This window comes from Streptomyces sp. NPDC088812, assembly GCF_044750285.1.
Lineage (GTDB): Bacteria > Actinomycetota > Actinomycetes > Streptomycetales > Streptomycetaceae > Streptomyces.
Map to the genome: position 1 here is coordinate 1 of NZ_JBIVJP010000004.1, position 115,343 is coordinate 115,343.

The window sequence follows — 115,343 nt, forward strand, 5'->3', positions numbered from 1 at the left end:
ACCGCGGGCTGCCCCCGTCTCCCGCCGGGCTGACCCGTCTCCCGGCGGGCTGCCCCCGTTTCCCGGCGGGCTGCCCCGTCCACCGCGGGCTGCCCCCGTCTCCCGCCGGGCTGCCCCGTCCACCGCGGGCTGCCCCCGTCTCCCGCCGGGCTGCCCCGTCCACCGCGGGCTGCCCCCGTCTCCCGCCGGGCTGCCCCGTCCACCGCGGGCTGCCCCGTCCACCGCCGGGCTGCCCCGTCCCCCCGGTCGACCCGCCCCCTCCCGGCGGTCAGAGCAGCCCGGCCTCGATCAGCAGCCTCTGCACCCGCTCCACCTCCCGCGGCGACAGCGGCACCTGGGGCTCCGCCGTCGCCGGGCAGGCGATCACGCCCTGGAGGTGCAGCGCCGCCTTGAACGCGCCGATCGCCGCCGAGCTCGCGCCCATCCGGGCGGGGTCACCGGCGCCCACGATGCGGAACAGGGCGCACAGCCGCTCCTGTTCGGCCCGCGCCGCCTGAAGGTCGCCCGCACGCCACAGACGGTCGAGACGGACGTAGGCGTGCGGGTCGACGTTGGCGAAGCCGGGGACCGCCCCGTGCGCGCCGAGCGCGAGGGCCGCGTCGACGAGCAGTTCGGAGCCGGTCAGGACGCTGAAGCCGGGCATCGTCCGGGCGCCGGCGACGACCTCGCGGAAGCGGGCCAGGTCACCGCTGGAGTCCTTCAGCCCGGCCAGCACCCCGTCCGCGGCCAGCTCCAGGACGACGTCCGCGGGGAGTTCGGTGTGGACGGCGGCGGGCAGGTCGTAGGCGAGGACGGGGACCGGGCTCGCGGCGGCGACCAGCCGGTAGTGGCGGGCGATCTCCGCCGGATGGGTCCGGGTGTAGAAGGGCGAGATCACCACCACCGCGTCCGCGCCCGCCTCCGCGACGGACGCGACCTGCTCCAGCACCCGGGGCGTCGTCATGTCGATCGCCCCCGCCAGCACCGGCAGCTGTCCGCCCACGTGCGCCACGGTCGTCTCCACCACCAGTCGGCGCCGGCGGTCCGTCAGGTACGCCGCCTCCGAGGTCGTGCCGAGCACGAACAGCGCGTTCACCCCGGCCGCCACGAGATGGTCGACCAGCCGCAGCAGCGAGTCCACGTCCACCTCCCCCTCCGGTGTCAGGGGCGTGCACAGGGGCGGGACGACACCGGTCAGCGGGGCGGGCAACGGCATGAGGACTCCCTGGCGGCTGGACGAGCGGACGACGCGCCGACGGGGCGTGGGCCACGCGCGGGCGACCAGGGAAGTCTCCCCCCGCGAGCCCTACGGCAACGTCTTCTCGTACGTCGCGTCGGTGCCGGAGTCGTAGCCCAGCTCTCCGGCGGCGTCGTAGCCCTTGATGTGCGGGGCCGCCGTGACCTGCCGGCCCGGGACGCCGGCGGCGACGAACCAGCCGTGGTCCAGGGCGGCCGTGGCGCTGCTGTCGCCGTAGGACACGGTCACCTTCGCCACCGAGGACTCGACCCGGCCGACGACCCCCCAGCGGAACGGCAGCCTCTTGTTCGGCCTGCATCAAGCACCCCTCCTCGCCCTCCGGACCACCGTGCGGGCCGAATCGGTTGCCCGTCCGTCGTGTCCGCGTTCGTATGGGGGCATGGCGGAGGAACCGGAGCACGCGGACCTGGGCGGGCGGCTCGGCGAGAGGGCCTGGCGGCCCGGACAGCCCGGTGTGCTCGTGCTGCCGTCCGGCCGGCTGGTGCGCGGCCGCGGCCTGCGCCGGCCCCTGGATCCGGCGGCCGACCCGCCCTCGTACGGCCTCTACCTCCTGGGCTCCCGGCCGCCGCGGGTCCCCTGGGAGGCGCGCTGGGTCCGCCGGCCCGACTTCCGGCTGCCCGCCGACCGGGCCGACGCGCGGGCGGCGTTCGCCGAGGCGTGGCGGCGGGCGGCCGGGGAACCGGTCGAAGTCGCCTGCGCCGGCGGACGCGGCCGTACGGGGACGGCGCTGGCGTGTCTCGCGGTGCTGGACGGCGTACCGGCCGGGGAGGCGGTCGCGTTCGTGCGCCGGCACTACGACCGGCACGCCGTGGAGACGCCCTGGCAGCGGGCCTACGTACGGAGGTTCGGCCGGGCCGGTGCCGCGGACGTCACCGGCGAGGCCGCGGACGGGACCGCAGAGCGGACCACGGGCGGGGCCGGAGGCCGCGACGGCGCAGGGTGAGGGTCATCAGCAGGCGGTGCTCGCCGGGCCCGAAGTAGTCCTTGCGGGGGCCGTCGGGGTCGGGCACGAAGCCGAGGGAGCGGTAGAGGGCGACGGCCGTGTCGTTGCCGGGTTCCACGGAGAGCGACACGGACCGTACGCCCGCCGCGCGCAGATGGCCGAGAATGCGGGTCATCAGCCGCCTGCCGAGGCCCTGTCCGCGCAGCCCGGGGGCGATGCCCAGGCTGAGGATCCAGCTCCGGGCCGCGTCCGGCGGGGTCGACAGCACATAGCCGCCGAGGTCCGTGCCGTCCTCCAGCACGAACACGAAGTGCGGGAACGAGGCGAGGTACTGGCGCAGCACGAAGTACGGGTACGGATCACCCGGGAACGCCTCCGCGTCGAGACGGACGATATGGGGGAGATCTTCCTCCGTGGCCGCTCTGATCCGTAAGCGCCTTTCTCCGGACGCCTGGCTGTCCGTCGAACCGGCGACCGACGGAAAACGATCTCCGGGAAGAGGAGTCATACCGTCCCCTTGTGAAGGATCGACAAAATGAATGGCCCGTGCGCTGCTTCTTGTGCGATATGCATACCTGATCGTCCATCATTGCCCGGTGCATCCACGCCTTCAAGACCTCCGCGTACTGCTAGGCTGAACCAATGACCTCGGGATCGCCCACAGCCGACGTAAAGAATGCCGATGTGCCCTGGGACGCCTTCGATCCCGAGGAGTACATCAAGCGCAATTACATCGCGATCCAGCCGGTGGACCGGGAGATCCTCTCCCGTGTGCGTGATCACTTCCGTGATCATTTCCGAGGCGCGGCGGACCGTGTCCGCACCGGTATCGACGTCGGCGCGGGACCCAATCTCTATCCCGCCCTCGCCATGCTCCCCTGGTGCGACCGGATCACCCTCCTGGAGCGGTCCGCGGCGAACCTCGGCTACCTCGAGAGCCAACTCCCCGGCTACGACGCGAACTGGGACCAGTTCTGGGACGTCCTGCGCGAGCGGCCGGAATACGCCGACCCCGGCCTCGACCCCCGTAAGCGGTTCGCGGAAGCCGTCGGAAAACCCGTGGCGGGCAGCCTCTTCGACCTCTGCGGCGGGGACGAACGCTGGGATCTCGGCACCATGTTCTTCGTCGCCGAATCCATCACGGCCTCGCTCCAGGAATTCCGTGACGGAGTGGGCTGCTTTCTGCGTTCCCTGAATCCGGGCGCCCCCTTCGCCGCCGCATTCATGGAACATTCCGAGGGGTACAGCGTCGGCGCGGAGAAATTCCCCGCCCGGGACATCGACAGCGCCGAGGTGACCAGGGTGCTGGCGGATTACGCGGAGGGTGTCAGGATCCACCGCATGGCCAATCCGAAGCACCTGGTGCGCACCGGATACACCGGAATGATCCTGGCCTGCGGACGGCGGAAAGGCTGACTCCCGATCCGTTCTGTTCCATGGTGACGGGCCTGTGCGAGGGGAATGGGCATGCAGATCAAGCCGAGACAGAATCTGCTCGAAGTGTGGCAGGCCGTCGCCCGCCACTCCTTCGACGGCGGAGAATGGGACTGGGGTGCCTGGGGCGGCCGCAGCAGCGTCGCCGACGCCGAGCGGCTGCTGTGCCTGCTCTACCCCGCCACCGAGATCACCGCTCTGCGTCTCGACGACCCCGACACCACCCAGCGGGACGTGGAACGGGCGCTGAGGAACGCGGGCGACGCAGCCGAGATCCCCGGCAACCTCGTCAAGGTCCTCTCCGATTTCATGGAGCAGCACCGCGGCGACGAGGGCCCCGCCTTCGCCGGCGGCTACTACTTCACCCCCGAGGACCCCGACCAGGAACTCTCCAAGGAGCAGCGGGACGTGGGAGTCGTCGACTCCTACTCCATGTCGGTCACCCTGTGCCTGGCCACCCTCGGCTTCCTCAAGGTCTACCGGGGCAAGACCCAGCGCGCGAGCACCCGCGAGCGCATCGACCGGCTCCAGAAGGCCACCAGCGCCCGGCTGACCGCCGCCATGGTGAGCCTGCTGCGCTCCTTCACCGTCAACGTCGTCGACGTCTCCTCCGACCAGGGACAGGCCCTCACCCGCCTCCTCGGTCAGGGCCGGCTCTCCGAACGACAGGTCCTGCACCGCTTCCAGACGCGCTTCAAGGCGCTGCGCGCCGTCATCAGCGAGAGCGTCACCCTCGGTCTCGACCGCGACGTCACCGACGAACTGCGCAACGACAACCGGCTGTTCGAGTGCGGCTGGGCCTGGAGCCTGGTGAAGGGCTCCCCCGAGATCGACGTCGAGGAGGCGACCGCCGCGGGCATCGGCAAACAGCCCGAGGGGGTCGCCCACCCCACGCCCTACCTGTACTTCACCGTCGTCGCCCTCGACGGCATCCCCGACCTGTTCTCCGAGCGCACCCTCGTCCTCGGTCTGCTCGACGCCGAACAGCAGAGGCTGGCCGACGCGCTGCGGCTGCGCTGGGAGATCACCCAGCAGTACTGGTCGGCGATCGCCCGCTTCGGCGACGGCACCTGGCCGCTGGAGGAGATCCCCTGGCGGACCACCCTCCAGCAACTGGAGTCGGAGTACTTCTCCCTCTCCGTCGCCTCCATCCTCGTCCACGACCTGGTCCGCCGCCGCGCCACCGACGACGACCTCACCCGCACCGTCAGGGTCATGGAACGCCTCGCCGAACGCGGCCGCATCACCAGCGGCATGACCCGCGACGACCCGGCGATCGTCCTGCACGACCCCGGCGTCAGCCTGCCCCTGCTGGGCAGCGACGCCCTCGGCCCCGCCATGAAGTGGACCATGGCGGACTTCTCCGCCCAACTGCTCAAACGGACCATCCAGCTCTGCTCGCTGTCCCGGAACATCACCTCCCAGGACCGCCTGCTGCGCCTCGCCGAGGACATCCTCGACCACCTCTGGCGGCGCCGCATCAGCGAGGGCGACGGCGTCGGCCTGTGGGACGACACGCACGCCGTCTACCCCGACGCACCGGTCCGCCGGGGCCCGCCGTCCTGGAGCGTCACCGAGCGCGTCACCGAGTGCATGGTCGCCGCGCACGCCCTCTACGACCAGCCGCCGATCCGCAGCGCCGAACTCTCCGCGCTCGCGCGGGCGCTGATCAGCGAATCGGCCCACCTCTTCGGCAAGGAGCAGATGGAACAGCCCGCCCCCACCCCCAGGAGCCCCCAGGGCGAGGAGATCAAGGGGATCGAGGCGGACCTGCGCCGCGCCCGCCACCTGGTCGACGAGCAGCCCGGCACCGCCTACGCGCTGGCCCTCGGCGTCCTCACCCGGCTGGACACCCTCGCCCGCGCCCGGGGCGACAACGGCCCCCAGGGGGTGTGAGGCGTGCTCGTCTTCGCCGCCTCCGACAAGGGGGGCACCGGCCGCTCCGTCACCAGCGCCAACCTCGCCTACCACCTCGCACTCGACGGGGACGACGTCTGCTACCTGGACTTCGACTTCGGCTCGCCCACCGCGGCCGCCGTGTTCGACCTGCCCGACATCCTCACCGAGGCCGAGGGCCGCGGTCTGCACGCGTACCTGAAGGGCAAGACCGGCGAGCCCCTCCGGGTCGACGTCTGGGCCCGCACCGAACACCCCCAACTGCGCAGCCGGCCCGCCGGATCCGGACGGCTGGTGCTGCTGCCCGGAGACCGCACCGGCGGGGAATTCGTCACCGACGAGGAGAACCTGCACCGCTGCGTGGACCTCGTCCTGCGGCTGAAACGCGAATTCGACGTGATCATCGTCGACCTGAGCGCCGGACGCAGTTATGCGATGGACCTCGCACTCGCCGCGACCTCACCGCGCGGCGGGCTCGGACGCCTGAAAACCCGATGGCTCGTCTATCACCGCTGGACCCGGCAGCACGTGATGGCGGCCGCCGAACTCGTGTACGGCAGACAGGGTATTGCGCAGGCCGGTGCCGCCATGGGACACGACACCGATGCGCTTTCCGCCGCGATCCGCTTCGTACGGGCCGCCGTACCGAATCTCGACTCGCCGCTCTGGTCGCAGGTCTCGCCCGCGCAGTACGCGTGGATGCGGCAGTGCGACACCCAGCTCGAGGAAATCGCCGCCGGCCGCGGTATCGGCAGGACCCGGGTGCTGGCGTCCATTCCGCTGGAACCCGTCCTGCAATGGCAGGAACGGCTCATCACCGACGAGGACGTCCACGACCGCCGGATCGCCAACGCCGAGACCTGGCAGGCGATGGGCGAACTCGCCCGGCGCCTCACCGACGACAAGCACTGGGGGCAGCTGTGAGCGGGCCGGGGACCGTCTTCCGGGAGACCAGCGCACAGCCGCGCACCGAATCCGTTCCCTATTCCCATCTCTCCCTGGAATTAGGGCACTTGTACATGGAGGACTTCACCGAGGGCCCCGACCGGCTGCGCCGCCACTTCGCCGCCGTACGCCCCTGGGTGGAGGCCGCCCGGGCCGGCGTCGGCCCGCTGCCGGCCGGCAAGCGGCCCCGGATCAGCACCTGCTTCCTGATCGACGACTACTTCAGCCGCCTGTCCACCCCCGCCGAGCTGATACCCCCGCTGCTGGCGGCGGCCGCCGAGGCGGGCCTCACCCTCGACTACCTGGCCCGCGAGTCCGGCTGCGCCACCGCCGAGCCGGGCCGGCGCGACCGCGCCGCACTCGCCGAGTCCGTCCTGCACCGGCTGGTGGAGTCCCCGCCGCCCGGCAGCAACGGCTTCCGCCCGCCCGTCAGCCGCACCGGCTGGCTCACCAACGGCCGGCGCGCCCCCACCCGCCGCACCTCCGCCGCCCTGGACGCGGCCGGCGGCGTCTGGGAACCGCCGAGCGAGACCGGCGCCCGCGGCCACTCCGTCTTCATGGACGTCGAACTGTGGAGCGGCACCGAGGACGAGCGCACCTGGTCCTGCGCCTTCCTCGCCTCCGTGTGGCAGCTCGTCCGGCTCGGGCTGCTGCGCGACAACGGCCGCACGGTGCTCACCCCCGCCCCGTGGGACGCCAAGGCGTTCCCGGCCGAGTGGGACGCCCTGCCGCCCGTCGTCCGCCTCAACCCGCTGGCGGCGCCCTTCACCGCGTACACCACGTGCAGCGTCCTGCCCGCCCGGTTCCTGCCCGTGGAGCACGCCGTCCGGGTCGTCCTCGACCAGGTCCACGTGGAGGCCGAGGTGCTGCGCCAGGTCGCCGAGCGGTCCGCCGGCGAGGGCTTCCCCGTCCCCGCCGGCGTCGTGGACCGCACCTCCTACGTGTTTCCGCCGGGACTGTGACATGACCGCTCCCGGCACCACCACGGACCCGGTCCTCACCTGCGGGGAGGTGCGCACCTGCCTGCTGCCCACCCGGGACGCGGTGGACGAGCGCACCGCCGAACGGCTGCTGCGGCTGCGCCCCGACGAACGGGTCCGGCTCTCCCGGCGCCCCAACCGGTACGCCGTCTCCCCGGACGTCCTCACCGGCGTCGACTGCCGGCTGCCCAGCGCGGGCGGCGGCAAGGTCCGCGCGGTCGGCACGGTGACCGCCCGCGCGGCCCTCGTCGAGGGGCGGGTGCTCCAGGCCACCGCGTACTTCTCCGCCCCCGCCACCGGCCCCGACCGGCGCCGGCCCTGGGGCTACTACCTGGTCCGGCCCGGGGTGCTGGTCCCGGTCGGCGCCCTGTCCCCCCGGGCGGTCGCGGAGGGGTTCCTGACCCGCCACGAACAGGACGAGCTGGACGTCGGCTCGATCGCCGAGGGCCGGCTGTCGAGCATCTCGCGCCTGCTGCTGGACTCCTTCGACCCGCCGCTCACCACGACCGACACCCGGGTCCGCTGGACCGCGTCGGCCGCCTCCGGCGGCGCGGAGCCGGCCCTGCGCTTCACCGTCGCCGACGACGGTCTGCGCACCCTCGGACTGCGGCTGCCGCCCGGTACCGCACCGGCCGCCGCGGCCGCCCTGTGCGAGGACCTCGCCCTGCACGACTGGCTGCTGACCACCGTCGTCGACAAACTGGACGGCCTCCGGCTCGGCTCCGCCGACGGCCGGGCCGCCCTGAAGGTCCTGCGCCCGCTCGTCGACCACCTGCTCCACCTGTGGCTGCCCAAGGCCCGCGTCGAGCGGTCCCTGGAGGCCCTGTGGGACCTGCTGGAGAAGGAGCCCGGATTCAGCCGCCAGTGGGAGACCCATGTGCGGCGCGTCCGCGACCAGCTGCTGCTCCAGGCCATCCTCACCCAGCGCGAGGCCCTGGGCGCCTCGCTCACCACGTCCTGAAGTCGCTCGACACCCTTCCTGCGACGCCAGTCCGCGCATCATCCCGACGGGGGGAAAGAGATGAGCACACCGACACGGTCCGACGGTGACAGCGCACGGCAGTTGACCCTGAAACTCCTGGTGACGATTGTGACGGGCGGTGTCGTCTACGTCCTCACCAACGTCCTGCTGCCGAAGGAGGAGGGCCCCTGGCAGCTGGTGCTGTCGGTGCTGTGCGGCGGCACGGTGCTGATCGTGCAGTTCATGGCCTCCTTCGTGAACCAGCTCAGCGACCTGAAGGACGTGGTGGAGAAGCGCTTCGCCGACATAGGCGAGGCCACCAAACTCTTCAACGAGGTGGAGAAGCTGCGTGGCGACGGCGTGCCCCGGCTCGCCGAGCACGCCACCAAGGTCGTCTCCACGGGGCCGGACATCCTGCACGAGTTCGCGCACGAGGAGATCAACCGCCTCGCCCGGCAGATGGAGAAGCTCACCAACCTGAGCGCCGACTGCGCCGGGGAGAACCACGACTGGCTCATCAACCTCACCCAGGGGTCCAGGACGAGCATCGACGCCGTCAGCACCACCGTCGTCGACGACGACTTCTGGAACAGCGAACCGGCGGGCCGCTACCTCACCGCACAGCGCGAGGCGATGCAGGAACGGCACGTCACGGTCCGGCGGGTGTTCATCATGAAGGAGGGCCAGGACCGCGACTCCCTCGCGGCGCTCGCCGCGACCTGCAAGGAGCAGGGCGAGATGGGCATCCAGGTCCGGGTGGTGCCCCAGGAGCGGATCGCCCGCCGCGTCGGCCGCGGCAAGATGATCGACTTCATCGTCTTCGACGAGGCGATGTCCTACGAGATCCAGGCGGACCTGGACGGCGGGATCTCGTCGACGGCGGTGAACGCCGGCCTGAGCGAGGTCCAGACCCTGATCCGCCGGTTCGGCATGATCTGGGAGGCCGCCAAGGACCCGAACGACGACCCCGCGCTGAACGGCCTGCTGAACGGCGTGCCCGACGGCGTCCCGGTCCTCCCCGACGGGACCGACCCGGACGGCGAGTGACGCCCCCCGGAGCCGGACCCGGCCCGGTCAGGGTGCGGCCCTCTCCACCTCGGCCGCGGGCGCCCCTGCACGGAGCCCGGGTGCGCGCAGCAGCAGGGGTGTCGCGAGCAGGAGGAGGCCCGCGGCGGCGATGGCGGCGCGGGCGCCGGTGAGGGCGGCCAGGGTGCCCCACAGGGCCGTCAGAGCGGCGACGCCGGCCTTCTGGGAGACCGTCCACGCCGACAGCGTGCGGGTGACCCGGTCCGCCGGGGTCAGCTCCAGCCGGCTGGTCGCGAGCACGGGGTTGTAGACGCTCGCGCACCCGATCAGCCCGCACTCGACGGCCATGACGAGCGCCAGCCCGCCGGGACCCGGCCGCACGAGGGCCAGCCCGAGCGTCCAGCACGCGCGCAGCGTCCCGGAGGTCAGCAGGACCCGGTGCCGCCCGTACCGGGCGACCAGCCACGGGGCCAGCCGGGAGCCGGCCAGGCCGGCGGCGCAGGGCACGGCGAAGGCGAGGGCGTACTGCCAGGGCGCGAAGCCGAGCGGCCCCAGCATCAGGACGGCCAGGGGCGGGGAGGCGGCCAGGATCAGGCCGTTGACCAGCACGGTGTTGAGGAACAGGGGCCGCAGGGTGCGGTGGGTGAGGAGATGGCGCCAGCCTTCGAGCAGGTCACCGGCGCGCAGGCGGCCCCCGGCGCCCTCGCGGACGGGCGGCGTCTCGTGCCCGCCGACCGCGCGCAGGCCCGCCGCCGACAGCAGATAGCTCACCGCGTCCACCGCCACCGTCACCACCGGCCCCAGCAGGCCGGCCGCGGCCCCGCCGAGCGGCGGCCCGAGCACGGCGGCCGTCCAGGTCGTCGACTCGAACCGGCCGTTCGCGGCCAGCAGGTCCTCCGGCGGGACCAGCGCCTTCAGGAAGGCCCCGCTCGCCGCCCGGAAGCAGATGTCCGCCGCGGCGACGACCACCGACACCGCCAGCAGCTGCCCGAGCCCGAGCCCGCCGAGCGCGAAGGCCGCCGGGACGCTCAGCAGGGCCGCGCCCCGCACCAGGTCCGCGGCGACCATCACCGGCCGTTTGGGCCGGAACTCCACCCACGGCCCCAGCGGCAGCGCCAGCACCGCCCCCACGGCGGGCCCCACGGCCGCCAGCGCCGCCACCTCGGCCGGCCCGGCGTGCAGCACCAGCACCGCGATCAGTGCGAACGCGTCGAACGCCAGCCAGGTACCGAACGTACTGACCGTGTACGCCCCCCACAGCCACCCGAACGACCGCCCCAGCGCACGCCCCGCCACCGCACCTCCACCCGTCCACAGGAACCGGGCGATCGTAGTGGGTGCCGCACGCGTCCCTCTCCGCGTAGGCGAGAATGGGCCCATGACCCTGCTCCGCGACGACGGCGTCCTGCTCTGCACCCAGCAGGGCCACGGCGGTGCGCGATGAGCCTCTTCCGCGACGACGGCGTCGTGCTGCGCACCCAGAAGCTCGGTGAGGCGGACCGCATCATCACGCTGCTCACCCGCAGCCACGGCCGGGTCCGGGCCGTCGCCCGGGGCGTACGCCGCACGAAGTCGAAGTTCGGCGCCCGCCTCGAACCCTTCTCCCATGTCGACGTGCAGTTCTTCGCGCGCGGCAGCGACCTGGTCGGGCGCGGGCTGCCGCTGTGCACCCAGAGCGAGACCATCGCCCCGTACGGCGGCGGGATCGTCAGCGACTACGCCCGCTACACCGCGGGCACGGCCATGCTGGAGACCGCCGAGCGGTTCACCGACCACGAGGGCGAGCCGGCGGTGCAGCAGTACCTGCTGCTCGTCGGGGCGCTGCGCACCCTCGCCCGCGGCGAGCACGCCCCGCACCTCGTCCTCGACGCGTTCCTGCTGCGCTCGCTCGCCGTCAACGGGTACGCACCGAGCTTCGGCGACTGCGCCAAGTGCGGCATGCCCGGACCGAACCGGTTCTTCTCGGTGGCCTCCGGGGGATCCGTGTGCGTCGACTGCCGGGTGCCCGGCAGTGTCGTACCGTCGCCGCGGACGCTGGAACTGCTGGGCGCGCTGCTCACGGGAGACTGGGAGACCGCGGACGCGTGCGAGGCGCGCTACGTCCGGGAGGGCAGCGGGCTGGTGTCCGCCTACCTGCACTGGCATCTGGAGCGCGGCCTGCGCTCCCTCCGGTACGTGGAAAAGTAAGCAGCGAAGAGCAGCGAAGGAGACGAGAAGCACATGGTCGTACGCGGGTTCCTGGGGCGGCAGCGTCGGGAGTACAGGGCACCTGAGCCGCACCCGTCCGGCGCCCGCGCGCCGAAGCTCCCCGGCGAGCTGGTTCCCGAGCACGTGGCGATCGTCATGGACGGCAACGGCCGCTGGGCCAAGGAGCGGGGGCTGCCGCGCACCGAGGGGCACAAGGTCGGCGCCGAGCGCGTCCTCGACGTCCTCCAGGGCGCGGTCGAGATCGGCGTGCGGAACATCTCCCTGTACGCCTTCTCCACCGAGAACTGGAAGCGCTCGCCCGACGAGGTGCGCTTCCTGATGAACTTCAACCGCGACTTCATCCGCAAGACCCGCGACCAGCTCGACGCGCTGGGCATCCGGGTGCGCTGGGTGGGCCGTATGCCCAAGCTGTGGAAGTCGGTGGCCAAGGAGCTCCAGATCGCCCAGGAGCAGACCAAGGACAACGACCTGCTCACGCTGTACTTCTGCATGAACTACGGCGGCCGCGCGGAGATCGCCGACGCCGCCCAGGCCATCGCCGAGGACGTGCGGGCCGGCCGCCTCGACCCGTCCAAGGTCACCGAGAAGACCGTCGCGAAGTACCTCTACTACCCGGACATGCCGGACGTGGACCTGTTCCTGCGGCCCAGCGGCGAGCAGCGCACCTCGAACTACCTGCTCTGGCAGAGCGCCTACGCCGAGATGGTCTTCCAGGACGTCCTGTGGCCCGACTTCGACCGCCGCGACCTGTGGCGGGCCTGCGTCGAGTTCGCCTCCCGCGACCGCCGCTTCGGCGGCGCGATCCCGAACGAGGAGCTGCTGGCGATGGAGGGCGAGACGCCCTCGTAGGGGGCGCGTACGCGAAGGGGCGCCCGGTCCGGACCGGGCGCCCCTTCGCGTGCTTCCGGTGCTTCCGGTTCCCGCCGCTGCCGGGCCTTCGGCGCTCCGGTGCTTCCGGGCCTTCGGTGCGCCTGTGCCTACGCCTGCGCCTGTGCCGCCGCGCAGTCGGAGCAGGTGCCGAAGATCTCCACCGTGTGCGCCACGTTGACGAAGCCGTGTTCCGCGGCGATGGCCTCCGCCCACTTCTCGACGGCCGGGCCCTCGACCTCGACGGCCTTGCCGCAGGCGCGGCAGACGAGGTGGTGGTGGTGTTCGCCGGTGGAGCAGCGGCGGTAGACGGACTCGCCGTCGGAGGTGCGCAGGACGTCGACCTCGCCCGCGTCGGCGAGGGACTGGAGGGTGCGGTAGACCGTCGTCAGCCCGACGGAGTCGCCCTTGTGCTTCAGCATGTCGTGGAGTTCCTGCGCGCTGCGGAACTCCTCGACCTCGTCGAGCGCCGCAGCCACGGCGGCACGCTGCCGGGTGGCCCGGCCCTTCACGGGCGATCCAGCGGTCGTCACCGTTGCCTCCTCACGTCTGCGCCTTGCCGGGGCCATTGTGCCAGCCCGGGCCGGGCGCGGTCAGACGCCGGCTCCGTCGCCCGCCTCCCGGGTGGCCGGAATCGTGCACTCCGCGGGGTCCGCGCCGGGCTGTGCCGCGGCGAGCGCGCGGGCGCGGCGGCGGGCCAGCGGGGCGGCCAGGGCGGTCAGGGCGACGAACGCCGCGATGGTCAGCAGCACGATCGTCGCGCCGGGCGGGACGTCCTGGTAGTACGAGGTGACCGTGCCGCCGATGGTGACGGTGATGCCGATGGCCACGGCGATCGCGAAGGTCGCCGCGAAGCTCCGGGTGAGCTGCTGGGCCGCCGCCACCGGGACCACCATCAGGGCCGAGACCAGCAGCAGTCCCACGACGCGCATCGCCACGGTCACCGTGACGGCCGCGGTGACCGCCGTGAGCAGGTTCAGGGCGCGCACCGGCAGTCCGGTGACGCGTGCGAACTCCTCGTCCTGGCTGACCGCGAACAGCTGGCGGCGCAGGCCCAGGGTGACGAGGACCACGAAGGCCGCCAGGACGCAGATCGCCGTCACGTCCGACTCCGACACCGTCGTCAGCGAGCCGAACAGGTACGAGTTGAGGTTGGCGTTGGAACCGGTCGGCGCGAGGTTGATGAACATCACGCCGCCGGCCATGCCGCCGTAGAAGAGCATCGCGAGGGCGATGTCGCCGCGGGTGCGGCCGTACCAGCGGATCAGTTCCATCAGGATCGCGCCGAGGACGGAGACGGCCGTCGCCATCCACACGGGTGACCAGGACAGCAGGAAGCCGAGGCCGACACCGGTCATCGCGACGTGGCCGATGCCGTCGCCCATCAGGGCCTGGCGGCGCTGGACGAGGTAGATGCCGACGGCGGGGGCGGTGATGCCGACCAGGACGGCGGCGAGCAGCGCCCGCTGCATGAAGGCGTAGTTCAGGAAGTCCATCAGCTCAGCAGTCCCGTGCGGATCGGTTCGGTGCCCGCCGGCGCGTGCGGGTGTACGTGGTCGTGGCCGGGCAGCGCGTGCTGGCCGACCGCGCGCGGGGGCGGGCCGTCGTGCGTCACACAGCCGTCGCGCAGGACGACCGCCCGGTCGATGAGGGGCTCCAGCGGGCCCAGCTCGTGCAGCACCAGCAGGACGGTCGTACCGGCCGCCACCTGCCCCCGGAGCGTGCGCGCGAGCACCTCCTGGCTGGCCAGGTCGACGCCCGCCATCGGCTCGTCCATGATCAGCAGTTCGGGTTCGGCGGCGAGCGCGCGGGCGATGAGCACCCGCTGGTGCTGGCCGCCGGAGAGGGCGTTCACGGAGTCCTTGGCCCGGTCGGCCATGCCGACGAGGTCCAGGGCGTGCCGTACGGCCTCGTGGTCGGCCTTGCGCAGGACGCCGAACCGGGCCCGGGACAGGCGACCGGAGGAGACGACCTCGGTGACCGTGGCCGGGACACCGCCGGCGGCGGTGGTGCGCTGCGGCACGTAGCCCACGCGCCGCCAGTCCCGGAAGCGCCGCCGCTCGGTGCCGAACAGCTCGATCCGCCCGGCGGTGACCGGGACCTGGCCGATGACGCTGCGCACGGCGGTGGACTTGCCGGAGCCGTTCGCGCCGAGCAGGGCGACGACCTCACCGCGGTGCACGGTGAGGTCGATGCCGCGCAGGACGGGGCGCGAGCCGAGTTCGGCGCGCACACCGCGCAGCGAGATGACGGGGTCGCCCTGTGCGCCCCTGTCCGTCGCGTCCATGACGCCCTCCGCGGAGGTCACTTGGTGCCCAGGGCGGTCTGGAGCGCCGTGAGGTTCGCTTCCTGGACCGCGAAGTAGTCGTCGCCGCGCGACGCGTCGGTGATGCCCTCGATCGGGTCGAGGACGTCCGTCTTCAGCCCGGCGTCCTTCGCGAGGGTCTTGGCGGTCTTGTCGCTGACGAGCGTCTCGTAGAAGACCGTGGTGACGCCGTCGGCCTTGGCCATGGTCTGGAGTTCCTTGACGCGGGCGGCGCTCGGCTCCGACTCGGGGTCGAGGCCGCTGATGGCCTCCTCGGTCAGGCCGTAGCGCTCGGCGAGGTAGCCGAAGGCGGCGTGGGTGGTGATGAAGACCTTGGTCCCGGTGTTCGCGAGGCCGGTCTCGAACTTCGTGTTCAGGGCGTTCAGCTTCGTGACCAGGGCCGCGGTGTTCTTCTCGTAGTCGGCGGCGTGGTCCGGGTCGGCCTTCTCGAAGGCCGCGCCGACGCCCTCGGCGACCTCGGCGTACTTGACCGGGTCGAGCCAGACGTGGGGGTCGAGGCCGCCCTCCGCCTCGTGGTCGTGCCCCTCCTCCTCTTCCTCCTCATGGCCGCCGACCTCGGTGCCGTGCTCCTCGAGGGTGGTGAGCTCGGCGGCGTCGATCTTCGTCTTGACCCCGGACTGGGCGACGGTGTCGTCGACGGAGGACTGGAGGCCCTTGAGGTAGAGCACCGCGTCGGCCTCCTCGACCGTCACGCGCTGCTTGGCGCTGATCTCCAGGTCGTGGGGCTCCTGGCCGGGCTCGGTCAGGGTGCTGACCTTGACGTGGTCGCCGCCTATCTGCTCGGCGAGGAAGGCCATCGGGTAGAACGACGCGACGACGTCGAACGTGTCCGTGTTCCCGGCCGCGGCGCTCTCGCCGGAGCAGGCGGTGAGAGCGGTGAGGCCGAGGACGGTGGCCGCGGCGACGGCGGTGCCCGGTATGAGTCGTCGTACGTTCATGACACTCATTTTCAACAAATATGGAAACCGTTGTCAACAAAGTCTTCACAGGGACTCGGCCGGAGGCGGTGCGGGGGCGTTGTGAGGGGGGAGCGGGAGGCGGGGCAAGGTCGTGAGGCGGTCCCCGATTTGGCCGAGGGGGAGCCCCCGCCGGTACCCTGAAGCATTCGCTGGAAGCATCTCGCTTCGTCGCCCGTCGTCGTAATGAAGAGAGCACCGTGGCCGCCGACAAGATCGACACCATCGTCAGCCTGAGCAAGCGCCGTGGCTTCGTATTCCCCTGTAGTGAGATCTACGGTGGCCAGCGCGCCGCCTGGGACTACGGACCGCTGGGTGTCGAGCTCAAGGAGAACCTGAAGCGCCAGTGGTGGCGCTACATGGTGACGTCGCGCGAGGACGTGGTCGGTATCGACTCGTCCGTCATCCTGGCCCCCGAGGTCTGGGTCGCCTCCGGTCACGTCGCCACCTTCACCGACCCGCTCACCGAGTGCACCTCCTGCCACAAGCGGTTCCGCGCGGACCACCTGGAGGAGGCCTACGAGGCCAAGCACAACCGCCTGCCGGAGAACGGCCTGGTGGACCTGAACTGCCCCAACTGCGGCAACAAGGGCACCTTCACGGAGCCCAAGCAGTTCTCCGGTCTGCTCTCCACCCACCTCGGCCCCACGCAGGACTCCGGCTCCGTCGCCTACCTGCGCCCCGAGACCGCCCAGGGCATCTTCACCAACTTCGCCCAGGTGCAGACCACCTCGCGCCGCAAGCCGCCGTTCGGCATCGCCCAGATGGGCAAGTCCTTCCGCAACGAGATCACGCCCGGCAACTTCATCTTCCGCACCCGCGAGTTCGAGCAGATGGAGATGGAGTTCTTCGTCAAGCCGGGCGAGGACGAGAAGTGGCAGGAGTACTGGATGGAGCAGCGCTGGAACTGGTACACCGGCCTGGGCCTGCGCGAGGAGAACATGCGGTGGTTCGAGCACCCGAAGGAGAAGCTCTCCCACTACTCCAAGCGCACCGCTGACATCGAGTACCGCTTCCAGTTCGGCGGCAACGAGTGGGGCGAGCTGGAGGGTGTCGCCAACCGCACCGACTACGACCTCGGCGCCCACTCCAAGGCCTCCGGCCAGGACCTCTCCTACTTCGACCAGGAGGCCGGCGAGCGCTGGACGCCGTACGTCATCGAGCCCGCGGCCGGTGTCGGCCGCGCGATGCTGGCGTTCCTCCTCGACGCCTACGTCGAGGACGAGGCCCCCAACGCCAAGGGCAAGCTGGAGAAGCGCACGGTCCTGCGCCTCGACCACCGCCTCGCCCCGGTGAAGGTCGCGGTGCTCCCGCTCTCCCGCAACCCCGAGCTCTCCCCGAAGGCCAAGGGCCTCGCCCAGGCGCTGCGCCAGCACTGGAACATCGAGTTCGACGACGCGGGCGCCATCGGCCGCCGCTACCGCCGCCAGGACGAGATCGGCACGCCGTTCTGCGTGACGGTCGACTTCGACACGCTCGAGGACAACGCCGTGACGGTGCGCGAGCGCGACTCGATGAAGCAGGAGCGCGTGTCGCTCGACCAGATCGAGGGCTACCTGGCCGCGCGTCTGATCGGCTGCTAGCCGCGACGCACACGCCGTACGCGAAAGGCCGGCTCCGGCGGGGATCCCCGCCCGGGCCGGCCTTTCGGCTGCCTCGGGCGGTGTTCCGGCCCCGCTGACGGCGGCTGCGCGCGTCAGGACGTCCGCTCGGTCTCCGCGCCCCGCGCGCGCGTCGTCGTGCCCCGCACGTGGGCCCTCGTGGTGGGGCGCCCGGCCCGCGGCGCCCCCCCCCCGCGGCGCGGTCGGGCGCGCCCGCGTAGGCGGGTGCGTGGGGGGCGGGCGGCTAACCGGCCCGGCCGGGCCGCGGGCCCCCCCCCCCCGCGGGGGGGTCGCGGCCCCCCGCCGGCGGGCCGGGGGGGGGGCGCCCCGGGCCGCCGCCCCCACCACGCCGTCGGCGCTGTCGTCCGCGACGGCTTCGCCGGTTCCGTGCGGGACGGCCGTCTACCGGTCCGGGCCGGTGAGGGCGGCCAGGGCGTCACGGAGGGGGGAGCCGTTCGGTGGGCGGTGGTCCCAGCGGGCGCCGACGTGGCCGTCCGGCCGGATCAGCAGTCCTCCGCGCGTGCCCAGGCCGCACAGGCCGGCGTGTTCGCCCGACAGGGGCTCGACGCGCAGCGGCCATGCCGCGGCGGTCTGCCGCTCCCAGCCCGGGGGATCCGGTGTCAGCAAGGTGAACCACTCGCCGAACGCGTCGAGCGTGGAGCGGCCCGGCGCGAGCCAGAGGTGCGGCATGCGGTGGCCCGGCTCGGCGGTGGGGACGTAGTCCACGCCGCCGTCGGACGCCGCGTCGGAGCCGTAGGCGACCCCGAGGACGAGGCCGAGTTGGGCGAAGTACCTCTCCGACCAGGGGAGCCCGACGTCGGCCGGTGCCGCGCCACCGGCCATGAGCTGCTCCCGGCGTCGGCTCTGCACCTGGAACATGAGCCGGGTGTGGGTCACCGCCTGGCGGAGCGTCCGGTGTGCGACGGGCAGTCGTTCCGTCTCGTAGGTGTCCAGCAGGTCCGGTCCGGCCCATCCGTGCAGGACGCCCGCCAGTTTCCAGCAGAGGTTGTGCACATCGGCGACGCCGGCGTTCATGCCCAGACCGCCGGCCGGGGGGATCGCGTGCGCGGCGTCGCCGGCCAGCAGGACCCGGCCGGCGCGGAGGCGCTCGGCGACGAACGCGTTGACCACCCAGTGCTCCACCCGCAGCACCTCGGCGCGTACGCCGGCGTCGGCGCCGAGGGCGCGTGAGACGAGGCCGGGCCAGTCGGCGCCGGCGGCGTCCTCGGGTGTGGGCGCGATCCAGGCCCAGCCTCCCTCGGGGTACAGCGGGAGGAAGGACCCGTGGGTGGTGAAGTACACCCCGGCCGGCTGGCGGGCGCGCCAGTGGTCGAGGTCGGCGTCGAACACGACGGTGGTGAGGTGCCCCACCGCACCGGGGCCCGTGGTGCCGATCGCCAGCCGTTGCCGGACGAAGGAGTGGGCGCCGTCGGCGGCGAGGACATGACGGGCGCGGACGCGGGTCCGGAGACCGCGCCGGCGGTCGAGGAGCACGGCCACGACGGCCTCGGCCTCCTCGGCCAGGTCGACCAGCTCGACCCCGAACCGCACCGGTGCGTCCGCCGCGCCGAGAAGGGTGGGTTCCAACCGGTCCTGCGAGGTCACCACGCCCAGCGCGGGGCTCTCGGGGACCGGTGCGTGGACGCCGACCATCGCCTCCGTGGCGAAGTCGCGTCCGTGCAGGGCGTCGCGGAAGCGGACGCGGCCGTACTCGGGCGGGAACGCGCGGGCCGTGATCGCGGGGGCGACGCCGAGACCGCGGAAGATCTCCATCGAGCGCACGTTGACCAGCCGGGACCGGGGGAAGGGCGACAGCTCGCCGTGCTTCTCGACCAGCAGCGCCGGTACGCCCCAGCGTGCCAGGAGCGCCCGTGCGGTGAGCCCCACCGGCCCACCGCCGACGATCAGTACCGCCACCTCGGCGTCCGCTGCTGCGGACATGTCGGGCTCCACCCGCTCCATGTTCCGCCCCTCGCGACCGGCCGCAACCCACGAGGACGACACATGACAGCTGACAGATATCAGATGACAGATATTGAAATCTGTCATCTGTCATGTGAGGCTGTCCGCATGACCACACCCACGCGCACCCTCGGCACCACCGGCCCCCAGGTCTCCCCCCTCGGCCTCGGCTGCATGGGCATGTCCGCGATGTACGGCGACACCGACCGCGGCGAGTCGATCGCCACGATCCACGCGGCCCTGGAAGCCGGCGTGACCCTGCTCGACACCGGCGACTTCTACGGCATGGGCCACAACGAACTGCTCATCGGGGAGGCCCTGCGCACCGCCCCCGCGGCCCGCCGCGAGCAGGCGCTGCTGAGCGTGAAGTTCGGCGCCCTGCGCGCCCCGGACGGCAGCTGGAGCGGCTACGACGGCCGCCCCGCCGCCGTGAAGAACTTCGCCGCCCACTCCCTCCAGCGCCTGGGCGTCGACCACATCGACGTCTACCGCCTCGCCCGCCTCGACCCGGCCGTCCCGATCGAGGAGACGGTCGGCGCCGTCGCCGAGCTGGTGGAGCAGGGATACGTCCGGCACATCGGCCTCAGCGAGGTCGGCGCCGAGACCATCCGCCGGGCGGCCGCGACCGCGCCGATCGCCGACCTCCAGATCGAGTACGCGATCATCTCCCGCGGCATCGAGAGGGAGATCCTGCCGACCCTCAGCGAGCTGGGCATCGCCGTCACCGCGTACGGCGTCCTCTCCCGGGGCCTGATCTCCGGCCGCCTCACCGCGGACCGGCAGTTCGCCGCCCACGACTTCCGGGCCCACTCCCCGCGCTTCCAGGGCGACAACCTCCGGCACAACCTGGACCTGGTGGAGGCCCTCAGGAAGATCGCCGAGCAGAAGGGGGTGACGGTCGCCCAGATCGCCTTCGCCTGGGTACTGGCCCAGGGCCCGAGGCACGGCACGGACATCGTGCCGCTGGTCGGCGCCCGCACCCGGGAGCGCCTGGCCGAGGCGCTGGGCGCCCTGGACGTGCCGCTGGACGCGGCCGACCTGGCCGCGATCGAGGCGGCGGTCCCCGCGGACGCGGCGGCCGGCGACCGCTACCCGGCTGTTTTCATGGCTGACCTCGACAGCGAGCGCTGAGCCGTGCGCCGGGTACGGTCTCTTCCATGGCACCGACCACCGAGACCCTGACCGCCGAGCGCATCCTCGAAGCGACGGAGGAGGTGCTGCGCCGCCACGGCCCGGCCAAGGCGACCGTGGTCGACGTGGCCCGCGCGCTCGGCGTCAGCCACGGCAGCGTCTACCGGCACTTCCCCACGAAGGCCGCGCTGCGCGAGGCGGTCACCAAGCGCTGGCTGGACCGCACCTCGCGGGCGCTCGCCGGCATCGCGTCCGACGAGGACCGCGACGCGGAGAGCCGGCTGCGCGGCTGGCTCGCGGCCCTGTTCGAGGCCAAGCGCCGCAAGGCCGGCGACGACCCCGAGCTGTTCGCCACCTACAAGGTGCTCGCCGGCGAGAGCGGGACGGCGGTCGGCGAGCACGTCACCGACCTGATCGGCCAGCTGACCCGGATCGTCGAGGCCGGCGTGACGGCGGGCGCCTTCACCGCCGCCGGCCCGGCGGACACGGCCCGCGCGGTCTTCCACGCCACGGGCCGCTTCCACGACCCGGGCTACACCCGCGAGTGGGAGCAGCCGGAGATCGAGGCGGATTTCGAGGCCGTCGTGGAGCTGGTGCTGCGGGGGATACGGGCCGAGCGCCGGTGACCGGCAGCGTCGCCCCCCCCGTGCCCTCACGGCAGTGAAGGGCTCGTGCCGGGTGGGGGTTCATGCCCGGTGGGGGGCTCGTGCCGGGTGGGGGTTCATGCCCGGTGGGGGGCTCGTGCCGGGTGGGGGTTCATGCCCGGTGGGGGCTCATGCCGGGTCGGAACTCACGCCCGGTGGGGGGTTCATGCCGGGTCGGGGCTCACGCCCGGTCGGGGTTCATGCCGGGTCGGAACTCACGCCCGGTGAGGGCTCACGCCCCCACGCCCGCCGCCTCCCGCACCTCCTGCGACTCCAGCCGGTCCGCGGTCCGCTCGGCCGTCCGCCGGGCCCACCGCCCGCTGCTGACCACGCCCAGCACCAGTACCGCGAACCCGCACCCGGCGAGGATCCACCAGCCGGGCACGGCGGCGGAGACGAAGGTGTCGCGGTAGGACGAGGAGCCGATGCCCGCGGCCAGGACGGCGCCCACCACGGCGACTCCGAGTGTCTGTCCCAGCTGCCGGCTGGTGGAGGCGACGGCCGCCGCGACGCCGGCCTGGGTGCGGGGCATCCCCGACACCGCCGTGTTGGTGATCGGCGTGTTCACGAAACCGAAGCCGACGCCGAAGAGCGCGTACCCGAGGAAGAGGGTGACGTTCGAGGTCTCCGCGTCGAAGGCGGCGAACAGGACCCCGCTCAGGGTCATCGCGAGCCCGGCCACCAGCAGCGGCAGCCGCGGCCCCCGGCTCGCGACGAGCCGCCCGGACAGGGGGGCGCACAGGAACGTCGGGACGGCCATCGGCAGCATCCACAGTCCCGCGTGCAGGGCGTCCAGGCCCCGGACGTTCTGGAGGTACAGCGTGGACAGGAACAGGAACCCGCCGAGCGCGGCGAACGCGCTCATCGCGATCACGGTGGCCCCGCTGAACGGCGCCGACCGGAAGAACCGCAGGTCGACGAGGGGCTCGGCGCGGCGCGGCTCGTACCACAGCAGGCCGAGCAGCGCGGCCAGCGCCACCACCGCGAACGGCACGCTCACCGCGGCCCCCGCCTCCGGCGCCTCGATGATCGCGTACGTCAGGGAGCCGAAGAGCACGATGACCAGCAGCTGGCCGACCGGGTCGGGGCGGCGGGCCTTGGGCGCGCGGGACTCGGGGACGTACCGCAGGGTCAGCAGCAGGGCCGCGAGCCCGACGGGCAGGTTGAGCCAGAAGATGGAGCGCCAGCCCACCGACTCCACCAGCAGCCCGCCCACCAGCGGGCCGGCGGCCATCGAGATGCCGACGACCGCGCCCCACGCGCCGATGGCGCGGGCGCGCTCACGCGGGTCGGTGAAGGTGTTGGTGATGATCGACATGGCGACGGGGTTGAGCATCGACCCGCCGACCGCCTGCACCGCGCGGGCCGCGATCAGCAGGTCCAGGTTCGGCGCGAGGGAGCAGAGCAGCGAGCCGAGCGAGAACACGACCAGCCCGGCCAGGAAGACCTTGCGGCGGCCGATGCGGTCGGCGGTGGAGCCCGCGAGCATCAGCAGCGCGGCCAGGACCAGAGTGTAGGCGTCGATGGTCCACTGGAGACCGGCCGTGGAGGCGTGCAGATCGCGCTGCATGGCGGGCAGGGCGACGTTGAGGACGGTGTTGTCGAGGCTCACGATCAGCAGGCTCATGCAGCAGATCGCGAGGACGAGCAGACGTCGGCGATGGCTGAGCTCGGGCATGGAACCATCGTACGCCCGCTTCGATAGTGCGGCTAACTAATGACTATGGCGTGAGCGTGGCGGGGGAGGGCGGGCACCGGCCGGCGTGCGGGAGAATGGGGGAATGCCCACGACCGCCTCGCCCGTGCAGATCGGCCCGCACACCGTCCGGCCACCCGTCGTCCTCGCCCCCATGGCCGGGATCACCAACGCGCCCTTCCGCACCCTGTGCCGGGAGTTCAGCGGCGGCAAGGGCCTCTTCGTGAGCGAGATGATCACCACCCGGGCGCTGGTCGAACGCAACGAGAAGACCATGCAGCTGATCCACTTCGACGCGACCGAGACGCCGCGCTCGATCCAGCTGTACGGCGTCGACCCGGCGACCGTCGGCAAGGCCGTCCGCATGATCGCCGAGGAGGACCTCGCCGACCACATCGACCTGAACTTCGGCTGCCCGGTCCCCAAGGTGACCCGCAAGGGCGGCGGATCCGCGCTCCCCTACAAGCGCAACCTGCTCCGCGCCATCCTGCGCGAGGCCGTGAGCGGCGCCGGCGACCTCCCCGTCACCATGAAGATGCGCAAGGGCATCGACGACGACCACATCACCTACCTGGACGCCGGCCGGATCGCCGTGGAGGAGGGCGTGACCGCCATCGCCCTGCACGGCCGCACCGCCGCCCAGCACTACGGCGGCACCGCCGACTGGGAGGCCATCGCCCGGCTGAAGGAGCACGTGCCGGAGATCCCGGTCCTCGGCAACGGCGACATCTGGTCGGCCGAGGACGCCCTGCGGATGGTCCGGGCGACCGGCTGCGACGGCGTCGTCGTCGGACGCGGCTGCCTGGGGCGCCCCTGGCTCTTCGCCGACCTGGTCGCCGCGTTCGAGGGGCGCACGGACGACATCGCGCGGCCCGCCCTCCGCGAGGTCGCCGACGTCATGGTCCGGCACGCCGGCCTCCTCGGCGAGTGGATCGGCGACGAGTCGAAGGGCGTCGTCGACTTCCGCAAGCACGTCGCCTGGTACCTGAAGGGCTTCGCGGTCGGCTCGGAGATGCGCAAGCGGCTCGCGATCACCTCCTCCCTGGAGGAACTGCGCGCCGGACTCGACGAGCTGGACCTCGACCAGCCCTGGCCCGCCGGCGCCGACGGGCCCCGGGGCCGTACCTCCGGCAACAACCGGGTGGTGCTGCCGGACGGCTGGCTGAAGGACCCGTACGACTGCGCGGGCGTGGGCGAGGACGCGGAGCTGGACACCTCCGGCGGCTGACCGGGCGGGGCCGGCCGCGCGACCGGCTTCCGCCGCCCCGGCCGGGTCGGCCCGTGCCGGGGGTGTGGGGAGGAGGGTGTGGGGAGGAGGGTGTGGGGGAGGAAGCAGCCCGTGCCGGGCTGCGGGGTCAGCTGGTGCCGGGGTGCGGGGTCGAGCCGTACGCCAGCAGGAAGCGGTCGCGGAAGGAGCTCATCTTCCACACCGGGGCGTCCTGCGCGGGCTTCAGCCCCTCCGTCCATCCCCAGTCGGCGATCTTGTCGAGGACGTCCGGGTCCTTGGCGACGATGGAGACCGGCACGTCCCGGCCGGCGTCGTTGCCGCTGACGCGGGCGATGGGCTGGTGGTCGCCGAGGAAGACCAGGACGGTGTCGTCGGTGCCGTAGCGCTCCAGCCACTGGGTGAGGGCGGTCACCGAGTACTCGATCGACCTGCCGTACTCCCGGCGGGACGCGGCGGAGTCGTCGATGACGTCGGCCGCGTCCTTCCCGGCCTTCTGGATGCCCTCGAAGACCGAGCCGTCGCCCAGTTCGTCCCAGCCGACCATCTGAGGGATCGGCGCCCAGGGCTGGTGGCTGGAGGTCAGGATGATCTCCGCCATCAGCGGCCGGTCGCGGTCCCTGCCGTGCTCCAGCCGCTGGAACGCCTCCAGCGCGTACTGGTCGGGCATCGTCGACCAGCTGAACTTCGGCCCCCGGTAGCCCAGCCGGAAGGCGTCGTAGACCGTGTCGAGGCCGTAGAACGCCGCCTCTGGCCAGCCCTTCTGCACACCCGGCATGATGCCGACGGTGTCCCAGGCGCCGGTCTTCTGGAAGGCCTTGGTCAGGCTGAGGTGGTCGCTGGCCATGACGGTGCGGTAGCGCTGCTGGGTGTCGACCCACAGGCCCGACAGCGCGGTGGAGTGGCCGAGCCAGCTGCTGCCGCCGAAGGTCGCCGAGGTCAGCCAGCCGCTCCGGGCCCGGAAGCCGGCCTTCGCCAGGGCCTCGGTGCTCGCGTCGAGGGTGCTGTCCACGCCCGGCGCGGTGACCGGGTTCTCGATCGCGACGCGGCCGTAGCTCTCGATGAAGGTGAAGATCACGTCCTTGCCGCGCAGACCGGGCACGAGCTGCGCGGGCGGGGTGCCGCCGAAGGTGTCGGTACGGGCCTCCGCGGCGAACGCGGCCTCGTCCCGCAGGGTGTCCCGCACCCGCTTCGCCTCGGACGTGAGCGTGTCCGCGACGCCGGCGGAGGCGACCGGCAGCCCGGCGTACTGCAGGCCCAGGACGGAACACGTGATCCAGACGGTGCCGGAGACCAGCGTGGCCCGGGTCGCCCGCTGCGGGTGGCGCGCCAGCAGTCCGGCCAGCCGGACCGTCGCCAGCGCCAGGACCGCGCACACCAGCACGACGAGGAGGAACACCCCGGCCGTCGCGGCGAGCGCCGTCCCACGGCCCATCGAGTCGGCGACGTACGACTGGGCGTCGTCGAGCAGTTCCCAGTCCAGGACGAGGTTGAAGTCCCGGCCCAGGTACTCCACGAACCCCATGTCGAGCAGGTTCAGCACGGTCAGCGCCCCGAGGAACACCCCGGTCAGCGCCGCCACGGCGACCCGCGGCCGACGGGGCAGCGCCAGCAGCACCACCGCCCCCACGACCACCTCCCCGGGCAGCCGCAGGAACCGGTCGGGGCGCAGCGCGAAGACCCGGTTCGGCAGCAGCACCGCCCCGAGCACGAGCACGACGGACAGCACGGTCGCCGTCCACCACACGGTCCGGGCGGCCCGTGGGTGACGGGTGCGCCAGGCACGCCGGTGCGCGACCCGGTCCCGGAAGGAGCGCGGCCCGCCCTCCGGCCCGGCGGCCGCCTTCTCGGATTCTTCGGTGGAGTTCCCGGCGTCCCGGGTGGCGCCCCCGGACTCCCGGGTGGCGCCCCCGGACTCCCTGGCGGCGCCCCCGGACTCCTCGGTGTCCCCGGTGTCCCCAGTGTTCCCGGTGTTCCCGGTGTCTTTGGGGTCCCGCAGGTCGGGCAGCTGACGAGAGCGAGTGAAGACGGGCACCCGAAGGTCCTTCCGTACGAAGCCGGGCGGAGCGGCGGATCCGGGGTGGGGACCGGATCCGCCACCGTTGCGTACGGCCTGCTCGCCGCCGGTGTTCACCCCGCCGGGCCCGCGGTCGGCAAACACCCGGCAAACGCCCGGCCAAGCCGCCCGTCACCGGCCCGGCCGACTACCCCGTCATGCCCCGCCCACCGCCGTGAGCAGCGCCAGCGGGGCCGCCGCCGACCGGGACTCCCGGACGCACGCGTGCGGGTAGGGCACCGGCTCGGCGTGCGTGTCCCGGCCGTAGCCGGCGAGGACCTCGGGCAGCCGGTGGCCCGTCACGGTCGCCGCGTCCACCAGGGCGTGGGCGACCGTACGGGCCTCGTCGTGCAGGCCGTAGCGGGCCAGACCGAGCGTGATCAGCGCGTTGTCGTGCGGCCAGACCGAACCCCGGTGGTACGACAGCGGGTGGTACGCCGGCTGCCCCGCCGCCAGCGTGCGCACGCCCCAGCCGGAGAAGAAGTCGGGCTCCAGCAGCCGCCGCCCGACGACCTCCCCGTACTCCTTGTCCAGCAGCCCGGACCACAGCAGGTGCCCGGCGTCCGAGGCGAGCGCGTCGACCTGCCGGCCCCGGCCGTCCAGCGCGAGCGCCGGGAAGGCGTGGTCCCGCATCCAGAAGTCCCGCTGGAAGCGGTCGCGCAGATCGGCGGCGGCCTGCTCCAGCAGCGCGGCGTACGTCTCGTCCCGCCACACCGTGCGCGCCACCCACGCCGTACGGCGCAGCGCGTCGTACGCGTACCCCTGGGCCCCCGCCGCCGTCACCGGGCCGCTCGGGCGGGTGCCGTCGGCGGAGCAGATGGCGCCGGGGGAGTCCTTCCAGTTCTGGTTGGCGAGGCCGCCCCGGTCGGCGCGGTAGACCAGGTAGCCGCGCGAGGTGAGCCCGCCGTGGTCGAGCATCCAGCCGACGGCCGCGCGGGCGTGCGGTTCGAGGCGGCGGGCGAGGGCCGCGTCGCCGGTCCGCTCGACGTACGCGCCGAGCAGCACGAGGAAGAGGGGGGTGGCGTCGACCGAGCCGTAGTAGCGGCCGTAGGGGACCTGCCGGAAGTGGGCGAGCTCGCCGTGCCGTACCTCGTGGACGATCTTGCCGGGCTGGGCGACCGACTCCGGGCCGGTCTCGGTGGCCTGGGTCGCGGCAAGCGCCGGGAGCGTGGCGGCGGCCAGGTGGGGGCGGTAGGGGAGGGCGAAGAGGGACGTGAGCAGGGCGTCGCGGCCCAGCAGCGTCAGGAACCAGGGGGCGCCCGCCGCCGGGACGCGCAGGTCCTCCCCGTCCGGGCCGGTCGCCGGCACCTGGAGCGCGGCCAGGTCCGCGAGGCCGCGCGCGCACGCGGCGGCCAGCTCGGGCCAGCCGGTCGGGAAGGCGACGCCTTCCACGAACTCGCCCTCCTGCGCAAGAAGCTGTTCGGTCAAGGAAGTCGGGGAGCGGGGCACACGCAGGGCCCGCTTCTCGCCGTGCGGCCGCGCCATCACCCGGAGGGTCAGCTCGGCCGTGCCGTGCGGCTCCAGCTCCAGCGTCCACACCAGCCGGCGGGCACCGGTGCCGGTCTCCTCGACGCCGTCCGGGCCGGGCTCGGCGGTCACCGTCGTGACGGACCGCCACTCCCCGCGCCGGTAGGTGAACTCCACGCCGTGGTCCAGCACCTCGCGGCGGCGGACGGCGCCGGTCTTGGCGTAGGTGCGGTGGTCGGAGCGGAGTTCGAACTGGTCGGTGAAGTCGGCGTCGACGGTCAGCGCCAGCCGGACCGTCAGCGGCACCGGTCGGTTGCTGACGACCCGCAGCAGCTCCACGAACGAGCTGTCCCCGACCGCCTGTTCACGGAAGAGCGTGCACGAGGGCGGCTCGGTACGGCCGCCGCGCGGGACGAGCACACAGCGCGCGGTGTCCCCGTCCGCGACCGGTGAGAGCACCTCCGGCACGGCCCCGTCGACCGTGAGCTGCCAGCGGCTGAGGTGCCGTGCGTCCCTGACGAACAACCCGTCGGGAGAGCCGGCGCTCCGTACGCCGCTGATGTCTCCGCGGTCACCGACGGCGGCGAACGTCCCGCCGTGCACGAGCAGATGATGCCGGTCCGTCATCCCCGGTCCCCTCCCTTGAGTGCGGTGTCGTCCGAGGTGGTGCGGGTGGTGCGGGTGGTGCGGTGGTGCAGGTCGATCGGTTGCTTGGTGCTGGTGGTGCGTGCTAGTGGTGCCTGTGATGCCGATCGGTCGCGTGGTGCAGGCCGTGCCGATGGTCCGGGTGACGAGCGCTGTCGTCGGAGCCGCCGAGGCCGTGCGGGGCGTCCGTGTCGTGCAGCAGGTCGAGGGTGAGGGCGGCGGTCCAGCTGAAGCCGGTCGCCCCGCAGGCCTCGCCGGTGTACGGGTCGACGTACTCGGCGAAGTCCGAGGCGCCCGCGACGTCCAGCACGGCCTCGCGCAGCGCGTCCGCGTGCGCCCGCTCGCCGTGCGCCCTCAGGCCCCGCTCCAGCAGCCAGTTCGTGTTGAACCAGGCCGGGCCGCGCCAGTAGCGGTGCGGGTCGAAGGCCTCGCCGAGCAGGTCGTAACTGGGGGCGAGGCGGGTGATCGTGCCCAGCCCGAAGCGCGGGCCGCGCAGCGTGTCCACGAGGGCGGCGGCGATCTCGCGCGGCAGGCCGGGCAGCAGCAGCGGCACCAGGCCGGAGACCCCGCGCTCCCGGATCAGCCCCCCGCCGCACAGGTCCCGGCAGAGGAACATGCCCTCCGCCGGATCCCACAGCCGGTCCACGAGCGCCGCCGTCAGCCGCTCCGCGCGCGCGTGCCGTGCGGTGCCGGTGGCGCCCAGCTCCCGCGCGATACGGGCGAGCGCGTGCTCGGAGGCGATGAGCAGGGCGTTGAAGGAGGGATCCTCCACGGCGAAGCCCCCGCCCCCGCCGTTCCCCCCGCCCGGCCCGGCGCCGTTCCCCCCGCCCGGCCCGGCGCCGTTCCCCCCGCCCGGCCCGGCGCCGTTCCCCCCGCCCGGCCCGGCACCGCTCCCCCCGCCCGGCCCGTCCCGGTACCCGCCGTCCCGGTAGTCCGTCGCCAGCCGCACGTACCGCCCGTAGTCCAGGTCCGTCGGCCGGTCCTCGGCGGCCCCGTGGTGCAGGTCGGCGCGGCGGAAGGAGCGGGTCGGGGCGGGGGTGATCCGGGAGAGCGGGACGTCCCAGGAGGGGGCGTTGTCCATGCCCTGCTCCCAGGGGTGCACGACCGACACCAGCCCGCCCCCGCCCAGATCCCGCCGGTGCAGCAGATAGCGGTGCCAGGCGGCCAGCCGGGGGTACACCCGGGCGAGGAAGCCGCGCGCCCGGGACAGGCCCGGGTCGGCGCAGTGCACCAGCCAGGCCGCCAGCGCGTGCACCGGTGGCTGCACGATGCCCGAGGTCTGTACGGTGCGCGGGGCGCCCGCAGCGCGCCCCGCGGTCGAGGAGCGCCAGAAGTCGGGGCTCGGGAAGTACGCGTCGAGCGGCACGGAAGGGTTGAAGACGATGTGCGGGATGCGCCCGTCGCCCCACTGGGCGGCCAGCAGCGTCTCCAGCTCCGTCTGGGCCCGCCGCGGCGAGACGTGCCGCAGCCCGATCGCGATGAACGCCGAGTCCCAGGACCACTGGTGCGGGTACAGCCCGCGCGAGGGCACCGTCGACGCTCCGGTCCAGTTGCCCCGGAGGACCTCCACCGCGCGGACGTGCAGCGGCCCGGCCGGGACGGCAGGGTCGTATACAGCGGCGGTTCCCGCAGGGCGGGCGATGAGCTGGGCGGTGCGATCCACTCGGGGCTCCCCGAAGAACGACGACGACGGCACAGTCGACCCGGTGCGGCAGTGGCTACCGTAGGGTTACGTCTATTTAACACGCAAAACCCACTATGTAATGCAGGCTTGGGAAGCACAAGGGGGTGCGCATGACCGGACAGCCGGGACGGACCGGCAGAGGCGGCGGTCAGGCAGGCGCCGGAGATCTGCTCGCACTGGTACGCACGGGGCGGGCGACGACACGGGGTGCCCTCCAGCAGGCCACCGGCCTCTCCCGCGCGACGGTCGGCCAGCGGCTGGACCGCCTCTTCCGCGCGGGCTGGCTGCGCGAGGGCGCCGGCGGACCGGTCGGCTCCCCGCTGGGCGGCCGCCCCTCCATCACCCTCGAGTTCGACGACGCGCACGCCGTCGTCCTCGCCGCCGACCTGGACACCCGGCACGCGCGCGCGGCGGTGCTCTCCCTGACCGGCGAGCTCCTCGCCGAACACTCGGGCGCGCTGGCGGTCGAGGAGGGTCCGGACGTCGTCCTCGGCGAGCTGGCGCGCTGGTTCGCCGAGCTGCTGGAGAAGGCGGGCCACCGCGCGGGCGAGGTCTGCGGCATCGGCATCGCCGTCCCCGGCCCGGTCGACAGCGAGGCCGGCCGGGTCGTCCAGCCGCCGATGATGCCCGGCTGGGACGGCTACGACATACGCGGCCGCCTCGCCGGGGCGTTCACCGACCGCACGGGGGCACCCCCGGTGCCGGTCCTCGTCGACAACGACGCCAACCTCATGGCGTACGGCGAACAGCGCACCGCCCACCCGGACTGCTCGGCGTTCGTGCTGGTGAAGGTGTCGACCGGCATCGGCGCGGGGGTCGTGGTCGACGGTGCGATCTACCGGGGCGTGGACGGCGGGGCCGGCGACATCGGCCACATACGCGTCGGCACCGAGGCGCTGTGCCGCTGCGGCTCCAGGGGCTGCCTCGCGGCCGTCGCGAGCGGTGGCGCCGTGGCCCGGCGGCTGGCGGAGAGCGGGGTTCCCGCGGCGTCCGGCTCGGACGTGCGCGATCTGCTCGCCGCCGGGCACCCGGAGGCGGCCGCGCTGGCCCGGGAGGCCGGACGGCAGGTGGGCGACGTGCTGGCGACCGTCGTGACGCTGCTCAACCCCGGGGTGCTGATGATCGCCGGCGACCTGGCCGGCACCCCCTTCGTCACGGGCGTGCGCGAGCTGCTCTACCAGCGGGCGCTGCCGCGCTCCACCGCCCGGCTGGAGGTGGTGACCTCGCGACTGGGGGAGCGCGCGGGGCTGGTGGGCGCCGGGGCGCTGGTCGTGGAGTACCTGTACGCGCCGGAGCGGGTCGAGGAGCGCCTGCTGGCGATGGGCGTCTGAGACCGCGCCGTGTCGTCCGTGTTTCCGTCCCGAACCGGCGTCCGCATGGTGAAACCGGGCCATCTGTGGGAGCGTGATTCTCGCCACCCTTGAGGCACCCTTGATAGGGGTAGCGCTCAGATGAGCGGACCGTGAGCGACTGCACTTTTCCAAGGGGTGGCACTGGGTGCCACCCCTTGATCGTTCATCGACCGAACTCAAACGCGCATGAGATCCGCTCATCTGAGCGCAAACGTGGGGTGATGAGCGTGTCTGTGTTCAAGAAGTGAAAACATCGGCTGCTCAGCGCTTGCCCAGCCTTGACTTTCGATCCCGTGGCGGACGACGGGTTACAGGCGCATGACGCACAAGTGGACGTACCCAGGCGCCTTCGATCTGGGTATGTTCCTCGCCGTCAGGGCAGCCACCGCGTCCTCGAGGAGTCGAGACCCGTGTCGGAAAACAAAGATCCCCACGTAGCTCAGCCGGCAGCGAGCGTTGAGGGCGTGAAGTTCGTCTACGACTTCACCGAGGGCAACAAGGACCTCAAGGACCTCCTCGGTGGCAAGGGCGCCAACCTCGCCGAGATGACCAACCTGGGCCTGCCGGTTCCGCCCGGCTTCACCATCACCACCGAGGCCTGCAAGGTCTACCTCGACAGCGGCGAGGAGCCGGCGGCACTGCGTGACGAGGTGAGTGCGCACCTCGTCGCCCTCGAGGAGCGGATGGGCAAGAAGCTCGGCCAGGCCGACAACCCCCTGCTCGTCTCGGTCCGCTCCGGTGCCAAGTTCTCGATGCCCGGCATGATGGACACGGTCCTCAACATCGGCCTCTCCGACAAGTCGGTCCAGGGGCTGGCCGCCCAGGCGGGCGACGACCGCTTCGCCTGGGACTCCTACCGCCGTCTGATCCAGATGTTCGGCAAGACGGTCCTCGGCGTCGACGGCGAGCTCTTCGAGGAGGCCCTGGAGGCGGCGAAGGCGGCCAAGAAGGTCACCGTCGACACGGAGCTGGAGGCCGCGGACCTCAAGAAGCTGGTCACCAAGTTCAAGAAGATCGTCAAGACCGAGGCCGGGCGGGACTTCCCGCAGGACCCGCGCGAGCAGATGGACCTCGCGATCAAGGCGGTCTTCGACTCGTGGAACGGCGACCGGGCGAAGCTCTACCGGCGGCAGGAACGCATCCCGCACGACCTGGGCACCGCCGTGAACGTCTGTTCGATGGTGTTCGGCAACCTGGGCCCGGACTCCGGCACCGGCGTCGCCTTCACCCGTGACCCCGCCTCGGGCCACCAGGGCGTCTACGGCGACTACCTCCAGAACGCCCAGGGCGAGGACGTCGTCGCCGGCATCCGCAACACCGTGCCCCTGGCCGAGCTGGAGCAGATCGACAAGAAGTCCTACGACCAGCTGCTCGGCATCATGGAGACGCTGGAGAACCACTACAAGGACCTCTGCGACATCGAGTTCACGATCGAGCGCGGTCAGCTGTGGATGCTCCAGACGCGCGTGGGCAAGCGCACGGCCGGCGCCGCCTTCCGCATCGCCACCCAGCTCGTCGACCAGGGCCTGATCGACGAGACCGAGGCCCTCCAGCGGGTCAACGGCGCGCAGCTCGCGCAGCTGATGTTCCCCCGCTTCGACGAGCACGCCAAGACCGAGCAGGTCGGCCGGGGCATCGCCGCCTCGCCGGGCGCGGCGGTCGGCAAGGCGGTCTTCGACTCGTACACGGCCGTCAAGTGGTCCCGCTCCGGTGAGAAGGTCATCCTCGTCCGCCGCGAGACCAACCCCGACGACCTGGACGGCATGATCGCCGCCGAGGGCATCCTGACCTCGCGCGGCGGCAAGACCTCCCACGCTGCGGTCGTGGCCCGCGGCATGGGCAAGACCTGCGTCTGTGGCGCCGAGGAGCTGGAGGTCGACACCAAGCGCCGCCGGATGACGGTCCCGGGCGGCCACGTCGTCGAGGAGGGCGACGTCATCTCCATCGACGGCTCCACCGGCAAGGTCTACCTCGGCGAGGTCCCCGTCGTCCCGTCCCCGGTCGTCGAGTACTTCGAGGGCCGTATGCACGCCGGCGCCGACGACGCCGACGAGCTGGTCGAGGCCGTGCACCGCATCATGGCCTTCGCCGACCGCAAGCGCCGGCTGCGGGTCCGCGCGAACGCCGACAACGCCGAGGACGCGCTGCGCGCCCGCCGCTTCGGCGCCCAGGGCATCGGTCTGTGCCGCACCGAGCACATGTTCCTCGGCGACCGCCGTGAACTGGTCGAGCGACTGATCCTCGCGGACACGGAGGCCGAGCGCGAGGAGTCCCTGAAGGAGCTGCTGCCGCTCCAGAAGCGGGACTTCGTGGAGCTCTTCGAGGCGATGGACGGCCTCCCGGTCACGATCCGCCTCCTCGACCCGCCGCTGCACGAGTTCCTCCCCGACATCACGGAACTCTCGGTCCGCGTCGCCCTCGCGGAGTCCCGCCAGGAGCCGCACGAGAACGAGCTGCGCCTGCTCCAGGCGGTCCACCGCCTGCACGAGCAGAACCCGATGCTCGGCCTGCGCGGCGTCCGGCTGGGCCTGGTCATCCCCGGCCTGTTCACCATGCAGGTCCGTGCCATCGCCGAGGCGGCGGCCGAGCGCCGCAACGCCAAGGGCGACCCGCGCGCCGAGATCATGATCCCGCTCGTCGGCACCGTCCAGGAGCTGGAGATCGTCCGCGAGGAGGCCGACCAGGTCGTCGCGGAGGTCGAGGCGGCGACGGGCGTGACCCTGAAGCTGTCGATCGGCACGATGATCGAGCTGCCGCGGGCCGCGCTGACCGCCGGCCAGATCGCCGAGGCCGCGGAGTTCTTCAGCTTCGGCACGAACGACCTCACCCAGACGGTCTGGGGCTTCAGCCGCGACGACGTGGAGGCCTCCTTCTTCACCGCCTACCTGGAGAGGGGCATCTTCGGCGTCTCCCCGTTCGAGACGATCGACAAGGACGGCGTGGGCTCCCTGGTGAAGGCCGCCGCCGAAGCGGGCCGCCGCACCCGCCCCGACCTCAAGCTCGGCGTCTGCGGCGAACACGGCGGCGATCCCGAGTCCGTCCACTTCTTCCACGAGGTCGGCCTCGACTACGTCTCCTGCTCCCCCTTCCGCATCCCGGTCGCCCGCCTGGAGGCGGGCCGCGCGGCGACGCAGTCGGAGGGCAGCGACCACCGCTGACCCGGGCCCGTCCCCGACGGACCCCACCTGACCCCGGAGCCGCCGCGGTCCCCGACCCTCAGTACCGATCGCGGCGGCTCCGGCATGCAAGACGAGGGCGACACCCTGTGCGGGGGTGTCGCCCTCTGTGCACACGATGTCGTGGATGTCCGGGGCCTTCGAGGGGTTCACCATCTCCTTCGATCTCCACCAGGCCCAGATCGTCGCGGAGCAGCGCGAGTTCACCCTGTCGAGCCCGTACGACACGCTGGGGACTCCGTAGGGATCGTGGCCAGGCCGGAGACCGGCGAAGGGGGCCCGGACCACGCGGTCCGGGCCCCCTTCGGGCGTGTTCCCGGTGCTACTGCGGAGGCAGCTTGTCGAGCTGCTCCTGAATGCGGGCGATGTCCTCCTCCGCCTTCGCCAGACGGGTGCGGATCTTGTCGACCACGTTGTCCGGGGCCTTGGCAAGGAACGCCTCGTTGCCGAGCTTGCCCTCGGCCTGGGCCTTCTCCTTCTCGGCGGCGGTCAGGTCCTTCCCGAGGCGCTTGCGCTCGGCGGCCACGTCGATCGTGCCCGACAGGTCGAGCGAGACGGTGGCGCCGGCGACCGGCAGGGAGGCGGTGGCGGCGAAGCCCTCGCCCTCCGGCTGGAGGCGCAGCAGCTGGCGGATGGCCGCCTCGTGCGGAGCCAGCGCCGTGCCGTCGAGCTCCAGGCGGGCCGGGACCTTCTGACCGGGCTGAAGGCCCTGGTCCGAGCGGAACCGGCGGACCTCGGTGACGACCTGCTGGACCAGCTCGATCTCTTTTTCCGCGGCATCGTCGCGGAAACCAGAGTCCTTCGGCCACTCGGCGATGACGACCGACTCCCCGCCCGTCAGCGTGGTCCACAGGGTGTCCGTGACGAACGGGACGATCGGGTGGAGCAGCCGCAGGGTGACGTCGAGGACCTCGCCCAGGACGCGGGCCGAGACCTTGGCCTGCTCACCACCGTCGAAGAACGTCGTCTTCGACAGCTCGACGTACCAGTCGAAGACCTCGTCCCACGCGAAGTGGTACAGAGCATCCGCGAGCTTGGCGAACTGGTAGTCGTCGTAGTAGGCGTCCGCCTCGGCGACGACCTTGTTCAGCCGCGACAGGATCCAGCGGTCGGTCGCCGAGAGCTTCTCGGCCGGCGGCAGCTCGCCCTCGACCGTCGCGCCGTTCATCATCGCGAAGCGCGTCGCGTTCCAGATCTTGTTGGCGAAGTTCCGGGACGCCTGGACCCAGTCCTCACCGATCGGGACGTCGACGCCGGGGTTGGCGCCCTTGGCCAGGGTGAAGCGCAGGGCGTCCGAGCCGTACTTGTCCATCCAGTCCAGCGGGTTGACCGTGTTCCCGAACGACTTCGACATCTTCTTGCCGAACTCGTCGCGGACCATGCCGTGGAACGCGATCGTGCGGAACGGAGGCTGGCCGTCCATCGCGTACAGGCCGAACATCATCATCCGGGCGACCCAGAAGAACATCAGGTCGTAGCCGGTGACCAGGACGGAGTTCGGGTAGAACTTCTCCAGGTCCGGCGTCTGCTCCGGCCAGCCCAGCGTGGAGAACGGCCACAGGCCGGACGAGAACCACGTGTCGAGAACGTCGGTGTCCTGCGTCCAGCCCTCACCCGTGGGCGGCTCCTCGTCGGGGCCGACGCAGACCAGCTCGCCGTTCGGGCCGTGCCAGACCGGGATGCGGTGGCCCCACCACAGCTGGCGCGAGATGCACCAGTCGTTGAGGTTGTCGACCCAGTCGAAGTAGCGCTGCAACATGTCGGTCGGGTGGATGCCGACCCGACCGTCGCGAACCGCGTCGCCGGCCGCCTTGGCGAGGGTCTCGACCTTGACCCACCACTGCATCGACAGGCGCGGCTCCAGCGTCGTCTTGCAGCGCGAGCAGTGACCCACGGAGTGGACGTACGGCCGCTTCTCGGCGACGATCCGGCCCTCGGCGCGCAGGGCGGCGACGATCGCGGAGCGCGCCTCGAAGCGGTCCAGGCCGAGGAAGGGGCCGTGGACGGTGATGATGCCGCGCTCGTCGAGGACCTCGGCGGATTCGAGGTCGTGGCGCTGCCCGATGGCGAAGTCGTTCGGGTCGTGCGCCGGGGTCACCTTGACGGCGCCAGTGCCGAACTCCGGGTCGACGTGCGTGTCGGCGACGACCGGGATGGTCCGGTCGGTCAGCGGCAGCTTGATCTGCTTCCCGATCAGGTGGGCGTAGCGCTCGTCGTCGGGGTGGACGGCGACGGCGGTGTCACCGAGCATCGTCTCGGCACGGGTGGTGGCGACGACGATCGTGTCCTCGCCCTCGCCGTACTTCATGGAGACGAGCTCGCCGTCGTCGTCCTGGTAGTCCACCTCGATGTCGGAGATGGCCGTGAGGCAGCGGGGGCACCAGTTGATGATGCGCTCGGCGCGGTAGATCAGCTCGTCGTCGTAGAGCTTCTTGAAGATGGTCTGGACGGCACGGGACAGGCCCTCGTCCATGGTGAAGCGGTCCCGGCTCCAGGCCAGGCCCTCGCCGAGGCGCTGCATCTGGCCGGCGATCTGCCCGCCGGACTCGTGCTTCCACTCCCAGACGCGCTCGACGAAGGCTTCGCGGCCCAGGTCGTGGCGGGACTTGCCCTCCTTGGCGAGCTCACGCTCGACGACGTTCTGGGTGGCGATACCGGCGTGGTCCATGCCGGGCTGCCACAGCGTCTCGTAGCCCTGCATGCGCTTGCGCCGGGTGAGGGCGTCGATCAGCGTGTGCTCGAAGGCGTGGCCGAGGTGGAGGGATCCGGTGACGTTCGGCGGCGGGATGACGATGGTGTACGCAGGCTTCTCGCTCTTCGCGTCGGCCTCGAAGTACCCGCGCTTCACCCAACGCTCGTACAGCGGCCCCTCTACCTCGGCCGGCGCGTACTGGGTCGGCAGTTCGGGGGCGCTGTTCGGCCCGTTGTCGGGGCGCTGAGTGTTGTCGGTCACGACGGCCATTCTAGGCCCGCCGCATTTTCGCCCTCGGCTGACTCTCTCCGGGCGAGCGGGCTGCTGCCGGTACGTGGAGATGGCCGCACGGAGGAGATTCAAGTATGACCAAGAACACTTCCGTGCGGCCGATCTCATCGCACCCCGCCCGGCCGGCAACTTGGTGCGGGGAGACGACCATCCTCGTGCGGGGGAGGGGCCAGGCTTCGGCGATCAGTTCTTGTACGAGCAGTCGGCGCATTGCTCGTTCGGCTGCGCACCGCGCGCGGCTGGACCCCACAGCGAGTGGCCGACGAGTACAACGCCCTCGAGGGGCGCGCGGCCAGGACCGGAAAAGAGAGCGGGCGTTACGAGCGCGAGGCGCGTATCCCGGTCCCGTGCACCCGGAATTACCTGGCACGGCTGTTCGGCGTCGATGTCGCCCCTGTGGCAGCGGGCGACGTCCTCGGCATCGGACGCGGACCTGCCCGCATCTCGCTCAGCGCCCGCTTCACCCTGGAGAAGGCCCCGGCCCTCCTGGGGGGGGAGTTCGGCCGTGTGGAGACGATCGGACTGCCCGGCACCGTCACGGTCCGCGATCCCGAGCCGGTCATCGCGCACATGGCCTCGTACCGGGCGTGGGCGGACCGGCACGATGTGCCTTTCGAGGCCACGATCGAGCGGGCCCGCACGGTCCTCGTCGATCACCTCGCCCGGTACGGGACCTTCGAGGTCACCTGCCTGGGCGGCAAGCTCGTCTGTCGTCGCTGAGGGCCGACTCGTCCCGTCGGCGTCGGCATCGTCATGCCGGCGGGAGAGGGGTGGCGGCCGGGCGGCCTGCCGTCGGGTTGCGGGACCGCCCGGCCCTGCTCTAGAGCGGCACCCCCACCCCCGTGAACGTCGTCTCCGGGGTCTGGGGGCTGGTGAAGCGGGCGTTGACGACGTAGAGGCGGTTGTGGTGGTGGGCGGCTGTGGTGGGGACGTCGAAGTGGGGGGAGGTGATCGTGCGGGTGAGGGTGGCGGAGGTGGCCGTCCGGTCGAGGGTCCAGGCGGTGATCTTGTTCAGGCGGTTCTGTACGACGTACAGGGTGCGGCCGATGCGCAGGAGGCCGTCGCCGTTGGTGACGTCGGTCGCGCCGGTCAGGGTGATCCTGGTGGCGTGGCCGGTCCGGATGCTCACCCGGTACAGCTGTCCCGCGTTGACGACGATCAGGCCGTGGCCGTCGGGGGTGGCGACGAGGCCGTTGGCGCTGTTGGTCCCGGCGGGTGCCTGGACCCATGCGCCGGTGAGGGGGAGCGCGCGCACCGCGCCGTCGCGGCCGCGCGGGACGCCGTACAGGACGGCGTCGCGGGAGTCGGTGAACCAGGCGCGGTCCCGGTGCAGGACGACGTCGTTGATGAACGGGGCCGCGTTGCGGGTGAGCTGGTGGGTGGCGAGCAGCTCGCCCGAGCGGGAGTCGATGATCCTCGCGGTTCCGCCGGCGCCGCCGCTGACGTACAGCAGGCCGTCGTCGTCCAGCTTCAGGCCGATGGCCGCGAGGCCGGTGCCGCCCGCGTGGAGCACGGTGCCCTCGCCGGTGCGCAGGTCGGTGCGGTAGACGCCGCCGTGGGCGCGGGAGCCCAGGTAGGCGTACGGCCTGCTGCCGATGGTGATGCCCTCCGGGAGCCAGCCGTCGGGGAGCGGGAACACCGTCGGCCAGGTCGCCGTTCCGGTGCGGGGCGTCGCCTCGGCCGGGGCCGCAGTGGCGGTCAGGGCGAGGGCGGCCAGGGCGCCGCCGAGGACGGTGCGGCGCGAGGGGTCGGGGGTCATGTCGGTGCCTCCGGGAAGGGGTCGGGCGGCGGACTCGTCATGCGCGACTTCGCCTCCATCTTGCGTCGGCGCGACGCATGACGAGCCGCCCTTTCGCTGTCGGGTTCCTGTCAACCGTCCCGACTGTGCCGTCGACTACGCCCGGAACGGACCGGTCACCTCGTACGTGACGCCGCCCGACGAACTGCCCGACGTGCCGCGCTGGCTGGAGAAGTACAGGCGGGTGCCGTCGGGGGAGAAGGCCGGGCCGGTGATCTCCGACGCCGACTGGCCGTCGATGCGGAGGAACGGGGCGACCACGTCGTCCGGGGTGATCACGCAGATCTCCATGTTCCCGCCGTCCTCCGCCACGAACAGGTCGCCGGAGGCGGCGCCGGTGACGTTGTCGACGCCGGTCAGGGGGGCCGTGCCGGACGTCACCAGGGAGTCGTCGTAGGCGAGGTCGATCGTCTGCGCCGCCGCGTCGTACCGCCAGACGCGGTTGTCGCCCTTCGTCGTGAACCAGCACGTGCCGTCCGCGTAGTGGCAGCCTTCGCCGCCGTTGAAGCGCTTGGCGCCGGAGACCTGGTTACGGGTCGCGGCGGCGCCGGTGGGGTCCGGGACCGGGGACCAGGTCACCGGGCCGCTCGTCGCGCTCCCCGCCACCAGCACCTCCAGCGTGCCGGCCGACAGGTCGCCCCACGTCGTCGGGCGGAAGCGGTAGAAGCAGCCGTCGGTGACGTCCTCGGTGAGGTAGACGACCCCGCGGACCGGGTCGGCGGCCGCCGCCTCGTGCTTGAAGCGGCCCATCGCGTCCCGGCGCACCGCCGCCTTCACGCCCCAGGGGTCGGTCTCGTAGACGTAGCCGCGGTCGACCTCCTCGCAGGACAGCCAGGTGTTCCACGGCGTCTTCCCGCCCGCGCAGTTGGTGCGGGTGCCGGAGAGGATGCGGTACGCGCCGGTCACCGTGCCCGACGACGAGAACGTCACCGCGCTCGCGCCGCCCGAGGGGTTGATCTCCGAGTTGGAGACGTAGATCCAGCCGGTGCCGTCCGCGTAGCAGGCGCCGCCGTCGGGCGCGTCGTGCCAGGTGTACGACGTGCCGGTCACCGTCTGCCCGGAGCGGGCGATCACCCGGCTGGTGAAGCCGCTCGGGAGGCGGATGCCGTTGGTGTCCGGTGCGCCGAGCGCCCCGTACGGTCCGGTGCCGGGCTGGGCCGGTGCGGCGTACGCGGCGCCGCGCCAGAGGGTTCCGCCGAGCACGGCGGACCCGCCGATGACGGCCGCACGCAGGAGGGTACGACGTTCCACGCTCACTCCCAGGGGGTGTCGTGACCGCCCCGCCGCCGGCCGGCCGCGGGGTCGTGCGGTCAGGGAGGCTAGGAGGGTGGGGTGGCCGTGTCGTGCACACGTCGTAACGGGGGAGTGCCCGGGGCGAGGACAGCGGTGTCCGGCCATCGGGTCATGCGGCCATGCGGCCATCGGGCCGTGCGGCCATGCGGCCGTGCGGCCATGCGGCCATGCGGCCATCGGGCCGTGCGGCCGTGCGGCCATGCGGTCATCGGGCCATCGGGCCATCGGGCCATGCGGCCATGCGGCCATCGGGCCGTGCGGCCGTGCGGCCATGCGGTCATCGGGCCATCGGGCCATCGGGCCATGCGGCCATGCGGTCATCGGGCCATGCGGCCATGCGGCCATTCCGGCGATCCGGCGATCTGGCGATCTGGCGATCCGGCGATCCGGCCATCCGGCCATCCGGCCATCCGGCCATGCGGCCATCCGGCCATCCGGCCATGCGGCCATCGGGCCATGCGGCCATCCGGCCACCAGGCCACCGGGCCACCGGGCCACCGGGTCGTGGGGCCAGCGGGTCGTGAGGTGCCGCGGTGGCCCCGTCACAGGCCGGTTCGGTGAACCGGACCGGCCCGGGTGCCGTCGCGGCGGTCGGGGAGACCGCCGGGACCGCGCCCGGGCCGGTGGTGAGGCGGGGGACGGCCGTCAGGCCGCCCGCACCTCGTAGGTGGTGATGCGGACCGTGTCGTCGTCCAGGCACCGCCCGCTCCGCAGGTCGAAGCGCTGCTTGAGCAGGGGCGAGGCGACGAACGGGCTGCCCTGCTGGGCGCCCAGCAGGCCGCGGGAGAGGACCGCCGCGCCGCCGAACGGGTCGCGGTTGTCGACGGCGTACAGCTCGCCCTTGCGGTCGCGGAACAGGGCGACCTGGCGGCCGTCCGGCAGCAGGGCGGCCACGCCCCGGCCGGGGACGAGCTGGTGCAGGTCGCAGACGGTGAACCAGTCGCCTGCCGGGGAGTCCAGCTTCAGCTGGACCTTCAGGTCGGTCGTCTCGGGTGCCAGGGTCATCGCTGGGCGCTTCCTTCCAGGACGTCTTCCGTGGGACGCATGCCGATGGAGAGCAGCGGCAGGTCGGGCTTGATCTGGTCGCGCTCGGGGACGAAGCCGACGACCGGGTCCGGGGTGTCGGGCGCGTTCACGAAGGACACGAACCGGGCCAGCTTCTCGGGGTCGTTGATGGTGGTGGCCCACTCGTCCGCGTAGTGCGCGACGTGCGCCGCCATCAGGGACTCCAGCTCCTCGCAGATGCCGAGGGAGTCCTCCACGACCACGTCCCGGACGTGGTCCAGGCCGCCGGGGATCCGCTCCAGCCAGGTGGAGGTGCGCTCCAGGCGGTCGGCGGTGCGGATGTAGAACATCAGGAACCGGTCGATCAGGCGGATCAGCTCGGCGTCGGACAGGTCCTGGGCGAGCAGGTCCGCGTGGCGCGGGGTGGCGCCGCCGTTGCCGGCGACGTACAGGTTCCAGCCGTTGGCCGTGGCGATCACGCCGAAGTCCTTCGACTGGGCCTCCGCGCACTCGCGCTGGCAGCCGGAGACCGCCGACTTCAGCTTGTGCGGGGAGCGCAGGCCCCGGTAGCGCAGCTCCAGGTCGATCGCCATGCGGACGGAGTCCTGGACGCCGTAGCGGCACCAGGTCTGTCCGACGCAGGACTTCACCGTGCGCAGGGACTTGCCGTAGGCATGGCCGGACTCGAAGCCGGCGTCGACCAGCCGGGTCCAGATCAGCGGGAGCTGTTCGACGCGGGCGCCGAACATGTCGATCCGCTGACCGCCGGTGATCTTCGTGTAGAGGCCGAAGTCGCGGGCGATCTCGCCGATCACGATCAGGCCCTCGGGGGTGATCTCGCCGCCGGGGATGCGCGGGACGACCGAGTACGAGCCGTTCTTCTGGAGGTTGGCGAGGAAGTGGTCGTTGGTCTCCTGGAGGGCCGCCTGCTCGCCGTCGAGGACGTAGCCGCTCGCGCCGATCGTCGGGGCGAGGGAGGCGATGATCGAGGCGACCGCGGGCTTGCAGATCTCGCAGCCGTCGCCGCCCCGGGCGTCCTCGCGGCCGTAGCGGTCGAGGAGGTCCTGGTAGGTGTTGATGCGCAGGGCGAGGACGATCTCGTAGAGCTCCTCGCGGGTCTGCGAGAAGCAGGCGCACAGGCCCTTGTCGACCACGACGCCGCTCGCCTCCAGCTCGGCGGTGACGAGCTGGCCGAGGACCTTGACGCAGGAGCCGCAGCCGGTGCCGGCCTTGGTGCACTTCTTCACCTCGGGCACGGTCGTGCACTGGTGGTCGGTGACCGCGCCGCGGATCGTGCCCTTGGAGACGTTGTGGCAGGAGCAGATGATCGCGTCGTCGGGGAGGGCGGACGGGCCGAGCTGGACCGGGGCGCCGGCGCCGGCGGGCAGGACCAGCGCCTCGGGCGAGACCGGCGGGACCGAGCCGGTGAACGCGCGCAGCGTGCCGTACGCCTCCGCGTCGCCGACCAGGATGCCGCCGAGCAGCGTGCCGTCGCGGCCGATGACCAGCTTCTTGTACAGGCCCGAGCGGGAGTCGGAGTAGACGACGTCGAGGCAGTCCTCGGTGGTGCCGTGCGCGTCGCCGAAGGAGGCCACGTCCACGCCGAGCAGCTTCAGCTTGGTGGAGAGGTCGGCGCCGGTGAAGGACAACTGGTCCGTCTCGTCGGCGGCGATCGTCGCGGCGGCCGTCTCGGCCTGCTCGTACCCGGGGGCGACCAGGCCGTACACCCGGCCGTCGGCGGCGAGCGCGCACTCGCCGATCGCGAACACGTGCGGGTCGGCGACCGTGCGGCACTGCTCGTCGACGCTGATGCCGCCGCGCTCGCCGACCGTCAGACCGCAGTCGCGGGCCAGCTGGTCGCGGGGGCGGACACCGGCGCTGAACACCACCAGGTCGGTGGCGAGTTCGGAGCCGTCGGACAGCTTCATGCCGGTGACCGCGCCGGACTCGTCGACGACGATCTCCTGCGTGCCCACGCCGGTGTGCACGGACAGGCCCATGTCCTCGATGGTGCGCAGCAGCGCGGCGCCGCCGCCCTCGTCGACCTGGACGGGCATCAGACGGGGCGCGAACTCCACGATGTGGCTGGTGAGTCCGAGGCCCTTCAGCGCGCCCGCGGCCTCGAGGCCGAGCAGACCGCCGCCGACCACCGCACCGGTCGTCGCCGTCTTGGCGTACTCCTCGATGGCGAGGAGGTCCTCGATCGTGCGGTAGACGAAACAGCCCTGGGCGTCCTTGTGGGGGACCGGCGGGACGAAGGGGTAGGAGCCGGTGGCGAGGACGAGGGTGTCGTACTCGAAGACCTGGCCGGACCGGGCCGTGACCTTCTTCGCCGCACGGTCGACCGTCTCCGCCGGGTCGCCCACGTACAGCTCGATGCCGTGCTGCTCGATGAACGCCATGTCGGTCATGGAGAGGTCCTCGGGGGTCTTCCCCGAGAAGTACGAGGTGAGCTGGACGCGGTCGTACGCGGGGCGAGGCTCCTCGCACAGCACGACCACGCGGTGCGTGGCGGTCAGGCCGCGTTCGGCGAGCGCTTCGAGGAAGCGCTGGCCGACCATGCCGTGGCCGACGAGCACGATCGTGGGGCGGGGGCCGGTCCCCACAGGTGCGGTCGTGGTCGTGGACATCAGGAGCCTCCATCGTTGGTGAGCAGGTGGAGCAGAGGAGCGCCGTTGCGCGGGAGCGGCTCTGCTCCCTCCCAGGCGCGCGCGAGCGCGCCGACGGTGCCGAGTTCGCCGACGAGGACCCCGCCGACCAGGCGGTCGTCGCGGACGACGACCTTGCGGTAGGTGCCGCGGGTGGCGTCGGCGAGCTGGACGACGTCGTCGCCGGGGCGTGCCTCGGTCTCGCCGAACGCGGCGAGGTCGAAGGCGGTGGTGCCGTTGAGCGTGAGGCGGGTCAGGGAACGGGTGCCGGTGTAGCGGGCGCCGGCGTTTCCGGCGGTGCCCGCGAGCAGCTCGGCCAGTACGTCGGCCTGTTCCAGGGCGGGGGCGGCGAGGCCGTAGACGTTCCCGTCGTGCTGGGCGCAGTCGCCGATCGCCCGGATGTGCGGGTCGGAGGTGCGCAGTTCGTCGTCGACGAGGACGCCCTTGTGGACGGCGAGCCCGGCCGTCTTGGCGAGGCCGGCGCGCGGGTGGACCCCGCAGGCCAGCACCACCAGGTCGGCGTCGAGGGCGTAGCCGTCGGCCATCTCCACCGAGCGGACCGCGCCGCCGACGCAGCGCACGTCGCGCACCCGGCACTCGGTGTGCACCTCGACGCCGAGGTCCTTCAGGTGCCGCAGGACGAGCTTCGAGGCACCCGGGTCGAGCTGGCGCTCCATCAGCCGCTCGGACTGCTGGGCGAGGACGACCTGGGCGCCGCGCACGGCGAGCGCGCGGGCCGCGGAGACCCCGAGGAGTCCGCCGCCGATGACGACGGCCCGCACACCCGGCCGGACCGCCTTGGACAGGCCCAGGCAGTCGTCCATGGTCCGGAACGCGTGCACCCCCTCGGGCAGGACGTGGTCCGGGGTGAACAGGCCGCGCAGCGGCGGCAGCACCGGGTTGGAGCCGGTCGCCAGCACCAGCGTGTCGTATGCGATCTCCGAGCCGTCCGCGCAGGCGACGGCGCGCCGTTCGCGGTCGATGCCGGTGACGCGGGCGCGCACCAGTTCGGCGGGCGCGGGCAGCGCGATCACCTCGGGGGCGTACCGTCCGGCCAGCACCTCGGCGAGCAGGACCCGGTTGTACGGGACGTGCTCCTCCTCGCCGATCAGCAGGGCGGGCGTGCCGAGCTCACCGAGCCGCCGGGCGAGCCGTACGCCCGCGAGGCCGGCGCCGATCACCACCACACGCGAATTCGAGGTCATGCCGTCGAGCGTGCGGTGCGGACGTTACCCGACCGCATCACGGTTGTTTCCCGCGAGGAACGCTGCCCTCAGCGGGGACGGCGGACGGGTGTGAGGGTTTTCGGCGGGCGGCGCCGGGCGGCGGTGAGGACAAGGGACGCGGGCCCGTCGGGCGGGTCCGCAACCTCAGGACCTGCTCAGATCGGTGGACGGGACATGTATCCGGCCCCGTAGGGTCGCGTCCATGCCCGACATATCCATGACCATGGTGGCCGTCCTCTGTCTCGCCGCCCTCGCGGCCGGCTGGATCGACGCCGTGGTCGGCGGCGGCGGGCTCCTGCTGCTCCCGGCGCTCCTGCTCGGCCTGCCGGCCGGCAGCCCGGCCGCGCACGCGCTCGGCACCAACAAGGCGGTGGCCATCGTCGGCACCGCCGGGGCGGCGGTCACGTACGCCCGCCGGGCGCCGGTCGACGTGGGCCTGGCTGTCCGGATCGGGCTCGCCGCGCTCGCCGGGTCGTCGGCGGGGGCGTTCTTCGCGGCGGGGATGAGCACCGACGTGCTCAAGCCGGTCATCATGGTGGTGCTGCTGGGGGTGGCCGCCTTCGTCATCCTGCGCCCCGCGTTCGGCACGGCACCCGCGACCGGACCGGCCGGACCGCGCCGGGTCCTCGCCGCGATCGGCCTCGCGGGCCTCGGCATCGGCTTCTACGACGGTCTCGTCGGCCCCGGCACCGGCACCTTCCTCGTCCTCGCGCTGACCGCCGTGCTCCACCACGACCTGGTGACCGCCTCCGCCACCGCCAAGATCGTCAACTGCTGCACCAACGCCGGCGCCCTCGCGATGTTCGCCTGGCAGGGGGCCGTGCTGTGGCAACTGGCGGGACTGATGGCCGTGTTCAACCTCGCGGGCGGCATGCTGGGGGCCCGGACGGCGCTGAAGAAGGGCAGCGGGTTCGTGCGCGTAGTGCTGCTGACGGTGGTGTTCGCACTGGTGGCGAACCTGGCGTACGAGCAGTGGGGGGCGTGACGCGCACGCCGGGCGCTCCTCCGGCCCTCCCGGCAACTGCGGACGCCCGCACGGCAGTTCGCAGTCGGGCGCCTCTCCGGCACTCCGCCGTCGGGCGCCTCTCGGGCACTCCGCTGCCGGGTGCCTCTCGGGCGCCCCTGGCCGTGGACGCCCTCCGGCACTCCGCCGCCGGGGCTCCTCCGGCACTCCGCCGCCGGGTGCCTTTCCGGCGCCCTTGGCCGTGGATGCCCTCCGCTACCGGGCCGCCGGGTGCTCCTCCGGCACTCCGCCGCCGGGTGCTCCTCCGGTTCCCGCCGCCGGGCGCCCCTCGGTCAGCCCGCGCGGCTGTCCGTCAGGTGGGCGAAGACCACCACGTTCGCCTGGTAGCCGGTGGTGCGGGAGTAGCCGCCGCCGCAGGTGATGACGCGCAGTTCCGGGCGCTTCGCCGCGCCGTACACCGTCGTGTCGGGGAAGTCGCGCGCGTCGTACATCTCGACCGCGTCCACGGTGAACACCGCGACCGTGCCGTCGCGCCGGTCCACCTCGATGGTGGCGCCCCGCTCCAGGGCGCCGAGGTCGTAGAAGACGGCGGGGCCGTCGGCGGTGTCGACGTGGCCGGCGACGATCGCGGTGCCGGTCTCGCCGGGGGTGGTGCCGGACTCGTACCAGCCGGCGAGGTTGTCGTCCTCGGCGGGCGGTACGTCGAGGCTGCCGGACGCGGTCAGTCCCAGGCCCGTGAGGGGGGCGTCGACGCGCAGGGACGGGATGCGGACGCGGTCGGGCGGGGAGGGCGGCAGCGGGGGAGCGGGAGCGGGAGCGGGCGCGGGCGTGGAGTGCGGGTCGGCGCGGTCCGGGTGGGCCTGGGCCGCGGACGGCCGCGGCGGGGCGTGGGTGCCGGCGCCGCTGTGCAGCAGCCACGCACCCGAGCAGAGGGCGACCGCGGTGACGGCCGCTATCGCGGAGTTGCCGACCCTGCGCATGCGAAGCACTCCTCTCGTGGACGGAGGCCCCCGTGCCCCCTCCGGGCCGCGAGGGGCGTCGGACCCGGAGGGGGAGGGGACATGCGGTACCGGCCGACGGACAGCGGAGGGTGTCCGTCAGATCCCGTCGCCTCTCGCCCGGCGATGCAGGAGCCAGGTACCGCCCGCGGCGGCGACGGCGAGAGCCGCCACACCGGCCGCGGTCTGCACGGGATCGGGGCCCAGTGCGCCGCCGACCCCCGTCTTCACGCTTCCCCGCGGATACACCTGCTGCGGCACGGCCGTCAGCGTCACCACCAGGTCGCCGGTGACCTTCCGTCCGTCCGCGGCGCACTCCGCGACGATCTCGTACGTGCCCGGCTGCGCGCTCGGCGGCACCCGGAACCGCCCGACCGCCTCGCTCTCCCGTGCGCCGGGCGCCAGCGTGAAGCGCCCGGCGCCCACCGCGCCGGCGTCGCCCGCCGCCGTCGGGGGGGATCCGCACGCCGCCGTCTCCACGGTGACCTCGTCGCCCGGCACCACGCTGGAGGGAGACACCTCCAGCCGGCCGGTGCCGCTGCCGGCGGCCCAGGCGGGCGCGGCGACGGCGCCCGCGGCGGCCACGGCGAACACGCTGCCGGTCAGCAGACGGACGGCGGTACGTCGCATCGGTGCTCCTCCGAGCTCGTCCAGGGCACGCCCGGCGGCATCCCCATGTGCCGCTGCGTCGGTCGCGTCCCTGCCCTTACGAGGTAAGTCCCGGTGGCGCGAACGCGCTTGTCGAGAGGGCGTCGGCGATGAGGTGAACGGGGGGCGGGACGGGCGACCGCCGGTGCGTTCGGGCAGGTCACCGCCGTGCGGTAGGTGTCTCGCGGAAAACCGCGGGACGAGGGTGTGAACGGGTGACCGGCCCCACCGCACGGCCCCACCGCACGGCCCCGCCGCGGCCCCCTGCCCTCCCCGGCCGGGAGCGGGGAGGGCGGTTCCACAACGCTCACGGAAACGACTCCGTCCTCTCACTCCCCCCGCACGTGAGCGCTATGGACATGACATATCCGCGGCCTCTTGAATCTCAGGACCACGTCAACGCCCCCCACCCCCCCCACACATCCCCCCACGCGCCCCTGGCGCCTTCCTGAGGAGACCGATGCGCCGGATACGGCAGCACGCCCGAGGCTCCCGTCTCACCACCGCAGGCATCGCCGCCACCACGGCCGCCCTCCTGGCCGCCACCCTCACGCCCGCGACCGCCGCCACCACCGGCGACTTGACCGCCACCGCCCCCACCGCCGTCCCCGCCGTCCCCGCCGTCCCCGCCGCCACCGCCGGCGCGGCGGACCGCCCGGACCGGGCCACCGCGATCGGCAACGCGGCCTCGGCCCTGGCCGCGCACGCCGCGGGCCTGGGACTGACCGCCGCCCAGGGCACCTCCGTCCGGGACGTCGTCGTCGACCCGGACGGCACCCAGCACGTCCGCTACGACCGGACCTACCGCCTACTCCCCGTGCTGGGTGGGGACTTCGTGGTGCATCTCGCCCCGGACGGCACGTACCGCGGCGCGGACCGGGCGACGCGCGGCACGGTCTCCCTCTCCACCGTCACCCCCGCGCTCCCCGCCCCGAAGGCCGCCGACGCCGCCGCCGACGCCCTGCGCGCCGTCCACCTCGACGAGACCCTGAAGCAGCTCACCGCCGAGCCGCGCCTGGTCGTCGACGCCCTGCACGGCGCCCCCCGGCTGGCCTGGCGGACGGACGTCGCCGCCCTGGACGCCCTCGGCAACCCGGTCGCCCGCGCCGTGCTGACCGACGCGGCGACCGGCGCCGAGATCGACGCCTGGGACACCCTGGAGTCCGCGACGGGCGACGGGCGGTCCCTGTACGGCGGTACGGTCCCGCTGGAGACGACCCCGTCCGGCTCGGCGTACCAGCTCAAGGACCCCACCCGCGGCAACACGTACACCGGTGACGCCGCGGGCCGCACCGACCTGTGCGTCCTCGGCATCTGCGTCAGCCGCGCGCCCTCGACCGTCTTCACGGACGCCGACAACCACTGGGGCACGGGCGCGGCCACCGACCGCGCGACGGCCGCCGTCGACGCCCAGTACGGCACGGACATGACCTGGGACTACTACCAGGACGTCCACGGCCGCAACGGCATCGCGGGCGACGGCAAGGGCTCCTACAACCGCGTCCACTACGGCAACGGCTACAACAACGCCTTCTGGGACGACAGTTGCTTCTGCATGACGTACGGCGACGGTGACGGCACGCAGCTCGGCCCGCTGGTGTCGCTGGACGTGGCCGGCCACGAGATGACCCACGGCGTGACCTCCGCGACGGCGAACCTGGCCTACTCCGGCGAGTCCGGCGGCCTGAACGAGGCGACCTCCGACATCCTCGGCACGCTCGTGGAGTTCCACGCCGGCAACGCCTCCGACCCCGGCGACTACCTGATCGGCGAGAAGATCGTGCGCTCCGGCTTCGGCCGGGACGCCCTGCGCTACATGGACCGGCCGTCCAGGGACGGCAGCTCCGCCGACTACTGGAGCAGCACGGTGGCCGACCTCGACGTGCACTACTCCTCGGGCGTCGCCAACCACTTCGCGTTCCTGCTGGCGGAGGGCAGCGGCACCAGCACCGTCAACGGCGTCGGCTACGACTCGCCGTCCTTCGACGGCTCCACGGTGACGGGCATCGGCCGGGACAAGCTCGGCAGCATCTGGTACCGGGCGCTGACGGTGTACATGACGTCCTCGACGGACTACGCGGGCGCCCGCACCGCCACCCTCGCCGCGGCCCGTGACCTCTACGGCGCCGGCAGCACCGAACAGGAGGCGGTGGCGGCGGCCTGGAGCGCGGTCAACGTCACCTGACCGCCTCCGCGGACGACACGCCAAGGCCGGTGCCCCGGACGGGGTGCCGGCCTTCGCCGTGCGGCGTCCGAGGCCCGCGAGGTCTGCGGGGCCCGTGAGGTCAGGTCTGCGGGGCCCGTGAGGTGTGCGGGGCCCGTGAGGTGTGCGGGGCTCGTGAATCCCGACCCAATTGTTGCGCAAATTGTTGACGATATAGCCGACATGGATGACGCTACCAGCTCGACGCACCATCGCTCGCCCCGAGCGACGCACCCTACGAGAGGGGAACCCATGCGCTGGTCCTTCGGACGGTCACTCGTCCGTGGCAGAGCGAGAGCGGTCGCCGGCGCCTGCGCGGCCACGCTGCTCGCGGCAGTGCTGGTACCGGTCGGCGCCGCGGGGTCCGCCGCGGCCCCGCAGACCCGCCGCGTGTACACGGCGGACGGACTGGAGAAGCTGCCCGCGGTCAAGCCCGTACGGGCCTGCGCCGACGTGACCGGTCTCGACCTGGACGGGGTCACCGACGCGGCGGTCACGATCCGGTCCGCGAAGGTCGTGACCACCGGCGCGGCCGCCCCCTACTGCGAGGTGCAGGGCACCGTCGCCCCGGCGAACACCATCGTCCTGCGGCTGCCCGTCGAGGGCTGGACGCAGCGCTACGTCCAGACCGGCTGCGGCGGCCTGTGCGGCACCGCCTCCATCAACTACGGCCAGGCCTCCACCTGCCCCGTCGTCCAGGACGGCACGGTCGCCAGCGCCACCACCGACATGGGCCACCAGGGCCAGAACGACGGCTCCTGGGCCCTGGACCCGCAGGCGCAGATCGACTTCGCCTACCGGGGCGTCCACGTCACCGCCCAGGTCGCCAAGGCGGTCATCAAGCGGTTCTACGGCCAACGGCCCGCCTACTCGTACTTCACCGGCTGCTCGGACGGCGGCCGTGAGGCGCTGATGGAGGCGCAGCGCTACCCGGACGACTTCGACGGCATCGCCGCCGGAGCGCCCGCGAACAACATGGTCGTCCAGAACACCTTCCACCACGCCTGGAACGTGCTCACCAACAAGGACGAGAACGGCGACTACATCCTGCTCGCCGACAAGCTGCCCCTGATCCACCAGGCGGTGCTCGACGCCTGTGACGCGCTGGACGGCCTGACGGACGGGCTCCTCGACGACCCGCGCCGCTGCGACTTCGACCCGCGGACCCTGGTGTGCGCGTCGGGTCAGGACACCTCCACGTGTCTGACCGCGGCGCAGGCCGGCGTGGTCCAGCGGCTGCACGACGGCGCCACGGACGCGCAGGGCAACCGCCTGGAGATCGCCATCTCGCACGAGTGGGGCTCCGAGCTGGAGTGGACGCTGTTCGTCCCCACCGCCCAGGGCCAGACCGTGTCCAGCGAGAACTTCGTGACGTCCTTCGCCCGCTACCTCGCCTACACCAACGCCGCGAACCCCGACTTCCAGCTCTCCGACCTGGATTTCACGGCCGAGTCGTTCTGGAACACCGTCCAGTCCTCCTCCTACCTCTCCGCGACGGACCCCGACCTCAGCGCCTTCCGCGAGAGCGGCGGCAAGCTGCTGCTGTGGCACGGCTGGAACGACCAGCACATCTCGCCGCAGGGCACGCTGGCCTACTACGACGCGATGCGCGAGACGATGGGCGCGAGCACGGTCGACCGGTTCGCCGAGCTGTACATGTTCCCCGGAGTGGCGCACTGCGGCGGCGGTGACGGCCCCAACACCTTCGACGTCCTCACGCCGGTCATGGCCTGGGCGGAGAGCGCCACCCGGCCCGGGAAGATCGTCGCGTCCAACGTCTCCGACGGAACCGTGACGCGCACCCGCCCGGTGTACCCCTACCCCCAGGTCGCGCGCTACGACGGCACGGGAAGCGTCGACGACGCCGCCAACTTCGTCGCGTACACGCCGTCGACCCGCGGCGACGCCGCGACCGCGGCCGACGACTACGACTGGCTCGGCGCCCGCCTCTACTCCCACGGCTACCAGACCTGGTGCCGGGTGGTCGACGGCAAGCTGGAGTGCCGCCCGAGCCGGACCTGGCTGACGGCACGGGCGAGCGGCGCGTAGCTGCTCCGCCGAGGAGAAGAACGGACCAGGGCCGGTGTCCCCCCGTGGGACACCGGCCCTGGTCCGTGGTCCTTCCGGCCCCCTGCCGTGGTCCCGGCTGCGGCTGAGGCTACGGCTACGGCTACGGCTGTGGCTGTGGCTGTGGCCCCACGGCCTCCACCCGCACCGCGCACACCTTGAACTCCGGCATGCGTGACGTCGGGTCCAGGGCAGGGTTGGTCAGGGTGTTGGCGCGGCCCTCGCCCGGCCAGTGGAAGGGCATGAAGACGGTGTCGGGGCGGATGCCGGTGGTGATGCGGGCCGGTGCCACCGCGCGGCCCCGCCGCGAGACCACCGCCACCGGATCGCCCTCGGCCGCACCCAGCCGGTCGGCGAGCCGGGGGTGCAGTTCCACGAACGGGCCGGGCGCGGCGGCGTTCAGCTCGTCCACGCGCCGGGTCTGGGCCCCGGACTGGTACTGGGCGACGACCCGGCCGGTGGTGAGCAGGACGGGGTACTCGTCGTCGGGCTCCTCGGCGGCGGGCCGGTGCGAGACGGGCACGAAGCGGGCCCGGCCGTCCGGGGTGGCGAACCGGTCGAGGAAGAGGCGGGGCGTGCCGGGGTGGACGGCCGCCCGGGGGCCGGAGTCCCGTGCGGAGTCGTCGGCGTCCCGTGCGGAGTCGTCGGCGTCCCGTGCGGGATCGTCGGGTTCCGCGTCGAGCGAGGCGTCCTCGCAGTCGTCCGTGCCGCCGCCCGCCGGGCAGGGCCAGAACACCCCGTTCTCCTCGGCCAGCCGCCGGTAGGTGATCCCGGAGTAGTCGGCGGGCGCGCCCGCGGTGGCCCGGCGCAGTTCCTCGAAGACCTCCTCGGGGTCGGTCGGGAACCCCTTCTCCACGCCCAGCCGGGCGGCCAGCCCGTGCAGGACCTCCAGGTCGCTGCGCACGCCCTCGGGCGGGGTGACGGCCTGCCGCCGCAGCAGCACCCGCCCCTCCAGGCTGGTCGTGGTCCCGGTCTCCTCCGCCCACTGGGTCACCGGCAGGACCACGTCCGCGAGTGCCGCCGTCTCCGACAGCACGACGTCGCAGACCGCGAGGAACTCCAGCGACCTCAGCCGCTCCTCGACGTGCGCGGCGCGCGGCGCGGACACCACCGGGTTGGACCCCATCAGCAGCAGCGACCGCACCTCCGTGCCCAGCGCGTCCAGCAGCTCGTAGGCGCTGCGCCCGGGGCCGGGCAGCGAGGCCGGGTCCACGCCCCACACCCCGGCCACGTGCCGCCGCGCCGCCGGGTCGTCCAGCTTGCGGTAGCCGGGCAGCTGGTCGGCCTTCTGGCCGTGCTCGCGTCCGCCCTGCCCGTTGCCCTGGCCGGTCAGGCAGCCGTAGCCGGACAGCGGGCGTCCGGCCCGCCCGGTGGCCAGGCACAGGTTGATCCAGGCGCCCACGGTGTCGGTGCCCTTGGACTGCTGCTCGGGCCCGCGGGCCGTCAGCACCATCGCGGCCTCGGGCTCGCAGAACAGCCGTACGGTCTCCCGGAGCTGGGGGACGGACACGCCCGTGATCCGCTCCACGTACTCCGGCCAGTGGGCCATCGCCGCGGCCCGCGCGTCCTCCCAGCCGGTCGTCCGCTCCCGTACGTACTCCTCGTCGACGCGGCCCTCGGCGACCACCAGGTGCAGCAGACCGAGGGCGAGGGCGAGGTCGGTGCCGGGGCGGGGCATCAGGTGCAGGTCGGCCTGCTCGGCGGTCCTGGTGCGGCGCGGGTCGACGACGATCAGGGTGCCGCCGTTCTCCCGCAGCTCGTTGAAGAAGCGCAGCGACGGAGGCATGGTCTCGGCGAGGTTCGAGCCGACGAGGATCACGCACCCCGTCCGCGGGACGTCCTCCAGCGGGAAGGGCAGCCCGCGGTCCAGGCCGAACGCCTTCGTGCCGGCGGCCGCGGCGGACGACATGCAGAAGCGCCCGTTGTAGTCGATCTGCGAGGTGCCCAGCGCGACCCGGGCGAACTTGCCGAGCGTGTACGCCTTCTCGTTGGTCAGCCCGCCCCCGCCGAACACCCCGAGCGCGTCCGGCCCGTGGGCGGCGCGCACCCGGGACAGTTCGCCGGCGATCCGGTCGAGCGCCTCGTCCCAGGAGGCGGGCCGCAGCGTGCCGCCGGAGCGCACCAACGGGGAGGTCAGGCGGACGCTCGGGGACAGCACCTCCGGCGCCGTACGGCCCTTGCCGCACAGCGCTCCCCGGTTCACGGGGAAGTCGGTGCGCTCGACCACCTCGACGCCCCCCTGTGGCAGGGGCGACAGATTCATCCCGCACTGCAGGGCGCAGTACGGGCAGTGGGTGGGCGTCGAGGTGGTCTGCATGCGTTTCAGCGTGCTTCGGCCGTGTTACGCGTCGTGCGGCGTCCTGTTACGGCGGTGTGCTGGTGACCTCCCCGGGGGCGCCGGCCCGGCGTGAGGCGCGGGCGCCCCCGGGGACGGGGCGGGAGGGGACCGCCCCGCCGGACCGCCCCGACCAGGAAGCCGGGACGGCACGAGCCGGGCCGGGGAGCCGGGAGGGGACGGCGCGGGGAACCGGCCGGGAGGGCGCCGGGCCGGGAGCTCCGGCCCGCGGAGCCGGACCGGGACTGCAGAGGGCGGGAGAGCCCCGGAGCGGGAGTGCAGAGGGCGGGAGGGCCGGAGCGGGAGCGCAGAGGGCGGGAGGGCCGGGCCGGGGAGTCGGGGCGTGGCGGGCCGGGGAGGAAGCGGCCGCCACCACCCCCTCCCCGGCCCGGTCGGCCGGGTGGCGCGCCCCGGCCGGTCGGGTGGCGTCACCCGGCCAGCCGGGTGACGCGCCGGTCAGGCGGTCAGCACTCGTAGGCGTAGTACGGCTCGTCCCCCGGGTCCAGACCGATGGTCTCGGTCGCGCCGGGGCCGATCTGGATACAGGACGGGTCCCACCCGTCGACCTCGACGCTCGCGGTGATCACGTGGCCGCAGGCGTTGCGGATGTGCGCCCACCACTGGCCGTAGCTGCCGAGCTTGGCGCAGCCCGGCTCCCTGGCCTGTGCGGAGAGGTGGTCCACGGTGGTGGCCGAGGCGGTCCCCATGGCCGCCGGCACGGCGAACAGCGCCGCCGCGACGGCCGTGACGAACGCCGAGCGAAGTCCTGTCATCAGGTGTCCTTTCCCCCAAGGGCGGCGACGGCCGGACCCGCCGCCGCACACCGAGGACACTAAAAGTGATCGGACGGTCACAGAAAGTGCGGACGGGTCTTTTCATTCCCCCGGGTGAAATGCGCCCGTCAAACCTGTCCCGTCGAGAATGTCCGTATCCGTCCGCGCGTTCATTCGGCCGTGGCCAACGCCCGCGCCACCCCCGGCTCCCGGGGGCCGAGGAACCGCGGATCGGGCTCGAACACCACGTCCAGCGCGGCCTTCCCGGCCGCGAGGATCTCCCGGGCTCCCCCGTAGTACCAGGTGACGTCGTGCGCGGCGGCCACGCCGACCCCGTACGACTCGACCCCCGCCGCCCGGCACAGGGCGACGGCCCGGCGGATGTGGAAGTCCTGGCTGATGAGGACCGCGCGGTCCACCCCGAAGATCTTCCGGGCCCGCACACAGGAGTCCCAGGTGTCGAAGCCCGCGTAGTCGCTCACGATGCGCGCGTCCGGCACCCCGTGCTCCGTCAGGTAGGTCCGCATCGCGTCCGGTTCGTCGTAGTCCTCGCGGCTGTTGTCGCCGGTGACGAGCACGACCTCGATCCGCCCCGCGCGGAACAGCTCGGCCGCCGCGTCCAGCCGGTGCGCGAGATACGGCGACGGCTCCCCGTCCCACAGGCCGGCACCGAAGACGACGGCGACCTCGGTGCGCGGCGCGTCGGCCGTGGTGCCCAGCCGGTCCGCCGTGGAGACGTACAGCCAGGTGGCCGGCAGCAGCCCCAGCACGCACGCTCCCATCACGCCCTGCACCAGTCGCCGCCATCCCGTACGGGTGCGCGGCAGCCGCGGTCGGCGTATCTCCATGCGGTGCTCCCCTGCTGCCCGGGCCGGTCCGTTCGCCCCGGCCGCCTCCGACCGGGGAAGACGCACCCGGCGCCCCTCGGGTTCTGCGCGCGGCGCGTCACCCGGGTCACACCCGTGCCGCCCCCCCGCCCCTCGCACCGGCACCTCACATCCACCCCGCCCCCGCGGTGAACCCCCGGAAAATAGTCGTGACGGTCGCGCAACGGGGGTGCAACCTCCCGCCGTGAGGATGGCTCCATGACGGCGTCGCCCACCCTGTACGACGAGTCCGCCCCCCGCCCCGGCAGCCCGCTGACCGGTGGCGCCCACCTCGACAGTACGGCGCACATCATGAACCGGATCAGTGACCAGCTCACCAGCCAGCTCGTCTCCCTCGACGGCCGCCGGCGCCCCGGGGCGCCCGCGCTGGTCGTCGTCGCCCACGGCAGCCGCGACCCGCGCGCCCTGAGCACCGTCCGCACCCTGCTCGACCGCGTCCGCGCACTGCGCCCGGGGCTGCCCGTGCACCTCGGCCACATCGAGCTGAACACCCCCCTGCTCACCGACACGCTCGCCGGCCTGGAGGCCCGCGGCACCCAGGACGCCGTCCTGGTCCCCCTCCTTCTGGCCCGCGGCTACCACGTCAGGCGCGACATTCCCGAGATGGCCGCGAACGCCCCGGTGCGCACCCGGGTGGCGGATCCGCTCGGCCCGCACCCTCTCCTGGTGGACGCCCTGCACACACGCCTGATCGAGGCGGGCTGGAACCCGTCGATGACCTCGGCCGAACGCCGCAGGAGCGCGGTGGTCCTGGCCGCGGCGGGCTCCCGAGACCCCGACTCGGCGGTCGACACCCGCCGCACGGCCAACCTTCTGGCGGCGCGTCTCGGTGTCCCGGTGCTCCCGGCATACGCCTCCACGGCGGCCCCGACGGTTCCGACGGCGATCCGTGCCCTGGTGGCGAGGGGCAGGGACGAAGTGGCGGTGGCTTCCTGTTTCACGGCCCCCGGCCGCTTCGCGACGGAGTGCGCGCAGGCAGCCCCGTGGATCGCCTCGGCTCCTCTGGGCACCCACCCGGCGATGGCCGCCCTGGTGCTCCACCGCTACGACCGTGCGCTCGCCGCGCGAGCAGTCCCGGAACTGGCGAAGGTGTCCGCATAGAACCGTCCAGTCGCGGGAAAACTCCCGTAACTCCTGTACGGACGAGTGCCGCGGGAGTGACGACGGGGGGCACCGTTCCATGGGTTCGTTCACCACCGACGACATACTGATCGTCGTCTGCGTCATCGGAGTCGTCGCACTGGGGCTGATCGTGCTGGGCCTGCGGCGCGGGTCGCTGAAACGCGCCAGCCTGCGGGGCATGGGCGCAAAGGCCGAATTCGAAGGCCACCGGGAGGCCGAACCGCTGCGCGGCCAGACGGTCCAGGCGGACGACCTCAAGGTCACGAAGTCCTCCCTGCGGATGGTGCGGTCGGCGAGGGCGATCTTCAAGAGAACCCGCTTCAAGAAGAGCGTCTTCGAGATCCTGCCGGACGACGGCTCTCCGCTGCGCCGCCCCACGGATCCGCCTCCGCCGCAGGCCGGTGCGGACGGCAGGTAGTGCCCGAGGGATCCGGGCGGACACGGGGGCGGAGAACGGGTGCCTGAGCCAGCAGGACGACACCGGCACATCGATCGTGCCGAACAGCTTCGAAGCGCCGCCCGCGTCACGGGACGCGACGACGGCGCGAACGGGGAACGGCAGGCGATGTTCATCGAAGGGCCGAAGGACATCGGCAAGACGTCCCTGCTCTTCGAGATCTACCAGCGGCACCGGGCGGACGGCGCGTACTACGTCGACCTGGAGTACACCCCGCAGGAGGGGGAGGTCCTGGAGGCACTGGCAGCGCAGGCCCGCCGGCAGGGCGTCGAATCGCCGAGTTACCGGACCACGCGGGACCGGATCGTGGAACAGTCCAGGATCACTCATGCCAGCCTCCACAACGTACGGGCACGCAACTCGACCATCCAGTTGCTGTCCGCGAGCAAGGACCGGGTCCTGGAGACCGCCTCCATGAGCGACGCCCTGCTGGAGAACCTGGTCGCCGGCGCCCGCCGGCCGGTGATCTGTCTCGACGGCTTCGAGGCGTGCGCCAAGCCGATGCGGAACTGGCTCGGCCGGGCTCTGCTGCCCAACCTGCTGTCGCGGCGGGAGGTCAGCGTGTTCGTGGCCGGACAGCACCTTCCGTGGCTGCCGCGGGTGTACAGCGAGTCCGTCCACACCCTGGTGCTGCCGCCGTTCGACGTGTCCGCCGTACAGGAGTGGATCGAGGAACTCGGGCTGGCAGACCTCCGCGACAAGGCCGTGGCGATCCACGAGCGGCACGGCGGAGTGCCGGGACTGCTCGCCGAGTTCTTCGATCAGCACGTCGAGAAGCGCGGGCCCGCCCGTGACCACCAGGACAGCAGGGACGGTTGACGCCATGACGCAGGAACCCGTCGCCCAGGAGGCACTGGCCCGCTTCGACCGTCTGCCCCAGGACGAGGCGCGCCTGATCGAGGCCCTGGTCGTGCACCGCTGGTTCGATGCGGATGTCGTGGCGCACACCGCGGCCGACCTGGGCGTCGGCGTGGCGCCGGAGCGGGTGGCCGACTCCCCGTTCGTCGTGCGCGACCCGGTGCTGTACGGCATGCCCGGTGCCGAACTGCGCTACCGCGTCCGGCCCGTCCTGGCGACGGCGTTGCACGCCCGCATGAGGAACGAGCGCACGCCGGAGTACCGCCGGGCCCACCGGATCGCGGCGGCCTACTACCACCAGGCACTGGACCCCCTGTGCACCGAGCGGCTCACCTGGTACGTCCACGAGGTGCGGCATCTTGCGGTCTGCCGTCCCGAGCAGGCGTCCGAGCGGCTCGCGGCGTTCGCGCACGACGCCCTGATCGCCGGGTACGCCGAGGCCGCGGGTCGGGCCGCCGGCGTGCTGGCCGCCGAATCCACGGTGCCCGAGGACACGTCGCTGGCCGGGATCGTCCAGGCCGTCGCGGAGATCCTGAGCGGGCCCTCGCAGGTCGAGCGTGCCACGGTTCTGGCACTGGCCGACCTCCTCGCCCGCTACGGGACGCACTCCGATCCGGCGGCCGACCGTCTCGTGCGGCTCGCCCGTGACCTCGTCGTCTACTACACGGAGCCACCGGCTCCGGTCACCCCGCTGACCGCGCAGGTGGTCCCCGACGCCACGGCCACGGTCGATCCGCGCGGTATGCCGGTGCTGGGCGGGGACCTGCGGCTGCTGGAGGACCTCGCCCAGCCGTCCAGAAGCATCAAGGTCCGCACCCAGCGGGTGGAGGTGTCGTCCAGCACCCTCGCCCGCCACCAGGTCGTGGCCAAGCTGGCCAGCGGGGACCGGGCCGGGCGGACGATGATCCTCGCGGACCTGTTGCCGGCCGACCACGGTGACCGCCTCGACGCTCTGCGGCTGAGCGAACGCGGAACCGGACGGGTGAACGTGCTCGGTGTGCACGAGACGGTCCGCGCGCTCGCCCACGGAGTCGGCCGCCTGGTGGGCACGGGGGAGGGCCCCGCAGGAACCTCCTCGCGCGCCGAGTTGTCCCGGCGGCTGGGCATCCTGGGGTGGCGAAGCGGCACCGATGAGCTCAACGACCTGCTGCTGCGGACCCGGCAGTCCGACGACGTCGAGGACTTCCTGCAGCAGCGCATCGCGGGGGTGATGCGCTACACGCCCGTGGTGGCCCTGCTCGACGTCTATCCGGGACTGTCCTCCGAGGTGACCTACGACTACCAGGAGAGCTGCACCACGCGGCGGGTCAGCTGGGGACGGGTGGCGGTCTCGCTGACCCTCGTGCTGCCCATGGAGGTACGCAACCGGCTGGAGTTCGTCACGCCGTCCGGTCTCGTGGCCGCCGGCCTGCGGCAACGGTCGGGTCCCGCCATCGAACCGCTGAACCCCGAGGAGTCCGCCCCCGCGGTGCAGCAGTTCGCGGTTCCCGGCCGCCGGCCGCCGGAACGGGGCGAGGACGAGGCGATGGCCCGCATCGAGGTCGACCTGGGTTACCGGCTGACGGACCGGGAGTTCCGGGACGTGCTCGTGACCGCCGCCCTCGGCATGGCGGCATCCGCGTTCGCCCTGCTCCTGACCACGGCCAGCACCACTCTGGTGTCCGTGATCGGTACCATCCTCGCCTCGCTCGGAGTCCTGGTGGACGTCACCCGGGACCGCGCCCCCCACGACGACCACGAGCCGCTCCACGTCTACGCGGGCAGAAGACTCCGCTGGGCCCGGCAGGGCAACGCCGCCCTCGCGATCACCGCTGTGGCCGCGCCCAACGCCCAGAACCTCGCCACGAGCGTGGTCGCCTCCGGGGTGGCGTTCCTGTTCTGCCTGGCCACCTTCCTCGCCGGGACGGCCGTCAGGAGAGCCGCCCGACGGCCGCTGCCCCCGCCGAGACGCGCCGCCCTGTCGGCCTGACTCTGCGGGGACCGCACCGGCGGACACGCAGGATCCGGCACCTCCGCGGGCACCCGGGCGTCACTCCTCCCGCTTACTGTCGGGACATGGAAGGCACCGGTACGACAGAAACCGCACCCCCCACCCCCTACGACCCCGCGTCGGTGGCCCGCTGGGTCCCCGAGCACGACAAGCGTCCGGGCCGCACCGCCTTCCAGCGGGACCGGGCACGCGTACTGCACTCCTCGGCGCTGCGCCGGCTCGCCGGGAAGACCCAGGTCGTCACCCCGGGCTCCGGTGGCCGGACCGGGGACGCCACCCCGCGCACCCGTCTGACCCACTCCCTGGAGTGCGCCCAGGTCGGCCGGGAGCTGGGCGCGGCCCTCGGCTGCGATCCCGACCTCGTCGAGGCGGCCTGTCTCTCCCACGACCTCGGCCATCCCCCCTTCGGCCACAACGGCGAGCAGGTGCTGAACGACCTCGCCCACGACTGCGGCGGCTTCGAGGGCAACGCGCAGTCCCTCCGGCTCCTCACCCGCCTCGAACCGAAACGGTTCATCACCGCGCCCGCGGACCCCGACGACGTCGTCAGCGTCGGCCTCAACCTCACCCGGGCCACGCTCGACGCCGCCGTCAAGTACCCCTGGCCCCGCGGTGCCCACCCCACCGACCCGCACTCCCCCAAGTTCGGCGTCTACGAGGACGACCGTCCCGTCTTCGACTGGGTCCGCGAGACCGCCCCCGGCACCCGCGCCTGCTTCGAGGCCCAGGTCATGGACTGGGCCGACGACGTGGCCTACTCGGTGCACGACGTGGAGGACGGCCTGCACGGCGGCCACATCGACCCCGCCGGCCTGCACGCCGAGCCGGAGCGCCGGGACGTCTTCCGCGTCGCCGCCAGCCGGTACGCGCCCGCCGGCACCGACCCGGCCGAACTGGCCGCCGCCCTCGACCGCCTCCAGGACCAGCCGTGGTGGCCGCACGGCTACGACGGCACGGCCGTCGCCCAGGCCCGGCTGAAGGACGCCACCAGCCAGCTCATCGGCCGCTTCTGCCTCGCCGCCGAGACCGCCACCCGCGCGCGATGGGGGCCCCTCCCAGGCCGTTCGGGCACTGGGGGAGGGCCGGGCCGTCTCACCCGCTACCGCGCCGAGCTCGTCGTACCGCGCGAGACCCGCCTGGAGTGCGCGGTCCTCAAGGCCCTCGCGGACCGGTACGTCATGCAGCGGGCCGAGCAGGCCCGGCTCCGCGCCGACCAGCGGATCGTCATCACGGAACTGGCCGACGCGCTCACCGCCCGCGCCCCCGACGGCCTCGACCCCCAGTTCCGCGCGCTGTTCGACCGGGCGCCCGACGACCGGGCCCGCCAGCGGGTCCTCGTCGACCAGATCGCCTCCCTCACCGACGCCTCGGCGCGCTCCCTGCACGCGAGACTGACGGGGCGCGTGTGACACGTAAGTGACCGTCCATGGCCTGATCGGGTCACGTCCTCTTCCCACCTCACGGTGCGTGCGGGACGCTCGGGTGGCGGCATGCTCAGCGTTCACTGGGGGGACACCCCCCGGACCCCCGTAGGAGGCATCACGTGGTCGACGCGGACCAGACATTCGTCATCGTCGGAGGAGGCCTGGCCGGAGCCAAGGCGGCGGAGACGCTGCGGGCCGAGGGCTTCACCGGCCGCGTGATACTGATCTGCGACGAACGCGACCACCCCTACGAGCGCCCACCGCTCTCCAAGGGCTACCTCCTCGGCAAGGAGTCCCGGGAGAGCCTCTTCGTGCACGAGCCCGCCTGGTACGCGCGCAACGACGTCGAGCTGCACCTCGGCCAGAGCGTCGACGCGATCGACCGCACGGCGAAGACGGTCCGCTACGGCGACGACGGCACCCTCGTCCACTACGACAAGCTGCTGCTGGCCACCGGCGCCGAGCCCCGCCGCCTGGACGTCCCGGGCACCGGCCTGGCCGGCGTCCACCACCTGCGCCGGCTCGCGCACGCCGACCGCCTCAAGGGCGTCCTGGCCGCCCTGGGCCGCGACAACGGCCACCTCGTCATCGCCGGCGCCGGCTGGATCGGCCTGGAGATCGCGGCGGCGGCCCGCGAGTACGGCGCCGAGGTCACCGTCGTCGAACCGGAGCCGACCCCGCTGCACGGCGTGCTCGGCCCCGAGCTCGGCGCCGTCTTCGCCGAGCTGCACCGCGAGCACGGCGTCCGGTTCCACTTCGGCGTCCGCCTGACGGAGATCGTCGGCCAGGACGGCATGGTCCTCGCGGCCCGCACCGACGACGGCGAGGAGCACCCCGCGCACGGCGTCCTCGCCGCGATCGGCGCCGCCCCGCGGACCGCCCTCGCGGAGGCGGCGGGGCTGGAGCTGGCCGACCGCGCCCACGGCGGGGGCGTCGCCGTGGACGAGCGGCTGCGCACCTCCGACCCCGACATCCACGCCGCCGGCGACGTCGCGTCCTTCCCGCACGGCCTGTTCGGCACCACCCTGCGCGTCGAGCACTGGGCCAACGCCCTCAACGGCGGCCCGGCCGCCGCCCGCGCCATGCTCGGCCGGGACCTCACCTACGACCGGGTGCCCTACTTCTTCACCGACCAGTACGACCTCGGCATGGAGTACAGCGGCTGGGCGCCGCCGGGGTCGTACGACGAGGTCGTGATCCGCGGGGACGCGGGCAAGCGGGAGTTCATCGCGTTCTGGCTGAAGGAGGGGCGGGTCCTGGCCGGGATGAACGTGAACGTGTGGGACGTCACAGAACCGATCCAGGCGCTGATCCGCGCGGGCGTTCCCGTCGACACCGAGGCCCTGGCCGACCCCCATGTGCCGTTGGACGGCCTGGGTGCCTGACCGTGCCGCGGCCGGCCCCGGGGATGTCGGTCCGCCCCCGTAGAATTCACGCGTGGCAGGACGGATCAACGACGAGGACGTGAAGGCGGTTCGGGACGCGGTCCCGATCGACGCCGTGGTGTCCGAGTACCTCCAGCTGCGGAACGCGGGCGGCGGCAACCTCAAGGGCCTGTGCCCCTTCCACGACGAGAAGTCGCCGTCCTTCCAGGTCAGCCCCAGCAAGGGACTCTTCCACTGCTTCGGCTGCCAGGAGGGCGGCGACACCATCACGTTCGTGATGAAGGTCGACCACCTCACCTTCTCCGAGGCCGTCGAGCGGCTCGCCGCCCAGGCCGGCATCACCCTGCGCTACGAGGAGGGCGGCTACAACCCCTCCCACCAGCGCGGCGAACGCATCCGCCTGGTCGAGGCCCACAAGATCGCCGCCGAGTGGTACGCGGAACAGCTCGCCACCAGCCCCGAGGCCGACACCGGACGCGTCTTCCTCGCCGACCGCGGCTTCGACCAGGCCGCCGCCGTCCACTTCGGCGTCGGCTACAGCCCCCAGGGCTGGGACCACCTCACCCGCTACCTGCGCGGCAAGGGCTTCACCGACAAGGAACTGCTCCTGTCCGGCCTCGCCCAGGAGGGCCGGCGCGGCCCCATCGACCGCTTCCGCGGCCGGCTGATGTGGCCGATCCGGGACATCGGCGGCGACGTCGTCGGCTTCGGCGCCCGCAAGCTGTACGAGGCCGACACCGGCCCCAAGTACCTCAACACCCCCGACACGGCGATCTACAAGAAGTCGCAGGTCCTCTACGGCATCGACCTCGCGAAGAAGGAGATCGCCAAGGCGTCCCGCGCGGTCGTCGTCGAGGGCTACACCGACGTCATGGCCTGTCACCTCGCCGGCGTCACCACCGCCATCGCCACCTGCGGCACGGCCTTCGGCGGCGACCACATCAAGATCCTGCGCCGGCTGCTGATGGACAACGGCAGCGCGCGGGTCATCTTCACCTTCGACGGCGACGCGGCCGGCCAGAAGGCGGCCCTGCGCGCCTTCGAGGACGACCAGAAGTTCGCCGCCGAGACGTACATCGCCGTCGCGCCCGACGGCATGGACCCCTGCGACCTGCGCCTGGCCAAGGGCGACGACGCGGTCGCCGACCTGGTCCAGCCCCGCACCCCGCTGTTCGAGTTCGCGCTGCGCCAGATCGTCTCCCGCTACGACCTCGACACCCCCGCCGGCCGTGCCGCCGCGCTCGACGAGGCCGCACCCGTCGTCGCCCGCATCAAGAACAGCGGCGCCCAGCACGAGGTCGCCGTGCAGCTCGCCGGCATGCTCGGCATCCTCGACACGCAGTTCGTCGTCAAGCGGGTCGCCCAGCTGGCCCGCTGGGCCCGCGAGCGCGGCGGCAAGGCCCCGGAGCCCGCCCGCGGCGGCCGGGCCCAGGCGTACGAGGCCGCCCCCCGGCCCGCCGCCGGCGGCCCCGCCCTCACCCTGCGCAACCCCGTCTACGCCACCGAACGCGAACTGCTCAAGCTCGCCCTCCAGCGCCCCGAGCTGGTCTCCCCGGCCTTCGACGCGTACGGCGTGGACGAGTTCACCGCCGCCCCCTACGCCGCCGTACGCCAGGCGATCCTCGACGCGGGCGGCGCCGAGTACGGCGTGACGGACGGGCAGGAGTACCTGGTCAGGGTCCGCGACACCGCCCCCGACGACACCGTCCGCGCCATGGTCACCGAGCTGGCCGTGGAGCCGATCATGCGGCGCGCCGTCGACGACGTCTACGCGGGCACGGTGCTGGTCCAGGTCCGCCGCCGCGCCGTCGAACGCCGGGTCCGCGACGTCCAGTCCCAGCTCGCCCGCCTCGCCGCGGGCGGCGACCCGGCCCACCTGGCCGCCGTGCAGAACGAGCTGTGGGTCCTCCAGCAGTACGACCAGGCGCTGCGCGCCCACGGAGCGGCCGCCCTCTAGGCCCGGACCGGACCCTGGACCCGGCCCGGACCCCCGGTGACCGGCACCGTCACCGTCCGGTCACGGACCGCAGGCAAAAAGTCACCGCACGCCCCTCGTGGCGGCGATGTGTCGTACCCCACACTGGGTTCCGGTGCCTGAGTCCTCGGAGCGCGGCCGATCCGTCAGCGGGTCCCACACCCCCGCGGTTCCACCCATCGCGTACGGGACGGACAGCGGCGAGGCCGCCCACTCCGCCCTCGAAGCAGCGCTGCCGCACCTTTCGGCAGCGGACATCCTGGAGGTCGCCCCCGTGCAGACCCGGACCCTCACCCACACCGACACGCGTACCCGCGGCCCGGAACCGGACACCGAGACCGACGTCCTGGTCGCGGTCCCGCCGCAGCACCGTGCCGTGCACCACCCGGAGACGGCGCCGGACGCCGGAACGGAGGCCGGCGCGGTGCCCGAGTCCGACACGGAGCCGGAGGAGCCGCCCGCCGAGGCGCTGCGTGAGGCCCCCGAGCCCGACAGGGCGTCCGTCCCCAGGACGGACGGGACGGCCGGACCGTCCTCGGACCTGTTCCGCCAGTACCTGCGGGAGATCGGCCGGATTCCGCTGCTCACCGCCGCCGAGGAGGTCGAACTCGCCTGCCGCGTCGAGGCCGGCCTGTTCGCCGAGGAGAAGCTGGGCACCACCCCCGACCTGGACAGCGAGCTCGCCCTCGACCTCGACCGGCTGGTCGTCATGGGCCGCATGGCCAAGCGCCGCCTCATCGAGGCCAACCTGCGCCTGGTGGTGTCGGTGGCGAAACGGTACGTCGGCCGCGGCCTGACCATGCTCGACCTGGTCCAGGAGGGCAACCTGGGCCTGATCCGGGCGGTCGAGAAGTTCGACTACGCCCGCGGCTACAAGTTCTCCACGTACGCCACCTGGTGGATCCGTCAGGCCATGTCCCGGGCGCTGGCCGACCAGGCCCGCACCATCCGCGTCCCGGTCCACGTGGTCGAGCTGATCAACCGGGTCGTCCGCGTCCAGCGCCGCATGCTCCAGGAACGCGGCTACGAGCCGACCGCCGCCGAGGTCGCCGCCCACCTGGACCTGCCGCCGGAGCGCGTCGGCGAGGTCCTCCGCCTCGCCCAGGAACCGGTCTCCCTGCACGCCCCGGTCGGCGAGGAGGACGACGTGGCCCTCGGCGACCTCATCGAGGACGGCGACGCGGCGAGCCCCGTCGAGTCGGCGGCGTTCCTGCTGCTCAGGGAGCACCTGGAGGCCGTCCTGTCGACGCTCGGGGAACGCGAGCGCAAGGTCGTCCAGCTCCGCTACGGCCTGGCCGACGGCCGCCCGCGCACCCTGGAGGAGATCGGCCGCATCTTCGGTGTGACGAGGGAGCGGATACGGCAGATCGAGTCCAAGACCCTCAGCAGGCTCAGGGACCACGCCTTCGCGGACCAGCTGAGGGGCTACCTGGATTAGGGATCAGGGCGGCCGCGGGCCGGTGGGGGCTGGTCGCGCAGTTCCCCGCGCCCCTGAGCGGGACCGGTCGTCGCCGGCCGCAAGCCGCCCCGGGCGCGGGAGGGCGGGAGGGTGGGCGCGCGGCGGCGCCCACGTGTCGCCGGCAGGCGCGCCCACCCCTTCCCGGTCCCGCGCCGGGCGGCCCGTCAGTCGACCTCGGCCACCGCCTCCGCGAACTGCGCCGTGTACAGCCGGGCGTAGGCCCCGTCCGCCGCCAGCAGGTCGGTGTGCGCCCCCTGCTCCACGATCGACCCGTTCTCCATGACGAGGATGGTGTCGGCGTCCCGGATCGTCGACAGCCGGTGCGCGATCACGAACGACGTCCGCCCGTGCGCCAGCTTCGCCATCGCCTTCTGGATCAGCACCTCGGTCCGTGTGTCGACGGAACTCGTCGCCTCGTCCAGGACCAGGATCACCGGGTCGGACAGGAACGCCCGCGCGATGGTGATCAGCTGCTTCTCACCGGCGCTGACCCCGCTGCCCTCGTCGTCGATCACGGTGTCGTAGCCGTCGGGCAGGGTGCGGACGAACCGGTCGGCGTGCGCCGCCCGTGCCGCCTCCTCGATCTCGCCCCGGCCGACCTCCCGCGACGCCCCGTAGGCGATGTTCTCCGCGATGGTGCCGCCGAACAGCCAGGTGTCCTGGAGCACCATGCCGATCCCGGCGCGCAGCTCGTCCCGGGACATCCGCGCGATGTCGACGCCGTCGAGGGTGATGCGCCCGCCGGACACGTCGTAGAACCGCATCAGCAGGTTGACCAGGGTGGTCTTGCCCGCCCCCGTGGGGCCGACGATCGCCACCGTGTGGCCGGGCTCCACCACCAGCGACAGGTCCTCGATCAGCGGCTTGTCGGGGTCGTAGCGGAACGAGACGTGCTCCAGCGCCACCCGCCCGCGCAGTTCCTCGGGCCGTACGCCCGCCACCGGGTCGGGCTGCTGCTCCTCCGCGTCCAGCAGCTCGAAGATCCGCTCGGCGGAGGCGACGCCCGACTGCACCAGGTTCGCCATCGACGCGACCTGCGTCAGCGGCATCGAGAACTGGCGCGAGTACTGGATGAACGCCTGCACGTCACCGATGGACAGCGAGCCGGACGCGACCCGCAGACCGCCGACGACGGCCACCAGCACGTAGTTGAGGTTCGACACGAACATCATCAGCGGCTGCATGATCCCGCTGTTGAACTGCGCCCTGAACCCGGCCTCGTACAGCGCGTCGTTCTGCTCGGCGAACTGCCGCGCCGACTCCTCCTGCCGGCCGAACACCTTCACCAGCGTGTGGCCGGTGTACATCTCCTCGATGTGTGCGTTCAGCTTGCCGGTGGAGCGCCACTGCTGCACGAAGTGCGGCTGCGACCGCTTGCCCACCTTCGCGGCGACGAGCGCCGACAGCGGCACGGTGACCAGCGCGACCAGCGCGAGGATCCACGACACCCAGAACATCATCGCCAGCACCCCGACGATGGTCAGAGCTGAGTTGACGAGCTGGCCCATCGACTGCTGGAGGGTCTGCCCGATGTTGTCGATGTCGTTGGTCGCCCGGGACAGCACCTCGCCGCGCTGCCGCTTGTCGAAGTACGACAGCGGCAGCCGCGACAGCTTCGTCTGCACGTCCTCCCGCATCCGGTACATCGTCCGGTTCACGGCCCGGTTGACCAGCCGGGTCGCCACCGCCATCAGCAGACCGGCGACGAGGAACACCCCGAGGGCGAACAGCAGCACATGGCCGACGGCCCCGAAGTCGATGCCCTGGCCCGGGGTGAAGTCCGTGCTCCTGAGCATGTCGGCGACCTGGCCCTCGCCGCGCTGCCGCATCGCGTCGAGGACCTGCTCCTTGCTTGCCCCCTCCGGCATCTGACGCCCGATGATGCCGGAGAAGACCAGGTCGGTGGCCTCGCCGAGGATCTTCGGCCCCACGACGTTCAGCCCGACGCTCACCACCACGCAGAGCAGCATCACGTAGAGGGTGAGCCGTTCCGGCTGGAACCGGGCGAGCAGCCGCCGCCCGGACACCTTGAAGTCCAGCGACTGGCTGTCGGGGCCGGTGCCGGCCATCATGCGCCCCATGGGCCCGGCCATCAGGCGGCCTCCGCTTCCGTCAGCTGGGAGAGCACGATCTCCCGGTAGGTCTCGTTGTCCGCCATCAGCTCGCGGTGCGTGCCGGTGCCGACGACCCGGCCCTCGTCGAGGACGACGATCCGGTCGGCGTCGCGGATGGTCGCCACCCGCTGGGCGACGATGACGACGGTCGCCTCGGCGGTCTCCCGCCCGAGTGCCGCGCGCAGGGCCGCGTCGGTGGCGTAGTCGAGCGCCGAGAAGGAGTCGTCGAAGAGGTAGATCTCCGGGCGCTGCACGAGGGTGCGGGCGATGGCGAGCCGCTGCCGCTGACCACCGGAGACGTTCGTCCCCCCTTGGGCGATGGGGGCGTCGAGCCCGCCGTCGAGCCCGCGCACGAACGCCTCGGCCTGCGCCACCTCCAGCGCGTGCCACAGCTCCTCGTCACTGGCGTCGGGATTGCCGTAGCGGAGGTTGGTGGCGACGGTCCCCGCGAACAGGTACGGCTTCTGCGGTACGAGTCCGACGGTCCGCGCCAGCACCTCCGGGTCGATGTCGGCCACCGGCACCCCGTCGACGAGGACCTCGCCGTCGGTGGCGTCGAACAGCCGCGGCACCAGCCCGAGCAGCGTGGACTTGCCGCTGCCGGTGGAGCCGATCACGGCGGTCGTCTCACCGGGGCGCGCGACCAGGTCGACGGCCTTCAGCACGGGCTCCTCGGCACCCGGGTAGCGGAAGCCCGCGTCCCGGATCTCCAGGTGACCGTGCCGGCGCAGCTCGCGCACCGGTGCCACCGGCGGCACCACGCTCGACCGGGTGTCCAGGACCTCCTGGAGGCGCTCGGCGCACACCTCCGCGCGCGGCACCATCATGAACATGAAGGTGGCCATCATCACGGACATGACGATCTGCATGAGGTAGGCGAGGAAGGCGGTCAGATCACCGATCTCCATGCCGCCGCTGTCGATGCGGTGGGCACCGAACCAGACCACGGCGATCGACGACACGTTCACCGTCGTCATGACCACCGGGAACATCAGCGCGAGCAGGTTGCCGGTCTTCAGCGCGATGTCGGTGAGGTCGGCGTTGGCCTTCCGGAAGCGCTGCTCCTCGTACTCGTCGCGGACGAACGCGCGGATCACTCGGTTGCCGGTGATCTGCTCGCGCAGCACCCGGTTGACCGTGTCGAGCCGGGTCTGCATGGACCGGAACAGCGGCCGCAGCCGCCGCACGATCAGCGTCACGCAGATGCCCAGCACGGGCACCACGGCGACCAGGACGCCGGAGAGCGGCACGTCCAGGCCGAGCGCCATGACGATGCCGCCCACACACATGATGGGCGCCGACACCATCAGGGTGAACGTCATCAGCGCCAGCATCTGGATCTGCTGGACGTCGTTGGTGGTCCGCGTGATCAGCGAGGGCGCGCCGAACTGGCTCACCTCGCGGGCGGAGAAGGACTGCACCCGGTCGAAGACGGCGGCCCGGAGGTCCCGGCCGAGCGCCGACGCCGTTCGCGCGCCGTAGTACACGGCGCCGATGTTGCACACGACCTGCGCCAGCGAGATGCCGATCATCAGGCCGCCGTAGGACAGGATGTATCCGGTGTCGCCGTTGACGACGCCGGTGTCGATGATGTCGGCGTTCAGCGTGGGCAGGTAGAGGGTGGCGCAGGTCTGCAGGAATTGCAGCAGGACCAGCAGGACGATGGGTTTTCGGTAGGGCCTGAGACAGGTCCGCAGAAGTCGTATGAGCACGCTACGTCTCTCGGAGTCGGCGGTGGGGGCGTTGGTTGCCCGTGGCCCCCATCGTGGAACACTCCACCCGCGTTACCTCAACCGAATTAAGCCGGGGCAGCGTGCTATGGCGTGTCTTCCGGACGACAGGGCCTACGCGCCGGGCGAGCGGAGCGCGCCCGGGTGCGTCTGCTCGCGCACCGACACGTACTGCTGCCGCACCGCCTGACCGACGGCCAGTTCCTCGCCCGGGTCCCGGACCTGTGCCGCCGGGCCCTGCCAGGCCGGCGGCGTCCGCGGATCGAGGGTGCCCTGCGACACGCCGAGCGCCCAGGCGGCCTGCCGCGCCGCCCCGATCGCCGCGTAGTCGGCGGGCTGCGGTACGACGACCTGCGCGCCGAACAGCGCGGGCGCCGCCGCCTGCATCGCAGGCAGTTCGGCCGCCGCGCCGAGCAGGAAGATCCGCCGGACCTCCACGCCCCGCCCGCGCAGCACGTCGAGCGCGTCCGCGAGCCCGCACAGCATGCCCTCGAAGGCGGCCCGCGCGAAGTGCTCCGGCTTCATCGACTCCCGTCGCAGCCCCGCCAGCGTGCCGGCCGTGTGCGGCAGGTTCGGTGTGCGCTCGCCCTCCAGGTAGGGCAGCAGCACCAGCCCGTGCGACCCGGGCGTCGACTTCATCGCCAGGTCGGACAGGGTCTCCAGATCCGGCACCCCGAGCAGCTCGGCGGCCCCCCGCAGGGTCCGCACGGCGTTCAGGGTGGTGACGACCGGCAGATGCATGCCCGTCGCGTCCGCCAGGGAGGTGATCATCCCGCTCTGGTCGACGAGCGCCTCGGGGTGCACGGCCATGACGGACCCGGAGGCCCCGAGGGAGACCACCGCGTCGCCCAGTCCGATGCCGAGCCCGAGCGCGGCCGCCATGGTCTCGCCGGTCCCGGCGGAGATCAGCAGGCCCTCCGGGGTGGTGCCGGCCGCGTCCGAGGGGCCGATCACCTCGGGCAGCATGACCTGGTGGCCGAGCGCCAGCTCGACCAGATCGGGCCGGTAGCCGCCGGTCGCGGCCGACCAGTACCCCGTCCCGGAGGCCCCGCCCCGGTCGGTGGTCCGCCGCACGGGCCGCCCGAGCAGCTGCCACACCAGCCAGTCGTGGGCCTGCAGCAGCACGGCCGTGCGCAGCGCCGCGTCGGGCTCGTTCTTCGCCAGCCACCGCAGCTTGGTCACCGGCTGCGCGGCCTGCGGCACACATCCCACCGCCTGCGCCCACGGCTCGCGCCCGCCGAGCGCGTCGACCAGGTCGGCCGCCGCGACCTGCGCCCGCTTGTCGCCGCCGACCATCGCCGGCCGGACGGTGGTGCCCTGCGCGTCCAGCGGCACGACCGCGTTCTGCTGCGAGGACACACCGATGGCCTGCACGCCTTCGAGCAGTCCGCCGCCGGCCGCCTCCCCGAGGGAGAGCAGCCAGGCCTGGGGGTCGACATCGCTGGGCCGGCCGCCGCCCTCGGCACTGTCGACCGGGTGCGGCGCATATCCCTGCCGCAGCACGGCCCCCGTGTCCGTGTCGCAGACGACGATACGAGTGAAATCGGGCGAACTGTCCAACCCGGCGACTATCCCCATGGCGAAAATTCTGCCGTACCGCGGGGGGTGGCCGTGTCGGCTCCGGTGTCCCTAGGTGTTGCTGGTGCCCCAGTCGTCCGCCCCGTCGCTCTGGGCGGAGCGTTCCCGCAGGGACCGCACCCGGTCCGCGACCGAGTCGGGCATCCGGTCCCCGACCTTGTCACTCACCACGTGGTAGGCCCTGCCCGCGAACTGACGGCCCTGCTGCGCCGCCGTCTCCGCCGTGTTGCGCACGGCGGGGTTCTGCGAGATCCGCCGGGCGGATTTCTTCAGCTGCTCGTAGCGCTCCCGCCCGGCCTTCGTGCCCAGCACGTAACCCAGGGCGAGTCCGACGACGAATGTGAGCCGGTAGCGCATGACGGCCACCCTTCCCTCGTGTAGGTCACTTGGCGCGGCAATCGGTGTCGGGGGGAACCGATTGGCGGAGCACCCCCCTGCTTGCGCTAATGTATGTGTCGCAGCGAGCGTCCGCCCCCTGGCGAATACCCAGGTAGGTGCGTTCGATGCAACGAGGCATTCCTCCGTAGCTCAATTGGCAGAGCAGCCGGCTGTTAACCGGCAGGTTACTGGTTCGAGTCCAGTCGGGGGAGCTCGGTCCTCCGTAGCTCAATTGGCAGAGCAGCCGGCTGTTAACCGGCAGGTTACTGGTTCGAGTCCAGTCGGGGGAGCATCGTGATCGAGGACCCCGTAGGGGTCCTTTTTCATGTGGGTCACGCCGAGGGGGAACCACGCAGGTCGTGGTGGGGTCCTCAAGGTCGTGCGACGTCGGACCAGACGGAGCGTGAGATCGTATGAGCGGCTATGCTGCGGCAGACGGCGCGCACACATGTACGCGACACGCCGCTATGGGGCGGTAGCTCAGCCGGTTAGAGCAGCGGACTCATAATCCGCCGGCCGTGGGTTCGAGTCCCACCCGCCCCACCATCATCCTGCGACCTGCGGAAACGTTCCGTGAGGGTTCTGGAGCACCACCGTGCTCGACCGTCACCGGTACGACCTCGGCCCCATGACGGACACACGACGCCGGCCTCGGTGTCGGCGGCGCCGGAACGGGGTGTCCCAGCGTTGTTCGCGCCGGTACTGCGCGGCCCGTGCCTTCAGGTACTCGGCGTGCACGGCTGCGATGCGCCGGGCGTAGGCAATCCAGAGCGCCGGTCTCACCGGCCCGGCCGGCCAGGATCGCCCGTGCCGCGACCGAGCCGGTGGCCGGCGCGGTGACGATGCCCCCGGGCGGCCAGGGGATCGGTCGCGGTGGCGGCGTTTCGCCGTCACGATCCGCCCACCACCGGGCAGGGGAGCGGTGTACCACCAGCCCCAGGGGGCGGACTCCGCCGGCGAGGCCCGCTCCGGCTCCGCCGACCCGTCGTCGGCGGCCCCAGCAGCCCGGCGACCGCGTCCAGATGGTCGCAGCGGACCAGCGCCGCCCCGGCCCGGCGGGCCGGCCGCGCCGCCCGGCCGGTGGCGTCGACGGGATACCCGGCCTCCAGCACGCTGCCGTCCCCCGTGGTGACCTGCCGACGGTCCGGCCGCCGTTGGACGCCGCGGACGCGCCCGGCATGCCGGCGCGGGCACCACCGACCCGGGCCGCCTCCAGGAGGGCGGCGTCGAACCGGGCCCGGTCCAGGTGCCGGCCGTCGCCGTACGGCCCGGACCGAAAGCCCGCGACCCTGAACGCGTCCTCGCCCCAAGCGGCCAGGTTGCCGTGACAGGGCGTGTGCCCGTCGGCGGCGACACGGTCGGGGTGCATGTCGCTCCCGGTGAGAGGGCCCGGTGCACGGGGGTCAGTGGGCGTGCATCTCGGTGGCCAGATCCCCTTCTTCTTCGTAGAACTCCCGCTCCACCGCCAGCCGCAGATCGATGCCGGCCGGTCCGCCGTCCAGGAACCTCACGGTCACCTGGTCGCTCTCGTGCAGCCTGTCCTCCGGACGGTCCGCCCTTCCGGCGATCTCCAGCCGAGGGCCCTTCCGCAGCAGGTCGTCGGTGAGCACATCGCCCGCGCCGCCCGGGACCTGCCGCACCGCGACATGGTGGTCGAAGTCCGGGGCCCTGGTGATCCAGTGCCCGAGGAAGAGCTCGTTCCCCTTCCCGTAGGCCAGGTAGTTCAGCGCCCCGGGCCGGGGGGCGTCGTGAACGAAGCGCCGGAAATGGACGACGCGTTGCACGTCGACGGTCACCGGGTCGAGGATGGGGGTGCCGCCCCGCTCGAAATGACCTCGGAACAACGTTCCGGTGAACGAGGTGAGCTTGGGCTCCTGGCCCTCCGGGGCGACGAGATCGGAGAGGCGGAACCGCTCGGGGGCCAGGGTGTAGACAGCCGTCCCCGTGGTCCGCCGGTCGTCGACGTAGAGCTGCCGCGCGTCACCTGCCGCGCTCCTCAGGGTGACTTCGAGGACGTTCTGAACGGCGTGGGGAACCATGAACATACCCATGTGGGACAGATAGACCGTCTCCTCGCCCATCACCACCATTCCGTGGGTGGCTCTCGGTTCGACGTCCGGCATCGGGACCATCTCCGTTGCGACAGCTCATCCGTCGTTCCCGCGCGGGGACTTGATCCTCCGTCCCTTCAGGTTTTCACGTGGTGCGGAAGTCCGCCATTCAGGTCACGTCGTGCCCGTCGGAGCGATGCGCGTGGTGCTCGCGCCCTTTCACCCGCTCGTGTTGCCGGCGGCCTCCGTGCGTGCGTCACTGGCCGTAGGACGCCGCATCCGAGGAGGCTCGGACGGACATGTCGGACCCCGCGCGCATCGACGTGCACCAGCACCTGGTCCCACCGGACCGCGGCCGGGCGATGGCCGAGCGGGCCGCGGCCCTGGGATGGCCCGCTCCCGCGTGGGACGTCCAGGGCGCGATCGCGGTCATGGACCGCAGGTCCATCGCCACCGGCCTGCTGTCCTTCCCCGCCCCCCTCGCCGCCCCGGACGACTCCGCCGGAGCGCGCGCCGGCGCCCGGAGCGTGAACGACTACACCGCCGAGGTCGTCAAGGACCGGCCCGATCGCTTCGGTCACTTCGCCGTCCTCCCCCTGCCCGACGTGGACGCCGCGCTCGCCGAGGCCGCCCGTGCGCTGGACGAGTTGGCCGCCGACGGACTGACGGTCCTGTCCAGCGTGCACGGCCGTTACCTCGGCGACCCGGCGTTCGAGCCGCTCTGGGCCGAGCTGGACGCCCGTGCCGCGGTCGTCCTCGTCCACCCCACGGCGCCGCCGGTCGCGCCGGTCCCCGGACTGCCCGGCCCCCTGGTGGACTTCCCCTACGACACGGCCCGCACGGCCCTGCACCTGGCGCTGAACGGTGTGCCGGGGCGGTACCCCCGAATCAGGATGATCCTCCCCCACGCCGGCGGCTTCCTGCCGTACGCCGCCCACCGCTTCGCGGTCGCCGCCCGGTTCCGCCCCGACTCCACCCCCGACGGCCTGCTGAGCGACCTCCGGCGCTTCTACTTCGACACCGCCCTCTCCGCCGGCCCGGCCGCCCTGCCCTCACTGCTCGCCTTCGCCGCACCCGAACACGTCCTGTACGGCAGCGACTTCCCCATGCTCCCCGAGGAGTGGGGCACCGGCTTCGACAGCGGGCTGGACGAGTACCCGCACTGGGAACCCGGCCGGCTCCACGCCGTCAACCGCGGCAACGCCGAACTCCTCGTCCCTCGGCTGGTCCGGTCGTGACGCGGTGGGGCGGTCGCCGGGTCCGGCGCCGTCCAGGAGACCGACGGGCGATGCTCAGGGCCGTTGCCCGGGGACCGCCAGTTGGAGCAGGACGGATCTGCGGCCCGCTGTGAGGTAGCCGCGGCCGGGAGGCGCGGTCACGTACTGGTCGGGTTCGAGGGTGATGCCGTGGGCCACGGCTGTGGAGCGGCCGGCGGGGGTGAGCAGGATCAGGTGTCCCGTGGCCATGACCGTGTTCACGTGGCGGGTGAGGGGGCTGGGGAAGCCGGTGAGGACCGGGGTGGCGTCGAGCGGCTTCTCCGGCGCAGTGGTGTGGACGCGTCGGTCGAGCCCGACCGGACGGGATAGCGGGGGCGCGCCCCGGCCGTCTTGGAAGCCGGGCCTCAGCCACTGCCGTACGCACTGGCGCGCGCTGTGCAGGCGGGACTTGACCGTGCCGAGGGGCAGGCCGGTGCGGTCGGCGATCTCGGCGTACTCCATCTGGCAGATGTCCCGGTAGACCAGTGGCGCGACCAGTGCGGGATGGTCCTGTTCCAGGCGTTCGAGCGCCTCCAGGAGGTCGATGCGCGAGCCCGCGATCACGCTCGTGGTGCGCGGGTCCGCCCGGTGGGTCTCCTCCGCCGGCAGCGGCTGCTCGGCGGACCGCCGCTTCAGCTCGCGGTACTTCTGGCGGGCGCAGTTGGCGACCACGGTGTGCAGCCAGGTGCTGAACCGGCTGCGCCGCTCGAACGTGGTGATCTTGCGGGCCACCTGGAGCAGCACGTCCTGCGCGGCCTCCTCGGCGTCCTCGCGGCAGGGCAGGAACCGCCCGCAGCGCCGGAGCACCTCCGGCCGGATCGCCTGGAGCAGGGCGTCCAGGGCCTGCCGGTCGCCTGCCGCCGCACGCGCGGCGAGGGTCTCGGTGTCGGCGGCGAGCAGCACGGATGACTCCCTGGTGACTGTGGTGGCGGTACCGGTACGGATGTCGTGGTGGCGCGGGTCGGCGGTCGCCTCGCCGGTTCCGGCGGTCAGCTCTCTTCCCCGCCGTCGGACGGGGCCGACGAGGGCACGAACGGGACGACGGGGCTTCCCTTTCGGTGCCCCTCCCGGCCCGCGGTGCCCTCGTCGGCCGCGGGGTGTCCTAGAGTCGTCGACGGGGCTGCGGGCCCGGCCGGGGGAGGCCCGGCCGGAGAGCTGCGTGCGGGGCGGCGGCACGGGGCTGCCGGGTCGGCATCAGTGCCCCGTGTGGGCGGACCAGATGGCCTGGTCCTGGTAGATGATGTTGACGTTGCCGTCGGCGCCAAGACAGAGGATCGCCCCGTCGTGGCCCTGGGTCCCGGTGTGCCAGAGCGGCGTGCCGTTCCCGTCGGACACGACGAGGTTGCCGTCGCCCTGGAAGTAGGCCCTGTTGCCGCTGCCCGAGGTGCCGGACGACCACCGGGCGCGGTCGTCCTCGTCGTAGATCACCAGGTCTCCGTCGTTCTGCATCACCATCCGGGTCCGGTTGGTGCTCCAGGCGGCGCCGGACCCGAGCGCCTGGTCGGGCTGGACGCACAGGGTCGTCCACTCCGGTGTGGCGGACGGGGTGGCGGAGGCCGGCGCCGACGGGGCGGCCGCTGCCGCCGCCACGGTCTGTGTGTCGCCCGCGGTCCGGACGCTCTCCGTCCTGTCGGCGGCGGGTGCCGTCGAACGGGCGGACCGCGAGGCGCTCGGTGCGGCGGACGTGGGGCCGGCGGAGCCCGGTGGAGGCCGCCAGGACGGACGGGGTGACCGAGGTGTACCCCGCCGGTTTCCGGTCGCCCGTCCGCGGCAGGGCGCCCGGGGAGTGCCCCGCGCCGTCGACGACGAACCAGCCGGCCGCCAGGCCGGCCGCTGTCACGGCCGCCCCGGCGCCGAGCAGGAGCGCGGCCCGCGGCACGGGCACGCTCACCGACTGCGAGGCGTTCGAGAACACCGGCGACGGCATCCTGCTGCACACCGCGGAGCGCGTCGTCCTCAGGAACTGCGCCGCCTTCGAGAACGGCGGCAGCGGCCTGCGGCGCACCGTGGTGAGTGAGAGCACGCTGCCGGAGCAGCTGGTCAGCCGGTCCAACGGAGCGGAGGACGCGCACGGGGATACGCGGGAGGCGACGGGGGCCCCGCACCCCGGAACCCCCATGCCGCACCGGCGGATCCGGCCCGGCGGCCCACCGCGGACGGCGACCGCGACCGTGCCGGAGACGCGGACGCCGGCGCGGGCGCGAGTGCGGACGCGGACGAGCCCGGGCAGGGCGGGCAGGGCGGGCAGGGCGGCCGGCCGCGGAAGCGGTCCCGGACCTCGCCCCTGGCCGAACTCGAGTCGCTGATCGGCCTCGACTCGGTCAAGCGCGAGGTCAAGACCCTGGTGAGCCTCAACCAGATGGCGCGGCGCCGCACCGAGATGGAGGTGCTGCGGTACGGGCACATCGTGGAGGTGGCCCGTCAGGACCTGGTCGCGCAGGTCATCGGCGGTACGGCGATCAAGACGACGGAGGCGTTCGAGAAGGCCCGCGGCGGGGTGCTGTTCATCGACGAGGCGTACACCCTCACCTCGCAGTCGGACGGGGGCGGCGGCGCGGACTTCGGCCGGGAGGCCGTGGACACGCTGGTGAAGCTGATGGAGGACCACCGCGACGACGTGGTGGTGATCGTGGCCGGGTACACCGAGGAGATGGACGGCTTCCTGGCCTCCAACCCGGGACTGTCCTCCCGGTTCTCGCACCGCGTCGAGTTCGCCGACTACGCGCCCGACGACCTGGTCGTCATCGTGGAACGGCAGGCCGAGGCGAGCGGCTACACCTGCGGGCCGGGACTGCCGGACCGGCTGCGCGAGCACTTCGCGTCGATGGAACGCGACCACTCCTTCGGCAACGCCCGCCACGCCCGCTAGGTCTTCGAGCCGCTGGTCACCCGTCAGGCGTTCCGGCTGAGCGCGTCGGCCGCCCCGACCCTCGACGAACTGCGGCTGCTGCTCGTCGAGGACCTGACCGTCTGACCCGACCCGGCTCGGGACCGGTGCGGGACCGGTGCGGGACCGGTTGAGGACCGGTTCCGAACTCTTTCCGATCCGTTCCGAACTTTTTCCTCGGTCGCCCCATCGAACCACGGTGGCCGGCCCGACCGGCCGACCACCGTGTTCCGTTCCTCCTCCGCAGGCCTCCACACGACCGTGCGGCAGGAGCCGGCCAGACTGAGGACGATGACATGAGCAAGCCCCGTGTAGCCGTGCACGCCGCCGACCCGATCACCCAGGTCGGTCTGGCGTCCTGCCTGGAGCGCAGGCCGCACATCGTGCCGGCGGCGATGGAGGAGGCCGACGCCGTGGTGGTGGCGGTCGAGACCGCGGACGCCGCCACGCTCGACATCCTGCGCGGCCTGCCTGCGCCGGAGCGGGCCCGGTTCATCCTGGTGGTGGGCGGCGGCTGGTACGTCGATCCGACGGCCGCGGTCGCTCAGGCGGTGCTCGGGTCAAGGGCCAGCGGCTTGATCCGGCCCTCCAGCATCGCGCCCAGGCCCTGCGCGGCGCAGATGTCGGGCCGCTCGGCGATGTGCACCGGCATGCCGGTGGCCTGCCGCAGCATCTGGTCGAACCCGGGCAGCAGCGCGGACCCGCCGACCATCATGATCCCGCGGTCGGCGAGATCGGCCACCAGATCGGGCGGGCACTCCCGCAGCACCCGTCCGATGCCGTCGAGCACCGCGGTCAGCGGCGTCTCGATCGCGTCCCGGACGGCCGCGGTGTCGACCTGGACGGAACGGGCGAGGCCGGTGGCGACGTCCCGGCCGTGGATCTCCGTGGAGGCGGGGCCGTGCGGGGTGAGGCCGTTGCCGGACAGGGCGAGCTGGAGCGGCCGTACGGACTGGCTCGGCAGCATCAGCTCGTGCTCGTGGCGCAGGTGCTGGACGATCGCGTGGTCGACCGCCTCGCCGCCGACGGGCACGCGCTCGGCGGTCACGATCGACCCGAGGGAGAGGACGGCGACCTGAGTGGCTGCCGCCCCGCACACCATGATCATGGTGGCCTCGGGCCGTTCGACGGGCAGCCCGCAGCCGACGGCCGCCGCGATGAGCGTGTCGACCAGTTCCACCCGCCGGGCGCCCAGCCCGACCAGCGTCTCGATCGCCGCGCGCTGCGCCAGCGGGTCGGCGTCGTGCGGGGTGCAGGCGGCGGCGCGCAGGAACGGCTTGCGGCGCAGCTGGCGGCGGATCTTGTCGCCGAGCAGGTGCCGCAGCATGCGCTGCGCCATCTCGATGTCGACGACCGTGCCGCCGGAGACCGGGCGGACGACGCGGATGTAGTGCGGGGTGCGGCCCGTCATCCGCTCGGCGAGCTCGCCCACCGCGATCAGCGCGCCGGTCCGGGTGTTCACGGCGGCGGCGGACGGCTGGTCGACGACGAGCCCGGCCCCCTTCACGTACACCCGCGTCCGCGCCGCCCCCAGATCGACGGCGAAGTGGCAGCGGCGCAACTGCTCCAGACTGGCGGTCATGGCAGATCCTCCCGAGAGCGCAGGCCGTGCACGACCCGCCGGGCCGGCGGGCCGTGGTGAGTGGGCCGCCGGGCGGTGGCCTCCTACGCATCGTGCGGGGCCGGGAGAGCGGGCGCCCGCTGGAGGGGGCCGGGCGGGGCGCCGCCGAACGGGGGTTCCGCGCGGGGTGTCCCGTGCGGAGGGAGGGGGAGCGGGCGGCGAGGTGCTAAGGAGGTGCGGGTGGCGAGGCGCCGGAGGACGGACGCCGAGGGCCCGGCACCGGACCGTACGCCCCCACACGGGACCGTACATACCGATACCTGCATCGGCACCGATACCTGCATCGGCACCGATACCTGTACCGGCACCGATACCTGCACCGGCACTGCACCTGCGCACCGGCGGCCGGCGTCACAGGGACCGTGCCGCCTCCAGCGCCGGTGCCAGCGACCGCACCGCCACCTCGCACCCGGCCTCCCGCAGCTCCTGCTCGGCGGTCGCGTTCCGGGCGAGGCCGATGGTCCGCAGGCCGATCTGCTGGGCGGCGGTCAGCTCCGCCACCGACGAGGTGATCAGGACGCCCGTGGGGGCCGGGGCGTCCACGGAGCGCAGGGCGCGCAGCAGACAGTCCGGGTCCGGTGTGAGCCGGCTCAGATCCGGGCCGCGGCCGTGGACGCCGGCCGGCGGCAGCCGGTACGACTCCACGGCCCGGTGGACGGCCCGCTCGCACACGTCCGTCACCACGGCCACCCGCCGCCCGGCCGAGTGCAGCGCGTTCACCAGGGCCACCGCCCGGTGGGTGACCGGCGCGACCGGTACGGCGGCCAGTTCCAGCGTGTCCAGCCGGGCGCGCAGGGACGGGCCGAGCGGGTCGCGGGCGAAGACGCGCAGTACGTCCAGCGGATGCACCATCGACTCCCGGCCCGCCGCCACCGCCGGCGGACGGCCCGTCGGCGCGTCCTGCGCGGAACGGTGTTCGGCGGCGAGCGCCAGCAGCTCGTGCGCGGCCCGGCGCGCGGTCGTCGCGGTGAACAGGCGGACGAGGGGGCCGTCGAAGCCGAGCAGGACGATGTCGGCCCCGGCGAGCAGGGCGGCCGGCGTCGCCCTTCCGGCGGTCTCGTCGGCGGGGCGCGCCGCCGGGGCCGCACGCGACGGCTCGGGCGGCGGCGCCCACTCCGGCCCCAGCCGGGTCTCGCACCGCACCGCCAGCCCCGGCACCGGCCACCCGCCCACCTGGGCGTTGACCGCGCGCTGCGCGCCGACCGACCGGCGCAGGGGGTGGCGGCGGGTGATGCGGGGCGCGGTCTCCAGCAGGTGGGCCAGCAGCCGGTCCGCCACGCGCGCGGTCTGCCCGTGCACGAACGCCACCGGGTCCGTGACCCACCAGGACAGCTCGACGCTGCCCGTGAAGTCGCCCTTGCCGGAACTCGGCAGGGACACCCGGCGGGTGGCGCGGTGCGGGGTGAGGTCGACCTCGTAGTACGTCGTCGGCCGGGGCGGGGACGCGCCGTGCGGCCGGGCGGGGTCGAGCAGGGTGAGCGGGCCGTCGGGCCGGGTGTGGACGACGGCGGTGCGGCCCGGTGCGGGTATGCCGAGCTGTCCCAGGTCCGGGGTGATGAACGGCCCGCGTACCAGGTCGCGTTCCTCGTCGTCGGTGCGGTGAGCCGGCAGCGTGCAGTACCAGGCGACCGGCGGCTCGTCGGGCGTGCCGCCGAACAGCGGGCGGAAACGGTGCGGCCCGGAGGCGGCGGAGCTGTCCGCGAACACCCCGTACAGGGCGGGCGGGACGAGGACCCGGACGGGGGCGGTGCTCTCGGCGGGACTCCCGGCGGGGCTCCCGGTGGGACGCGTGGTGGGACTCCCGGTGGGGCTCCCGGTGGGACGCGTGGTGGGACTCCCGGTGGGGCTCCCGGTGGGACTCGCGGTGGGATTCCCGGTGGGGCTCCCGGTGGGACGCGTGGTGGGACTCTCGGCGCTGCTCTCGGCGGTGCTCTCGGAGAGCGGGACGGGCTCGTCGTCCGGCGGGCCGCCGTCCCGGAACGTCACCCGCAGACGCGGCGCGTTCGCCAGGTCGGCGAGGGGGCCGGGCAGCCAGCGCAGCACGGCGGCGAGGACGGGCAGCAGGTAGGCGTCCGGGTCGATGTGGACGCGGTAGCCGTCGGGGAGCACCCGCACCTCGTACTGCTGCGGGGTGAGGTCGCCCCGGGCGAGGACCTGGTGCACCGCGTACTCCAGGGAGATCCGCGCCTCGGGCCGGGAACCCAGGCCGGTGTCCGCGGCGAAGAGGAGCGTGGGGCGGGGGCGGGGCGCCCTGTCGCGGCGGGCGTCGCGGGCGCGGGCGCGGGCGCGCAGGCGGTGCACCTCGTCGTTGTGCGGGTCCTCCCGGAGGAGGGCTTCCAGCGCGCTCTCGGCGCTGTCGAACGCGCCCAGACGGAGGTCGAGTTCGGCCAGCGCGGCGCGCAGGGCGATGCGCAGCGCACGCAGACGGGAGCGGGTCCGGCGGGCGGCGGGGCCGGGGACGCCGTCGAGGGGGTCCCCGCGGAAGCGGCCGAGCGCGTGCTCGAGCGCGGCGCGGCGCTCGTCCGGGTCGCCGTCGGGCGAGCGGTCGGCCAGGACGTCCTCGCAGTCGAAGACGTCGACGCGGGCGCCGCCCGCGTGCAGGGCCCAGCCGTCGGACGTGGTGGCGAGGGTGCCGGGGCCCAGGAGGCGGCGCAGTTCCGTGGCGAGGGCGTCGACCCGGCGGGCGGCCTCGGAGCCGGCGGGCGGCCGGTCCCACACCCCCGTGGCCAACTCGTCGTAGGTCATGCGCCGCCCGGAGCGCAGGACGAGCAGGCACAGCAGGGCCTGGGCCTCCGGGGACGGCGGGGTGAGGGCGTCCCGGGGGCCGCCGACACGCAGCGGGCCGAGCATCCGGACGTCCAGGGACTCGGTGTCGCCCGCCGCCGCGAGCAGGGCCGGGGCGGCGGGCGGCAGCGGGCCCTCCGCGATACGGGTGAGCAGGGGCCGGAACCGGTCGGGGGCCGGTACGTGGGGGGCCAGCTGTCTCAGCAGCCGGTGGAAGGCCGCGGTGTCCGATGCCACGTTCCACTGCCGGGACTCCTCGCCCAGGGCGAACCGGCCGAGCACGGCCGAACCGTCGGGCCGCAGCAGCAGGCCCTCCGGGCCGTCCTGGCCGCGCACCAGACCCCGCCGGTGGAGGGCGTCCAGCCCCGCCGTGCCGCCGCACACCAGCCGGGCGAAGACGGCGAACGAGACGCCGGGACCGCTGCCGCGGACCAGCTCGGTCAGGGTCACGCCGTCGTCGAACTCCACGATCAGGAACGGGGTGTCCCCCTCCACGCCGAAGTCCCGGACCCGCACGACGTGCGGATCGTCGAGTTCGGCCAAGGCCCGCGCCTCCCGCAGGAACCGCTCCTGGGGGGCCTGTCGCTCGGGGTACAGGTGGACGGCGACCGGCTCCCCGGTCCGCTCGTCCACGGCCCGCCACAGCCGCCGCCCCGGCCCCCGTCGCTCCAGCAGGCGGTAGCGGCCGGCGAGGAGCGTGCCGCCGTCCTCCTCCCCGTCCTCCCCGTCGGCTTGCCGGGCGGCCCGCGGGGCGTCCCCGCCCAGCCGCCGTACCGTCTCGGCGCTGACCGTCGCGAACGCCCGGCCGTTCCCCTGGCCGTCGCCGTCGCCGTCACCGCCGCGATCGCCATGGCCGTCGCCATGGTCGTCGCCATGGTCGTCGCGGCTGCCGTCGCCCGGTGCCGCGCGGAACTCTCCGGCCGCCAGGCCCGCCCGGTCGTCGATCAGCCCGCCGACCCGCTCCAGCAGTTCCCGGGTGCGTCCGCGCGCCGTCCGGGGCAGGGTCCGCAGCAGCAGGTCGCGGACGCCGGGGCGGAAGGCGTACGCGCCGGCCGGGCCGGGGACGGCGGTCAGCATGCCGCTGAGGATCACCTCGGCGAGGTGCTGCGGGCGGGGATCGCGGTCCACGGCGCGCTGGACGAGACGCATCACCGGCACGGACGGCACAGCCAGCGCCAGGTGACCGGCGAGGCGGAAGGCCTCCGGGGAGGCGGTGGCGCGGAAGCGCAGGACCAGGTCCCGGGCCGGGAGGTCGGCGGGGTCGGCGGGGTCGCCGCCCGTGCCGTCCGGGGCGGGGGCGCCGGGCCGCGGGCCCAGCCAGGCCGCCGCCCCCGGCGCGCGCGCCCCGCCCGGCGCGGCCAGCAGGGCCGCCCAGTGGGCTAGCCAGGGGGCGCCCGGTTCCAGGACGGGCAGCGGGACGGCGGCCGGGTGCGGGCGCGGGGCGTCCTCGTCGTACGGGGTGAAGGCGAGGGCGGTGGCCGGGGCCGCGGCGGACGGGGAGACCAGCACGCCCGGCAGGGCCGGCAGCGCCGTGGCCGGCCACAGGTGTTCCGGCAGCGGCTGGACGACGGCCAGCGGCATCCGGGCCGCCCAGCGGCGCAGAGTGCCGTACCAGCGGTCGCCCGCCGGGCCGGGCCGCCACTGCGGGCCCATGCAGTCGCTGACGACCAGCGTGACGGTCCGGCCGTCGGCCGGGTCGGGGACGTGCGGGGCGCGGCCGTCGGGTCCCGCCGGGTGCAGGGTCACCGTGCGGAAGACGCCCGACTGGGCGAGGACGGCGTGCAGTTCGCGGACGAGGGGACGCCAGACCGGCATGGTGGGGCCGGTGTCGTGCACGAGGCTGAGGCGCAGCCAGCGGTCGTGCGCCGGACGCAGCACCGGCAGCCAGACGTCCGGGTGCGCGCCGAGCCGTGCGATGCGGTCGGCCGTGGCCCGCTCGTCCAGGAGCCGGGCGCGCGCCGACGGCACGGTCCGCTTCAGCGGGCGCAGGGCGCGCTGGAGGGCGAGCGGGCGGGGCAGCATCGGCGGCGCGGGGGCCAGCAGGGGCGTACCGCCGCCGTGGCCCTGCCCGTTCGATGGAGACGGAGACGGAGACGGAGACGACGGCGACGGGGACGTCGGCTGGGGTGCGGGTGCGGGTGCGGGCAGGTGCAGGGGGACGCGGTCGGTGGGCGGGAGCGGCGCGGGCGGGACGGCGGCGGCGCCCTCGCCCCGGTGCGTCCGGCCGGTGGGCGGTGCGGGGGAGTCGGGCGGCCGGTCCCCGTCGGCGGCCGGCGCCGCCGGGGGCGCGCCCGCCGCGTCCTGCTGCCGCCCGTCCTCCAGCCGCGCGGCCAGCCACAGCACTTCCGCCAGCTCCAGGGGGGTGGGCGGGGTCTTCCCGGCGGCGGTCAGGAGCGCGGCCAGCCTGCCGACCGCCGTACCGCCGCCCCCGCACGCCCCGTCAGAAGCCATCGCCGTCCGCCGTGGCGCTCAGATACGGCATCAGCTCGTCCGCGAGCGCGTCGCGGGACTCCGCGTCCAGGCCGGCGACGCCCGTGAGGTACAGGGCGTTCAGGAGCTGGTCGGTGGCGAGTTCGCCGTCGGCGGCGCGGGTGAGGAAGCGGTCGATCAGGTGGTCCGCCGCGCCGGGCGGGGTGTCGAGGTGGGCGCGGACGATCTCGGTGAGCTGCTCGCGGTCGGGGCGGCGCAGTTTCAGGCGGACGCAGCGGCGCAGGAAGGCGGGCGGGAACTCGCGCTCGCCGTTGCTGGTCATGACCACGAAGGGGAAGGCACGGCAGCGGACCCGGCCGCGCGCCACGGTCACCGGCGCGTCCGTGCCGTCGGCGAGGACCTCGGCGGTGGCGCCGTCGGCCGAGTGGCGGGCGGCGCGCATCAGTTCGGGGATCTCGTACTGGCCCTCCTCCAGGACGTTCAGCAGGTCGTTGGGCAGGTCGAGGTCGCTCTTGTCGATCTCGTCGACGAGCAGGACGCGGGGACGCTCGTGGGGGAGCAGGGCCGTGCCGAGCGGGCCGAGACGCAGGTGGTCCTCGACACCGCCGGGCGCACCGCCACCGCGGACGCCGGGTCCGCGCACGCCGGGTCCAGGAACCCCGGTTCCGGGAACTCCGGTCCCGGGAACTCCGCTCCCGGGTACCCCGGTTCCGGGAACTCCGCTCCCGGGCCCGCCGGTCCCGGGTCCGTCAGCGCCTGGGACACCGGTTCCGGGGGTGCCGTTCCCGGCCCGCCACACCGCCTGGCGGGCCGCGTACAGCCGGGACAGCGGGTCGTACTGGTAGAGCCCGTCGGCCAGCGTGGAGCGGCTGGTGATGTTCCAGCGCAGGACCGGCCCGAGCCGCAGCTCGCGCGCGACCGCGTAGGCCAGGGAGGACTTGCCGGTGCCGGGCGGGCCGGTGACCAGCAGCGGGCGGCGCAGGACGAGTGCCGCGTTGACCAGCTGGACGCTCTCCGGGGCCGCCACGTAGGTGCGGGCGCGGTGCAGACGGTCGGGGGAGACGGCCGCCCCGTCGTCGCCGTCCCGGGGCGGGCGCAGGACGGGCTCGCCGTCGAAGGCCCGCCAGGGCGGCGGGGCGGGCAGCCGGTCGATGCCGTCGTGCGGCTCGCTGTTCCCGGTGTAGACGGACCAGTGCGGCATGGGGGATCTCTCCGTGCGGCGAACTCGGGCTGGGGTGCGGGCGGGAGGGAGGAAGGGCGGACCGGTGGACGGTGGACGGTGGACGGCGAACGGAGGGACAGGGAACGGGCGGGCGGGCGACGGACGGACGGATGACGGACGGATGACGGACGGACGGATGACGGACGGTGGACGCATTGCCGGGCGTGCGGTGTCGGGCGGACGTGGGGGGCGGGGGCGGCCGGGCGGCGGATTCCGGCCGGGTGGCCGGGCCGGGCCGGGGCGGGTCAGGCCACGGGCGACCGGGCGTGGTCGGGGATGCCGCCGTGCGGGTCGGTGAAGACGCGCGGGTCGTCCCACAGCAGCTGGATGTCCCGCGCCCAGTGCCCCTCCTCGGCGTCCGCCTCCTCCCGCAGGGCCAGGACGCGGCGGGGCAGTTCGGCGGGCGGGACGCCGGACACGACCGCGTCGAGCTCGTCGAGGAACGTCTTGCCCGCGCACCCGTCGCCGCCCGCGCACGGCTCGTCCGGGCCGCCGTCGCAGCCGCCCCGGGACCACACCACCACCGGGGCGGGAGCGGTGAGCGAGGTGTCGAAGTGGGCGCGGGTGCGGGCCGCGGCCGGAGCGGCGGCGAACCCGGCCAGACAGGCGTCGGGCTTGCGCAGCCGCACCCGCAGCCGGGCCGGCTCCTCGGCGCCGCCGCACTCGACGCGGTGCACCCGTGCGCCGGGCAGCGTGTCGAGCCGGTTCCAGACGCGGGTCAGCTGGTGGCGGGCGCCGGCCCTGCGGCGCGCCTGGTCGGTGACGACGAGCGGGTACACACAGCCGAGCGGGGTGTCGTCGTCGGGCGCGCTCGCCCACCGGTCGACGGGCAGGTCGATCCAGTCCCGGGGCAGGGCGAACGCGATCAACTCGTCCGAGCCCGGCGTCAGATGGCGGAAGGCGGCGTCGATGCGGTCCTGGACGTACGTGGACAGCCGGGCCCGCGGAACGGTGTCGGAGCCGACCGGGTGCCGCCGCCCCCCGCTGTACGCGGACACCTCGACGAGGACCTGCCCGTCGCCCGCGCCGCTGTGCCGGAGGTCGACGAGGATGGGCGACCACTCGGGGGCGGCGGGCGCGTCGGCGGGCGCCTCGACGGGCGCCCGGAATGCCGCCTCGACATGCTCCGTGAAGCGGGCGACGGTGCCGGCCGCGTCCTCGCCGTCGATCTCGCACAGCACGAACAGGGCGGCCGAGCGCAGCGAGTCGAAGCCCTCCTCGGGCGGCTCCGGGTCGAACGGGCCGGCGGCGGCCCGGTAGAGCCGTACGGGGTCGCAGTCCAGCCCGGCGCGCACGGCCCGCTCGACCAGGTCGCGCAGCCGGGCGCGGTCGGCGGTGCGGTGGTCGGAGGTCGGGACGAGACCCGTGAGGCCGGGCCAGTGGCGGGCCATGACCTCGGTGGGCATCATCCGCCCGGTGCGCACCCCGTCCGCCCCGGAGTCCGCGGTGACCATGCCGATGACCTCGCCGGTGTCGACGAGGGTGACCGCGGCACCGCTGAACCCGGGGGCGAGCGGCTGCCCGCCGGGCGCCCAGGCCTCCAGCTGGAGCCACTCCCGGCTCAGCAACTGCGGTGCGGTGACGCGGTACTCGGCGAGGGTGCCCTCGTCGTAGCCGAACGGGAAGCCGTACACGACGAGCTTGCGCGGCTGCCGGGCGTGCGCCGCGTCGACGGGCGCCAGCGCGGCCGGTGCGATCGGGACCTCCTCCGCCAGTTCCAGTACGGCGAGGTCGCCGGGGTCGGTGGGGGAGCCGGCCCAGCCGCCGTCGGCGACGACCCGCGCCGGGACGGGGGCGGAGCCGGGCCGCTCGGTGAAGGTCACCGTCAACGCGTCCGCGGGGCCCTCGTGCACGACGTGCGCGCAGGTCAGGACCGTGCGCGGGGTCACCAGGAAGCCGGCCCCGACGACCTGGCCGGCGCATTCGATCCGGGCGTGCCACTCGGCGCTCTTCATGAGGCGGCGGACGGCTCCGGCCGGGCGGGGGCGGGTACCTGGGCGGCGGGCTCCTGCGGGGCGGCCGACGGCGACCAGGTCAGCCTCACCACGAGGTGCCCCTCCGCCGTGCCCCGGGCGATGACCGCGCCCGTCTCGGCCGCCAGCTTCACCCCGAACTCGATCTCCACGCCGTCGGGCCGCAGCGGGCCGTCCCGGAAGACCCGCAGCGCGGACTCCGCGGCCGCCCGGACGCCCTCCAGGGCGCCCTCGAAGGTCCGGGCCGCCCGGACCGCGCCGTCGCCCCGGGCCACCAGCCGCGACCCGGGCCGCGGCTCCTCGGCGGCCTCCACCGCGACCACGGCACCGTCGTCCGTCCTGAACTCCACCAGCCCTGCCACGTCGCCCCCGTCGTGCCGTCGTACCCGTCGTCCGCTGTCGTCCGTCGTCCGCTGTCGCCCGTCGTGTCGCGCCACCGCGTCGGCTTTCCGGCCCTCAGGCCCTCCAGCCCCACAACTCCACAACTCTGCGGCTCTGCGGCTCTACGCACCGACATTGTTACGGACGGTACGTGAGGTTGTCCTGTTCGCGGGCCTCCGTGCCGTCACAGGCGATGGAATCCGGCCACTTCACGGGCCGTCCGTCCGGATCACGCCCCGCTCATGAGGCCAGCGCCCGCTTCATGATCTTCCCCATGTCGTTGCGGGGCAGCGCGTCGAGGTACCGCACCACCCGGGGCCGCTTGTGCGGGGCGAGCCGCCGGGCGACATGGCCGGCCAGCTCGTCGGCGCCCGGCGGCGTCCCGGGATCCACCGGCACCACCCACGCCACGATCCGCTCCCCGAGATCCGCGTCCGGTTCCCCGGTGACGGCGGCCTCGCGCACCCCGGGGTGTTCCAGCAGCGCGTTCTCGATCTCCCCGGCGCCGATCTTGTACCCGCCGCTCTTGATCAGGTCCGTGGCCTTGCGCCCCACGATCCGGACGTAGCCGTCGGGCTCGCGCACGGCCATGTCGCCGGTCCGGAACCAGCCGTCGGCGGTGAAGGCGGCCGCGGTCGCGTCGGGCCGGTTGAGGTACTCGGTGAACAGGTTCGGCCCCCGCACCTGGATCTCGCCCACGGTCTCCCCGTCGTACCCGGCGACCGGCGACCCGTCGTCCTCCACCAGCCGCAGTTCCACGCCCGGCAGGGGCACCCCCACCGTCCCCGCCCGGGGTTCCCCGTCCGCCCGCACGCTGGTGTTCATGAGCGTCTCGGTCATGCCGTACCGCTCGATCACCCGCTGCCCGGTCGCCGCCGTGATCCGTTCGTGGTCGTGCACCGGCAGCGCGGCGGAACCGGAGACGAGCAGCCGGGCCCGGCCGAGCGCCCCGGCCAGCGCGGGGTCGCCGGGCAGCGCCTCGGCGATGCGGTGGTACATCGTCGGCACCCCGAAGAGCATGGTCGCGCCGCCGTTCAGCTCCCGCGTCACCCCCTCGGTGCCGAACCGCCCCAGGTGCCGTACGGAGCCGCCGCGCCGCAGCGGACCCAGGACGCCCAGCACCAGCCCGTGCACATGGAACAGCGGCAGCCCGTGCACCAGCACGTCGTCCCCGGTCCACCGCCAGGCGTCGGCGAGGGCGTCCAGGGTGGCGGCGATCGACCGGCGCGGGATGACCGCGCCCTTGGGCGGGCCGGTGGTGCCGGAGGTGTAGACGATCAGGGCGGGGTCACCGTCGTCGGCGTCGGCCTCACCGAAGCCGGGGCGCGCTCCACCGGCCGCCCCGCCGGCCCGCACGTCGACGTCGACCCGCTCGAACCCCTTGAGCGGATCGGGCAGTTCGTCCCCGGGGGCGGCCAGCACCAGGGCCGGCGCGCTGTCGCCGAGGATGTGCCCGAGCTCCCGCTCCCCGGACTTCGGGTTCAGCGGTACGGCCGCGGCCCCGGCGAGCAGCACGCCCACGACGGCGACGGCGGTCTCCAGGGACGGCGTCGCCCACACGGCGACCCGGCGCGCACCCGCCAGACGCCCGCCGACGGCGCCGGCCGCCGCCGCGAGCTCCGCGTACGTCAGGGACCGGGCGCCGAAGCGCAGGGCGGCCTGGCCGGACGGCTGCTCCGTCACGGCCGGGAAGAGAGAGGACACGCGGTGCTCCTTCGGGAAGACGGACGCCGGGGACCGGCGCCGGGGCGGCCGACGCCGGATGGCCGACGTCGCTGCCGCCAGCATCGTCCATACCCCGGAGCGGGTGTCGTCCGGTGCCGCCGGAGTCCGATGTGATCTACGCCGCCTCCACCACGCCGGCGGCGGCACGACGCACGTCGTCCGGCCCGCCGGCGTCGTTCGCGCACGTCACCAGGGCCCGGACCGCCGCGTCCGGGGCCGGCTCCGAGGCGAGCGGCCCGCGGCCTCCACCGCAGGTGACGGCCGGACGGGTTGCCGCGGTCGCACGGCCGGCGGTTAGCCTGCCCGGACACCCGCCGCACCAGAAGGAGTCCGCCGTGCCCCGCATCGCCCTCGTCACCTACGACCCCCGCCCGGAGCCCAGCAGGGACAGCGACCTTCCCGTCCTGCTGCGGGCGCTGACGGAGGCCGGGGCCGAGGCGGAGGCCGTGCACTGGGACGACGAGGACGCCGACTGGGCCTCCTACGACCTCGCCGTCATCCGCTCGACCTGGGACTACAGCTGGCGGGCGGCCGAGTTCACGGCGTGGGCGGAGCGCTGCGCCAAGGCGACGCGGCTGGCGAACCCGGTCGGCGTCGTGCGCTGGAACGCCGACAAGCGCTACCTCGGCGACCTCGCGGCGGCCGGGGTGCCCGTCGTCCCCACCCGCTACCTGGCGCCCGAGGACGCCGGGGACGGTTCCGGTCTCCCGGTCGACCACGAGTACGTGATCAAGCCCACCTCGGGGGCGGGCGCCCGCTACGCCGCCCGCTACACCCCCGACCGGCACGACACCGCCGTACGGCACCTCGCCCGGCTGCACGAGGAGGGGCTGACGGCGATGGTGCAGCCCTACGTGCGGTCCATAGACACCGGGGGAGAGCGGGCCCTACAGTTCTTCGGCGGGCGGCTGCTGCACGCCAGCCGCAAGCAGGCCGTCCTGGCCCCCGGCACCGCCTTCGACGAGGACAAGGTCGCCCACCCCGGGCTGGAGCCGTGGACCCCGACCCCGGCCGAACGCGCCGTGGCCGAGCGGGCCCTGGCCGCCGTCCCCGAAGCGCCCGAGCTGCTGTACGCCCGCGTCGACCTCGTGACGGGGGACGACGGGGAGCCGCTGGTGATGGAACTGGAACTGGTCGAGCCGAACCTCTTCCTGTTCCTGCACCCGGAGTCGGTGCCCCGTGTCGCGGAGGCGATCCTGGCGGCCGCCACCGGCTGACCGCCCGCCGCCCGCGCCTGTGTCCTTGCCGGCTGCTCCCGTCTGCGTCCCTGTCGGTCGCCCGCGCGTGTGTCCTCGCCGGCTGCCCGCGCTTGCGTGTGTCCTTGCCGGCCGCTCCCGTCTGCGTCCCTGTCGGTCGCCCGCGCGTGTGTCCTCGCCGGCTGCCCGCGCTTGCGTGTGTCCTTGCCGGCTGCCCGCGCCTGTGTCCTTGCCGGCCGCTCCCGCCTGCGTCCCTGCCCGCCGCCCGCGCCTGCGTCCCTGCCGGCCGCTCCCGCCGACGCCCCTCGCCGGTCCCCTGTCCGGTCCCGCCCCGCTACCCCCGTACCGCCGTCCGCTGCAACAGACCCCACGTGAACTCGGCGGCCACCTCCCGGCGTACGCCCCGGCGGTCCGGGGCGGTGAAGGCCAGGCCCCAACGGGTGGGGGCCGAGCCCTCCAGGGGACGGGCGGGGGCGAAGGCGCGGGCGGCCTCGTCGACCGTGCACGACCAGGGGGTGAGGTCGTCGAGGGTGCGCAGGACCGGCGGCTCGGCTCCGGGGGCGCGGACCAGCCACTCGTTCCAGACGGCGCCGCCCGGGGCGGTGAGCACCTCGAAGCGCAGGCCGGGCCAGAGCGGGAGCGGCCAGAGCCAGGCCTCGCAGTCGAGGTCGCCGATCCTGCGGGGCGTCCTCGACTCGGGCTCGCCCAGCACCGAGCGGTACCGGGAGAGCGAGCCCCGGGCGCGCGGCGACCGCACCATCGCCTGCCACCGCTTGTTGGCCTCCCGCATGCCGGCCAGGGAGACGCCCAGCCCGCGCCGGGCGTCCTCCACCAGGTCCGGGTTGTGGTCGGCCATCCGGCGCAGCAGCACCAGCTGGAAGTCGAGGCGGGTGAACGGGCCGGCGGCGCGCTTCTCGGACGGCATGGGTCCCATCGTCGCCCATGCGCGGTCCGTCCGAGGGGCATGCGCGGTCCGTCCGCGGGCGGTGCTAGGGCCGTGCGCGGTCCCTCCGCGGCCCCTCCACCGTCCCTCCGGGCGTCCCCTCGGGCGTCCCCTCGGACGTCTCCTCGGGCCTGTCGTCAGGTACTTCCCGTCGGGTGCACCTCTCCCGACCATTGCCCGCCGCGTCGCTGTGTGACTAGCCTGTGTTCGTCATGCCGATCGCCTGTTGAAATCTCGAACAGGCACCTGAGTCGACTTAGGGAGGGGGCCGGTCGTGGGACGACTCGTACCTGCCGTGACCCGAGCTCTCGACATTCTCGAGCTCTTCCTCGACGGGGACGGGACACTCTCCGCCCCCGACATCGTGCGCAGACTGCAACTGCCGCGCACCACCGTGCACGAACTGGTGACCACGCTCGCCGCCCGGTCATACATCGTCCCCGTGCCCGGACAGCCGGGACGTTACCGCCTCGGTGTACGCCCGTACCAGCTCGGCAGCCGGTACTCCGAGCAGCTCGACCTGGCCGCCGAGGGCCAGCAGGTGGCCCGCACCGTCGCCGAGACCTGCGACGAGACGGTCCACGTGGCCATCCTCGAAGGCGCGGACGTCATCTACATCGCCAAGGTCGACTCCACGCACGCCGTGCGCATGGTGTCCGCGGCCGGCCGTCGCCTCCCGGCCCACTGCACCTCCGTCGGCAAGATGCTGCTGGCCTCCCTCCCCGAGCCGGAGCTGGCCGCCCGTATCCCCGACGACGCCGACCTCGTCGCCATGACGCCGAACAGCATCACCGACCCGGGCGCCCTGCGCGAGGCCCTGGCGGAGATCCGCGAGCGGGGCGTCGCGGTGGAGCGCCGTGAGTCCAACCCCGACGTCAGCTGTGTGGCGGCCCCGGTGCGCGACCGCACCGGCCGCGTCGTCGCCGCCCTGTCCATCTCCGTCCCCATGATCCGCTGGAGCGACGAGCGCCGCGCCGAACTGGAGCAGCTCGCCGCCAAGGGCGCCGCCGAGCTGTCCGAGCTCCTGGGCTACCGGAGCGTGGCATGACGGCGACCCGCACGACGGCGTACGAGGTGGCGGTCCGGGCCGAGGCGACCCTCGGCGAGGGGCCGACCTGGGACGCGGCGGCCGGCCGGCTGCTCTGGCTGGACATCCTGGGCGCGCGCCTGCACACCTACGACCCCGCCACCGGCCGGCGCACGGTCCGGGTCGTCGACCAGCACGTCGGCGCGGCGAAGCCCCGCGCGGGCGGCGGACTGGTCCTCAACCTCCGGGACGGCGTGGCCCTGCTGGACGCCGACGGCGAGGGCCTGCGCTGGCTCCACCACGAGCCGGTCCCCGGCCGCCGCGCCAACGACGCCGCCGTCGCCCCCGACGGCTCCCTGTGGGCCGGCACCATGCGCTACGACGAGGCCCCCGGCGGCGGCACCCTCTCCCGCCTCACCGGGGCCGGCCCGGCCGAGGTGGTGCTGGACGACGTGACCGTCAGCAACGGCACGGGCTGGAGCCCCGACGGCCGCCTCATGTACTACATCGACTCCCCGACCCGCCGCGTCGACGTCCTCGACCACGTGGACGGCCGGGTCTCCGGCCGCCGCCCGTTCGTGGAGATCGAGGACGGCGCCGGCTTCCCCGACGGCCTGACGGTCGACGCGGAGGGGTGCGTGTGGGTGGCGCTCTGGGACGGCGCGGCGGTGCGCCGCTACACGCCGGCGGGCGTACTGGACCGGGTCGTCGAGCTGCCGACCCCGCGCGTCACGGCGTGCGCCTTCGGCGGGGCCGACCTGACCGACCTGTACATCACGACGGCCCGGGTGGGCCTGGACGCCCCGCACCCGGTGGCGGGCTCCCTGCTGGTGGTCCCGGGAGCGGGCCGGGGCGTGGCCCAGCCGGCGTTCGACGGCTGAGCGCCGCCCCGAGCGCCGATCTCCGGGGGGTGGGGCCGCACGGCCCCGCCCCCTCCGCCCGCCCCCTCCGCCTACTCCAGTCCCGCCCGCTTCATCTCGTCCCCCGTCAACGGCGGCCCGCTCAGCGCCGGCCGCAGCGGCCCCACCAGCGCCGCCGCCACGACCGACGGGGCCAGCAGCACCTCCGGGCCCCGCTCCAGCGACGTCACGTCCGTCACCCGCCGGGCGATCCGCCCGTTCCCCGTGGCCGTGCGCATCAGCCGGTCCACGTACGCGGCCACCATCCGGTCCCGCAGGGTCGGTCCGCCCTCCGTCGCGCCGGGGTAGAACACGTCCTGCCCGATCGCCAGCTGCCACGCCGTGCCGACCGGCTTCGCCACCGCCTTCTGGACCCGGCGGGACAGCCCCGCCGACCCCCACCCGTGACGCCGCGTCACCTCCCGCAGGAGCAGCGCGCTCTGGGCGGCCACCGCCAGCCCGTGACCGTAGACGGGGTTCAGCGCGGCGAGTGCGTCACCGATGACGGTGAAGTTCTCGGGCCACGCCGGCATCCGCTCGTAGAAGTGCCGGCGGTTCACGGTCGTACGGGTGAAGGACACCTCGGTCAGCGGCTCGGCCTGTTCCAGGAGACGCCCGATGAGAGGGTGCCGCAGCTCCTCACGGGCGAAGCGGACGAAGTCGTCCGCGGCGGCGGTGGGCTCGCCGCCGCGGGTGCCGGTCAGCGTGGCGATCCACCGGCCGTCCTCGATGGGCAGGAGGAAGCCCGACCGCCCCGGCCCCGCGGCCCGCGGGTCGAGCTGGACGTTGACGACGGGGAAACCGGAGCGGGCGTGCTCGGGCGCGCGGTAGAGCCGGCTGGCGTACGCCAGGCCGGCGTCGACCTCGCGCCGTTCGGCGGCGGGCAGCCCGAGGGCCGTCAGCCAGTGGGAGGCGCGGGAGGAGCGGCCGGTGGCGTCGACGACCAGGCCGGCCGCGAGGACCCGTTCGCCTTCGCCGGGCACGCGCACCCGTACGCCCGTGACGGCCGCCGCGCCGCCCTCCAGACCCACCGCCTCCGCCCCCGCGAGCACCTCGATCCGGTGGTCGGCGAGGACCCGCGCGCGGACGGTCGCGTCCAGCAGGTCCCGCCCGGCCAGGATCACGTGATGGGACTCGGCCCAGCGCCGGAACCAGCCCTGCGGGGACAGCCCGACCACGTCCGTGGTGACCGGCGCCCGGCGCGCCCCGGCCTCCCGCAGCGTGTCGGTGATCCCGGGCAGCAGTTCCTCCACGGCCCGTACCCCGCCCGACCACAGCATGTGGGCGTGGCGTGCCTGCGGCAGCCCCTTGCGGGGCGCGGGCCCCTCGGGCAGTACGTCGCGCTCGACGACGACCACCCGGTCGGCGAACCCGGCCAGGGCACGCGCCGCGAGCATGCCGGTATGGGATCCCCCGAGGACGACGGCGGTTCTCGCGGGGGTGGACGGTTCAGTCATGCGTGGACACGCTCTCTGCCGGGGCGGCCGCGCGGGCGCGTACCGCGGTGATCTCGTCGGGGCGGCGCAGGATGTCGGACACGGCCTGGATCTCCCGCAGCAGGTAGGTGGTGTCGGGCTCGGACGAGGACGCCGAGCCGGACGCGCCTCCCGAGGCGGCCGGCACCCCACGCCCGGCCGCACCCGACGCGCCCGTCGCACCCGACGCGCTCGGCACGGCCGTCGAGCCGGTCGAGCCGATTGTGCCCGACGGGGCCGTCGTGCCGGGGGCACAGGTCGCGCCGGCCTCGGAGAATTCGGCGGACGGCCCGGACGGCCCGGACGGCCCGGACGGCCCGGACGGCCCGGACGCTCGTGACGTACCGGGCGTATCGGAGGCGGCGGACGCATACGGTGTCCGTGCCCCGCCCGACGTCCGTGCCCCGCCCGACGTCCGTGCCCCACCTGACGTCCGTGCCCCACCTGACGTCCGTGCCCTGCCCAACGGCCCCGCCCCGCCCGGCGTCGAAGCCCCGCCCGGCGCCCCGGGCGCCCCGCCCGCGTCCGCGCGCTCCCGGGCCGCGACGGCGTCCAGGATGGTCACGGCGGCGGCGAGGGCCCGGGCCCGGTCCTGGTCGTGGCCGAGGGCGAGGGCCGCGTGGTGGGCCCTGCGGCGCAGGTCCTCGTCGAGGTGGCGGGAGAGTTGCAGGAGCGCGTCGCGGATGAACGTCTCGCGGCGGATCAGGCGCAGTTCCCAGGTGGCGCGCAGCGCGAAGGGCTCGCGGCCGCCGCTGACCGTCCGCACCAGCCGGGAGAGCGGCTCCAGGTTCCGGTGCCGGCGGCGGACCAGCCAGCGCTCCTGGAGGTACTGGCCGGCGTGCGGGACGATGAAGCCGACCGCGACCAGGGTGGCGGCGATGCAGGCGGCCGACGGGGCCACGTTGGTGTTCAGCCAGTCCAGGTCGTGCCCGGTCCAGCGGGCGGCCACGGCTGTCAGTTTGGCCGCGCTGAACAGCAGGTTCGTCGCGTAGCCGACGCCCAGGAAGCGCAGGCCCCAGCGCAGCCAGGCGTCGAGGCCGTCGGTGCGGATCCAGTTCCAGATGAGCCGGGCGGTGATGGAGCAGGCCACGGTGTGCGCGAGCAGGTAGAGCAGGATCTCCTCGCGCATGAACGGCGTGGTGGCGTAGTACGTGTCGAGGTCGCGGATCTGCTCCACGGGCACGTCGGCGAGCGCGAACAGCACCCACAGGGCGACCACGACGGCCGCGTAGGCCGAGACGACCCACCGGGTGGCGCGGCGGGTCTGCGGCGAGCGCTCGGTGCCGCCGTTGCGCCAGGCGATGATCAGCAGCAGCCAGGACGCGGACAGCGCGGTGAGCAGGGAGTACACCCAGGGCGCCGCGATGTTCGGCACACCGGTGACCCGGTTGGTCCAGGCGATCGTGCCGGGTGCCGCGAAGACGAACACCGCGCAGGCGAACACCAGCAGGCCGCCGACGGCCCGCAGCAGCGGGTCCCGCCACAGCTTGAGGATGCTGGGCAGTTTGATCGCCAGGGCGGCGGTCAGGACGACGGTGGGCAGCCAGAACGAGACGTACACGCCGCTGAGCAGGTTGCCCGCCAGCGGGGAGGCCCCCGGCCCGGCGAGCCCCGCGGCCCCCGTCACCGCGCGGTACCCCCGCGCCCGCGGTAGCCCAGGGTCCGCTGGACCGGGTCGGGGGGCGTGCTGCGGGCCCGTCCGGACAGGTACGGCCGGAGGGCGGCCGCGAGCCGGTGCCCGAAGGCGTCGGCCTCGGCCTCGTCGTCCTGGCGGGAGCCGTCGCGGGCGGCGACGGCCAGGGCGATGTCGTCCCAGCCGGGCCGTCCGGCCAGCGCGTGCGCGGCGGCCGCGCCCACGCCGTGCCGGTGGTGCCGGTGGCCGGCGTGCAGATGCCACAACTCATGGCCGAGGATGACCAGTTGCTGGACGTCCTCGGCGCGTTCCTCGACGATGACGAGGTCGAAGTCGTGGAACTCCACGCACAGCCCGGTCACGTCGAACTCGTCGGGGAACCGTTCGAAGCGCAGTTCCACGGGCCGGCCGCCGCGCAGCGCCGCCATCGCCTCGCACAGGGCCCGGGACACCTCCCGCACTCCGGCCGGGGGGCGGGGCCGCGCCCGCAGTGCCGCGGAGAGGCCGCCGGCCAGTTCGCGCATGGCCGGGCCGGTCCTGGCGCGGCGCAGCGCCGAGGCGATCCGGGCCGCCCTGCCGCGGGTGCCCGACCTGTCCATCCGGTCCCCTCTCCCACCGCCCCGCGGCGGCCTGTTCGAGCCTACGCGGCCGGATGTGTCCGCGTCACGCGATGCCGTTCACAGGTTCTTCTCCGGCACGGGCCGGAGTTCTTCTCCGGCATCGGCCGGACGGAAAGCCCTGTCGGGGGCGGGCCGGAAGTCCGTCCCGGAAGTCGTGTCAGAACCATTGACGCGCGGCCGTATCGAACCTACGGTCCCGTTCGAAGTTACGAGCGCTATTCGACATGCCGAACGACAGGGGCAAGGTATGGGACAACCTGGCCTGAACCGCAGGCAGCTTCTGGCTGCCGTGGGAGGACTGACCGTCGCTGGAAGCTTCGGCTTCGCCGCACTGGGCACAGGAGCCGACGCACTCGCCGCCGGTTCTCAGACCCGGGTGCGGTACTGGAACCTCTTCAGCGGCGGTGACGGATACAACATGATCGCGATGCTGGACTCCTTCCGCGAGGAGCATCCGGGCATCGCGGTGAAGGACTCCACGCTCCAGTGGGGCAGCCCCTTCTACACCAAGCTGGCCATGGCGGCGGCGGGCAACCGCGCACCCGACCTCGGTGTCATGCACCTGGGCCGGGTGACCGGCTTCTCGCCGGGCCGCCTCCTCGACCCGTGGGACGTCGACCTGCTCGCCAAATACGGTGTGCGGGAGGCGGACTTCAACCCGGAGCTGTGGAAGCGCGCCGTCATCGACGGCAAGCTCTACGCCCTGCCGCTCGACATCCACGTCCAGCTCTGTTACTACCGCAAGGACGTGCTGAAGAAGGCGGGACTGCTCGGTGCCGACGGGCGCATGGTGCCCGTGACGTCGGTCGACGAGTGGTTCGACGTCCTGAAGGAGGCCAAGAAGGCCACCAAGAAGGGCCTGCAGACCATCGGCCTGTGGCACAACGACCAGAACTTCCAGTGGTGGTTCTTCGTCGCCTTCTACACCCAGCTCGGCGGCACCTGGTTCAACGACGCCAACACCGAGGTCACCTTCGACACCGACAAGGCCACCCAGGTCCTGGAGTTCCTGCGCCGGCACATCACCGACGGCTACGCCAACCCGGCCTACGGCGGCGGCGCGGGCGCCGAACAGTTCGTCAACGGCGCCCCCTTCGCCTGGGAGGGCAACTGGTCGGTGCCGGTCTTCGACGCCGCGAAGGTCGAGTACGGCGCGACCCCGCTGCCGCCCGTCTTCGGCACGCAGGCCACGCACGCCGAGTCGCACTCCTTCGTGCTGCCGCACCAGGCGGAGCGCGGCGGTGCCGCCAACGAAGGCGCCCACCGGCTCGCCGCCTACGTGGTCAAGCACGCCCGGCAGTGGGCCGCCGGCGGCCACATCCCCGCCTACACGCCCACCCTGTCCACGGCCGCGTACCAGAAGCTCGAGCCGCAGAACGAGTACGTCTCGGCCATGGACCACCAGGCCACCGAGCCGAAGGTGTGGTTCGCCGGCTCCACCGGCATCCTCGCCCAGCGCGTCGGCCCGATCGTCGTCTCCTCGACGGTGGGCTCCGCCAAGCCGGACGCGGTCGCCCGCCAGATGAAGAGCACGCTCACCGAACTGCTCGCCTCGAAGAACCCCATGGACGGCAGGACCGCCGCGCAGGGAGGTGCGGTCGCATGACGACGACCAGTGCAGAGACCGTCATCGCACCGGCCCGCGCCAAGACCGCCGTGCCGAGTGCCGCCGTCCGCCGCAAGCAGGGCTTCCAGCACGGCGGCTGGTTCGTCGCGCCGTTCCTGGCCCTGTTCGCCCTCTTCGTGATCTGGCCGCTGCTGCGCGGCGTCTACCTCAGCTTCACGGACGCCAACATCTCCGGTGACGGCGCGAGCTTCGTCGGCCTCGACAACTACCGCGAGGCCCTCCAGGACGAGCTGATGTGGGACGCGCTCGGCCACAGTGCGTACTTCACGCTCCTGGTCGTGCCCTGCATCACCGTGATGGCCTTCCTCCTCGCGATGCTCGCCCACCACATCGAGCGCGGCAAGTGGCTGTGGCGGCTGTGCTTCTTCGCCCCGTTCCTGCTGCCCTCCACCGTCGCGGGCAACCTGTGGCAGTGGCTGTTCAACCCCGGCACCGGAATGATCAACTACGTCTTCGGCCTGGAGACGCCCTGGCTGACCGACAAGTCGTACGCCATGCTCGCCGTCGTCATCACCACCCTGTGGTGGACGGTCGGCTTCAGCTTCCTGCTCTACCTCGCCGCCCTCCAGGGCATCCCCGGCCACCTCTACGAGGCGGCCAAGCTGGACGGCGCCAACGCCTGGCACCGCATGGTGCACATCACCCTGCCGATGCTGCGCAACATCACCGGCCTCGTCATCGCCCTCCAGATCCTCGCCTCGCTCCAGGTCTTCGACCAGGCCGTCGTGATGCTGGACTTCGGGCCCGGCCCGGAGAACTCGACCAGGACCTTCGTGCAGTACACCCTCGAAGAGGGCTTCACCAGCTACCGCGTGGGCTACGCCTCCGCCATCTCCATCATCTTCTTCGTGATCATCGCGGCCGTCGCCCTCGGGCGGATGTGGCTGCTGCGCAACCGTGAGGAGGGCGGCCGATGAGCACCGCCGCACAGACCCGCGTCAAGCCCCGCAGCAGTTGGCCCGCCAGCCAGATCGTGCTCACCGTCCTCGGCGTCGCCGTCTCCGCGGTCTTCCTCGCCCCCCTCGCCTGGGCGCTGTTCACCTCGCTCAAGTCGGAGACCGAGGCCGTCGAGGTGCCGACGCACTGGCTGCCGAAGGAGTGGACGGGCCAGGCCTGGTCGGCGATCTTCGAGTCCGGCAACATCACCAACTGGTTCCTGAACTCGCTGGTCGTCTCGGTGTGCGTGACCGCCGTCGTGCTGACCGTGGCCGCGCTCGCCGGATACGGCTTCGCCCGCACCGAGTTCCGCGGCAAGAACCTCCTGCTGGGCGTGGTCATGGCCGGTCTGATGGTCTCCCCGGCCGTCCTCGGCGTCCCGCTGTTCACCACGGTCCAGCAGATGGGCATGGTCGACACCTACTGGGGCATGATCCTGCCGCAGTGCGCGCCCGCCGCGATGGTCTTCATCCTCTACAAGTTCTTCCAGGGCATCCCGCGCGAACTGGAGGAGGCCGCGTTCATCGACGGCGCCGGCCGCTGGCGGGTCTTCTTCACCATCGTCCTGCCGCTCGCCCGGCCCTCGCTCGCCGCGGTCGGCATCTTCACGTTCATCGCGTCGTGGAACAACTTCCTGTGGCCGTACATGGTCACCAACAACCCCGACCTGATGACCATGCCGAACGGCATCGCGACCGTCATGAACTCCTACGGCATCCAGTGGGCCCAGCTCATGGCCGGCGGCCTGATGGCGGGCCTGCCCCTGATCATCGTCTTCGTCTTCTTCCAGCGGCAGATCGTGACGGGTGTCGCCCACACCGGTCTGGCCGGCCAGTAACCCTTCCGAGGAGAGCCTGAGTTGAAGCGCTTCAGACTCGCCGCGCTGCTCGCCGCCGCAGCCGTGGCCCTGCTCCCGACCACCGCCCGGGCGGACACCGCCTACCCCGACCCCCGGCCGATCACCGGCCAGGAGATCATCCACGACCCCACCGTCTCCCACCTCAAGTCCGGCCCGTACGTGGCCTACTCCACCGGCGGGATCATCGGCGCCCGCCTGTCGGACGACGGGACGCAGTGGGACGACGCGGGCAACGCCTTCGCCGAGCCCCCGAGCTGGTGGTACGAGTACAACGACACCGGTGACCCCTGGGCCCCCGACCTCTCCTACCGCGCGGGCCGCTACTGGCTCTACTACGCCGTCTCCTCCTGGGGCACCAACCACTCCGCGATCGGCGTGGCCACCTCCCCGAGCGGCCTGCCCGGCACCTGGACCGACCAGGGCAAGGTCTTCACCTCCGAGACCAGCGACACCTGGAACGCCATCGACCCCGCCCTGATCCAGGCGGACGGCAAGCTGTGGATGGCCTTCGGCTCGTACTGGACGGGCATCCGGATGGTCGAGCTCGACCCGAAGACCGGCAAGGCGGTCACCGGTGCCACCGTCCACCACCTGGCGACCCGCCCCGACGCGCCGTACGCGGTGGAGGGCCCGTACATCGTCAAGCACGGCCGCTACTACTACCTCTTCGCCTCCTACGACGCGTGCTGCTCGGGCGTGAACTCGACGTACAAGATCAAGGTCGGCCGCTCCACCTCGGTCACGGGCCCCTACGTCGACAGCACGGGCGCGGCCCTGCTGGAGGGCGGCGGCGATCTGGTGCTGGAGGGCCACGGCAGGTACGTGGGGACGGGCGGCCAGTCCGTCTTCCAGGACAAGGGCGCCGACTGGCTCGCCTACCACTACTACGACGCCGAGGACGACGGCACGCCCAAGCTGGGGCTCAACAAGCTGAGCTGGCAGAAGAACGGCTGGCCGGTCGTCCGGTAAGGCGCGCGCCCCGCTCCCACTCCTCCGCAGACGGAACACGACCCCCCTCGAAAGGAAGAAATGCGCACCGCCCGTTTCACCCTCGACCCCGCCTTCACCGTCGGTGAGGTCAACCCCCGCCTGTTCGGCTCCTTCGTCGAGCACCTCGGCCGCTGCGTCTACACGGGCATCTACGAGCCCGGCCACCCCACCGCCGACGACGCCGGCCTGCGGCAGGACGTCCTGGACCTGGTCCGCGAACTCGGCGTCACGGCCATCCGCTACCCGGGCGGGAACTTCGTCTCCGGCTACAAGTGGGAGGACTCCGTCGGTCCGGTCGAGGAGCGCCCCCGCCGCCTCGACCTGGCCTGGCGCACCACGGAGACCAACCGCTTCGGCCTCTCCGAGTACATCGCCTTCCTGAAGAAGGTCGGCCCCCAGGCCGAGCCCATGATGGCCGTCAACCTCGGCACCCGCGGCGTCGCCGAGGCCATCGAGCTCCAGGAGTACGCCAACCACCCCTCCGGCACGGCCCTGTCGGACCTGCGCGCCGAGCACGGCGACAAGGATCCGTTCGGCATCCGGCTGTGGTGCCTGGGCAACGAGATGGACGGTCCCTGGCAGACCGGCCACAAGACCGCCGAGGAGTACGGCCGCCTCGCCGCCGAGACCGCCCGCGCCATGCGCCAGATCGACCCGGGCGTCGAACTCGTCGCCTGCGGTTCCTCCGGCCAGTCCATGGACACCTTCGCCGAGTGGGAGGCGACGGTCCTGAAGGAGACGTACGACCTGGTCGACTACATCTCCCTGCACGCCTACTACGAGCCGCACGACGGCGACGTCGACTCCTTCCTCGCCTCCGCGGTGGACATGGAGTCGTTCATCGACAACGTCGTCGCCACCTGCGACCACATCGGCGCCCGCCTGAAGTCCAAGAAGAAGATCAACCTCTCCTTCGACGAGTGGAACGTCTGGTACCTGTCCCGGACCGAGGCCGAGGTCAGCGCCCTGGACTGGCCCGAGGCGCCCCGCCTGCTCGAGGACAACTACAACGTCACCGACGCGGTCGTCTTCGGCTCGCTGCTCATCGCCCTGCTCCGGCACGCCGACCGCGTCACCGTCGCCTGCCTCGCCCAGCTCGTCAACGTCATCGCCCCGATCATGACCGAGCCGGGCGGCCCGGCGTGGCGCCAGACGACGTTCTTCCCCTTCGCGCAGGCCTCGAAGTACGGCCGGGGCGAGGTCCTCGACGTGCGCGTGGACTCCCCGACGTACGAGACGAAGCGGTACGGCGAGGCGGACCTGCTGCACGCCACCGCCGTGCGCGGCGAGGACGGCACGGTCACCGTCTTCGCCGTCAACCGCGGCCGGAGCGAGGCGCTCCCGCTGGAGGTGGCGCTGGGCGGTCTCGGGGTGACCCGGCTCGTCGAGCACAGCGTGCTCTCCGACGCCGACCCGGACGCCCGCAACACCCTCGCCGAGCCCGAGCGGGTGACCCCGCACGCGGGCGAGGGAACGGCGGTCGCCGACGGGACGCTCACGGCGACGCTGGAGCCGATGTCCTGGAACGTGATCCGGCTGGCCTAGGGTCTGTCCGGCCGACGGGCCCCGGCCGGGGTGCCGGTGCGCCGCCGCCCGGCGGCGCACCGGACAATGTCCGTATGAGGATCTCGGCACGGGCGGACTACGCGGTGCGGGCGGTACTGGAGCTCGCCGTACGGCAGGGCGGCGACCCGGTGAAGGCGGAGACCGTCTCCGCCGCGCAGGGCATTCCGCACAAGTTCCTGGAGGGGATCCTCGGCGACCTGCGGCGCGGCGGGGTCGTCGACAGCCGGCGCGGAGGGGGCGGCGGCTACCGGCTGGCCCGCGACCCCGGGAGCATCACCGTCGCGGACGTGATCAGGGCGGTCGACGGCCCGATCGTGTCCGTCCGCGGCGAACGCCCGACCGACCTCGCCTACACCGGCTCCGCCCGGCCCCTGCTGCCGCTGTGGATCGCCCTGCGCGCCAACGTCCGCCAGATCCTGGAGGGCGTCACGATCGCCGACATCGCGGCGGACGCCCTCCCGGACCCCGTACGGGCCCTCGCGGCGGAACCGGCGGCCTGGGAGAACCCCTGAGCCGGCCGGGCGGAGCCCGTCAGCGGCGGGCGGCGGTGCGCTTCGGCGGCGCGATGCGCACCCGTGTCTCCGCGGGGGCGTTCTCTATGTCGTCGAGCTGCGCGACGATCGTGGCGCGCAGCTCGTCGTAGTCCTCGAAGGTGTGGTCCTTGAACAGCGTGTAGCCGGTCCACATCAGGTTGGCGCACACCCGGGCCGGGACCCGGCCGGTCCGGGCGCCCATGCCGACCAGCGCCACCGAGGTGATGCTGCCCGGCGCCCGGTCGTTCTGCCGGTGGATCGCCTGGAACGCGGCGGCGCACGCCAGGGCCACGTTCAGCGTCTCGCTCACGTTCTGCGAGGACGTCTCCATCGTCGGCGTGGAGATCAGGAACCTCGGGTTGACCGCCCCGGACGGCACGCACACCCCACGCGTCGGCCTCCTGGTCGAGGAGCGAACCCTTGCGGATCTCGACCCCGGGGGTGTCGGCGAACGCCGCCCGCCAGGCCTCCACCACCTTCGCGTTGACGTCGGTCAACACGACCTCGAGCGGCGCCTGCTCGTGCCGCCCTGGAACAGGCCGGTGAGGCCCAGCGGGTCGTTCGGGTCGGGCTGGGCGGGGGCGTTGGCGTCGATCATGGCCGGGAGGCTAACAGCGGGGTCCGACAGCCCGGTCCGCGCCAACTGCGTCTGCCCGCCCGTACCCGGCCGCTGTGGCGCGGGGTGCCGCTGGACCTGCGGGCGCAGTACCCCCTCGGGCGGACCGTGACCTGGTGGGGCGTCTCGTCCTGCACCTCCGAGCGCGGCGTGGCCCGGGCGTTCCTCGGCAGCCGAGGCAAGCGGACGCTCTTCGAGGTGCAGCCCCGGCGGGCCGTCGGCATCCGCGACTTCTCCGCGTTCACGGGCGAGGAGGAGTTCATCCTGCTGCCGGGGACGCGGCTGAAGGTGGTGGAGGTGACGACCGAGCGCGGCGGCCTGTGCACCGTGAAGCTGGCCGAGTCGGAGGAGCTGCCCCTGGTGTCCTGACCCTGCCGCAGGTCCGCCGGCCGGACCGGCCGTGCGTCACCGCGCACCTGGTGACGCACGGCCGGCGACGGTGGGGAGGTCAGCTCGACTCGACGCCGAGCGTCAGGGTCGCCGCGTATCCCGCGGAGGTCGTGCTCCCCAGCGCGGTGAGCGTGAGGAGCCCCGACGCGGCGCCTCCGTCGTCGTAGATGGAGTCCTGGGCGAGGGTGGTGCGGGTGACCGTGTTCGTCGAGTACGGCGAGACGCGCCCGACGGCGGTCGTCATCGTCTCGTCGAAGAACAGCTGGCCGGTGTGGAGTTCCTGGCCGCCGGTGAAGGAGCCGTCCGAGGTCAGGGTGACGTTCGTGTGGACCTTGACGTGGATGTGCACACAGCGGCCCCGGTACCAGCCCGGGTAGATCGAGGTGATGGACGCGACGCCGCTGGAGTTCGTCAGGACTCCGCCGCGCAGGAAGGTGCCGCTGTCCGGTTCGTTGTGGCCGTTGTTGCCGACGAAGCCGGAGTACTCGCCGAGGGCGTCGGAGTGCCAGAGCTCGACCAGGGCGTTGCTCAGGGGGACGCAGGTGTCGTCGTCGACGACCGTGAGTGTCAGCTTGAGCGGGATGCCCGCCTTGCCTTCGGTGATGTCGGCGCGGACGTACTGTCCGTCGAGGTAGTAGGGGCCTTCGGTCATCTCCTTGGTGAGGGTGCAGACGGCCGCGGCCGCCACGGGGGCGGCGGCAGCGGCGTCGGCGGCCTGGGTGCCGGCGGCGGGGGCGTCGGTCGCGGCGACGGCCCCGACGGCCAGGGTGGCGGCCGTGGCGCCGGTGGCGATCAGCATCGTGCGGCGGCCGAGGGACTGGGGGGGCTCGGTGTGCGCGTCCTGACGCGCATCTGTGGTGTCTGTCATGAGCACGGGACCGTAGAAGTGGTTTCTGTCCGAGGACTGTCAATTTGGCAAAGTGACCGACCGTCAAGTCGCATGCAGGACAAGGGGAGTGACCGGGTCCGCTCCGGGGACCGGCCGGGGCCGCGGCCGCTCTCCGAAAACTTCCGGGACTGCGCGGGCCATTGACGCGGAAGGGGTTCGATTCTACGTTCCCGTCCGACGACGCGACTGCCGTTCGATATCACGAACGGCTGACCCCACTGAAGGAGCGTCCGCATGAGCCGCATCTCCCGCAAGGCCGCACTGCTCGCCCTCCCCGCCGCGATCCTGCTGGCGCTGACCCCCTCCACCGCCTCCGCCTACCCCAACCCCGGCACCGTCACCGGCTCCACCGTCGTCCACGACCCGACGATGATCCGCGCCTCCGACGGCCGCTACCTCCTCTACGCCACCGGAGGCGGCCTGTCCTACCGCACCTCCACCGACCGCGTCGCGTTCAGCGCGGGCAGCGACGCCTTCACCACCAGGCCGAGCTGGTGGTCGTCGTACGGGACGACGGAGGCGTGGGCGCCGGACATCTCCTACCAGGGCGGCAAGTACCTGATGTACTACGCCGTCTCGACCTTCGGGTCCAACACGTCCGCCATCGGCCTGGCCGGCTCCACGACGGGCCTGCCCGGTTCCTGGACCGACTACGGCACGGTCTACACCTCCACCAGCTCCAGCGACTACAACGCCATCGACCCCAACCTCTTCGTGGACAGCGACGGCACGTGGTGGCTGTCGTTCGGCAGCTGGTGGACCGGCCTGAAGATGATCCAGATCAACCCCTCGACCGGCAAACAGCTGTCGAGCAACACCACCCGCTACTCCCTCGCCTCCCGCCCGACCGGGACGAAGGCCGTCGAGGCGCCGTACATCGTCAAGCGCAACGGCTACTACTACCTCTTCGCGTCCTACGACACCTGCTGCGCCGGCACCAGCTCCACCTACAAGGTCAAGGTCGGCCGGGCCACCAGCGTCACCGGCCCGTACTACGACCAGAGCGGCGTCGCCCTCATGAACAACGGCGGCACCCCGGTGCTGGAGTCGCACGGACGCTACATCGGCCCCGGCGGCCAGTCGATCATGGCCGACGTCGACGGCGACCTGATCGTCTACCACTACTACGACGGCCAGGACAACGGCACCCCCAAACTCGGCATCAACCTCCTGAACTGGAGCAGCGGATGGCCCGTCGCCTACTGACCCTGCTGGCCGCGCTGCTGTTCGCCCTGTCCCTGGGACAGTCCTCGGCCAGTGCCGCCTCCTTCGCCAACCCGGTCAAGGCGCAGAAGGGCGCCGACCCCTGGATCGCCTACCACGACGGCAACTACTACCTGGTGTCGACGAGCTGGACGGATGTCATCACCGTCCGCAAGTCCGCCACCCTCGCGGGCCTGGCCACCGCGCCGAGCGTGCAGGTGTGGCAGGGTGACGCGGCGAGCCGCTGCTGCAACATCTGGGCGCCCGAGCTGCACTACCTCAACGGCCACTGGTACCTGTACTACGTCGCCGGCCAGAACGTCTCCGACTACAACCCGACCCAGCGCACCCACGTCCTGGAGAGCGCCGGCTCCGACCCCCTCGGCCCGTACACCTACAAGAACCAGCTCAACTCGGCCTGGATGCTGGACCCGACGGTCGCCACCATCAACGGGCAGCTGTACCTCTTCGGCAGCACGAGCAGCGGCACCCAGAACCTCGTCGCGGCCCGCATGTCGAACCCGTACACCCTCGCCACGGGCTTCTCCACCGTCTCGACGCCCACCTACTCCTGGGAGACGTCGGGCGGCTCGGTGAACGAGGGGCCGGAGATCCTCCAGCGCAACGGGCAGACCTTCCTCGTCTACTCGGCGAGCGGCTGCTGGACCGCCGACTACAAGCTCGGCCAGCTCACCCTCACCGGCAGCGACCCGCTGTCGGCGTCCTCCTGGACGAAGAAGTCGACGCCGGTCTTCCAGCGCAGTGACGCAGGCGGCGTCTACGGGCCGGGTCACAACGGCTTCTTCACCTCTCCGGACGGCACCGAGAACTGGATCGTCTACCACGCCAACGACGCGGCGTCGGAGGGCTGCGACAACGGCCGGACCACCCGTGCCCAGAAGTTCACCTGGAACTCCGACGGCACCCCGAACCTCGGCACCCCCGTCGCCCTCGGCGCGAGCCAGACCGGCCCGTCCGGCGAACCGTCCACCGTCTCCACCACGTACACCCTCACCAACCGCAACAGCGGCAAGTGCCTGGACGTGACCGGAAGTTCGACGGCCGACGGTGCCAATGTCGCGCAGTACACCTGCAACGGCGGCGCCAACCAGCGCTGGCGGATCGAGGACCTCGGCGACGACACCAGCCGCCTCGTCAACGTCGCCGGCGGCAAGGTCCTCGACACCGCCGACTGCTCCACCGCCGACGGCGCCGACCTGCGCCAGTGGAGCTGGCTGGACAACACCTGCCAGCGGTTCCGTTTCCTCGCCACCGACAGCGGATACGTCCGCGTCGTCAACCAGGCCACGGGCAAGGTCGCCGACGTCGAGAACTGCTCCACGGCCGACTCCGCCGACGTACGGCAGTGGACCTGGCTCAACAACACCTGCCAGCAGTGGCGCCTGAACCCGGTGTAGTCCAGTCCCGCGCCCCGCGCCCCTGACGTCGGTGCAGATCACCCACCCAGGGGCGCGGGAAACTGCGCGACCGGCCACGACGGCCCCGCGGCCGCCCACGCAGCCTCCGCCCCACGGCGCACAGGCGTGTCCGGCCCGGCCCAGCGGCCCGGCGACTAGCCGACCTGCCCCATCCCGGCCGCCGTCGGCCAGCTCTGCGCGTTGTTCGGCCAGCCCGACGTCGCGGCGGGGGAGAGCCCGTCGGTGCCGCGGACCTGGGCGGCGGTCAGGCCGCCGCGGGCCGGGACACCGGGCGGGGTGGGGCCGGGCATCGGGGCGGCGGGAGCGGCGGGCGGCACCGGGGACATCGCGGCCGCCGCCGCGGGGGCGGGGGCCGGGGCCGGGGGCGCCGCCGGGACGGACGGCGGGAACACCTGGGCCGCCGCCGGCAGCGGCATCCCCGCCCCGCCGGTCTGCGCCGCCGCCGGCAGCGGCATCCCCGCCCCGCCGGTCTGCGCCGCCGCCGGCATGTGCAGGCCGGCGACGGCGGCCGGAGCCGGGGCCGGCCCCGGCAGACCGGCGCCGACGGCCTGAGCGGCGAGGCCGTGCATGCCGGCGCCGTTGGTGGCACCGATCAGCCGGTCCACCGCCGCCGTGCCCGAGCTGTAGCTGCTCCCGGTGCCCAGCTCGGGCACGGCGGCTCCCCTCCTGGTCCCGTAGAGCACCTGTTCCAGGCCGGACACCAGGCGACGCACGTCCACCTGGGGGCGCACCACGAGCCGCAGGAAGCGGCTGGAGGAACCGATCTTGTTGCCGCACTCGCGGACCAGGACCCGGTGCTCGGTGAGCAGCCGGTCGCGGACCACGGTGCCCTCGGCGCCCACCGGAAGGCGCACGAAGAGGAAGTTCCCCTGGGAGGGGTAGACGGTCAGGCCCGGCAGCGCGGAGAGCTGGCTGGCCATCTCCAGACGGTCGCGGTACACCTGGTGGAGGCTCTGGGCGTACTCGGCGCCGTGCTCCTTGAGGATGAACACCACGTACTCGGCGAAGGCGTTGAGGTTCCATTTCGGCAGCATGGAGCGGACCCGGCCGGCGAGCGAGGGATTGGCGACCATGTAGCCGAAGCGGATGCCGTGCAGGCCGAAGTTCTTGCCGAGGCTGCGCAGCACGATGACGTTGGGGCGCAGCATCGCCTCCTGGACGACGCTCGGTTCGGCCTCCGCGTCGGCGAACTCCAGGAACGACTCGTCGATGACGACCAGGTCCAGGTCGGCCATCGCGTCCATGAACTGCACGATCGCGTGCTTGTGCAGGAACCCGCCGTCGGGGTTGTTGGGGTTGCAGATGACGGCGGCACGGGTCCCGCGCGCCCGGATGAACTCGGCGTACTGGGCGAGGTCCAGGGCGAAGCCGCTGGACTCCTGGAGCGGGAACATGTCGACCCGCTTGCCGGTCTCCATCGGCTGGTCGGTCCAGCGGCCGAAGGTGGGGACGGGGATGGCGAGGGACTCGCGGACCAGCAGGTGGTCGATCCAGGTGATCAGCTCGGTGGAGCCGTTGCCCATCGCGACCGCCTGCGGCGGGAGCTGGAGCAGGTTGCACAGCTCGGCGGTGATGGTGTCGGCGCTGCTCGGGTAGTACGTGATGATGTCGCGGAGCTTGGCCGCCATCACGTCGAACATCGCCGGGGTGGGGAAGTAGGGGTTGCACGGTATGCAGAAGTCCACCGGGCCGACCCCTTCGCCGCCCTCGCGCGTCAGCGCTGCCATCGACGGGCTGTGCGCCGCGGTGTTGCGGAACAACGAGGAGACGTTGTCGGCCATGGAACCTCCGTACGGGGCGGGCCCGGTGGGGACGACCGGGCCCGTCGTCATGTGGGTGGCCCGTGCGGGGGAGCACGGGCCGCCCTTACATACGGAGACTGGGGTGGCGCTGTTCAATCGCTGAGGATTGCGTGAGAAGTTGTGTGGTTCCTGTGAAGGTCCGCCGATGGCGGGACGGTCAGCGGCCGAACGAGTGGACGGTCGTCGTCCGGTACGTCTGCCCCGGCCGCAGCACGGTCGACGGGAAGGACGGCTTGTTCGGCGAGTCCGGGAAGTGCTGCGTCTCCAGGCACAGGGCGTCGCCCTGGCGGTAGACGGTGCCGCCCGAGCCGACGAGCGTGCCCTCGAGGAAGTTGCCGGAGTAGAACTGCAGCCCCGGCTCGGTGGTGGCGATGCGCAGGGTGCGGCCCGAGGAGGGGTCGCGCAGGGTCGCGACGGGCACCGGCTTCGCCGTGACGCCCTTGTCGAGCACCCAGTTGTGGTCGAATCCCTGGCCGTACAGCAGCTGCTGGTGGGCGACGCGGATGTCCTCGCCGACGGTCTTGGCCCGGCGGAAGTCGAAGGGGGTGCCGGCCACCTTCGCCAGTTCGCCGGTGGGGATCAGGCCCGAGTCGACGGGCGTGTAGCGGGAGGCGGCGATCTCCAGCTCGTGGTCGTAGACCGAGCCGCTCGCCTCGCCGGCGAGGTTCCAGTAGACGTGGCTGGTGAGGTTGACGACGGTGGCCTTGTCGGTGGTGGCCTCGTAGTCGATGCGCCAGTCGCCCTGCCGGGTGAGGGTGTAGGTGACCTTCACCTTGAGGGTGCCCGGGTAGCCCATCTCCCCGTCGACGCTCGTGTAGTGCAGGTACAGGCCGACGTCGGAGCCCTTGGTGAACGGCTCGACGTCCCAGACCCGCTTGTCGAAGCCTCGGGCGCCGCCGTGCAGGGTGTTCTCGCCGTCGTTGACGTCGATCTGGTGGGCGGTGCCGTCGAGGGTGAACCGGCCCTTGCCGATGCGGTTGCCGTAGCGGCCGATGAGCGCGCCGAAGTACGGGCTCCCCGCGACGTACTCCTCGATCGTGTCGAAGCCGAGGGAAACGTTCCTGTAGCGGCCGTGGCGGTCGGGGATCTCCAGGGACTGGACGATGCCGCCGTAGGAGAGGACCTTCAGGCGGGTGCCGCCGTTGGCCAGCGACCAGAGGTGGACCTTCGTGCCGTCCGCGAGGGTACCGAAGAGCTTCTTCACGGGCGTGCTGCCTCCCGAGGCGTGTGCCGTGCCGCCGAGCGTGGTCGCGGCGATCCCGGCGGCCGCGGCGCCCGCGATGACTGTGCGTCGGTTCAGTTCCATGGAGTGCGGCTCCCTTGAAAGGGCGGGGCCCCGCCGGACGCTTCCGGCGGGGCCCCGCTCGTCGACCTACGAACCGGACTTGCGCTTGTTCCAGACGTCGAAGCCGACCGCGGCCAGCAGGGCCAGGCCCTTGATGACCTGCTGCCAGTCGCTGCCGACGCCGAGGAGGTTCATGCCGTTGTTCAGCACGCCGAGGACGAGACCGCCGATGATCGCACCGAGGACGGTGCCCACACCGCCGCTCATCGACGCGCCGCCGATGAACGCCGAGGCGATCGCCTCGAGTTCGAAGTTCAGTCCCGCCTTCGGACCGGCCGCGTTCAGACGGGCGGCGACCACCAGACCCGCCAGGGCCGCGAGCACGCCCATGTTCAGGAAGACGTAGAAGGTGACCTTCTTGTCCTTCACGCCGGACAGCTTCGCCGCCGGCAGGTTGCCGCCGATCGCGTAGATGTGCCGCCCGAACACCGCGTTGCGCATGACGTAGCCGTAGCCGACCACCAGCACGCCCAGCACCAGCAGGATGATCGGGGCACCCTTGTAGCTGGCCAGCAGCAGGGTGACCACGAGGATCGCGGCGACGATGGAGACGATCTTGAGCAGGAAGATGTTGCGGGGCACGACCTCCAGCGCGAACTCCTGCTGGCGCCCCCGGTCCCGGACCTCCTGGAGCACCACGAAGACGATCAGGACGATGCCCAGCAGCAGCGTGATGTTGTGGTAGTTGGTGGTCGGGCCGACCTCGGGCAGGAAGCCGTTGCCGATCTTCTGGAGACCGTCCGGGAAGGGGCCGAGGGTCTGGCCCTCCAGCAGGATCTCCGTCACACCGCGGAAGGTCAGCATGCCGGCGAGGGTGACGATGAACGACGGTATGCCGAGATAGGCGATCAGATAGCCCTGGATCGAGCCCGCGACACCGCCCACCACCAGGCAGAGCACCACCGCGACTGGCCACGACACGTCGTGCTGCACGGTCAGTACGGCCGCGAAGGCACCCACGAACGCCGTCAGCGACCCCACCGACAGGTCGATGTGGCCCGCGATGATCACCAGCATCATGCCGATCGCGAGGATCAGGATGTAGCTGTTCTGGAGGACCAGGTTGGAGACGTTGCGCGGCAGCAGCAGGTCGCCGTCGGTCCACACCGCGAAGAGGACGACGATCAGGCCGAGGGCGATCAGCATGCCGTACTGGCGCATGTTGCGGCGCAGGCCGTCCAGCATCAGCTGGAGCAGGCCGTCGCCCGCCGCCCCCGGGCCCTTGCCCGGCGGCGCGGCGGCCGGGCTCTTGTCGGTCACTTCGGTGCTCATCGCGTTACCTCTTTGTCCTTCGTCATCTGACGCATCAGCACTTCCTGCGTGGCCTCGGCCCGCGGGACCTCGCCCGTGAGGCGTCCGGCGGCCATGGTGTAGATGCGGTCGCACATGCCGAGCAGTTCGGGCAGCTCGGAGGAGATGAAGACGACCGCCTTGCCCTGGGCCGCCAACTGGTCGATGACCGTGTAGATCTCGTACTTGGCGCCCACGTCGATGCCGCGCGTGGGCTCGTCCAGGATCAGCACGTCCGGACCCGCGAAGATCCACTTGCTGAGGACGACCTTCTGCTGGTTGCCGCCGGAGAGCTTGCCGACCGGCTCGAAGACGGTCGGGGCCTTGATGTTCATGGACGTGCGGTAGCCCTCGGAGACCTGCCGCTCCTCGTGCTCGTCGACGATCCCGCGCCGGGCGACCTTCTTCAGGGCGGTGAGCGAGATGTTCCGGTTGATGGTGTCGATGAGGTTGAGGCCGTAGTGCTTGCGGTCCTCGGTGACGTAGGCGATGCCGTGCTCGACCGCCTCCGCGACGGTCTTCGTACGGATCTCCCGGCCGTCCTTGAGGACCGTGCCGCCCGCGTGCCGGCCGTAGCTGCGCCCGAACACGCTCATCGCGAGCTCGGTGCGGCCGGCGCCCATCAGTCCCGCGATGCCGACGATCTCCCCGCGCCGCACGTGGACCGACACGTCGTCGACCACCTTGCGCTGCTGATCGATCGGGTGGTGCACGGTCCAGTTACGGATCTCCAGGGCGGGTGCCGCGCCCTCCTCCGGCTGGTGCGGGGTGCGCTCGGGGAAGCGGTGGTCGAGGTCGCGGCCCACCATGCCGCTGATGATCCGGTCCTCGGTCGTCTCCGGCGCCTTCACGTCCAGCGTCTCGATGGACTGGCCGTCGCGGATGATCGTCACCGAGTCGGCGACCTTGCGGATCTCGTTGAGCTTGTGGGAGATGATGATCGAGGTGATGCCCTGCTTCTTCAACTCCAGGATGAGATCGAGGAGTTTGTCGCTGTCCTCGTCGTTCAGGGCCGCGGT

Annotated in this window: 85 protein-coding genes, 3 tRNA genes and 4 pseudogenes (1 of these 92 running past the window's edge); 45 read left to right on the plus strand and 47 right to left on the minus strand. The window is 73.0% G+C overall.

Annotated features, from left to right (window positions below; genetic code table 11):
- Positions 1 to 268: 268 nt before the first annotated feature.
- Both ACIP67_RS08370 and ACIP67_RS08375 read right to left on the minus strand, forming a co-directional pair.
- Positions 269 to 1,195 (minus strand): dihydrodipicolinate synthase family protein, encoded by a 927-nt coding sequence (locus ACIP67_RS08370; protein ID WP_401689309.1) that lies wholly within the window; start codon positions 1,193 to 1,195, stop codon positions 269 to 271.
- 90 nt (positions 1,196 to 1,285) lie between these two features.
- Complete coding sequence (locus ACIP67_RS08375) at positions 1,286 to 1,474, minus strand: hypothetical protein (RefSeq protein WP_401689312.1); 189 nt, start codon at positions 1,472 to 1,474, stop codon at positions 1,286 to 1,288.
- A gap of 142 nt (positions 1,475 to 1,616) precedes the next feature.
- On the opposite strand from ACIP67_RS08375, the gene ACIP67_RS08380 reads away from it, so the two are divergent.
- Complete coding sequence (locus ACIP67_RS08380; protein WP_401689315.1) at positions 1,617 to 2,180, plus strand: protein phosphatase; 564 nt, start codon at positions 1,617 to 1,619, stop codon at positions 2,178 to 2,180.
- On the opposite strand, the gene ACIP67_RS08385 is transcribed toward ACIP67_RS08380, so the two are convergent.
- Positions 2,107 to 2,688 (minus strand): GNAT family N-acetyltransferase, encoded by a 582-nt coding sequence (locus ACIP67_RS08385; RefSeq protein WP_401689318.1) that lies wholly within the window; start codon positions 2,686 to 2,688, stop codon positions 2,107 to 2,109. The genes ACIP67_RS08380 and ACIP67_RS08385 overlap by 74 nt on opposite strands.
- Before the next feature lie 134 nt (positions 2,689 to 2,822).
- Here ACIP67_RS08385 and ACIP67_RS08390 point away from each other — a divergent pair, with 134 nt between their 5' ends.
- Genes ACIP67_RS08390 through ACIP67_RS08415 form a run of 6 tightly spaced genes read left to right on the plus strand, consistent with a single transcriptional unit; the run spans position 2,823 to position 9,443 of the window.
- Positions 2,823 to 3,596 (plus strand): SCO2525 family SAM-dependent methyltransferase, encoded by a 774-nt coding sequence (locus ACIP67_RS08390; RefSeq protein WP_401689321.1) that lies wholly within the window; start codon positions 2,823 to 2,825, stop codon positions 3,594 to 3,596.
- Between the two features lie 51 nt (positions 3,597 to 3,647).
- Positions 3,648 to 5,510: an SCO2524 family protein gene (locus tag ACIP67_RS08395; protein ID WP_401689324.1), complete on the plus strand. Its 1,863-nt coding sequence runs from the start codon at positions 3,648 to 3,650 to the stop codon at positions 5,508 to 5,510.
- Positions 5,511 to 5,513: 3 nt separating this feature from the next.
- Positions 5,514 to 6,434 carry an SCO2523 family variant P-loop protein gene (locus tag ACIP67_RS08400; RefSeq protein ID WP_401689327.1) on the plus strand — a complete coding sequence of 307 codons (921 nt, stop codon included), beginning with the start codon at positions 5,514 to 5,516 and terminating at the stop codon, positions 6,432 to 6,434.
- Entirely contained in the window at positions 6,431 to 7,417 is a 987-nt protein-coding gene (locus tag ACIP67_RS08405; protein ID WP_401689330.1) for an SCO2522 family protein, read from the plus strand. Before ACIP67_RS08400 ends, ACIP67_RS08405 begins: the two co-directional genes overlap by 4 nt.
- Before the next feature lies 1 nt (position 7,418).
- Complete coding sequence (locus tag ACIP67_RS08410; RefSeq protein WP_401689333.1) at positions 7,419 to 8,396, plus strand: SCO2521 family protein; 978 nt, start codon at positions 7,419 to 7,421, stop codon at positions 8,394 to 8,396.
- A gap of 60 nt (positions 8,397 to 8,456) precedes the next feature.
- The gene (locus ACIP67_RS08415) at positions 8,457 to 9,443 is read left to right on the plus strand and encodes a DUF6879 family protein (RefSeq protein ID WP_401689336.1); all 987 of its coding nucleotides are present in this window, start codon (positions 8,457 to 8,459) and stop codon (positions 9,441 to 9,443) included.
- 27 nt (positions 9,444 to 9,470) lie between these two features.
- Here ACIP67_RS08415 and ACIP67_RS08420 read toward each other — a convergent pair whose 3' ends face one another.
- Complete coding sequence (locus tag ACIP67_RS08420; protein WP_401689339.1) at positions 9,471 to 10,718, minus strand: MFS transporter; 1,248 nt, start codon at positions 10,716 to 10,718, stop codon at positions 9,471 to 9,473.
- A gap of 144 nt (positions 10,719 to 10,862) precedes the next feature.
- On the opposite strand from ACIP67_RS08420, the gene recO reads away from it, so the two are divergent.
- Both recO and ACIP67_RS08430 read left to right on the plus strand, forming a co-directional pair.
- Positions 10,863 to 11,609, plus strand: a complete 747-nt coding sequence (gene recO, locus ACIP67_RS08425) for a DNA repair protein RecO (protein ID WP_401689342.1) — start codon at positions 10,863 to 10,865, stop codon at positions 11,607 to 11,609.
- 33 nt (positions 11,610 to 11,642) lie between these two features.
- The gene (locus tag ACIP67_RS08430) at positions 11,643 to 12,479 is read left to right on the plus strand and encodes an isoprenyl transferase (RefSeq protein WP_401689345.1); all 837 of its coding nucleotides are present in this window, start codon (positions 11,643 to 11,645) and stop codon (positions 12,477 to 12,479) included.
- Positions 12,480 to 12,607: 128 nt separating this feature from the next.
- Here ACIP67_RS08430 and ACIP67_RS08435 read toward each other — a convergent pair whose 3' ends face one another.
- From ACIP67_RS08435 to ACIP67_RS08450, 4 genes are read right to left on the minus strand one after another with little or no spacing between them, the layout of a single operon-like run.
- Positions 12,608 to 13,030, minus strand: a complete 423-nt coding sequence (locus ACIP67_RS08435) for a Fur family transcriptional regulator (RefSeq protein WP_401689348.1) — start codon at positions 13,028 to 13,030, stop codon at positions 12,608 to 12,610.
- A gap of 60 nt (positions 13,031 to 13,090) precedes the next feature.
- Complete coding sequence (locus tag ACIP67_RS08440; RefSeq protein ID WP_401689351.1) at positions 13,091 to 13,993, minus strand: metal ABC transporter permease; 903 nt, start codon at positions 13,991 to 13,993, stop codon at positions 13,091 to 13,093.
- Positions 13,993 to 14,784 (minus strand): metal ABC transporter ATP-binding protein, encoded by a 792-nt coding sequence (locus tag ACIP67_RS08445; RefSeq protein ID WP_401689354.1) that lies wholly within the window; start codon positions 14,782 to 14,784, stop codon positions 13,993 to 13,995. Before ACIP67_RS08445 ends, ACIP67_RS08440 begins: the two co-directional genes overlap by 1 nt.
- 17 nt (positions 14,785 to 14,801) lie before the next feature.
- Positions 14,802 to 15,761 (minus strand): metal ABC transporter substrate-binding protein, encoded by a 960-nt coding sequence (locus tag ACIP67_RS08450; protein ID WP_401689357.1) that lies wholly within the window; start codon positions 15,759 to 15,761, stop codon positions 14,802 to 14,804.
- Positions 15,762 to 15,979: 218 nt separating this feature from the next.
- Here ACIP67_RS08450 and ACIP67_RS08455 point away from each other — a divergent pair, with 218 nt between their 5' ends.
- Positions 15,980 to 17,362: a glycine--tRNA ligase gene (locus ACIP67_RS08455; protein ID WP_401689360.1), complete on the plus strand. Its 1,383-nt coding sequence runs from the start codon at positions 15,980 to 15,982 to the stop codon at positions 17,360 to 17,362.
- A gap of 420 nt (positions 17,363 to 17,782) precedes the next feature.
- Here the strand turns inward: ACIP67_RS08455 and ACIP67_RS08460 are convergent, their stop codons facing one another.
- Complete coding sequence (locus ACIP67_RS08460; RefSeq protein ID WP_401689363.1) at positions 17,783 to 19,321, minus strand: FAD-dependent monooxygenase; 1,539 nt, start codon at positions 19,319 to 19,321, stop codon at positions 17,783 to 17,785.
- 129 nt (positions 19,322 to 19,450) lie between these two features.
- Between ACIP67_RS08460 and ACIP67_RS08465 the strand changes: the two genes are divergently transcribed.
- Positions 19,451 to 20,473 (plus strand): aldo/keto reductase, encoded by a 1,023-nt coding sequence (locus ACIP67_RS08465; protein ID WP_401689366.1) that lies wholly within the window; start codon positions 19,451 to 19,453, stop codon positions 20,471 to 20,473.
- A gap of 26 nt (positions 20,474 to 20,499) precedes the next feature.
- Positions 20,500 to 21,099: a TetR family transcriptional regulator gene (locus ACIP67_RS08470; protein ID WP_401689369.1), complete on the plus strand. Its 600-nt coding sequence runs from the start codon at positions 20,500 to 20,502 to the stop codon at positions 21,097 to 21,099.
- Positions 21,100 to 21,349: 250 nt separating this feature from the next.
- Here the strand turns inward: ACIP67_RS08470 and ACIP67_RS08475 are convergent, their stop codons facing one another.
- Complete coding sequence (locus ACIP67_RS08475; RefSeq protein ID WP_401689372.1) at positions 21,350 to 22,795, minus strand: MFS transporter; 1,446 nt, start codon at positions 22,793 to 22,795, stop codon at positions 21,350 to 21,352.
- Between the two features lie 103 nt (positions 22,796 to 22,898).
- On the opposite strand from ACIP67_RS08475, the gene dusB reads away from it, so the two are divergent.
- A complete protein-coding gene (dusB, locus tag ACIP67_RS08480) occupies positions 22,899 to 24,041 on the plus strand; it encodes a tRNA dihydrouridine synthase DusB (RefSeq protein WP_401689375.1) in 1,143 nt (380 codons plus the stop codon).
- Between the two features lie 127 nt (positions 24,042 to 24,168).
- Here dusB and ACIP67_RS08485 read toward each other — a convergent pair whose 3' ends face one another.
- The 3 genes from ACIP67_RS08485 to ACIP67_RS08495 all read right to left on the minus strand — a co-directional run bounded on the left by ACIP67_RS08485 (position 24,169) and on the right by ACIP67_RS08495 (position 29,869).
- Positions 24,169 to 26,073, minus strand: coding sequence for a CDP-alcohol phosphatidyltransferase (locus tag ACIP67_RS08485; RefSeq protein ID WP_401689378.1), 1,905 nt, complete (start codon positions 26,071 to 26,073; stop codon positions 24,169 to 24,171).
- Positions 26,074 to 26,250: 177 nt separating this feature from the next.
- Positions 26,251 to 28,188 (minus strand): glycogen debranching N-terminal domain-containing protein, encoded by a 1,938-nt coding sequence (locus tag ACIP67_RS08490; protein ID WP_401689381.1) that lies wholly within the window; start codon positions 28,186 to 28,188, stop codon positions 26,251 to 26,253.
- 103 nt (positions 28,189 to 28,291) lie between these two features.
- Positions 28,292 to 29,869: an MGH1-like glycoside hydrolase domain-containing protein gene (locus ACIP67_RS08495; RefSeq protein WP_401689383.1), complete on the minus strand. Its 1,578-nt coding sequence runs from the start codon at positions 29,867 to 29,869 to the stop codon at positions 28,292 to 28,294.
- 131 nt (positions 29,870 to 30,000) lie between these two features.
- Between ACIP67_RS08495 and ACIP67_RS08500 the strand changes: the two genes are divergently transcribed.
- Positions 30,001 to 31,221, plus strand: coding sequence for an ROK family protein (locus tag ACIP67_RS08500; protein WP_401689387.1), 1,221 nt, complete (start codon positions 30,001 to 30,003; stop codon positions 31,219 to 31,221).
- Positions 31,222 to 31,652: 431 nt separating this feature from the next.
- Positions 31,653 to 34,400 (plus strand): pyruvate, phosphate dikinase, encoded by a 2,748-nt coding sequence (gene ppdK, locus ACIP67_RS08505; protein WP_401689390.1) that lies wholly within the window; start codon positions 31,653 to 31,655, stop codon positions 34,398 to 34,400.
- 340 nt (positions 34,401 to 34,740) lie between these two features.
- On the opposite strand, the gene ACIP67_RS08510 is transcribed toward ppdK, so the two are convergent.
- On the minus strand, positions 34,741 to 37,371 hold the full coding sequence (locus ACIP67_RS08510) for a valine--tRNA ligase (RefSeq protein WP_401689393.1): 2,631 nt from the start codon (positions 37,369 to 37,371) through the stop codon (positions 34,741 to 34,743).
- A 429-nt stretch (positions 37,372 to 37,800) separates the two neighbouring features.
- Here ACIP67_RS08510 and ACIP67_RS08515 point away from each other — a divergent pair.
- Positions 37,801 to 38,121, plus strand: a pseudogene (locus ACIP67_RS08515) (SAM-dependent methyltransferase); the annotation flags it as partial.
- Positions 38,122 to 38,221: 100 nt separating this feature from the next.
- Here ACIP67_RS08515 and ACIP67_RS08520 read toward each other — a convergent pair.
- The 5 genes from ACIP67_RS08520 to ACIP67_RS08540 form a co-directional block, all read right to left on the minus strand.
- Positions 38,222 to 39,160 (minus strand): SMP-30/gluconolactonase/LRE family protein, encoded by a 939-nt coding sequence (locus ACIP67_RS08520; RefSeq protein WP_401689396.1) that lies wholly within the window; start codon positions 39,158 to 39,160, stop codon positions 38,222 to 38,224.
- Positions 39,161 to 39,295: 135 nt separating this feature from the next.
- Positions 39,296 to 40,450: an alkaline phosphatase PhoX gene (locus ACIP67_RS08525; RefSeq protein WP_401689399.1), complete on the minus strand. Its 1,155-nt coding sequence runs from the start codon at positions 40,448 to 40,450 to the stop codon at positions 39,296 to 39,298.
- A 687-nt stretch (positions 40,451 to 41,137) separates the two neighbouring features.
- A complete protein-coding gene (gene nirD / locus ACIP67_RS08530; protein ID WP_401689402.1) occupies positions 41,138 to 41,497 on the minus strand; it encodes a nitrite reductase small subunit NirD in 360 nt (119 codons plus the stop codon).
- Positions 41,494 to 44,127, minus strand: a complete 2,634-nt coding sequence (gene nirB / locus ACIP67_RS08535; RefSeq protein ID WP_401689405.1) for a nitrite reductase large subunit NirB — start codon at positions 44,125 to 44,127, stop codon at positions 41,494 to 41,496. Before nirB ends, nirD begins: the two co-directional genes overlap by 4 nt.
- On the minus strand, positions 44,127 to 45,350 hold the full coding sequence (locus ACIP67_RS08540; protein ID WP_401689407.1) for an NAD(P)/FAD-dependent oxidoreductase: 1,224 nt from the start codon (positions 45,348 to 45,350) through the stop codon (positions 44,127 to 44,129). Before ACIP67_RS08540 ends, nirB begins: the two co-directional genes overlap by 1 nt.
- Positions 45,351 to 45,573: 223 nt before the next feature.
- Between ACIP67_RS08540 and ACIP67_RS08545 the strand changes: the two genes are divergently transcribed.
- The gene (locus tag ACIP67_RS08545) at positions 45,574 to 46,356 is read left to right on the plus strand and encodes a sulfite exporter TauE/SafE family protein (protein ID WP_401689410.1); all 783 of its coding nucleotides are present in this window, start codon (positions 45,574 to 45,576) and stop codon (positions 46,354 to 46,356) included.
- A 311-nt stretch (positions 46,357 to 46,667) separates the two neighbouring features.
- Here ACIP67_RS08545 and ACIP67_RS08550 read toward each other — a convergent pair whose 3' ends face one another.
- Together ACIP67_RS08550 and ACIP67_RS08555 are read right to left on the minus strand one after the other, a co-directional pair.
- The gene (locus ACIP67_RS08550; protein ID WP_401689413.1) at positions 46,668 to 47,315 is read right to left on the minus strand and encodes a class F sortase; all 648 of its coding nucleotides are present in this window, start codon (positions 47,313 to 47,315) and stop codon (positions 46,668 to 46,670) included.
- Between the two features lie 117 nt (positions 47,316 to 47,432).
- Entirely contained in the window at positions 47,433 to 47,963 is a 531-nt protein-coding gene (locus ACIP67_RS08555; protein WP_389512113.1) for a hypothetical protein, read from the minus strand.
- A 478-nt stretch (positions 47,964 to 48,441) separates the two neighbouring features.
- On the opposite strand from ACIP67_RS08555, the gene ACIP67_RS08560 reads away from it, so the two are divergent.
- Entirely contained in the window at positions 48,442 to 50,166 is a 1,725-nt protein-coding gene (locus ACIP67_RS08560; RefSeq protein WP_401689416.1) for a M4 family metallopeptidase, read from the plus strand.
- 270 nt (positions 50,167 to 50,436) lie between these two features.
- On the plus strand, positions 50,437 to 52,233 hold the full coding sequence (locus tag ACIP67_RS08565) for a tannase/feruloyl esterase family alpha/beta hydrolase (protein ID WP_401689419.1): 1,797 nt from the start codon (positions 50,437 to 50,439) through the stop codon (positions 52,231 to 52,233).
- A 121-nt stretch (positions 52,234 to 52,354) separates the two neighbouring features.
- Here the strand turns inward: ACIP67_RS08565 and ACIP67_RS08570 are convergent, their stop codons facing one another.
- From ACIP67_RS08570 to ACIP67_RS08580, 3 genes are all read right to left on the minus strand, one after another.
- A complete protein-coding gene (locus ACIP67_RS08570) occupies positions 52,355 to 54,568 on the minus strand; it encodes a molybdopterin oxidoreductase family protein (RefSeq protein ID WP_401689422.1) in 2,214 nt (737 codons plus the stop codon).
- A 482-nt stretch (positions 54,569 to 55,050) separates the two neighbouring features.
- Positions 55,051 to 55,359 carry a hypothetical protein gene (locus tag ACIP67_RS08575; protein WP_401689425.1) on the minus strand — a complete coding sequence of 103 codons (309 nt, stop codon included), beginning with the start codon at positions 55,357 to 55,359 and terminating at the stop codon, positions 55,051 to 55,053.
- A 170-nt stretch (positions 55,360 to 55,529) separates the two neighbouring features.
- Positions 55,530 to 56,207, minus strand: a complete 678-nt coding sequence (locus ACIP67_RS08580; protein ID WP_401689428.1) for a vancomycin high temperature exclusion protein — start codon at positions 56,205 to 56,207, stop codon at positions 55,530 to 55,532.
- A gap of 237 nt (positions 56,208 to 56,444) precedes the next feature.
- Here ACIP67_RS08580 and ACIP67_RS08585 point away from each other — a divergent pair, with 237 nt between their 5' ends.
- From ACIP67_RS08585 to ACIP67_RS08620, 8 genes are all read left to right on the plus strand, one after another.
- Positions 56,445 to 57,347: a sirohydrochlorin chelatase gene (locus tag ACIP67_RS08585; RefSeq protein WP_401689431.1), complete on the plus strand. Its 903-nt coding sequence runs from the start codon at positions 56,445 to 56,447 to the stop codon at positions 57,345 to 57,347.
- 79 nt (positions 57,348 to 57,426) lie between these two features.
- Entirely contained in the window at positions 57,427 to 57,786 is a 360-nt protein-coding gene (locus ACIP67_RS08590; RefSeq protein WP_401689434.1) for a hypothetical protein, read from the plus strand.
- Between the two features lie 39 nt (positions 57,787 to 57,825).
- The gene (locus ACIP67_RS08595) at positions 57,826 to 58,644 is read left to right on the plus strand and encodes a hypothetical protein (RefSeq protein ID WP_401689437.1); all 819 of its coding nucleotides are present in this window, start codon (positions 57,826 to 57,828) and stop codon (positions 58,642 to 58,644) included.
- 4 nt (positions 58,645 to 58,648) lie between these two features.
- Positions 58,649 to 60,652 carry a hypothetical protein gene (locus ACIP67_RS08600; protein WP_401689440.1) on the plus strand — a complete coding sequence of 668 codons (2,004 nt, stop codon included), beginning with the start codon at positions 58,649 to 58,651 and terminating at the stop codon, positions 60,650 to 60,652.
- 86 nt (positions 60,653 to 60,738) lie between these two features.
- A complete protein-coding gene (locus ACIP67_RS08605) occupies positions 60,739 to 62,082 on the plus strand; it encodes a deoxyguanosinetriphosphate triphosphohydrolase (protein ID WP_401689443.1) in 1,344 nt (447 codons plus the stop codon).
- A 134-nt stretch (positions 62,083 to 62,216) separates the two neighbouring features.
- The gene (locus ACIP67_RS08610) at positions 62,217 to 63,482 is read left to right on the plus strand and encodes an NAD(P)/FAD-dependent oxidoreductase (RefSeq protein WP_401689446.1); all 1,266 of its coding nucleotides are present in this window, start codon (positions 62,217 to 62,219) and stop codon (positions 63,480 to 63,482) included.
- Positions 63,483 to 63,534: 52 nt separating this feature from the next.
- A complete protein-coding gene (dnaG, locus tag ACIP67_RS08615) occupies positions 63,535 to 65,439 on the plus strand; it encodes a DNA primase (protein WP_401689449.1) in 1,905 nt (634 codons plus the stop codon).
- A gap of 133 nt (positions 65,440 to 65,572) precedes the next feature.
- Positions 65,573 to 66,895, plus strand: a complete 1,323-nt coding sequence (locus ACIP67_RS08620; RefSeq protein WP_401689452.1) for an RNA polymerase sigma factor — start codon at positions 65,573 to 65,575, stop codon at positions 66,893 to 66,895.
- Positions 66,896 to 67,080: 185 nt separating this feature from the next.
- Here ACIP67_RS08620 and ACIP67_RS08625 read toward each other — a convergent pair whose 3' ends face one another.
- From ACIP67_RS08625 to ACIP67_RS08640, 4 genes are all read right to left on the minus strand, one after another.
- The gene (locus ACIP67_RS08625) at positions 67,081 to 69,009 is read right to left on the minus strand and encodes an ABC transporter ATP-binding protein (protein WP_401689455.1); all 1,929 of its coding nucleotides are present in this window, start codon (positions 69,007 to 69,009) and stop codon (positions 67,081 to 67,083) included.
- The gene (locus ACIP67_RS08630) at positions 69,009 to 70,742 is read right to left on the minus strand and encodes an ABC transporter ATP-binding protein (protein WP_401689458.1); all 1,734 of its coding nucleotides are present in this window, start codon (positions 70,740 to 70,742) and stop codon (positions 69,009 to 69,011) included. Before ACIP67_RS08630 ends, ACIP67_RS08625 begins: the two co-directional genes overlap by 1 nt.
- 132 nt (positions 70,743 to 70,874) lie before the next feature.
- A complete protein-coding gene (locus ACIP67_RS08635; protein WP_401689461.1) occupies positions 70,875 to 72,338 on the minus strand; it encodes an FGGY-family carbohydrate kinase in 1,464 nt (487 codons plus the stop codon).
- 51 nt (positions 72,339 to 72,389) lie between these two features.
- Positions 72,390 to 72,695 (minus strand): YtxH domain-containing protein, encoded by a 306-nt coding sequence (locus ACIP67_RS08640; RefSeq protein WP_385069805.1) that lies wholly within the window; start codon positions 72,693 to 72,695, stop codon positions 72,390 to 72,392.
- Positions 72,696 to 72,855: 160 nt separating this feature from the next.
- Here ACIP67_RS08640 and ACIP67_RS08645 point away from each other — a divergent pair.
- The 3 genes from ACIP67_RS08645 to ACIP67_RS08655 all read left to right on the plus strand — a co-directional run bounded on the left by ACIP67_RS08645 (position 72,856) and on the right by ACIP67_RS08655 (position 73,262).
- Positions 72,856 to 72,928: transfer RNA gene (locus tag ACIP67_RS08645), tRNA-Asn, on the plus strand.
- A 5-nt stretch (positions 72,929 to 72,933) separates the two neighbouring features.
- Positions 72,934 to 73,006 (plus strand) — tRNA-Asn (locus tag ACIP67_RS08650).
- A gap of 179 nt (positions 73,007 to 73,185) precedes the next feature.
- Positions 73,186 to 73,262, plus strand: a tRNA-Ile gene (locus ACIP67_RS08655).
- 857 nt (positions 73,263 to 74,119) lie between these two features.
- Here ACIP67_RS08655 and ACIP67_RS08660 read toward each other — a convergent pair.
- A complete protein-coding gene (locus ACIP67_RS08660; protein WP_401689464.1) occupies positions 74,120 to 74,839 on the minus strand; it encodes a hypothetical protein in 720 nt (239 codons plus the stop codon).
- 227 nt (positions 74,840 to 75,066) lie between these two features.
- Between ACIP67_RS08660 and ACIP67_RS08665 the strand changes: the two genes are divergently transcribed.
- Positions 75,067 to 76,005, plus strand: a complete 939-nt coding sequence (locus tag ACIP67_RS08665) for an amidohydrolase family protein (protein ID WP_401689467.1) — start codon at positions 75,067 to 75,069, stop codon at positions 76,003 to 76,005.
- A gap of 384 nt (positions 76,006 to 76,389) precedes the next feature.
- On the opposite strand, the pseudogene ACIP67_RS08670 reads toward ACIP67_RS08665, so the two are convergent.
- Positions 76,390 to 76,926 (minus strand): annotated as a pseudogene (locus ACIP67_RS08670) (RNA polymerase sigma factor); the annotation flags it as partial.
- Between the two features lie 291 nt (positions 76,927 to 77,217).
- A complete protein-coding gene (locus ACIP67_RS08675; protein ID WP_401689470.1) occupies positions 77,218 to 77,613 on the minus strand; it encodes a hypothetical protein in 396 nt (131 codons plus the stop codon).
- 137 nt (positions 77,614 to 77,750) lie between these two features.
- Between ACIP67_RS08675 and ACIP67_RS08680 the strand changes: the two genes are divergently transcribed.
- Positions 77,751 to 78,329, plus strand: a complete 579-nt coding sequence (locus ACIP67_RS08680) for a right-handed parallel beta-helix repeat-containing protein (protein WP_401689473.1) — start codon at positions 77,751 to 77,753, stop codon at positions 78,327 to 78,329.
- Positions 78,305 to 78,997, plus strand: a pseudogene (locus ACIP67_RS08685) (AAA family ATPase); the annotation flags it as partial. The gene ACIP67_RS08680 and the pseudogene ACIP67_RS08685, both read left to right, overlap by 25 nt.
- 457 nt (positions 78,998 to 79,454) lie before the next feature.
- Here the strand turns inward: ACIP67_RS08685 and ACIP67_RS08690 are convergent.
- The 6 genes from ACIP67_RS08690 to ACIP67_RS08715 form a co-directional block, all read right to left on the minus strand.
- Complete coding sequence (locus ACIP67_RS08690; protein WP_401689476.1) at positions 79,455 to 80,492, minus strand: rod shape-determining protein; 1,038 nt, start codon at positions 80,490 to 80,492, stop codon at positions 79,455 to 79,457.
- A 390-nt stretch (positions 80,493 to 80,882) separates the two neighbouring features.
- The gene (locus ACIP67_RS08695; RefSeq protein WP_401689479.1) at positions 80,883 to 85,766 is read right to left on the minus strand and encodes an SAV_2336 N-terminal domain-related protein; all 4,884 of its coding nucleotides are present in this window, start codon (positions 85,764 to 85,766) and stop codon (positions 80,883 to 80,885) included.
- Entirely contained in the window at positions 85,756 to 86,946 is a 1,191-nt protein-coding gene (locus ACIP67_RS08700; protein ID WP_401689482.1) for an AAA family ATPase, read from the minus strand. The genes ACIP67_RS08695 and ACIP67_RS08700 overlap by 11 nt, the downstream gene beginning before the upstream one ends.
- Positions 86,947 to 87,212: 266 nt before the next feature.
- Positions 87,213 to 88,922, minus strand: coding sequence for a trypsin-like peptidase domain-containing protein (locus ACIP67_RS08705; RefSeq protein ID WP_401689485.1), 1,710 nt, complete (start codon positions 88,920 to 88,922; stop codon positions 87,213 to 87,215).
- Positions 88,919 to 89,302, minus strand: a complete 384-nt coding sequence (locus ACIP67_RS08710; RefSeq protein WP_401689488.1) for a CU044_2847 family protein — start codon at positions 89,300 to 89,302, stop codon at positions 88,919 to 88,921. The genes ACIP67_RS08705 and ACIP67_RS08710 overlap by 4 nt, the downstream gene beginning before the upstream one ends.
- A gap of 259 nt (positions 89,303 to 89,561) precedes the next feature.
- Positions 89,562 to 91,025 carry an acyl-CoA synthetase gene (locus ACIP67_RS08715; protein WP_401689491.1) on the minus strand — a complete coding sequence of 488 codons (1,464 nt, stop codon included), beginning with the start codon at positions 91,023 to 91,025 and terminating at the stop codon, positions 89,562 to 89,564.
- A 356-nt stretch (positions 91,026 to 91,381) separates the two neighbouring features.
- Between ACIP67_RS08715 and ACIP67_RS08720 the strand changes: the two genes are divergently transcribed.
- On the plus strand, positions 91,382 to 92,263 hold the full coding sequence (locus tag ACIP67_RS08720) for a RimK family alpha-L-glutamate ligase (RefSeq protein WP_401689494.1): 882 nt from the start codon (positions 91,382 to 91,384) through the stop codon (positions 92,261 to 92,263).
- Positions 92,264 to 92,576: 313 nt separating this feature from the next.
- On the opposite strand, the gene ACIP67_RS08725 is transcribed toward ACIP67_RS08720, so the two are convergent.
- Positions 92,577 to 93,176, minus strand: a complete 600-nt coding sequence (locus ACIP67_RS08725; protein ID WP_401689497.1) for a hypothetical protein — start codon at positions 93,174 to 93,176, stop codon at positions 92,577 to 92,579.
- Between the two features lie 283 nt (positions 93,177 to 93,459).
- Here ACIP67_RS08725 and ACIP67_RS08730 point away from each other — a divergent pair, with 283 nt between their 5' ends.
- A complete protein-coding gene (locus ACIP67_RS08730) occupies positions 93,460 to 94,233 on the plus strand; it encodes an IclR family transcriptional regulator (protein ID WP_401689500.1) in 774 nt (257 codons plus the stop codon).
- Positions 94,230 to 95,093, plus strand: coding sequence for an SMP-30/gluconolactonase/LRE family protein (locus ACIP67_RS08735; protein ID WP_401689503.1), 864 nt, complete (start codon positions 94,230 to 94,232; stop codon positions 95,091 to 95,093). The genes ACIP67_RS08730 and ACIP67_RS08735 overlap by 4 nt, the downstream gene beginning before the upstream one ends.
- A 71-nt stretch (positions 95,094 to 95,164) precedes the next feature.
- Here ACIP67_RS08735 and ACIP67_RS08740 read toward each other — a convergent pair whose 3' ends face one another.
- The 3 genes and pseudogenes from ACIP67_RS08740 to ACIP67_RS08750 all read right to left on the minus strand — a co-directional run bounded on the left by ACIP67_RS08740 (position 95,165) and on the right by ACIP67_RS08750 (position 98,818).
- Complete coding sequence (locus ACIP67_RS08740; RefSeq protein WP_401689506.1) at positions 95,165 to 96,568, minus strand: NAD(P)/FAD-dependent oxidoreductase; 1,404 nt, start codon at positions 96,566 to 96,568, stop codon at positions 95,165 to 95,167.
- Positions 96,569 to 97,085: 517 nt separating this feature from the next.
- A pseudogene (locus ACIP67_RS08745) lies at positions 97,086 to 98,159 on the minus strand (MAB_1171c family putative transporter); the annotation flags it as partial.
- Positions 98,160 to 98,209: 50 nt separating this feature from the next.
- Positions 98,210 to 98,818 carry a toxin-antitoxin system, toxin component family protein gene (locus tag ACIP67_RS08750; RefSeq protein ID WP_401689509.1) on the minus strand — a complete coding sequence of 203 codons (609 nt, stop codon included), beginning with the start codon at positions 98,816 to 98,818 and terminating at the stop codon, positions 98,210 to 98,212.
- Between the two features lie 268 nt (positions 98,819 to 99,086).
- Here ACIP67_RS08750 and ACIP67_RS08755 point away from each other — a divergent pair, with 268 nt between their 5' ends.
- From ACIP67_RS08755 to ACIP67_RS08780, 6 genes are all read left to right on the plus strand, one after another.
- Positions 99,087 to 100,445 (plus strand): extracellular solute-binding protein, encoded by a 1,359-nt coding sequence (locus ACIP67_RS08755; protein ID WP_401689512.1) that lies wholly within the window; start codon positions 99,087 to 99,089, stop codon positions 100,443 to 100,445.
- Positions 100,442 to 101,383 (plus strand): carbohydrate ABC transporter permease, encoded by a 942-nt coding sequence (locus tag ACIP67_RS08760; RefSeq protein WP_401689514.1) that lies wholly within the window; start codon positions 100,442 to 100,444, stop codon positions 101,381 to 101,383. Before ACIP67_RS08755 ends, ACIP67_RS08760 begins: the two co-directional genes overlap by 4 nt.
- A complete protein-coding gene (locus ACIP67_RS08765; RefSeq protein ID WP_401689517.1) occupies positions 101,380 to 102,240 on the plus strand; it encodes a carbohydrate ABC transporter permease in 861 nt (286 codons plus the stop codon). Before ACIP67_RS08760 ends, ACIP67_RS08765 begins: the two co-directional genes overlap by 4 nt.
- A gap of 21 nt (positions 102,241 to 102,261) precedes the next feature.
- The gene (locus tag ACIP67_RS08770; protein WP_401689520.1) at positions 102,262 to 103,230 is read left to right on the plus strand and encodes an arabinan endo-1,5-alpha-L-arabinosidase; all 969 of its coding nucleotides are present in this window, start codon (positions 102,262 to 102,264) and stop codon (positions 103,228 to 103,230) included.
- 60 nt (positions 103,231 to 103,290) lie between these two features.
- Positions 103,291 to 104,796, plus strand: a complete 1,506-nt coding sequence (locus ACIP67_RS08775) for an alpha-N-arabinofuranosidase (protein WP_401689523.1) — start codon at positions 103,291 to 103,293, stop codon at positions 104,794 to 104,796.
- Positions 104,797 to 104,870: 74 nt separating this feature from the next.
- Positions 104,871 to 105,329 carry an RrF2 family transcriptional regulator gene (locus ACIP67_RS08780; protein ID WP_401689526.1) on the plus strand — a complete coding sequence of 153 codons (459 nt, stop codon included), beginning with the start codon at positions 104,871 to 104,873 and terminating at the stop codon, positions 105,327 to 105,329.
- 19 nt (positions 105,330 to 105,348) lie between these two features.
- On the opposite strand, the gene ACIP67_RS08785 is transcribed toward ACIP67_RS08780, so the two are convergent.
- Positions 105,349 to 105,729, minus strand: a complete 381-nt coding sequence (locus ACIP67_RS08785; RefSeq protein ID WP_401689529.1) for a hypothetical protein — start codon at positions 105,727 to 105,729, stop codon at positions 105,349 to 105,351.
- A 303-nt stretch (positions 105,730 to 106,032) separates the two neighbouring features.
- Between ACIP67_RS08785 and ACIP67_RS08790 the strand changes: the two genes are divergently transcribed.
- A complete protein-coding gene (locus tag ACIP67_RS08790) occupies positions 106,033 to 106,335 on the plus strand; it encodes a hypothetical protein (RefSeq protein ID WP_401689531.1) in 303 nt (100 codons plus the stop codon).
- Between the two features lie 79 nt (positions 106,336 to 106,414).
- Here the strand turns inward: ACIP67_RS08790 and ACIP67_RS08795 are convergent, their stop codons facing one another.
- Entirely contained in the window at positions 106,415 to 107,224 is an 810-nt protein-coding gene (locus ACIP67_RS08795; RefSeq protein WP_401689534.1) for an intradiol ring-cleavage dioxygenase, read from the minus strand.
- Positions 107,225 to 107,479: 255 nt separating this feature from the next.
- Between ACIP67_RS08795 and ACIP67_RS08800 the strand changes: the two genes are divergently transcribed.
- Positions 107,480 to 108,451, plus strand: coding sequence for an arabinan endo-1,5-alpha-L-arabinosidase (locus ACIP67_RS08800; protein ID WP_401689537.1), 972 nt, complete (start codon positions 107,480 to 107,482; stop codon positions 108,449 to 108,451).
- Positions 108,433 to 109,866 carry a family 43 glycosylhydrolase gene (locus ACIP67_RS08805; RefSeq protein ID WP_401689540.1) on the plus strand — a complete coding sequence of 478 codons (1,434 nt, stop codon included), beginning with the start codon at positions 108,433 to 108,435 and terminating at the stop codon, positions 109,864 to 109,866. The genes ACIP67_RS08800 and ACIP67_RS08805 overlap by 19 nt, the downstream gene beginning before the upstream one ends.
- A 155-nt stretch (positions 109,867 to 110,021) precedes the next feature.
- Here the strand turns inward: ACIP67_RS08805 and ACIP67_RS08810 are convergent, their stop codons facing one another.
- The 4 genes from ACIP67_RS08810 to mmsA all read right to left on the minus strand — a co-directional run.
- Entirely contained in the window at positions 110,022 to 111,668 is a 1,647-nt protein-coding gene (locus tag ACIP67_RS08810; RefSeq protein ID WP_401689543.1) for a pyridoxal phosphate-dependent aminotransferase, read from the minus strand.
- A 178-nt stretch (positions 111,669 to 111,846) separates the two neighbouring features.
- Positions 111,847 to 112,995 carry an aldose epimerase family protein gene (locus ACIP67_RS08815; protein WP_401689545.1) on the minus strand — a complete coding sequence of 383 codons (1,149 nt, stop codon included), beginning with the start codon at positions 112,993 to 112,995 and terminating at the stop codon, positions 111,847 to 111,849.
- A gap of 66 nt (positions 112,996 to 113,061) precedes the next feature.
- Positions 113,062 to 114,306: a multiple monosaccharide ABC transporter permease gene (gene mmsB, locus ACIP67_RS08820; RefSeq protein WP_401689547.1), complete on the minus strand. Its 1,245-nt coding sequence runs from the start codon at positions 114,304 to 114,306 to the stop codon at positions 113,062 to 113,064.
- On the minus strand, positions 114,303 to 115,343 hold the 3' portion of the coding sequence (mmsA, locus tag ACIP67_RS08825; RefSeq protein WP_401689550.1) for a multiple monosaccharide ABC transporter ATP-binding protein. 510 nt of this gene lie beyond the right edge of the window; only the last 1,041 of its 1,551 coding nucleotides appear in the window; its start codon lies beyond the right edge, outside the window; the stop codon is at positions 114,303 to 114,305. The genes mmsB and mmsA overlap by 4 nt, the downstream gene beginning before the upstream one ends.

Coding starts and splice junctions, on each gene's coding strand:
- ACIP67_RS08370 (WP_401689309.1), bottom strand. CDS start 1,195: ATGCCGTTGCCCGCCCCGCTGACCGGTGTCGTCCCGCCCCTGTGCACG.
- ACIP67_RS08380 (WP_401689315.1), top strand. CDS start 1,617: ATGGCGGAGGAACCGGAGCACGCGGACCTGGGCGGGCGGCTCGGCGAG.
- ACIP67_RS08385 (WP_401689318.1), bottom strand. CDS start 2,688: ATGACTCCTCTTCCCGGAGATCGTTTTCCGTCGGTCGCCGGTTCGACG.
- ACIP67_RS08390 (WP_401689321.1), top strand. CDS start 2,823: ATGACCTCGGGATCGCCCACAGCCGACGTAAAGAATGCCGATGTGCCC.
- ACIP67_RS08395 (WP_401689324.1), top strand. CDS start 3,648: ATGCAGATCAAGCCGAGACAGAATCTGCTCGAAGTGTGGCAGGCCGTC.
- ACIP67_RS08410 (WP_401689333.1), top strand. CDS start 7,419: ATGACCGCTCCCGGCACCACCACGGACCCGGTCCTCACCTGCGGGGAG.
- ACIP67_RS08415 (WP_401689336.1), top strand. CDS start 8,457: ATGAGCACACCGACACGGTCCGACGGTGACAGCGCACGGCAGTTGACC.
- recO (WP_401689342.1), top strand. CDS start 10,863: ATGAGCCTCTTCCGCGACGACGGCGTCGTGCTGCGCACCCAGAAGCTC.
- ACIP67_RS08430 (WP_401689345.1), top strand. CDS start 11,643: ATGGTCGTACGCGGGTTCCTGGGGCGGCAGCGTCGGGAGTACAGGGCA.
- ACIP67_RS08440 (WP_401689351.1), bottom strand. CDS start 13,993: ATGGACTTCCTGAACTACGCCTTCATGCAGCGGGCGCTGCTCGCCGCC.
- ACIP67_RS08445 (WP_401689354.1), bottom strand. CDS start 14,784: ATGGACGCGACGGACAGGGGCGCACAGGGCGACCCCGTCATCTCGCTG.
- ACIP67_RS08450 (WP_401689357.1), bottom strand. CDS start 15,761: ATGAACGTACGACGACTCATACCGGGCACCGCCGTCGCCGCGGCCACC.
- ACIP67_RS08460 (WP_401689363.1), bottom strand. CDS start 19,321: ATGTCCGCAGCAGCGGACGCCGAGGTGGCGGTACTGATCGTCGGCGGT.
- ACIP67_RS08465 (WP_401689366.1), top strand. CDS start 19,451: ATGACCACACCCACGCGCACCCTCGGCACCACCGGCCCCCAGGTCTCC.
- ACIP67_RS08470 (WP_401689369.1), top strand. CDS start 20,500: ATGGCACCGACCACCGAGACCCTGACCGCCGAGCGCATCCTCGAAGCG.
- ACIP67_RS08475 (WP_401689372.1), bottom strand. CDS start 22,795: ATGCCCGAGCTCAGCCATCGCCGACGTCTGCTCGTCCTCGCGATCTGC.
- dusB (WP_401689375.1), top strand. CDS start 22,899: ATGCCCACGACCGCCTCGCCCGTGCAGATCGGCCCGCACACCGTCCGG.
- ACIP67_RS08490 (WP_401689381.1), bottom strand. CDS start 28,188: ATGACGGACCGGCATCATCTGCTCGTGCACGGCGGGACGTTCGCCGCC.
- ACIP67_RS08500 (WP_401689387.1), top strand. CDS start 30,001: ATGACCGGACAGCCGGGACGGACCGGCAGAGGCGGCGGTCAGGCAGGC.
- ACIP67_RS08520 (WP_401689396.1), bottom strand. CDS start 39,160: ATGACCCCCGACCCCTCGCGCCGCACCGTCCTCGGCGGCGCCCTGGCC.
- nirD (WP_401689402.1), bottom strand. CDS start 41,497: ATGACCCTGGCACCCGAGACGACCGACCTGAAGGTCCAGCTGAAGCTG.
- nirB (WP_401689405.1), bottom strand. CDS start 44,127: ATGTCCACGACCACGACCGCACCTGTGGGGACCGGCCCCCGCCCCACG.
- ACIP67_RS08540 (WP_401689407.1), bottom strand. CDS start 45,350: ATGACCTCGAATTCGCGTGTGGTGGTGATCGGCGCCGGCCTCGCGGGC.
- ACIP67_RS08545 (WP_401689410.1), top strand. CDS start 45,574: ATGCCCGACATATCCATGACCATGGTGGCCGTCCTCTGTCTCGCCGCC.
- ACIP67_RS08550 (WP_401689413.1), bottom strand. CDS start 47,315: ATGCGCAGGGTCGGCAACTCCGCGATAGCGGCCGTCACCGCGGTCGCC.
- ACIP67_RS08555 (WP_389512113.1), bottom strand. CDS start 47,963: ATGCGACGTACCGCCGTCCGTCTGCTGACCGGCAGCGTGTTCGCCGTG.
- ACIP67_RS08560 (WP_401689416.1), top strand. CDS start 48,442: ATGCGCCGGATACGGCAGCACGCCCGAGGCTCCCGTCTCACCACCGCA.
- ACIP67_RS08565 (WP_401689419.1), top strand. CDS start 50,437: ATGCGCTGGTCCTTCGGACGGTCACTCGTCCGTGGCAGAGCGAGAGCG.
- ACIP67_RS08570 (WP_401689422.1), bottom strand. CDS start 54,568: ATGCAGACCACCTCGACGCCCACCCACTGCCCGTACTGCGCCCTGCAG.
- ACIP67_RS08575 (WP_401689425.1), bottom strand. CDS start 55,359: ATGACAGGACTTCGCTCGGCGTTCGTCACGGCCGTCGCGGCGGCGCTG.
- ACIP67_RS08580 (WP_401689428.1), bottom strand. CDS start 56,207: ATGGAGATACGCCGACCGCGGCTGCCGCGCACCCGTACGGGATGGCGG.
- ACIP67_RS08585 (WP_401689431.1), top strand. CDS start 56,445: ATGACGGCGTCGCCCACCCTGTACGACGAGTCCGCCCCCCGCCCCGGC.
- ACIP67_RS08590 (WP_401689434.1), top strand. CDS start 57,427: ATGGGTTCGTTCACCACCGACGACATACTGATCGTCGTCTGCGTCATC.
- ACIP67_RS08600 (WP_401689440.1), top strand. CDS start 58,649: ATGACGCAGGAACCCGTCGCCCAGGAGGCACTGGCCCGCTTCGACCGT.
- ACIP67_RS08605 (WP_401689443.1), top strand. CDS start 60,739: ATGGAAGGCACCGGTACGACAGAAACCGCACCCCCCACCCCCTACGAC.
- ACIP67_RS08625 (WP_401689455.1), bottom strand. CDS start 69,009: ATGGCCGGGCCCATGGGGCGCATGATGGCCGGCACCGGCCCCGACAGC.
- ACIP67_RS08635 (WP_401689461.1), bottom strand. CDS start 72,338: ATGGGGATAGTCGCCGGGTTGGACAGTTCGCCCGATTTCACTCGTATC.
- ACIP67_RS08640 (WP_385069805.1), bottom strand. CDS start 72,695: ATGCGCTACCGGCTCACATTCGTCGTCGGACTCGCCCTGGGTTACGTG.
- ACIP67_RS08660 (WP_401689464.1), bottom strand. CDS start 74,839: ATGCCGGACGTCGAACCGAGAGCCACCCACGGAATGGTGGTGATGGGC.
- ACIP67_RS08665 (WP_401689467.1), top strand. CDS start 75,067: ATGTCGGACCCCGCGCGCATCGACGTGCACCAGCACCTGGTCCCACCG.
- ACIP67_RS08690 (WP_401689476.1), bottom strand. CDS start 80,492: ATGACCGCCAGTCTGGAGCAGTTGCGCCGCTGCCACTTCGCCGTCGAT.
- ACIP67_RS08695 (WP_401689479.1), bottom strand. CDS start 85,766: ATGGCTTCTGACGGGGCGTGCGGGGGCGGCGGTACGGCGGTCGGCAGG.
- ACIP67_RS08700 (WP_401689482.1), bottom strand. CDS start 86,946: ATGCCGCACTGGTCCGTCTACACCGGGAACAGCGAGCCGCACGACGGC.
- ACIP67_RS08705 (WP_401689485.1), bottom strand. CDS start 88,922: ATGAAGAGCGCCGAGTGGCACGCCCGGATCGAATGCGCCGGCCAGGTC.
- ACIP67_RS08725 (WP_401689497.1), bottom strand. CDS start 93,176: ATGGGACCCATGCCGTCCGAGAAGCGCGCCGCCGGCCCGTTCACCCGC.
- ACIP67_RS08735 (WP_401689503.1), top strand. CDS start 94,230: ATGACGGCGACCCGCACGACGGCGTACGAGGTGGCGGTCCGGGCCGAG.
- ACIP67_RS08740 (WP_401689506.1), bottom strand. CDS start 96,568: ATGACTGAACCGTCCACCCCCGCGAGAACCGCCGTCGTCCTCGGGGGA.
- ACIP67_RS08750 (WP_401689509.1), bottom strand. CDS start 98,818: ATGGACAGGTCGGGCACCCGCGGCAGGGCGGCCCGGATCGCCTCGGCG.
- ACIP67_RS08755 (WP_401689512.1), top strand. CDS start 99,087: ATGGGACAACCTGGCCTGAACCGCAGGCAGCTTCTGGCTGCCGTGGGA.
- ACIP67_RS08760 (WP_401689514.1), top strand. CDS start 100,442: ATGACGACGACCAGTGCAGAGACCGTCATCGCACCGGCCCGCGCCAAG.
- ACIP67_RS08765 (WP_401689517.1), top strand. CDS start 101,380: ATGAGCACCGCCGCACAGACCCGCGTCAAGCCCCGCAGCAGTTGGCCC.
- ACIP67_RS08775 (WP_401689523.1), top strand. CDS start 103,291: ATGCGCACCGCCCGTTTCACCCTCGACCCCGCCTTCACCGTCGGTGAG.
- ACIP67_RS08780 (WP_401689526.1), top strand. CDS start 104,871: ATGAGGATCTCGGCACGGGCGGACTACGCGGTGCGGGCGGTACTGGAG.
- ACIP67_RS08795 (WP_401689534.1), bottom strand. CDS start 107,224: ATGACAGACACCACAGATGCGCGTCAGGACGCGCACACCGAGCCCCCC.
- ACIP67_RS08800 (WP_401689537.1), top strand. CDS start 107,480: ATGAGCCGCATCTCCCGCAAGGCCGCACTGCTCGCCCTCCCCGCCGCG.
- ACIP67_RS08805 (WP_401689540.1), top strand. CDS start 108,433: ATGGCCCGTCGCCTACTGACCCTGCTGGCCGCGCTGCTGTTCGCCCTG.
- ACIP67_RS08810 (WP_401689543.1), bottom strand. CDS start 111,668: ATGGCCGACAACGTCTCCTCGTTGTTCCGCAACACCGCGGCGCACAGC.
- ACIP67_RS08815 (WP_401689545.1), bottom strand. CDS start 112,995: ATGGAACTGAACCGACGCACAGTCATCGCGGGCGCCGCGGCCGCCGGG.
- mmsB (WP_401689547.1), bottom strand. CDS start 114,306: ATGAGCACCGAAGTGACCGACAAGAGCCCGGCCGCCGCGCCGCCGGGC.